Annotated in this window: 120 protein-coding genes and 1 pseudogene (2 of these 121 cut by a window edge); 109 read left to right on the top strand and 12 right to left on the bottom strand. The window is 53.4% G+C overall.

Going from position 1 to position 113,824, the window contains the following annotated elements:
• The 16 genes from AC2TF6_RS09755 to spoVM all read left to right on the top strand — a co-directional run.
• On the top strand, positions 1-421 hold the final stretch of the coding sequence (locus AC2TF6_RS09755) for a bifunctional homocysteine S-methyltransferase/methylenetetrahydrofolate reductase (RefSeq protein ID WP_369993826.1). 1,472 nt of this gene lie to the left of the window's left edge; only the last 421 of its 1,893 coding nucleotides appear in the window; its start codon lies off the left edge, out of view; it ends in the stop codon at positions 419-421.
• Positions 422-453: 32 nt separating this feature from the next.
• Positions 454-1,338 (top strand): YicC/YloC family endoribonuclease, encoded by an 885-nt coding sequence (locus AC2TF6_RS09760; protein ID WP_491310856.1) that lies wholly within the window; start codon positions 454-456, stop codon positions 1,336-1,338.
• Positions 1,339-1,369: 31 nt separating this feature from the next.
• On the top strand, positions 1,370-1,630 hold the full coding sequence (gene remA, locus AC2TF6_RS09765; RefSeq protein WP_009672664.1) for an extracellular matrix/biofilm regulator RemA: 261 nt from the start codon (positions 1,370-1,372) through the stop codon (positions 1,628-1,630).
• On the top strand, positions 1,620-2,252 hold the full coding sequence (gmk, locus tag AC2TF6_RS09770; protein ID WP_009672638.1) for a guanylate kinase: 633 nt from the start codon (positions 1,620-1,622) through the stop codon (positions 2,250-2,252). Before remA ends, gmk begins: the two co-directional genes overlap by 11 nt.
• A gap of 9 nt (positions 2,253-2,261) precedes the next feature.
• Positions 2,262-2,477, top strand: coding sequence for a DNA-directed RNA polymerase subunit omega (gene rpoZ, locus AC2TF6_RS09775; RefSeq protein ID WP_042232842.1), 216 nt, complete (start codon positions 2,262-2,264; stop codon positions 2,475-2,477).
• A gap of 164 nt (positions 2,478-2,641) precedes the next feature.
• A complete protein-coding gene (gene coaBC, locus AC2TF6_RS09780; RefSeq protein ID WP_491310857.1) occupies positions 2,642-3,919 on the top strand; it encodes a bifunctional phosphopantothenoylcysteine decarboxylase/phosphopantothenate--cysteine ligase CoaBC in 1,278 nt (425 codons plus the stop codon).
• Positions 3,904-6,480: a primosomal protein N' gene (priA, locus tag AC2TF6_RS09785; protein ID WP_491310858.1), complete on the top strand. Its 2,577-nt coding sequence runs from the start codon at positions 3,904-3,906 to the stop codon at positions 6,478-6,480. The genes coaBC and priA overlap by 16 nt, the downstream gene beginning before the upstream one ends.
• 168 nt (positions 6,481-6,648) lie before the next feature.
• The gene (def, locus tag AC2TF6_RS09790; protein WP_369993838.1) at positions 6,649-7,131 is read left to right on the top strand and encodes a peptide deformylase; all 483 of its coding nucleotides are present in this window, start codon (positions 6,649-6,651) and stop codon (positions 7,129-7,131) included.
• A 2-nt stretch (positions 7,132-7,133) separates the two neighbouring features.
• On the top strand, positions 7,134-8,105 hold the full coding sequence (gene fmt / locus AC2TF6_RS09795; protein ID WP_491310859.1) for a methionyl-tRNA formyltransferase: 972 nt from the start codon (positions 7,134-7,136) through the stop codon (positions 8,103-8,105).
• Positions 8,106-8,245: 140 nt separating this feature from the next.
• Positions 8,246-9,730 (top strand): 16S rRNA (cytosine(967)-C(5))-methyltransferase RsmB, encoded by a 1,485-nt coding sequence (gene rsmB / locus AC2TF6_RS09800; protein WP_491310860.1) that lies wholly within the window; start codon positions 8,246-8,248, stop codon positions 9,728-9,730.
• A 330-nt stretch (positions 9,731-10,060) separates the two neighbouring features.
• A complete protein-coding gene (rlmN, locus tag AC2TF6_RS09805) occupies positions 10,061-11,128 on the top strand; it encodes a dual-specificity RNA methyltransferase RlmN (protein WP_009672584.1) in 1,068 nt (355 codons plus the stop codon).
• Positions 11,129-11,143: 15 nt separating this feature from the next.
• Complete coding sequence (locus AC2TF6_RS09810) at positions 11,144-11,905, top strand: Stp1/IreP family PP2C-type Ser/Thr phosphatase (RefSeq protein ID WP_326053632.1); 762 nt, start codon at positions 11,144-11,146, stop codon at positions 11,903-11,905.
• Complete coding sequence (gene pknB, locus AC2TF6_RS09815) at positions 11,902-14,043, top strand: Stk1 family PASTA domain-containing Ser/Thr kinase (protein ID WP_491310861.1); 2,142 nt, start codon at positions 11,902-11,904, stop codon at positions 14,041-14,043. Before AC2TF6_RS09810 ends, pknB begins: the two co-directional genes overlap by 4 nt.
• A 39-nt stretch (positions 14,044-14,082) precedes the next feature.
• A complete protein-coding gene (rsgA, locus tag AC2TF6_RS09820) occupies positions 14,083-15,084 on the top strand; it encodes a ribosome small subunit-dependent GTPase A (protein WP_491310862.1) in 1,002 nt (333 codons plus the stop codon).
• Between the two features lies 1 nt (position 15,085).
• Complete coding sequence (rpe, locus tag AC2TF6_RS09825) at positions 15,086-15,748, top strand: ribulose-phosphate 3-epimerase (RefSeq protein ID WP_454233285.1); 663 nt, start codon at positions 15,086-15,088, stop codon at positions 15,746-15,748.
• 258 nt (positions 15,749-16,006) lie between these two features.
• Positions 16,007-16,087 (top strand): stage V sporulation protein SpoVM, encoded by an 81-nt coding sequence (gene spoVM / locus AC2TF6_RS09830; RefSeq protein ID WP_036739476.1) that lies wholly within the window; start codon positions 16,007-16,009, stop codon positions 16,085-16,087.
• Between the two features lie 81 nt (positions 16,088-16,168).
• Here the strand turns inward: spoVM and rpmB are convergent, their stop codons facing one another.
• Positions 16,169-16,357 (bottom strand): 50S ribosomal protein L28, encoded by a 189-nt coding sequence (rpmB, locus tag AC2TF6_RS09835; RefSeq protein WP_009672666.1) that lies wholly within the window; start codon positions 16,355-16,357, stop codon positions 16,169-16,171.
• 283 nt (positions 16,358-16,640) lie between these two features.
• On the opposite strand from rpmB, the gene AC2TF6_RS09840 reads away from it, so the two are divergent.
• From AC2TF6_RS09840 to AC2TF6_RS09860, 5 genes are all read left to right on the top strand, one after another.
• Positions 16,641-17,000 carry an Asp23/Gls24 family envelope stress response protein gene (locus AC2TF6_RS09840; protein WP_009672588.1) on the top strand — a complete coding sequence of 120 codons (360 nt, stop codon included), beginning with the start codon at positions 16,641-16,643 and terminating at the stop codon, positions 16,998-17,000.
• A gap of 18 nt (positions 17,001-17,018) precedes the next feature.
• The gene (locus AC2TF6_RS09845; protein ID WP_491310863.1) at positions 17,019-18,788 is read left to right on the top strand and encodes a DAK2 domain-containing protein; all 1,770 of its coding nucleotides are present in this window, start codon (positions 17,019-17,021) and stop codon (positions 18,786-18,788) included.
• Positions 18,789-18,803: 15 nt separating this feature from the next.
• Positions 18,804-19,658 carry a DegV family protein gene (locus AC2TF6_RS09850; RefSeq protein WP_218228482.1) on the top strand — a complete coding sequence of 285 codons (855 nt, stop codon included), beginning with the start codon at positions 18,804-18,806 and terminating at the stop codon, positions 19,656-19,658.
• 1 nt (position 19,659) lies between these two features.
• The gene (recG, locus tag AC2TF6_RS09855; RefSeq protein WP_491310864.1) at positions 19,660-21,705 is read left to right on the top strand and encodes an ATP-dependent DNA helicase RecG; all 2,046 of its coding nucleotides are present in this window, start codon (positions 19,660-19,662) and stop codon (positions 21,703-21,705) included.
• A 327-nt stretch (positions 21,706-22,032) separates the two neighbouring features.
• Entirely contained in the window at positions 22,033-22,320 is a 288-nt protein-coding gene (locus AC2TF6_RS09860; RefSeq protein ID WP_042232734.1) for a stage VI sporulation protein F, read from the top strand.
• Between the two features lie 213 nt (positions 22,321-22,533).
• On the opposite strand, the gene AC2TF6_RS09865 is transcribed toward AC2TF6_RS09860, so the two are convergent.
• From AC2TF6_RS09865 to AC2TF6_RS09875, 3 genes are all read right to left on the bottom strand, one after another.
• Positions 22,534-22,893 carry a YolD-like family protein gene (locus AC2TF6_RS09865; RefSeq protein WP_491310865.1) on the bottom strand — a complete coding sequence of 120 codons (360 nt, stop codon included), beginning with the start codon at positions 22,891-22,893 and terminating at the stop codon, positions 22,534-22,536.
• Entirely contained in the window at positions 22,890-24,137 is a 1,248-nt protein-coding gene (locus tag AC2TF6_RS09870) for a DNA polymerase IV (RefSeq protein WP_491310866.1), read from the bottom strand. The genes AC2TF6_RS09865 and AC2TF6_RS09870 overlap by 4 nt, the downstream gene beginning before the upstream one ends.
• Before the next feature lie 97 nt (positions 24,138-24,234).
• Positions 24,235-24,639, bottom strand: coding sequence for a YhjD family protein (locus tag AC2TF6_RS09875; protein ID WP_491310867.1), 405 nt, complete (start codon positions 24,637-24,639; stop codon positions 24,235-24,237).
• 211 nt (positions 24,640-24,850) lie between these two features.
• Here AC2TF6_RS09875 and AC2TF6_RS09880 point away from each other — a divergent pair, with 211 nt between their 5' ends.
• Positions 24,851-26,395 (top strand): HD domain-containing phosphohydrolase, encoded by a 1,545-nt coding sequence (locus tag AC2TF6_RS09880; RefSeq protein ID WP_491310868.1) that lies wholly within the window; start codon positions 24,851-24,853, stop codon positions 26,393-26,395.
• Positions 26,396-26,511: 116 nt separating this feature from the next.
• On the opposite strand, the gene AC2TF6_RS09885 is transcribed toward AC2TF6_RS09880, so the two are convergent.
• A complete protein-coding gene (locus tag AC2TF6_RS09885) occupies positions 26,512-27,624 on the bottom strand; it encodes an alpha/beta fold hydrolase (protein WP_491310869.1) in 1,113 nt (370 codons plus the stop codon).
• A 222-nt stretch (positions 27,625-27,846) separates the two neighbouring features.
• Between AC2TF6_RS09885 and AC2TF6_RS09890 the strand changes: the two genes are divergently transcribed.
• Positions 27,847-28,101, top strand: coding sequence for a hypothetical protein (locus AC2TF6_RS09890; protein WP_491310870.1), 255 nt, complete (start codon positions 27,847-27,849; stop codon positions 28,099-28,101).
• Positions 28,102-28,233: 132 nt separating this feature from the next.
• Complete coding sequence (locus AC2TF6_RS09895; RefSeq protein WP_491310871.1) at positions 28,234-28,944, top strand: SOS response-associated peptidase; 711 nt, start codon at positions 28,234-28,236, stop codon at positions 28,942-28,944.
• 242 nt (positions 28,945-29,186) lie between these two features.
• On the opposite strand, the gene AC2TF6_RS09900 is transcribed toward AC2TF6_RS09895, so the two are convergent.
• A complete protein-coding gene (locus tag AC2TF6_RS09900; RefSeq protein ID WP_491311618.1) occupies positions 29,187-30,773 on the bottom strand; it encodes an MDR family MFS transporter in 1,587 nt (528 codons plus the stop codon).
• 57 nt (positions 30,774-30,830) lie between these two features.
• Positions 30,831-31,295 (bottom strand): MarR family winged helix-turn-helix transcriptional regulator, encoded by a 465-nt coding sequence (locus AC2TF6_RS09905; RefSeq protein WP_491310872.1) that lies wholly within the window; start codon positions 31,293-31,295, stop codon positions 30,831-30,833.
• A 197-nt stretch (positions 31,296-31,492) separates the two neighbouring features.
• On the opposite strand from AC2TF6_RS09905, the gene AC2TF6_RS09910 reads away from it, so the two are divergent.
• Positions 31,493-32,848 (top strand): sensor histidine kinase, encoded by a 1,356-nt coding sequence (locus AC2TF6_RS09910; RefSeq protein ID WP_491310873.1) that lies wholly within the window; start codon positions 31,493-31,495, stop codon positions 32,846-32,848.
• Between the two features lie 50 nt (positions 32,849-32,898).
• Positions 32,899-33,207 carry a hypothetical protein gene (locus AC2TF6_RS09915; protein WP_009673019.1) on the top strand — a complete coding sequence of 103 codons (309 nt, stop codon included), beginning with the start codon at positions 32,899-32,901 and terminating at the stop codon, positions 33,205-33,207.
• 151 nt (positions 33,208-33,358) lie between these two features.
• On the opposite strand, the gene AC2TF6_RS09920 is transcribed toward AC2TF6_RS09915, so the two are convergent.
• Complete coding sequence (locus AC2TF6_RS09920) at positions 33,359-34,519, bottom strand: cation:proton antiporter (RefSeq protein ID WP_491310874.1); 1,161 nt, start codon at positions 34,517-34,519, stop codon at positions 33,359-33,361.
• A gap of 308 nt (positions 34,520-34,827) precedes the next feature.
• Between AC2TF6_RS09920 and lepB (AC2TF6_RS09925) the strand changes: the two genes are divergently transcribed.
• Positions 34,828-35,361, top strand: a complete 534-nt coding sequence (lepB, locus tag AC2TF6_RS09925; protein WP_491311619.1) for a signal peptidase I — start codon at positions 34,828-34,830, stop codon at positions 35,359-35,361.
• A 66-nt stretch (positions 35,362-35,427) separates the two neighbouring features.
• Positions 35,428-35,985, top strand: a complete 558-nt coding sequence (locus AC2TF6_RS09930; RefSeq protein WP_491310875.1) for a flavin reductase family protein — start codon at positions 35,428-35,430, stop codon at positions 35,983-35,985.
• Positions 35,986-36,096: 111 nt separating this feature from the next.
• Here the strand turns inward: AC2TF6_RS09930 and AC2TF6_RS09935 are convergent, their stop codons facing one another.
• Positions 36,097-36,564 carry a GNAT family N-acetyltransferase gene (locus AC2TF6_RS09935; RefSeq protein ID WP_491310876.1) on the bottom strand — a complete coding sequence of 156 codons (468 nt, stop codon included), beginning with the start codon at positions 36,562-36,564 and terminating at the stop codon, positions 36,097-36,099.
• A 123-nt stretch (positions 36,565-36,687) separates the two neighbouring features.
• On the opposite strand from AC2TF6_RS09935, the pseudogene AC2TF6_RS09940 reads away from it, so the two are divergent.
• From AC2TF6_RS09940 to AC2TF6_RS09950, 3 genes and pseudogenes are all read left to right on the top strand, one after another.
• Positions 36,688-36,873: pseudogene (locus tag AC2TF6_RS09940) on the top strand (hypothetical protein); the annotation flags it as partial.
• Between the two features lie 383 nt (positions 36,874-37,256).
• A complete protein-coding gene (locus AC2TF6_RS09945) occupies positions 37,257-37,424 on the top strand; it encodes an HK97 family phage prohead protease (RefSeq protein ID WP_491311620.1) in 168 nt (55 codons plus the stop codon).
• Positions 37,425-37,540: 116 nt separating this feature from the next.
• On the top strand, positions 37,541-38,782 hold the full coding sequence (locus AC2TF6_RS09950; RefSeq protein WP_491310877.1) for an acyltransferase family protein: 1,242 nt from the start codon (positions 37,541-37,543) through the stop codon (positions 38,780-38,782).
• A gap of 295 nt (positions 38,783-39,077) precedes the next feature.
• Here AC2TF6_RS09950 and AC2TF6_RS09955 read toward each other — a convergent pair whose 3' ends face one another.
• Positions 39,078-39,305, bottom strand: coding sequence for a helix-turn-helix domain-containing protein (locus AC2TF6_RS09955; protein WP_491310878.1), 228 nt, complete (start codon positions 39,303-39,305; stop codon positions 39,078-39,080).
• Positions 39,306-39,809: 504 nt separating this feature from the next.
• Between AC2TF6_RS09955 and rsmD the strand changes: the two genes are divergently transcribed.
• On the top strand, positions 39,810-40,376 hold the full coding sequence (gene rsmD, locus AC2TF6_RS09960; RefSeq protein WP_036739794.1) for a 16S rRNA (guanine(966)-N(2))-methyltransferase RsmD: 567 nt from the start codon (positions 39,810-39,812) through the stop codon (positions 40,374-40,376).
• 31 nt (positions 40,377-40,407) lie between these two features.
• Positions 40,408-40,923 carry a pantetheine-phosphate adenylyltransferase gene (coaD, locus tag AC2TF6_RS09965; RefSeq protein ID WP_009673015.1) on the top strand — a complete coding sequence of 172 codons (516 nt, stop codon included), beginning with the start codon at positions 40,408-40,410 and terminating at the stop codon, positions 40,921-40,923.
• A gap of 49 nt (positions 40,924-40,972) precedes the next feature.
• Here coaD and AC2TF6_RS09970 read toward each other — a convergent pair whose 3' ends face one another.
• Positions 40,973-42,424, bottom strand: coding sequence for a hypothetical protein (locus tag AC2TF6_RS09970; RefSeq protein WP_491310879.1), 1,452 nt, complete (start codon positions 42,422-42,424; stop codon positions 40,973-40,975).
• Positions 42,425-42,553: 129 nt separating this feature from the next.
• Between AC2TF6_RS09970 and AC2TF6_RS09975 the strand changes: the two genes are divergently transcribed.
• The 26 genes from AC2TF6_RS09975 to AC2TF6_RS10100 all read left to right on the top strand — a co-directional run bounded on the left by AC2TF6_RS09975 (position 42,554) and on the right by AC2TF6_RS10100 (position 66,584).
• Positions 42,554-43,738: a SepM family pheromone-processing serine protease gene (locus AC2TF6_RS09975; RefSeq protein WP_491310880.1), complete on the top strand. Its 1,185-nt coding sequence runs from the start codon at positions 42,554-42,556 to the stop codon at positions 43,736-43,738.
• A gap of 59 nt (positions 43,739-43,797) precedes the next feature.
• A complete protein-coding gene (locus tag AC2TF6_RS09980; RefSeq protein ID WP_491310881.1) occupies positions 43,798-44,313 on the top strand; it encodes a YceD family protein in 516 nt (171 codons plus the stop codon).
• 33 nt (positions 44,314-44,346) lie between these two features.
• Positions 44,347-44,520 carry a 50S ribosomal protein L32 gene (gene rpmF / locus AC2TF6_RS09985; protein WP_009673368.1) on the top strand — a complete coding sequence of 58 codons (174 nt, stop codon included), beginning with the start codon at positions 44,347-44,349 and terminating at the stop codon, positions 44,518-44,520.
• Between the two features lie 200 nt (positions 44,521-44,720).
• A complete protein-coding gene (gene fapR, locus AC2TF6_RS09990; RefSeq protein WP_491310882.1) occupies positions 44,721-45,335 on the top strand; it encodes a transcription factor FapR in 615 nt (204 codons plus the stop codon).
• On the top strand, positions 45,319-46,308 hold the full coding sequence (gene plsX / locus AC2TF6_RS09995; protein ID WP_491310883.1) for a phosphate acyltransferase PlsX: 990 nt from the start codon (positions 45,319-45,321) through the stop codon (positions 46,306-46,308). The genes fapR and plsX overlap by 17 nt, the downstream gene beginning before the upstream one ends.
• A 9-nt stretch (positions 46,309-46,317) precedes the next feature.
• The gene (locus tag AC2TF6_RS10000; protein ID WP_491310884.1) at positions 46,318-47,304 is read left to right on the top strand and encodes a beta-ketoacyl-ACP synthase III; all 987 of its coding nucleotides are present in this window, start codon (positions 46,318-46,320) and stop codon (positions 47,302-47,304) included.
• Between the two features lie 27 nt (positions 47,305-47,331).
• Positions 47,332-48,258, top strand: coding sequence for an ACP S-malonyltransferase (gene fabD, locus AC2TF6_RS10005; RefSeq protein WP_218228494.1), 927 nt, complete (start codon positions 47,332-47,334; stop codon positions 48,256-48,258).
• 38 nt (positions 48,259-48,296) lie between these two features.
• Positions 48,297-49,037, top strand: coding sequence for a 3-oxoacyl-[acyl-carrier-protein] reductase (fabG, locus tag AC2TF6_RS10010; protein WP_491310885.1), 741 nt, complete (start codon positions 48,297-48,299; stop codon positions 49,035-49,037).
• Between the two features lie 103 nt (positions 49,038-49,140).
• A complete protein-coding gene (gene acpP, locus AC2TF6_RS10015) occupies positions 49,141-49,374 on the top strand; it encodes an acyl carrier protein (protein WP_009673355.1) in 234 nt (77 codons plus the stop codon).
• A 149-nt stretch (positions 49,375-49,523) separates the two neighbouring features.
• Positions 49,524-50,726, top strand: a complete 1,203-nt coding sequence (gene fabF, locus AC2TF6_RS10020) for a beta-ketoacyl-ACP synthase II (RefSeq protein ID WP_491311621.1) — start codon at positions 49,524-49,526, stop codon at positions 50,724-50,726.
• A 21-nt stretch (positions 50,727-50,747) separates the two neighbouring features.
• Complete coding sequence (gene rnc / locus AC2TF6_RS10025) at positions 50,748-51,449, top strand: ribonuclease III (RefSeq protein ID WP_009673364.1); 702 nt, start codon at positions 50,748-50,750, stop codon at positions 51,447-51,449.
• Between the two features lie 482 nt (positions 51,450-51,931).
• The gene (smc, locus tag AC2TF6_RS10030) at positions 51,932-55,510 is read left to right on the top strand and encodes a chromosome segregation protein SMC (RefSeq protein WP_491310886.1); all 3,579 of its coding nucleotides are present in this window, start codon (positions 51,932-51,934) and stop codon (positions 55,508-55,510) included.
• Between the two features lie 150 nt (positions 55,511-55,660).
• Positions 55,661-56,650 (top strand): signal recognition particle-docking protein FtsY, encoded by a 990-nt coding sequence (gene ftsY / locus AC2TF6_RS10035; protein WP_009673370.1) that lies wholly within the window; start codon positions 55,661-55,663, stop codon positions 56,648-56,650.
• Between the two features lie 209 nt (positions 56,651-56,859).
• Positions 56,860-57,210 carry a putative DNA-binding protein gene (locus tag AC2TF6_RS10040; RefSeq protein ID WP_009673356.1) on the top strand — a complete coding sequence of 117 codons (351 nt, stop codon included), beginning with the start codon at positions 56,860-56,862 and terminating at the stop codon, positions 57,208-57,210.
• Positions 57,211-57,299: 89 nt separating this feature from the next.
• A complete protein-coding gene (gene ffh, locus AC2TF6_RS10045) occupies positions 57,300-58,661 on the top strand; it encodes a signal recognition particle protein (protein WP_218228498.1) in 1,362 nt (453 codons plus the stop codon).
• Positions 58,662-58,712: 51 nt separating this feature from the next.
• Positions 58,713-58,985 (top strand): 30S ribosomal protein S16, encoded by a 273-nt coding sequence (gene rpsP / locus AC2TF6_RS10050; RefSeq protein ID WP_009673359.1) that lies wholly within the window; start codon positions 58,713-58,715, stop codon positions 58,983-58,985.
• A 27-nt stretch (positions 58,986-59,012) separates the two neighbouring features.
• Positions 59,013-59,243, top strand: a complete 231-nt coding sequence (locus AC2TF6_RS10055; RefSeq protein WP_009673354.1) for a KH domain-containing protein — start codon at positions 59,013-59,015, stop codon at positions 59,241-59,243.
• Between the two features lie 182 nt (positions 59,244-59,425).
• On the top strand, positions 59,426-59,947 hold the full coding sequence (gene rimM / locus AC2TF6_RS10060; protein WP_491310887.1) for a ribosome maturation factor RimM: 522 nt from the start codon (positions 59,426-59,428) through the stop codon (positions 59,945-59,947).
• Complete coding sequence (trmD, locus tag AC2TF6_RS10065; protein ID WP_491310888.1) at positions 59,944-60,732, top strand: tRNA (guanosine(37)-N1)-methyltransferase TrmD; 789 nt, start codon at positions 59,944-59,946, stop codon at positions 60,730-60,732. Before rimM ends, trmD begins: the two co-directional genes overlap by 4 nt.
• A gap of 215 nt (positions 60,733-60,947) precedes the next feature.
• Entirely contained in the window at positions 60,948-61,289 is a 342-nt protein-coding gene (gene rplS / locus AC2TF6_RS10070) for a 50S ribosomal protein L19 (protein ID WP_042232818.1), read from the top strand.
• An 82-nt stretch (positions 61,290-61,371) separates the two neighbouring features.
• Positions 61,372-62,007: a signal peptidase I gene (lepB, locus tag AC2TF6_RS10075; RefSeq protein WP_491310889.1), complete on the top strand. Its 636-nt coding sequence runs from the start codon at positions 61,372-61,374 to the stop codon at positions 62,005-62,007.
• A gap of 36 nt (positions 62,008-62,043) precedes the next feature.
• Positions 62,044-62,916: a ribosome biogenesis GTPase YlqF gene (gene ylqF / locus AC2TF6_RS10080; RefSeq protein ID WP_491310890.1), complete on the top strand. Its 873-nt coding sequence runs from the start codon at positions 62,044-62,046 to the stop codon at positions 62,914-62,916.
• A 160-nt stretch (positions 62,917-63,076) separates the two neighbouring features.
• On the top strand, positions 63,077-63,685 hold the full coding sequence (gene rnhB / locus AC2TF6_RS10085; protein WP_491310891.1) for a ribonuclease HII: 609 nt from the start codon (positions 63,077-63,079) through the stop codon (positions 63,683-63,685).
• A 55-nt stretch (positions 63,686-63,740) separates the two neighbouring features.
• Positions 63,741-65,837 (top strand): TP0910 N-terminal domain-containing protein, encoded by a 2,097-nt coding sequence (locus AC2TF6_RS10090; RefSeq protein WP_491310892.1) that lies wholly within the window; start codon positions 63,741-63,743, stop codon positions 65,835-65,837.
• A complete protein-coding gene (locus AC2TF6_RS10095) occupies positions 65,834-66,208 on the top strand; it encodes an EscU/YscU/HrcU family type III secretion system export apparatus switch protein (protein WP_491310893.1) in 375 nt (124 codons plus the stop codon). Before AC2TF6_RS10090 ends, AC2TF6_RS10095 begins: the two co-directional genes overlap by 4 nt.
• A gap of 1 nt (position 66,209) precedes the next feature.
• Entirely contained in the window at positions 66,210-66,584 is a 375-nt protein-coding gene (locus AC2TF6_RS10100) for a YraN family protein (RefSeq protein ID WP_491310894.1), read from the top strand.
• Positions 66,585-66,909: 325 nt separating this feature from the next.
• On the opposite strand, the gene AC2TF6_RS10105 is transcribed toward AC2TF6_RS10100, so the two are convergent.
• Positions 66,910-68,505, bottom strand: a complete 1,596-nt coding sequence (locus AC2TF6_RS10105; protein ID WP_491310895.1) for a YifB family Mg chelatase-like AAA ATPase — start codon at positions 68,503-68,505, stop codon at positions 66,910-66,912.
• Between the two features lie 165 nt (positions 68,506-68,670).
• Here AC2TF6_RS10105 and AC2TF6_RS10110 point away from each other — a divergent pair, with 165 nt between their 5' ends.
• The 50 genes from AC2TF6_RS10110 to frr all read left to right on the top strand — a co-directional run.
• Positions 68,671-68,931 (top strand): hypothetical protein, encoded by a 261-nt coding sequence (locus AC2TF6_RS10110; RefSeq protein WP_491310896.1) that lies wholly within the window; start codon positions 68,671-68,673, stop codon positions 68,929-68,931.
• A 311-nt stretch (positions 68,932-69,242) separates the two neighbouring features.
• Positions 69,243-70,403 (top strand): ADP-forming succinate--CoA ligase subunit beta, encoded by a 1,161-nt coding sequence (sucC, locus tag AC2TF6_RS10115; RefSeq protein WP_042232873.1) that lies wholly within the window; start codon positions 69,243-69,245, stop codon positions 70,401-70,403.
• 62 nt (positions 70,404-70,465) lie between these two features.
• The gene (gene sucD, locus AC2TF6_RS10120) at positions 70,466-71,398 is read left to right on the top strand and encodes a succinate--CoA ligase subunit alpha (protein ID WP_491310897.1); all 933 of its coding nucleotides are present in this window, start codon (positions 70,466-70,468) and stop codon (positions 71,396-71,398) included.
• A 123-nt stretch (positions 71,399-71,521) separates the two neighbouring features.
• Positions 71,522-72,634 carry a DNA-processing protein DprA gene (dprA, locus tag AC2TF6_RS10125; RefSeq protein ID WP_491310898.1) on the top strand — a complete coding sequence of 371 codons (1,113 nt, stop codon included), beginning with the start codon at positions 71,522-71,524 and terminating at the stop codon, positions 72,632-72,634.
• Between the two features lie 70 nt (positions 72,635-72,704).
• Positions 72,705-74,801 carry a type I DNA topoisomerase gene (gene topA, locus AC2TF6_RS10130; RefSeq protein WP_491310899.1) on the top strand — a complete coding sequence of 699 codons (2,097 nt, stop codon included), beginning with the start codon at positions 72,705-72,707 and terminating at the stop codon, positions 74,799-74,801.
• 35 nt (positions 74,802-74,836) lie between these two features.
• A complete protein-coding gene (gene trmFO / locus AC2TF6_RS10135) occupies positions 74,837-76,165 on the top strand; it encodes an FADH(2)-oxidizing methylenetetrahydrofolate--tRNA-(uracil(54)-C(5))-methyltransferase TrmFO (RefSeq protein WP_491310900.1) in 1,329 nt (442 codons plus the stop codon).
• 159 nt (positions 76,166-76,324) lie between these two features.
• Positions 76,325-76,876, top strand: a complete 552-nt coding sequence (gene hslV / locus AC2TF6_RS10140; RefSeq protein ID WP_009674471.1) for an ATP-dependent protease subunit HslV — start codon at positions 76,325-76,327, stop codon at positions 76,874-76,876.
• Positions 76,877-76,952: 76 nt separating this feature from the next.
• Complete coding sequence (gene hslU, locus AC2TF6_RS10145) at positions 76,953-78,353, top strand: ATP-dependent protease ATPase subunit HslU (protein WP_009674474.1); 1,401 nt, start codon at positions 76,953-76,955, stop codon at positions 78,351-78,353.
• 64 nt (positions 78,354-78,417) lie between these two features.
• On the top strand, positions 78,418-79,203 hold the full coding sequence (codY, locus tag AC2TF6_RS10150; protein WP_491310901.1) for a GTP-sensing pleiotropic transcriptional regulator CodY: 786 nt from the start codon (positions 78,418-78,420) through the stop codon (positions 79,201-79,203).
• Positions 79,204-79,424: 221 nt separating this feature from the next.
• On the top strand, positions 79,425-79,838 hold the full coding sequence (gene flgB, locus AC2TF6_RS10155; RefSeq protein WP_491310902.1) for a flagellar basal body rod protein FlgB: 414 nt from the start codon (positions 79,425-79,427) through the stop codon (positions 79,836-79,838).
• Positions 79,839-79,841: 3 nt separating this feature from the next.
• The gene (gene flgC, locus AC2TF6_RS10160) at positions 79,842-80,291 is read left to right on the top strand and encodes a flagellar basal body rod protein FlgC (protein WP_491310903.1); all 450 of its coding nucleotides are present in this window, start codon (positions 79,842-79,844) and stop codon (positions 80,289-80,291) included.
• 25 nt (positions 80,292-80,316) lie between these two features.
• On the top strand, positions 80,317-80,628 hold the full coding sequence (gene fliE, locus AC2TF6_RS10165) for a flagellar hook-basal body complex protein FliE (RefSeq protein ID WP_009674468.1): 312 nt from the start codon (positions 80,317-80,319) through the stop codon (positions 80,626-80,628).
• A 49-nt stretch (positions 80,629-80,677) separates the two neighbouring features.
• Positions 80,678-82,255 (top strand): flagellar basal-body MS-ring/collar protein FliF, encoded by a 1,578-nt coding sequence (fliF, locus tag AC2TF6_RS10170; RefSeq protein ID WP_009674479.1) that lies wholly within the window; start codon positions 80,678-80,680, stop codon positions 82,253-82,255.
• Positions 82,256-82,267: 12 nt separating this feature from the next.
• Complete coding sequence (gene fliG, locus AC2TF6_RS10175) at positions 82,268-83,287, top strand: flagellar motor switch protein FliG (RefSeq protein ID WP_042232979.1); 1,020 nt, start codon at positions 82,268-82,270, stop codon at positions 83,285-83,287.
• Complete coding sequence (locus AC2TF6_RS10180) at positions 83,280-84,113, top strand: FliH/SctL family protein (RefSeq protein ID WP_491310904.1); 834 nt, start codon at positions 83,280-83,282, stop codon at positions 84,111-84,113. Before fliG ends, AC2TF6_RS10180 begins: the two co-directional genes overlap by 8 nt.
• Entirely contained in the window at positions 84,110-85,435 is a 1,326-nt protein-coding gene (fliI, locus tag AC2TF6_RS10185; protein WP_377625643.1) for a flagellar protein export ATPase FliI, read from the top strand. The genes AC2TF6_RS10180 and fliI overlap by 4 nt, the downstream gene beginning before the upstream one ends.
• A 7-nt stretch (positions 85,436-85,442) precedes the next feature.
• Positions 85,443-85,889: a flagellar export protein FliJ gene (fliJ, locus tag AC2TF6_RS10190; RefSeq protein WP_009676776.1), complete on the top strand. Its 447-nt coding sequence runs from the start codon at positions 85,443-85,445 to the stop codon at positions 85,887-85,889.
• Positions 85,890-85,913: 24 nt separating this feature from the next.
• Complete coding sequence (locus tag AC2TF6_RS10195; RefSeq protein WP_491310905.1) at positions 85,914-86,816, top strand: MotE family protein; 903 nt, start codon at positions 85,914-85,916, stop codon at positions 86,814-86,816.
• A 30-nt stretch (positions 86,817-86,846) separates the two neighbouring features.
• Positions 86,847-88,241 (top strand): flagellar hook-length control protein FliK, encoded by a 1,395-nt coding sequence (locus AC2TF6_RS10200; protein ID WP_491310906.1) that lies wholly within the window; start codon positions 86,847-86,849, stop codon positions 88,239-88,241.
• A 44-nt stretch (positions 88,242-88,285) separates the two neighbouring features.
• Positions 88,286-88,747, top strand: coding sequence for a flagellar hook capping FlgD N-terminal domain-containing protein (locus tag AC2TF6_RS10205; RefSeq protein WP_491310907.1), 462 nt, complete (start codon positions 88,286-88,288; stop codon positions 88,745-88,747).
• On the top strand, positions 88,744-89,118 hold the full coding sequence (locus tag AC2TF6_RS10210; protein ID WP_491310908.1) for a TIGR02530 family flagellar biosynthesis protein: 375 nt from the start codon (positions 88,744-88,746) through the stop codon (positions 89,116-89,118). Before AC2TF6_RS10205 ends, AC2TF6_RS10210 begins: the two co-directional genes overlap by 4 nt.
• A gap of 120 nt (positions 89,119-89,238) precedes the next feature.
• A complete protein-coding gene (gene flgG / locus AC2TF6_RS10215; RefSeq protein ID WP_491310909.1) occupies positions 89,239-90,069 on the top strand; it encodes a flagellar basal body rod protein FlgG in 831 nt (276 codons plus the stop codon).
• A 62-nt stretch (positions 90,070-90,131) separates the two neighbouring features.
• Positions 90,132-90,353: a flagellar FlbD family protein gene (locus AC2TF6_RS10220; RefSeq protein WP_009676773.1), complete on the top strand. Its 222-nt coding sequence runs from the start codon at positions 90,132-90,134 to the stop codon at positions 90,351-90,353.
• Positions 90,353-90,799, top strand: coding sequence for a flagellar basal body-associated FliL family protein (locus tag AC2TF6_RS10225; RefSeq protein WP_387539637.1), 447 nt, complete (start codon positions 90,353-90,355; stop codon positions 90,797-90,799). The genes AC2TF6_RS10220 and AC2TF6_RS10225 overlap by 1 nt, the downstream gene beginning before the upstream one ends.
• 41 nt (positions 90,800-90,840) lie before the next feature.
• Entirely contained in the window at positions 90,841-91,839 is a 999-nt protein-coding gene (gene fliM, locus AC2TF6_RS10230; RefSeq protein ID WP_491310910.1) for a flagellar motor switch protein FliM, read from the top strand.
• Positions 91,829-93,112 carry a flagellar motor switch phosphatase FliY gene (fliY, locus tag AC2TF6_RS10235; protein ID WP_491310911.1) on the top strand — a complete coding sequence of 428 codons (1,284 nt, stop codon included), beginning with the start codon at positions 91,829-91,831 and terminating at the stop codon, positions 93,110-93,112. Before fliM ends, fliY begins: the two co-directional genes overlap by 11 nt.
• A 26-nt stretch (positions 93,113-93,138) precedes the next feature.
• Positions 93,139-93,501 carry a response regulator gene (locus tag AC2TF6_RS10240; protein ID WP_009676759.1) on the top strand — a complete coding sequence of 121 codons (363 nt, stop codon included), beginning with the start codon at positions 93,139-93,141 and terminating at the stop codon, positions 93,499-93,501.
• 34 nt (positions 93,502-93,535) lie between these two features.
• On the top strand, positions 93,536-94,180 hold the full coding sequence (gene fliO / locus AC2TF6_RS10245) for a flagellar biosynthetic protein FliO (RefSeq protein WP_491310912.1): 645 nt from the start codon (positions 93,536-93,538) through the stop codon (positions 94,178-94,180).
• Positions 94,167-94,943: a flagellar type III secretion system pore protein FliP gene (gene fliP / locus AC2TF6_RS10250; protein ID WP_491310913.1), complete on the top strand. Its 777-nt coding sequence runs from the start codon at positions 94,167-94,169 to the stop codon at positions 94,941-94,943. Before fliO ends, fliP begins: the two co-directional genes overlap by 14 nt.
• A gap of 25 nt (positions 94,944-94,968) precedes the next feature.
• Positions 94,969-95,238, top strand: coding sequence for a flagellar biosynthesis protein FliQ (gene fliQ / locus AC2TF6_RS10255; protein WP_009676755.1), 270 nt, complete (start codon positions 94,969-94,971; stop codon positions 95,236-95,238).
• A gap of 6 nt (positions 95,239-95,244) precedes the next feature.
• On the top strand, positions 95,245-96,042 hold the full coding sequence (gene fliR / locus AC2TF6_RS10260) for a flagellar biosynthetic protein FliR (RefSeq protein ID WP_491310914.1): 798 nt from the start codon (positions 95,245-95,247) through the stop codon (positions 96,040-96,042).
• Between the two features lie 28 nt (positions 96,043-96,070).
• Positions 96,071-97,168, top strand: coding sequence for a flagellar biosynthesis protein FlhB (gene flhB / locus AC2TF6_RS10265; RefSeq protein WP_491310915.1), 1,098 nt, complete (start codon positions 96,071-96,073; stop codon positions 97,166-97,168).
• 15 nt (positions 97,169-97,183) lie between these two features.
• Entirely contained in the window at positions 97,184-99,217 is a 2,034-nt protein-coding gene (gene flhA / locus AC2TF6_RS10270) for a flagellar biosynthesis protein FlhA (protein ID WP_009676772.1), read from the top strand.
• Positions 99,214-100,989: a flagellar biosynthesis GTPase FlhF gene (flhF, locus tag AC2TF6_RS10275; RefSeq protein ID WP_491310916.1), complete on the top strand. Its 1,776-nt coding sequence runs from the start codon at positions 99,214-99,216 to the stop codon at positions 100,987-100,989. The genes flhA and flhF overlap by 4 nt, the downstream gene beginning before the upstream one ends.
• Positions 100,982-101,878: a MinD/ParA family protein gene (locus AC2TF6_RS10280; protein ID WP_491310917.1), complete on the top strand. Its 897-nt coding sequence runs from the start codon at positions 100,982-100,984 to the stop codon at positions 101,876-101,878. Before flhF ends, AC2TF6_RS10280 begins: the two co-directional genes overlap by 8 nt.
• Positions 101,879-101,914: 36 nt before the next feature.
• Positions 101,915-103,078: a protein-glutamate methylesterase/protein-glutamine glutaminase gene (locus tag AC2TF6_RS10285; RefSeq protein WP_491310918.1), complete on the top strand. Its 1,164-nt coding sequence runs from the start codon at positions 101,915-101,917 to the stop codon at positions 103,076-103,078.
• Between the two features lie 36 nt (positions 103,079-103,114).
• Entirely contained in the window at positions 103,115-105,187 is a 2,073-nt protein-coding gene (locus tag AC2TF6_RS10290) for a chemotaxis protein CheW (protein ID WP_491310919.1), read from the top strand.
• 23 nt (positions 105,188-105,210) lie between these two features.
• Positions 105,211-105,672 (top strand): chemotaxis protein CheW, encoded by a 462-nt coding sequence (locus AC2TF6_RS10295; RefSeq protein ID WP_218228519.1) that lies wholly within the window; start codon positions 105,211-105,213, stop codon positions 105,670-105,672.
• 4 nt (positions 105,673-105,676) lie between these two features.
• Positions 105,677-106,315: a chemotaxis protein CheC gene (locus tag AC2TF6_RS10300; protein WP_491310920.1), complete on the top strand. Its 639-nt coding sequence runs from the start codon at positions 105,677-105,679 to the stop codon at positions 106,313-106,315.
• Positions 106,293-106,787, top strand: a complete 495-nt coding sequence (locus AC2TF6_RS10305) for a chemotaxis protein CheD (RefSeq protein ID WP_009676751.1) — start codon at positions 106,293-106,295, stop codon at positions 106,785-106,787. Before AC2TF6_RS10300 ends, AC2TF6_RS10305 begins: the two co-directional genes overlap by 23 nt.
• Positions 106,788-106,789: 2 nt before the next feature.
• Complete coding sequence (locus tag AC2TF6_RS10310; protein WP_491310921.1) at positions 106,790-107,206, top strand: hypothetical protein; 417 nt, start codon at positions 106,790-106,792, stop codon at positions 107,204-107,206.
• 15 nt (positions 107,207-107,221) lie between these two features.
• On the top strand, positions 107,222-108,004 hold the full coding sequence (locus AC2TF6_RS10315) for a FliA/WhiG family RNA polymerase sigma factor (RefSeq protein ID WP_009676771.1): 783 nt from the start codon (positions 107,222-107,224) through the stop codon (positions 108,002-108,004).
• 29 nt (positions 108,005-108,033) lie between these two features.
• Entirely contained in the window at positions 108,034-109,446 is a 1,413-nt protein-coding gene (locus tag AC2TF6_RS10320; RefSeq protein ID WP_491310922.1) for a flagellar assembly protein A, read from the top strand.
• 51 nt (positions 109,447-109,497) lie between these two features.
• Positions 109,498-109,818, top strand: a complete 321-nt coding sequence (locus AC2TF6_RS10325) for a hypothetical protein (RefSeq protein ID WP_009676781.1) — start codon at positions 109,498-109,500, stop codon at positions 109,816-109,818.
• Between the two features lie 31 nt (positions 109,819-109,849).
• Positions 109,850-110,491, top strand: coding sequence for a DUF6115 domain-containing protein (locus tag AC2TF6_RS10330; protein ID WP_491310923.1), 642 nt, complete (start codon positions 109,850-109,852; stop codon positions 110,489-110,491).
• Positions 110,478-110,990 (top strand): hypothetical protein, encoded by a 513-nt coding sequence (locus AC2TF6_RS10335; RefSeq protein ID WP_491310924.1) that lies wholly within the window; start codon positions 110,478-110,480, stop codon positions 110,988-110,990. The genes AC2TF6_RS10330 and AC2TF6_RS10335 overlap by 14 nt, the downstream gene beginning before the upstream one ends.
• Positions 110,991-111,281: 291 nt before the next feature.
• Positions 111,282-111,980, top strand: a complete 699-nt coding sequence (gene rpsB, locus AC2TF6_RS10340) for a 30S ribosomal protein S2 (protein WP_009676777.1) — start codon at positions 111,282-111,284, stop codon at positions 111,978-111,980.
• 101 nt (positions 111,981-112,081) lie between these two features.
• Positions 112,082-112,738 carry a translation elongation factor Ts gene (gene tsf / locus AC2TF6_RS10345; protein ID WP_009676775.1) on the top strand — a complete coding sequence of 219 codons (657 nt, stop codon included), beginning with the start codon at positions 112,082-112,084 and terminating at the stop codon, positions 112,736-112,738.
• 108 nt (positions 112,739-112,846) lie between these two features.
• Positions 112,847-113,572 carry a UMP kinase gene (gene pyrH, locus AC2TF6_RS10350; RefSeq protein WP_009676779.1) on the top strand — a complete coding sequence of 242 codons (726 nt, stop codon included), beginning with the start codon at positions 112,847-112,849 and terminating at the stop codon, positions 113,570-113,572.
• A 4-nt stretch (positions 113,573-113,576) separates the two neighbouring features.
• A protein-coding gene (gene frr, locus AC2TF6_RS10355; RefSeq protein WP_009676785.1) for a ribosome recycling factor crosses the window boundary here: on the top strand, positions 113,577-113,824 show its beginning. 307 nt of this gene lie beyond the right edge of the window; 248 of the gene's 555 nt are visible here — the first part of the coding sequence; it begins with the start codon at positions 113,577-113,579; its stop codon lies off the right edge, out of view.

Consider the following 113,824-nt stretch of genomic DNA (forward strand, 5'->3'; position numbering starts at 1 on the left):
GGCGGTCCAAAGACTGGAACGGAAGATCGAGTCCGGCGCCGATTATATCATGACCCAGCCCGTCTATGATCCGAAGCTGATCGAGCGCATGCACGAGGCGACCAAGCATCTGGATGTCCCCGTTTTCGTAGGCATCATGCCTCTGGCCAGCGGCCGGAACGCGGAGTATTTGCACAACGAGGTTCCGGGTATCCAGCTTTCGGACGAAGTGCGCGCCAGAATGACGGGACTCGAAGGGGAAGAGGGGCGCAAAGAAGGCGTGGCTATCGCCAAAGAACTGCTTGATGCTGCAATGCCTCTGTTTAATGGCATTTATTTCATGACACCGTTCCTGTTTTACGACATGAGCGTGCAGCTTACACAGTACGTTTGGCAAAAAGCCGAGCGCCGTGAATTGCTCTTGTCCCCCCTTTTAAAATGAATTACAATAGGTTAATGGATGTGAGCCCCTATATGATACGAAGTATGACCGGATTCGGGCATGCCTCGCTTTCTTCGCAAGGCTACCGGGTGTCGATTGATATCAAAACCGTGAATCACCGCTATTGCGACATCTCTGTGCGTATGCCGAAAGAATGGATGGCCTACGAAGACACCATCAAGAAAACGGTGCTCCGCTTCATTAAACGCGGCCGTGCCGATTGCTTTGTGACGATTGAGCGGGACTCCGCTTCTAATAAATCGGTAACAGTCGACTGGGCGCTCGTGGACGGATACATGCAGGCTGCCGAGCAGCTTCGCCAGAAGCATGGCTTAGCCGGGGAGCTGCATCTGTCGGATCTCCTCAAACTGCCGGATTTGCTTGCCATTTCCGAGCAGAGCGAGGGGGACGACGATGCGCTCGCCGATCTTTTGGTTGCCTGCACGGAAGGAGCGCTGGCCGAGCTGAACGGCATGAGGGAGAAAGAAGGCTCCCACCTGTCGGAAGATTTGACCGTCCGGCTGACGATGATTGAAGATCTTAACGTCGAAATGAAGCGTTACGCCCCTGAAGTCGTCCGGGAATATGCCGTGAAGCTGCGCCAGCGGATTCACGAGCTGCTGACGGATCAAGTACCGGTAGATGAACAGCGGCTCGCAGCCGAGATAGCCTTGTTTGCGGACCGCTCCAATGTGGACGAAGAGATGACCCGGCTGCACAGCCACATCAGCCAATTTAGGCAGCTGCTCGGTTCCCGGGAACCTGTCGGTCGCAAGCTCGATTTTCTCATTCAAGAAATGAACCGCGAAGCAAATACCATCGGCTCCAAAGCGGGACACATTGAAGTGTCAGGCAGGGTCATTGAGCTGAAAGCCGAATTGGAGAAAATGAGAGAACAAATACAGAATATCGAGTGAACCGCTGACGGTGTCACGAGGAGGAAACTCAATGGCCATCAAATTGATCAACATCGGGTTCGGTAATATTGTTTCGGCAAACCGTATCATTTCGATCGTAAGCCCCGAATCCGCTCCGATTAAAAGGATCATTCAGGAGGCGCGCGACCGCCATATGCTGATTGACGCGACTTACGGGAGAAGAACCCGCGCCGTCATCATTACGGACAGCGACCATGTGATCCTATCTGCGGTTCAACCGGAGACCGTTGCTCACCGACTTTCTAACAAGGACGATGATCATGACGAGTAATACAAATACACTGGAACGGGATAGAGGAATTCTGATCGTGCTTTCGGGCCCTTCGGGCGTCGGCAAAGGAACCGTGTGTTCCGCGCTTCGCAAGATGTCGCCGGAGCTGGTCTATTCTGTTTCCGCCACAACCCGCAAGCCTAGAGAAGGCGAAGTGGAGGGTGTCAATTATTTTTTCAAATCGAAAGACCAGTTCGAACAATTAATCGCTTCCGACGAGATGCTGGAACATGCCGAGTACGTGGGCAATTATTACGGCACTCCTCGCCGCTTTGTGGAAGAAACGCTCGCCTCCGGCAAGGACGTTATCCTGGAAATCGAAGTGCAGGGCGCTTTGAAGGTCAAGGAGAAGTTTCCTGAGGCGACTTTTATCTTCCTGATTCCGCCTTCTCTGGCCGAGCTGGAGAATCGTATCGTGACTCGCGGTACGGAAACGAACGACATTATCCGCAGCCGCATGTCCGTGGCTGTCGACGAGATTCGTTTGATGCGGCATTACGATTATGGTATCGTCAATGACGAGGTACACAAAGCTTGCTACAAAATCCAGTCCATTCTTATGGCTGAACATTGTAAGTGCGACCGGATTTTACCCAGATTGGAACAATGGATCGGAGAGTGAACGACAAGTATGCTGTATCCTTCAATTGATAAACTGCTCGACAAAGTGGATAGCAAATATTCGCTCGTAGTTGCCGCCGCTAAGCGTGCGAGATCTCTTAGAGACGGTACGAACACCCACCTGCAGGATATTAAATCCCACAAGCAGGTTGGAGTGGCCCTGGAAGAATTGTACGGAGATCTTGTGAAGTACGAGAAGATCGAAACCAAAGAAGACGCCGAATAGGATCCCAAGCGGTCCGTTCGGCCCAAAGCGGCAGTCCCTGTGACTGCCGTTCTATGTATACAACCGGATGCTGCGATCCTGAATATGAACGGGATGCAAGTATACCGGATATCAGGACAACCCATTGCGGTTGTTATTTTTTTCTTGCCGGGAGGGAACTGCCGATGTTATCAGGTAAAACAATCGTAGTCGGCGTATGCGGGGGAATAGCCGCTTATAAGGCGGCTGCGCTTTGCAGCAAGCTGAGTCAGGCAGGGGCGGACGTGCGGGTGATTATGACGAAGTCCGCAATCGAATTTATTACGCCGCTGACTTTCCAGTCGCTGACCCGCAAGCCGGTAGCCGTCGATACGTTCGACGAGAAGGAAGCGGCCGTTATTTCCCACATCGATCTGGCCGACCGGGCGGATTTGGTTGTGGTCGCTCCGGCGACGGCGAACATGATCGGGAAAATGGCGCACGGGCTGGCGGACGATATGCTCAGCACGACGCTTCTCGCTACGACGGCCCCGGTGATGGTGGCTCCTGCCATGAACGTGCACATGTACACGCACCCGGCGGTCGCGGGCAACATGAAAGTGCTGCAGGAAAGAGGCGTTCTGTTTGTGGAACCCGGAACCGGCCAATTGGCATGCGGTTATGTCGGGAAAGGACGTTTGGCCGAACCCGAGGAAATTTTCGGGCGGATCGCCGAGTATTTTCAGCCGGATACACCGCTTCAAGGCCGGAACGTGCTGGTGACGGCCGGAGGGACGGTCGAACGCATCGATCCCGTGCGTTACATTACAAACGATTCTTCCGGCAAAATGGGCTACGCTATTGCGGAGGCGGCCAAGCGGCTCGGAGCCAACGTCACGCTCGTCAGCGGACCTTCTTCACTTCCCGTGCCTCCGGGCGTCGAAAAAGTATCCGTCACATCCGCTCTGGATATGTACGACAAGGTGATGGCCCGTTTTGAGAAGACGGATCTCGTTTTCAAAGCGGCTGCGGTCGCCGATTACCGTCCTTCCGAACAGCGCGAGCAGAAAATGAAAAAAACCGGGGATACCCTTACGATCGAGCTTGTTAAAAATCCCGACATCCTTCAAGCTCTCGGAGAGGCCAAAACCCGTCAGTTCGTGGTCGGCTTTGCGGCGGAAACCGAACGGGTGGACGAGTATGCGCTCGATAAGCTTTTGCGTAAAAAATGCGACCTGCTTGTCGCCAACGATGTCTCCATGCAAGGAGCGGGTTTCGGAACGGACACCAATGTGGTGCGCATCTTCGATGCCGGCGGTCTTGTGGAAGCGCCGCCCATGATGACCAAGGTTGCCGTAGCTGAACATATCGTCCGGCTGGCGGCCAGCCGTCAGCAGATGCGGCAACAGGGAGCGGAGCCTCCGGAACCGGACGCTGAGGAACCGGGGGCAGACAAAGGGGAAACGCCATGTTCGCCAAAGTGATAGTCGATGTCCCCGCCAAGCAGACGAACCGGGCATTCGATTATTCGGTGCCCCCGTCTCTGCAGGGCTGGGTTGAAGTAGGAAGCCGTGTCGGCGTTCCTTTCGGTCCCCGTGTGCTGCAGGGGTTTGTGGTGGAACTTCACGAAACGACAACGGTCGATCCCAAAAGATTGAAAGCGATCCGTCATGTGCTGGACGCCGCTCCTCCTTTGACGGAAGAACTGGTACAACTGGGGCATTGGATGAGCAGCACGTATTTGTGCCACGAAGTAACCGCTCTGCAAGCCATGCTTCCCGGGGCGCTGAAAGCCAAGTATGAACGCTTCGTTCAAGCCGCGGAAGCAGGAAGCGCGGGCGGAACGGAGCTTCTGCTTTTGCTGCCGGCCCAGGAAAACATTTTGAATTATTTGCGCTCAAAAGGAAAGGCGAAGATGGAAGACCTTCTGGATGCCTTTCCGGAAGACGGCGAGCTGATCCGTCAAATGCTGGACGAGGGTCAGCTTGTCGAAACCCAGGGGATGAAGGACAGGCTCGCGACTAAGAAAGCTCTGACGGTATTTCCGTCCGGAGCCCCCGAAGTTTCGGAAGCCGCGACGGAAACCCAGGCTGCCGGGACGTCCGGCAACGCTCCGGGATCGGGCGGTTCCGCCGATTTGCTGGCCATCGCGGAAGAACTTCCTGCCCGCTCCCATAAGCAGAAAGAGGTTCTGCGCTATTTGCACGACAACCCCCGGCCGATCCGCCTGACGGAACTGATGGACAAGCTCCAGGTCGGCGCCGGTACGGTAAAAGGACTCGCGGACAAAGGCTGGATTGGCCTGCGTGAAGTAGAAGTGATGCGGGACCCGTATGCGAACCGCCATTTTGAAGAAACGAAGCCGCTGCCGCTGACGCGGGAACAGCAGTCCGTTTATGACGACATTGCCGCCACGCTGGACAGCCGCAGCCACCAGGTTTACTTGCTCCAAGGGGTGACAGGCAGCGGGAAGACGGAAGTGTACCTGCAGGCCATCAGCCGCTGTCTGGAACAGGGACGGGAAGCGATCGTGCTCGTGCCGGAGATTTCACTGACTCCCCAAATGGTGGAGCGGTTTAAAGGCCGCTTCGGAGACGAGGTCGCCGTGATGCACAGCCGGCTGTCGTTGGGAGAACGTTACGACGAATGGCGCAAAATTATGAGACGCCAGGTCCGGGTGGTCATCGGGGCCCGTTCGGCCGTGTTCGTCCCGTTCCGGAAGCTGGGTCTGATTATCATCGATGAAGAGCATGAATCTTCTTACAAGCAGGAGGAGAGTCCGAAGTATCACGCACGGGATATCGCCGCCTGGAGAGCCCGTTATAACGGAGCGGCCGTGGTACTGGGATCGGCGACTCCTTCGCTTGAAAGCATTCAGAAAACGAAGGCGGCCCCCGGCGGCAAGCCGGAATACAAGCTGCTCAGAATGAAGTCCCGGGTCGCCGGACGCCCTCTTCCGCCCGTGCATATCGTCGATATGCGGGAGGAACTGCGCAGCGGGAACCGGTCCATGTTCAGCCGGCTTCTTCACCGTGGGCTGGAGGAACGGCTCCTCAAAGGAGAGCAGACGGTTCTCCTGCTAAACCGCCGGGGATACGCGACATTCGTCATGTGCAGGACGTGCGGCTATGTAGCCGGTTGTCCGCACTGTGACATCTCGCTGACGTATCACCAGGTGTCGCGGACGCTGCGCTGCCATTACTGCGGCTATGCCGAAAGGCAGATGGAGCTGTGTCCCGATTGCGGGTCGGAGCATATCCGGCATTTCGGAACCGGAACCCAGCGGGTCGAGGAAGAGCTCGTGAAGCTCTTTCCCGGCATCCGCGTCATCCGGATGGATGTGGACACGACGACGGAGAAAGGCTCTCACGAGAAGTGGCTGACGATGTTCCGCAACAAACAGGCGGACGTCCTGCTCGGCACCCAGATGGTCGCCAAAGGACTGGACTTCCCCGATGTCACCCTTGTCGGCGTTATCGCGGCCGATACGGTGCTGAACCTGCCCGACTTCCGTTCCGCCGAGCGCACCTTCCAACTGCTTACGCAGGTGGCGGGGCGGGCTGGGCGCCATCAGCTGCCCGGCGAGGTGTTCGTCCAGACATATACACCGGAGCATTACAGCGTCATTACGGCGAGCCGCCACGATTACGAAGGTTTCGTGGAGGAGGAGCTTCCGCACCGCCGGAAGCTCGGCTATCCGCCGTACTGCCGGCTTATTCTCATCACCTTGACCCACGAGCAGGTGCCGCTCCTGGTCCGGACCGCGGAAGCGGTGGCCCAGCGTCTTCGGGAGCTCGGGGCCGCCGAGCAGGAGAACGTTTTTGCGTCCGGTACGGGGGAGGACTTTTTTATGAATGTGCTGGGTCCGGTCGCTTCGCCCATTCCGAGGATCAAGGATAGATATCGGTTCCAATGCGTGGTAAAATATCGTGGGGAGGCGTCCGCTTCCCGTATTGTGGCCAAGGTTCTGGATGAATTTGCCGAGAGGACGACGAAAGATAAGCTGACGATCAGCGTGGATGTCGATCCTCAAATGCTCATGTAGTCCGCGTGTTCCGGAACGGAAAGCCCGGTGTAAGACAGAACCGGATGGATGCCCGTGCCGATTAACGCGTATATAAGCGGCGGGAAACTCATACGGATCTCTTAAACCCATTCAAGGGCTAAGGCCCTTGCCCTCATAGAATGACTTTAAAGAAAGCAGGTGGATGGAATGGCCATTCGCATGATTGTTAAAGAAGGAGACTCTGTGCTGCGGGAAACCGCCAAACAGGTAACGAAATTTAATTCCAACCTCCATAAGCTGCTCGACGATATGGCGGATACGATGTACGATGCGCCGGGCGTCGGCCTGGCCGCTCCGCAGGTGGGCATTCTCAAGCGTGTCATCGTTATGGACGTGGGAGACGAGAACGGACTGATTGAGATCGTCAATCCGGTCGTTGTCGAACAAAGCGGCGAGCAGATCGGACCGGAAGGCTGCCTGAGTATTCCGGGACTCGAAGGAGAGGTCAAGCGCCCCTTCAAAGTGAAAGTGAAAGGCCAAGACCGCAACGGCGAAGAGTTCGAGCTTGAAGGCGAAGAACTGCTGGCCCGCTGCATCATGCACGAAGTGGACCACTTGAACGGTGTCCTGTTCACGGATCTGGCGATCCGTCTGTACCGCCCTGAACTCGAAGAGAAAGAGGACCGCTGACCGTGAAGCTGATTTTTATGGGAACCCCGGACTTCGCGGTTCCTTCCCTGAGGGCGCTTATCGAGGGCGGCTATGAAGTGGCTGCCGTCGTTACACCGCCGGACCGTCCGAAAGGACGCAAACGCGTGCTGACGCCGCCTCCCGTCAAAGTGGAGGCCGAGAAGCACGGCATCCCGGTGTTTCAGCCGGAGAAGCTGCGCACGTCCGACACGGTCGATGAAATCCGGAGAATTGCACCGGATCTAATCGTGACGGCCGCATACGGCCAGATCTTGCCCAAGGCGGTACTCGATATTCCCCGCCTGGGCTGCATCAATATCCATGCCTCCCTTCTGCCGAAATACAGGGGGGGCGCTCCGATTCACCATGCAATCATACAGGGCGAGCAGGTGACGGGCGTTACCATCATGTACATGGCGGTAGGGCTGGATACGGGAGATATGATCAGTAAGGTTGAAGTTCCTATCGGGGATGACGATACGACCGGCACGATGTTCGACAAGCTTAGCCTGGCGGGTGCCGATCTGCTTAAGCGTACGCTGCCCGAATTGATTGCGGGTACGGTTCAGGCTGTTCCGCAGGATGATTCGCAAGCGCTATACTCGCCGAATATCAACCGCGAAGACGAGAAAATCGACTGGAACCGGTCTTCCAAGGATATCTGGAATCTGGTTCGCGGATTAAATCCTTTTCCGGGCGCTTATACAACCTGGAACGGGGAAATCCTGAAAGTATGGGTGTGCAAAAAGCCCGAAGACCTCGCGCCAAGCGCGGATAGAACGTCGGAAGGCTCGACCGGCGCAGGGCTTAAGCCAGGCACGGTTATCGGAACGGACGAAGACGGGATCGAAGTGGCTACGGGCGACGGAAGCCTGAAACTGCTGAATGTCCAGCCTGCCGGCAAGAAGGCCATGGAAGCGGCTCAGCTTGTCCGGGGAAGCTCCATGGAGAAAGGCACCGTTTTGGGTGAATAGCAGACGCGTGGCACGCAATGCGCAGGAACTTTCGGTGAATGACCGACGGTTCCTGCGTTTTTCCGTAAACGATGTATAAGTCCCTGCCAAGTGATGATTCTAAAGCAGGGCCGCATACGTACGATTTTAATAAGCAAAGGATGTGTGCAAGTCCCGTGAAAAAAAATGAGCCGGATAACCGGAAGGGACAAGCCGGGGGCGAGAGCGGTCCGGCAAGCCGTTCTCGGACCGACCGGAGAAACAGCCAGGCCGCAAAACCGAAACGAGAGAATGTAAAAAAATCGGCACGCGACGCTGCGCTCAGCGTATTGACAGGCGTCGAGGAAGCGGGCTCTTACAGCAACCTCAAGCTGAATCAGATACTGCGCGAAGCGGATCTCCCGCGTCCAGATGCCGCTCTGGCTACGGAAATTGTGTACGGAACGATCCAGAGACGGAATACAATCGACTATTACTTGGCGAAACTGGTGACCAAGGGGCTCGGCAAGCTTCAGCCCTGGGTACGCAGTCTGCTCCGGATGAGCTTGTATCAGCTCCTATATCTGGAGCGTGTGCCCGACCACGCGGTTGTCAGCGAAGCCGTTAACATAGCGAAGCGCCGGGGCCATCAGGGCATCTCCGGCATGGTCAACGGCGTGCTGCGCAGCGCTATCCGCCAGCGTGCGGAGCTGACGCTTCCCCAGGGGATGGCGGACACCGAGCGCATTTCGCTCGAACATTCCCATCCCGAGTGGCTGGTCCGGCGCTGGACCCTGCAGTACGGCGTCGAAGCGTGCGAGCGCATCTGCAAGGCGAACAACGAGCCGCCTCACGTCAGCATCCGCGCGAATACACGCCGCCAGCATCCCGATGCGCTGCTGGAGCAGCTTCGGCTGGGCGGATTTGACGCCGAGCCTTCGGCACTGTCGCCCGCCGGCATTGTCGTATCCTCGGGCGGAAACATGGCGCTGACGCCGGGCTTCGGCCAGGGCGACTACTCCATCCAGGACGAAAGCTCCATGCTCGTTGCCGAAGCGCTTCGGCCGGAGGCAGGCATGACCGTCCTGGACTGCTGCGCCGCTCCGGGCGGCAAAACGGCGCACATCGCGGAGAAGATGGACGACACCGGCACGGTGTGGGCCTGCGACCTGCATCCTCACAAAAAGCGGCTGATCGACGAACAGGCCCAAAGGCTGGGCCTGAAGTCGGTCCGCACCTTGGTGAAGGATGCCAGGGAACTTGCCGGGGAATTCGAGCCGGCCTCGTTTGACCGCATCCTGCTTGACGCTCCCTGTTCGGGCTTCGGCGTCATCCGCCGGAAGCCCGACCTGAAATGGGGCAAGCGGGAGGAGGACATCGCCGGGATCGCGGCCGTTCAGCAGAGCATCCTGGAGGCTGTTCACGGTCTGCTCAAACCCGGCGGTGTGCTTGTCTACAGCACATGTACAATCGAGCGGATGGAGAACGAGGACGCGGTGGCCCGCTTCCTGGAGGCTCATCCCGAGTTTGTCCTTGATCCGATTCCGACAACAGGCTGGCCGGAATCCGCGCCTCTGGAGCAGGCGGCTTCGGGCATGATCTCGATTATGCCGGACCAGTACGGGACGGACGGCTTCTTTATCGCCCGGATCCGGCGCTTGGCGTAAGCTGCGGATAAAAAGAACGGGATGGGTGAGGAAGCAGCCCCGGGGCCGGCATTGCGATATCGTTCGGGAGGAGGCGCCCGCAGGCTGTTCTCCCTCTGCCGTCCGGTTCATCCGTTTGGCGATTTTGCATCGAGCAGCCGGATGAACCCGCTAAACGCTCCGGCTGCAGCTTCGCACGCTAGGCGGGGGCAGCTTCTTCCGCTGCCTACAAGCGACACTGGACTCGCGCGCCGAGCTCTAGTGTGTTCAGCCGTCTTTTATGCTAAAATAGGAAGGATTCGGCTGGATAACCCATTTTTTTATTTGGAAAATAAGTTAGGTGTGATTACTGTGAAAAATAAAACGCTGCAAGTAGATAAACCCTTTGTGTACGACTACAGTCTGGAAGACTGGAAGCAGTGGACCGAGGAGAACAAAGAGCCGGCCTTCCGTGCCGGACAGATTTTCGATTGGCTGTATGTGAAACGTGTCACGGACTTCGAGGAGATGACGAATTTGTCGAAGGCGCTTCGCGATAAATTGAAGGCCGGCTTTTCCTTCGTCACGCTGACCGAAATCGCCAAGCAGCAGTCGAAGGACGGAACGGTGAAGTTCCTGTTCGAGCTGGCGGACAAAAACGCGATCGAGACCGTGATCATGAAGCACAGCTACGGCAACAGTGTATGTGTGACGACTCAGGTCGGCTGCCGGATCGGCTGCACGTTCTGCGCCTCCACACTCGGCGGATTGAAGCGTGATTTGCGCGCGGGCGAAATCGTCGCCCAGATTGTCAAAGCGCAGCAGCTCCTCGATGCGACCGGAGAACGCGTAAGCTCCATCGTCATCATGGGAATCGGCGAACCATTCGAGAACTACGATGCGATGATGAAGTTTTTAAACATTATGATTCATCCGAAGGGTCTGAATATCGGCCAGCGCCACATCACCGTTTCGACCAGCGGTATCGTGCCGAACATTTACCGATTTGCGGACGAGGATACGCAGATCAATTTGGCGATTTCCATCCATGCGCCCAATGATGCGCTCCGTTCCAAGTTAATGCCGGTTAACCGCCGGTTCCCGTTCGCCGATCTGATCGAGTCGTGCAAATATTACATGGCCAAAACGGGCCGCCGCATCACGTTCGAGTACGCTCTGATGGGCAACGTAAACGACCAGGCCGAGCATGCCGAGGAACTCGCCGAAGTTCTGAAGGAACTGCCGATGTGCCACGTTAACCTGATTCCGGTCAATTACGTGCAGGAGCGGGATTACGTACGGACGACGCGCGACGATATTTTTAACTTCCAGCGCATTCTGGAACGCAACAAAATCAACGCAACCATACGCCGTGAGCAGGGCAGCGACATTGCCGCCGCCTGCGGACAACTGCGGGCCAAGCATATGGAAGCGAAATAACGGAGTGAAATGCGGATGAAAATGGTGAGTGTGACAGATACCGGCCGAGTCCGGTCCGTAAATGAAGACAGAGCCGTTATTCAGCATGACGTCGGAGGGTATTCCCTGGCCATTGTGGCCGACGGAATGGGCGGTCATCAGGCGGGCGACGTCGCCAGCCAGATGACCATCGATATCATCCGGGAAGAACTCAAATCCCTGAGTTCCTCGATGACGGTCGAAGAGTGCAAGCTTGCCGTGAAGGAAGCGATCCGTTCGACCAACCGCAAGGTGTTCGAATATGCCTCCGCCAGGGAGGAGCTTCAGGGGATGGGCACGACCGTCGTCGTTCTCCTGGCATCCGGACAGCTGGCCATCCTGGGGCATATCGGTGACAGCCGCGCTTATAAAATAAGCGGGCCCTCTATTCTCCGTTTGACGGAGGATCATTCTCTGGTGAACGAACTTTTGAAGAACGGCCAGCTGACACCGGACGAAGCGGAGCGCCATCCGCGCCGTAACGTACTTACCAGGGCGCTGGGGACGGAACCGGATGCGCAGCCAGACGTTCAGCATCTGAGCCTGGAGAGCGGAGATATTCTCCTTCTTTGCAGCGACGGACTGAGCGGAATGGTCGACGACCAGACGATCCTGTCGATCGTGCGCGGGGAATCCGAATTGGAAGCCATGGCTCAAAGCCTGCTTCAGGCTGCTCTGGATGCGGGCGGAGACGACAACATCACGATCATTCTTGCATCGGGAGACTCAGGGCCCGCTTCGGGAGGGGATCCCGCATGATTGGAACGAAGCTTGGTGGCCGCTACGAAATTCTGGAACGCATTGGCGGCGGAGGAATGGCCCTTGTTTACAAAGGGCTCGATATCCTGCTCCACCGCAAGGTGGCCGTCAAAATGCTCCGCCAGCAGTACGTGAATGACGAAGAGTTCATCCGCCGTTTCCGCCGGGAAGCCCAGGCGGCGGCTTCGCTTTCCCATCCTAACGTGGTCAGCATTTACGACGTGGGCCAGGAGGGCGATCTCCATTACATCGTGATGGAATATATCGAGGGGAAGACGCTGAACGAAATTATCAAAGAGCGGGCCCCGCTACCTGTCGAGGAAGCCGTTCACTATGCGGCCCAAATCTGCGATGCTCTGGAGCATGCGCATCATAACGGAATTATTCATCGGGACATTAAACCTCATAATATTCTGATCGGAAAAAACGGCCGCGTTAAAGTGACGGATTTCGGAATCGCCCGCGCGGCTACTTCTTCTACGATCACACAGACGGGTTCCGTCGTCGGCTCGGTTCACTATTTCTCGCCGGAGCATGCGAAAGGAACCAATACGGGAGAAAAATCGGATCTGTATTCGCTTGGGATCGTGATGTATCAAATGCTGACGGGCGAGCTTCCGTTTCACGGCGAGAGCCCGATCAGTGTGGCTTTGAAACATTTGCAGGAAGACGCTGAGGATCCGAGGCGGATTAATCCGATGATACCGCAAAGTCTGGAGAATATCATTCTCAAAGCGGTGCGCAAAAAGCCCGATGAGCGGTACCAATCCGCCCGCGCCATGATGGAGGATCTGGAAACCTGTCTGCAGCCCGAACGCCGCAACGAACCTAAAATAAGCTTTCATCACGACGATCATGACGATGACGAGAACACGCTCGTTCTCCCCGCCATCCGTCCTAATCAGCAGGTGCAAATATTCGATGACGAGGATGATGCGGAGGAATCGGCGGTCAAGGGCAAAACGGAGCCCGCCGCATCCAAATCGTCCCCGCCCCCGAAGAAAAAGAAAAAGACAGGCCTGTGGGTCACGATACTCGTCCTGATCGCTCTGCTGCTGGCCGGCGCTATTTATTACGTGCAGGGGAAAGTAGTCGTTGCCGAGGTTCCGGTCCCTAACGTCAAAACGGATACGCTGCAGAAGGCCCAGGAAAAGCTGACCGCCGCCAAGCTCGGTTACGAAGTGGAAGAGGTCGCCGACCCGCAGCCTGCGGGAATCGTTATCGACCAGAATCCGCAGGCGGGGATGAAAGCCAAAGAGCAGACGAAAGTCAAACTCAAGGTCAGCAAAGGGCCTGAATTAAAGAAAATGATTTCGGTGGTCAATCACAACGTGGATGACGCCAAGGCTCAACTGATCCAGGGGCTCGGTCTCAAGGAGGATCAGATCTCGATTACGTACCGGTACTCCGAAAACCAGGAAGCGAATACGGTTCTGGAGCAGACCCCGCGCGAAGGCGAGGACCTGAATCCGGCCGCGGCCGCAGTCAAGCTGATCGCAAGCAAAGGCAAAGAAACGATCAAAATGCCGGCACTTGTCGGTCTGTCGAAGGAAGAAGCCATCAGCCGGATTAGCGTCAGCAAGTTAAAGGTGGGAGCCGTCACCGAAGAGCCCAGCTATAAAGTGGCTAAAGGCAAAGTCATCAAGCAGTTCCCTTACGAGCCGGATAACGACGTTCCCGTAGGCCAGGCCATCGGCTTGATCGTAAGCTCCGGCATGCCGCAGGAAGCGGGGCAGATGGTTGTCAACGTGCCGCTGGTTCCTTCGTCGGAAGGAAAGAAATCCACGTTCAAGGTGCTTGTGAGCGACGCCCAGGGCGACAACCGCGAATACCGGACCGAGACCATCTCCTCGCCGTCGGCAGTCGATGTTAAAGTGATCGTGGCGCCGGACAAAAACGCCGTCATCACCGTCAAGGAAGACGACAAGGTCGTCAATGTGACGACGCGGACTTACCAGGATTTCTTGAACCAGCAGGCCGGCAGTCCCTCCCCTACACCGACTCCTCAGCAGACCGGAGGACAGACTTCGATGCAGCAGAACGGAGGCTCTAAGCTTGTTTCCGGCGGCGGAGAAGAGAAGGGTAAAGGCAAGGAGAAGGACAAAGACAAGGATAAAAACAAAGATAAAGATGACTAGAACCGACATCTGGATTCGAAAAGGAGGACGAGATCCGCAATGCCCCAAGGTTTGATCGTAAAAGCGCTCAGCGGGTACTACTATGTCCTACCGGAGGGAAGTCGGCTCGGCTCCGATTCTCTCGTGCAGTGCAGGGCCAGAGGCGTTTTCAAGAAAAGAGGGATTTCACCGCTGGTCGGAGACCGGATAAAGTACGAAGCGACGGAGAACGGCGAAGGAACGGTGACGGAGATCGACCCGCGGACATCCGAAATGATTCGCCCGCCCATCGCGAACGTGGACACGGCCATGCTCGTCTTCTCGGTTGTGGAGCCGGATCTTAACCTGCAGCTGCTGGATAAGTTTCTCGTCCACATCGAGAATACGGGACTGCATGCGGCTATTTGCCTGACCAAAGCGGATCTGGTTGATCTTGCGAATGACTCTTCCGAAGAGAGTGCCGCTGAAAGTGCGGAAGAGGGCGAAGCTGTCCAAATAACGGCTTCATCCGCTTCCGGCGGCCTTGTCGCCTCGCCCATGCCCGGCTGGCTTACCGACGCGGTCGAGCTGTACCGCAAGATCGGTTACCCCGTCATGCTGACGAGCTCGCGGCAGGGGGAAGGCGTCGACCAGGTTGCGGAATACCTGGACGGCAAAATCAGCGTATTCGCCGGGCAGTCCGGGGTCGGCAAGTCGTCCATGCTGAATGCGATCGTAGCGGGTCTGGATCTTCAGACCAACGAGATCAGCCACCGGCTGGGCCGAGGAAAGCATACGACGCGGCATGTGGAATTGATTCCGCTCGCCAAGGGCGGATATGTCGCGGACACGCCGGGCTTTAGTCAGCTTGACTTTGTCGAACTGGAAGCCGCAGACCTCGGGTCCTGCTTCCGCGAATTCCAGTCTTATGCCGAAATGTGCAAGTTCCGGGGCTGCCTGCATCTTCACGAACCGGGCTGCAAAGTCCGCGACGCCGTGGAGCAGGGGGAAATCGCCGCAAGCCGTTACGAGCATTATTTGCAGTTTTTGCAGGAAATGAAAGAGAAAAAGAGGAGGTACTAAGATGCTGCGCATAGCTCCATCCATTCTGTCCGCCGACTTCGCCAAGCTTGGCGAAGAAATTCGCGAGGTTGAGAAAGCGGGCGCCGACTGGATACATGTCGACGTCATGGACGGTCACTTCGTGCCGAATATCACGCTGGGCCCTCCTATCGTATCCGCGATCCGGCCTCATACGTCCCTGACGCTCGATGTACACCTGATGATCGAGCAGCCCGAAAGATATATCGCAGACTTCGCCAAAGCGGGCGCAGATTTGATCTCCGTGCATGTGGAGACGTGTCCTCACCTTCACCGCACGCTTCATCAGATCAAGGAGCACGGGGTCAAGGCCGGAGTCGTCCTGAATCCCGCCACTCCTTTGTCCGCTATCGAACATGTGCTGGAAGAGTATCTGGACCTGGTCCTCATCATGACCGTTAACCCGGGCTTCGGAGGGCAGTCGTTTATACCGGGCATGCTTTCCAAAATCCGCGGCCTTCGCGGCAAGCTACGGGAACGTGGACTGGACCACGTGGAGATCGAAGTGGACGGCGGAATCAACGAAAAGACCGCGCCGCTGGTCGCTGAGGCAGGCGCCACCATGGCGGTTGCCGGCAATGCGGTGTTCGGCCGGCCCGATCGCGCGGAAGCGATCCGCCTGATCCGCGAATCCGCGGGAAATTAAAGCCCGCCGCATTTATCCGGCGGCCGCTGCAGAACGGACGTGTCATAAATCCCCCGGCGGGGGCATACACTTGGTTACGAGAATTTAAGCATTCTTGTAACCTTTTTTTTATGGGATAAAAGGATGCCAGGATGCCCACGCAGCAGGGGAGTGAAAGCCGCGTATTCGTTTTCGGGGGCAAGCACATTTTCGGGCATGTGCGAATATACTGGAATCGATGAGAGCGGTTTGCCGGCGATCATGAAGGAGGGGTAGAGGATGAAATTCTACACAGTCAAGCTGCCGAAATTTTTGGGCGGTTTTGTCAAGGCCGTACTGAACACGTTCAGCAAAAATTAATAGCTGCAGCCGTTGCGCCTGTAAAAAGGCACGAAAAAAAGCACCCGTTACGGTGCTTTTTGTCTTTCGCTAAAGCGATCGTTATACGCGTTCCACTTTGCCGGATTTCAGGGCACGGGTGCTGACGTAAACGCGCTTCGGTTTGCCGTCCACCAGGATGCGTACTTTTTGTACGTTAACGCCCCATGTACGCTTGTTTTTGTTGTTCGCGTGGGAAACATGGTTTCCGGACTTCGGGGATTTGCCAGTAATATAGCATTTGCGAGACATGAATGACACCTCCTTATAAGTATACGAAACTGCCAGCATGGCAAGCCTAAACCTAACACACAGCAAGGCAGCTTTTGTTAGCATGTGGCTCGTCGGCCTGTTTAAGTTCAGGGCATCGGTTTGCTTCGTTCTACCGCATTCAATAAACACACTTAAATATAATAGCACAGCGAAAAAGAGATAGTCAACGAATAGGCGCCATTTTTGTCATTTATTTATTCCATAGGTTATAGTACAATGAGGATTAGTCCTATTGACCCTTTTTGAAGGAGTTGGTATTTTCATGCCAATCGAGGTAAGCAACGAATTAGGTAAAATTCATGTAACCGATGAAGTGATCGCCGTACTTGCGGGTTCCGCCGCATTGGATTGTTACGGTCTGGTTGGTATGGCTTCGCGCAAACAATTAAAAGATGGCATTGCAGAATTGCTCGGACGGGATAATCTGGGACGGGGTGTGGAAGTGCGCCGCGAACAGGACCGCGTAGAGATTGATCTATACATTATTGTAAGTTACGGAACCAAAATATCCGTGGTGGCGCACAACGTCCAGACCAAAGTGAAGTATGTATTAAATGAAGTAGTGGGCCTGCATGTAGATGAAGTTCACATATTCGTTCAAGGGGTTAGGGTATCCCGGTAATCAGGAAGGAGAATACCATTGAGTAAGCGCTTTAGCACAATAAATGGAAATGATTTTATGCAGATGGTGTTTGCTGGAGCTGACAACCTTCGCAGAAATGTGGACAGGGTGAACGGTTTGAACGTTTTCCCGGTCCCTGACGGAGATACCGGAACGAATATGAACCTGACGCTTACGTCGGGCGTAGAGGAACTGAAACGCAAGCCGTCCGCACATATCGGCAAAGCGGCGGAAGCTTTGTCCAAGGGATTGCTGATGGGCGCACGGGGCAACTCCGGCGTGATTCTGTCCCAGCTTTTCCGAGGCTTCGCCAAGTATACGCATGATATGGAAGCGATCGATGTGCAGCAGTTTGCCGCGGCTCTGCAGCAGGGCGTGGACACCGCATATAAAGCGGTCGTCAAACCCGTGGAAGGCACCGTACTGACCGTTTCCAAGGAGGCGGCGAAGCATGCCGTCGCCTCGGCAAGACGCTGTGCGGACGTCACGGAGCTCGTGGAAGAGGTGCTGAAGCAGGCGAGCGAAACCTTGTCCAAAACGCCGGACATGCTTCCTGTCCTCAAACAGGTAGGTGTAGTCGACGCGGGCGGACAGGGCCTGGTCTGTATTTACGAAGGGTTCGTTTCCGCGCTGAACGGCGAGCCCCAGGAGGATACGTCCTCCTTTATCGTAGCGGATGCGCCCGTACTGGGACAGACCGCCAAGGACAAGGACATTGCAACGCTCCAGCTCGCTCCCGAGGCCCATCACATGGACCGCACGGGTCCCGCGCAGCTTCATATGTCTACGGATGACATCGAATTCGGCTACTGTACCGAGTTTTTGCTGAAGGTCGTTCCCGGCAAGACGAAAGGCCTCGAATTCAACGAAATTAATTTCCGCAGCCAGCTCGGAAAGCATGGGGATTCGCTGCTTGTCGTGGCGGACGATGAGCTTGTCAAAGTTCATATTCATGCGGAATATCCCGGACAAGTGATGAATATGGCCATGGAATACGGAGATCTGACCCGGATCAAAATCGAGAACATGCGCGATCAGCATTCGCATATCCTGGAAGAAGCGGCTGAGGTTTACGAGCGTGCCGCCGAAGAGGAAGCGCAGCGCTCGGTGGTGCCGGCCGCCAAAGAACTCAAGCCGTACGGATTCGTGGCCGTGGCTCTGGGCCAGGGAATTACGGAGATTTTCACAAGCGTAGGCGTGGATGTCGTTTTGTCCGGCGGACAGACGATGAACCCGAGCACGGAAGACGTTGTGAAGGCGATTGAGCAGATCGATGCGGAAACCGTGTTTATTCTGCCCAATAACTCCAATATCATCATGGCCGCGAAGCAGGCGCAGGATCTTGTGGATGACAAGCGGATTATCGTCATCCCGACGAAGTCGATTCCGCAGGGCTTGGCCTCCATTCTGGCATTCCAGGAAAAAGCAGGCGCCGACGTCAACGAACAATCCATGAATGAAGCGATTCGAGGCGTTCGTTCCGGTCAGGTTACCTTTGCGGTTCGCGATACGTCCATCGACGGCATCGAAATCAAAGAGGGCCATTTTATCGGCATTGAGGACGGCAAAATCGTCGTATCCGAACCGGAGCTTGTCGAAGCGAGCCGGAAGCTTCTGGATCATATGATCCGCGAAGCCGAGATTGTGACGATCCTGACGGGCGAGGATGCCGGCGACGAGCAGACGGAGCAGCTTACCGCTTATATCGAAGCCCAGTATCCGAATGTGGAGATCGAGCTTCATCCGGGCGGACAGCCGCTGTACGCCTATATATTTTCCGTAGAGTAAGAGAGGGGTTTGCATATGAGCCGTGTTCGTATTGTAACGGACAGCACGTCGGATATTCCGAAAGCTACCCGTGAAAAACTCGGTATTGAAATGGTTCCGCTCAAAATCCACCTCGACGGAGAAACTTATCTGGATGCGGTTACCCTGGATGCGGAGCAGTTTTATCACAAGCTGGTCGCCGCTCACAGCATGCCGACAACCTCTCAGCCTTCGCCCGCGGAATTTCTTGCGCTCTATGAGAAACTGCTGGCCGAAGATCCCGAGGTCACAATTCTGTCCATCCATCTGTCGTCGGCCATGAGCGGAACGTACCAGTCCGCCCTGCTGGCCAAGTCGATGCTGGATGAGGAAGACCGCGTACAAGTAATTGATTCCAAAACGGCGTGTTACGGAATCGGCGCCCTTGTCGTGGCCGCCGCAGAAGCGGCCCGGGAAGGCAAAAGTCTGGAAGAATGCGTGGAGATCGTGCGGAAAATCCGCGAATCGTTCGTCATCTACTTCCTCGTCGACACGCTTGAATATTTGCAAAAAGGGGGCAGAATCGGCAAAGCGTCCGCTTTGATCGGTTCCTTGCTCAACATTAAGCCGATTCTGTCCGTAGATCCCGAGGGAGAAATCGCTTCGGTGGATAAAGTACGCGGGCAGAAGAAGGCGATGGCCCGGATCATCGAAATGATGCGGCGGGACATTCCCGGCGGGGACATTCACATCAGCATGGCACACGCGAACAACACGGAAGCGGCGGAAGAGCTGTACCGCCTTATCGAGCAGAATTTTACGATCAAGAGCATGCAGTATATCACCATCGGTCCGGTTATCGGAACCCATGCGGGACCGGGAACCGTAGCTGCATTCGTGAGTCCGGCCTGACATGGAACTTAACGAAATTCCGGTTACGGAAGTCCGCGGAATCGGCGGACAGAAGGCCGAAGAACTGCAGGCTCTTGGCATTACCCGTGTTGCTCATCTGCTCGAGTATTACCCGTTCCGCTACGAAGATTACTCCATCCGCGATTTGACCCAGGTCAAAGACGGAGAGAAAATTACCGTGCAGGGCAAGATCATGTCCGAGCCTGTCCTGCAAAGATACGGCCGCAAAAACAGGCTTAGCTGCAAAGTGGTCATTGACCACTTTTTTGTTACCGCCGTCTGGTTTAACCGGCCGTTCCTGAAAGACCAGCTCGCTCCCGGACGTGAAATTGTCCTGACGGGCAAGTGGGACCAGCGCCGTCATCAGATGACGGTTTCGGATTCCGAATTTCCCGATAGGGGAACTTCCAAGACCGGCACTTTGCAGCCGGTCTATTCCGTTGGAGGCTCCCTTACCCAGCATTTTATGCGCAAGGCGACGGCTCAGGCTCTTACTCAGTACAGCGCCATGGTAAGCGAGATCATCCCGGCGGAACTGCTGCGTAAATACCGTTTGCTGCCCCGCAGAAGAGCCATGGAGATCATTCACCGCCCCCAGGGGACGGAGGACGGGAACGAGGCCCGGCGCCGGATGGTGTATGAGGAGCTGTTCCTGTTTCAGCTCAAAATGCACGCCTTCCGGGCCATTACGCGTAACCGCGCCGACGGGCTCGCGCAGCAGGTGGATCTCCCGAAGGTGCGCGCCTTCGTGCGCGGCCTGCCGTTCACGCTGACGCCCTCGCAGAAGAAGGTCATCGCGGAGATCCTGCAGGACATGCAGGAACCTTATACGATGAACCGTCTGCTTCAGGGCGATGTCGGAGCGGGTAAGACGGTCGTTGCCGCGGCGGCGCTCTACGCGACGGTAACGGCCGGCTGCCAGGGCGCTCTGATGGTGCCGACGGAGATCCTTGCCGAACAGCATAACCGCTCGCTGACGGCCATGTTCGAGCCCTACGGGCTGCAGGTCGCCCTGCTCACCGGAAGCACGACCGCCCGCCAGCGGCGGGAGCTTCTCGCGTCCCTGCAGATGGGTATGCTCGACATTCTGGTCGGCACGCATGCCCTCATCCAGGAAGACGTCTTCTTCCGCAAGCTGGGGCTTGTCGTCACCGACGAGCAGCACCGGTTCGGGGTAAACCAGCGAAGCATTCTGCGGCGCAAAGGGATGAACCCCGACGTGCTGACGATGACGGCGACGCCGATTCCCCGGACGCTGGCGATTACCGCGTTCGGCGATCTTGACGTCTCGACGCTCCGGGAGCTTCCGAAGGGGCGCAAACCGATCAAAACGTATTGGGTGCGTCACGAGATGTTCGACCGGGTGCTCGGCTTTATCCGCCGGGAAGCGGATGCGGGCCGCCAGGCTTACGTGATCTGCCCGCTGATCGAGGAGTCGGAGAAGCTGGACGTGCAGAACGCGATAGACGTGCACGTCCAGCTTCAGCAGGCGTTCCCCGATCTAAAGGTCGGGCTGCTGCACGGGCGGATGGCCGCAGCCGAGAAGGACGAGATCATGCACCGGTTTAAGGACGGCGAAATCCACACGCTCGTATCCACCACGGTCATCGAGGTCGGTGTGGACGTGCCGAATGCGACACTCATGGTCGTATACGACGCGGACCGGTTCGGCTTGTCGCAGCTGCATCAGCTGCGGGGCCGGGTCGGACGCGGGGAGCACCAGTCGTTCTGCGTCCTGATCGCCGATCCGAAAACCGAAGTCGGCAAGGAGCGGATGCAGGCGATGACGGATACGACGGACGGCTTCGAAATCGCCCGGCGGGATCTGGAGCTTCGCGGGCCCGGAGATTTCTTCGGCACGAAGCAGAGCGGCCTGCCCGACTTCCGGATCGCCGACATGATGGTCGACTTCGAAACGATGGAGCTGGCCCGTGACGATGCGGCCGAACTTGTAGCGCGGCAGGAGTTCTGGACGGCGGCGGAGTATATTCCGCTTCGTGACTTTCTCCAGCGCGAGCTTATTTTCGACGGGGATATTATGGACTGAGGAACGGCTTAGACAGACAAAAACCGACCGGCGCTGCCGGCCGGTTTTTTTTGTGCCGCGTGATGCTCCCGGCGCGTCGGGGCCCGGCATCACATGTGGTTGACCGCCGTTCCTGCCGCAGTCGAATCGTTTCTTTGCTGCGAGAGGCGACCTGTGTTTGGTGACCGGGGCCGGAAATACCGGTGAATCATCCTTCTGAATGAGACTTAGACGAGAGTGCGATCCCGCTGGGGGACGGGCTGTAAGCTTTTCTATCCGCAAAATCTAGGCACATCCGGGCCGCTGCCGACATATGTTAGCAGGGATGGATAACGGGGAGGTGTTCAAGTGAGCTATCAGCAATATGGTATCGATCCGGCTCTGGTCGAACGCGTGAAATGGAAAATGAAAAACCCGGAAATTAAAGAACGCATTAAAAGGCTGCTGGAAGGGGTCACGAAGTACGATCTGCAAAACCGGCAGAAAGTTGCCGCTTTCGTCGCCCAGTTTTCTAAAGTGCTGGGCGAACCGCTTACCCAGGCACAGTCGTCGTCTCTGATTGATTTTGTCATCGCCCAAAAAATCGACCCCAACAACACGTTCCACTTATTAAAGCTGTGGGGAATGTTCCGTTAAAAAAAGCAGGCCGCTCCTGCAGATGAGTAGACACGGAAGGTTCCGTTATTTTTCGTGCCTATCTACAAAAAAACCGTCTATTCTTCGATAAAGAAGAGAGACGGTTTTTTTGCTTTTTCATTTTTTGCCGCAGATTTGTCCGAAAGCCTTGCTTTAATCCTAGTATTCGGAGCAGTTATTACAGATTTTACTTTGTTCTCGGGAACCGGACTTTTAATCGCTGATTTTGAGAATATCGTCAAAAGCGAGCCGGCGCACATTTCCCGGCACTTCAAGATGGATTTCCTGTTTCAGAGGGTCGATGCGCCGGACGATCCCGGTTATTTCCTCGTCCTCAAAAGGACCGTATACCGTCAGGGTAAGCACCCGCCCCGTTGTCTTTGCCTGGGCCAGAAGACTGCCTATGCGCTGGCGCTCTTCGTCTTCCAGCGACGGGTGAGCCCGGCGGTTCAGTTCCCGCTGGTGGCGCAGGTAGGCTTCCTTGTGTTCGGGCAGCATCATGCGGGACGATTCATACAGGCCGTTTCCCTGAAGTTTCTTGCCCGTCTTGGAACCGGCCGAAGAAGATTTCACTTGTAATGCCCTCCGATCTTATGGGATCTGTCTTTGGCCTGGCCGGCCGGAGTAGCGGAAACCGCACGCATAATGGCGGTGCTTCCGAACCGCTGCCGAATCGTATCGGTTGCCCGCTCCAGAGCGATTTTGCGCTCCCCGTCTCCGAACATCAGCAGCTGGTACTGATCATCGGGAACGAGGTCTCCCAGCGTGACTCCGACCTTGCGTACGGGGAGGCCGTCCCAGTGCTTGCGGAACAGCAGCTGGGCCGTTTCGTAGACCGTATCGGTGAGCTGCGTCGGGTCCGGCAGCTTCATCTGGCGGTAAAAACCGCTCGGATGGTCGTAATCCGCGCCCTGACAGCCGACGGAGACCACCTGGCCCTGACAGCCTTTGGCCCGGCAGCGCTGGCATACCAGCTCGGAGAGCTCGAGCAGTACGACTTTGATTTCTTCGGCCGTGGCATAGTCGCGGGGCAGCGTCATCTGATGGCCGACGGCTTTCTGTCCCTCGTGAGTCTGAGGGGTTACCGGAGAAGGATCGATGCCGTTAGCTACCCGCCAGATGACTTCCCCGTTGATTCCCCAGCGGGCGCGCAGACGGGCCAGCGGGGTTCTCGCCAAGTCGCCGACGGTAAGGATGCCCATGCGATTAAGATGCCGGGTCATCCGGGAGCCGATCAGATACGTTTTGCTGACGGGCAGCTCCCAGAGATTGGCGATTTCGCTTTTGGGCAGCCCGTAGATGCCCTCCCGATTTTTCTTGGCGAAATTGTCGCAGGCCATTTTAGCGAGCACTTTATTTTCGCTGATGCCGATCCGCGTCCATACACCGGTTTCCTGCAGCACCTTTTGCTGGATATCTCTGGCGATTTCCACGGGCGTGCCGAAGAGATGCAGGCTCCCCGTCACATCAAGGTACTGCTCATCAATGCTGAACGGCTCCACGAGGTCGGTGTACGTTTGAAGAATGGCCGTAATCTGCATGGAGACTTTAATGTACTCTTCCATGCGGGGGCGGATGACTACGGCCTCGGGACATTTCCGGAGGGCTTCGCCCAGCCTTTCGGCCGTTGTGACGCCGTGCGCTTTAGCGAGGGGGCAGGCGGCCAGAATAATGCCGGAACGGCGGGCGGGATCGCCAGCTACGACGACAGGCTTATCGCGGTATTGGGGATGGGCGGCTTTTTCCACGGATGCGTAAAAAGACTGGCAGTCCGCCAGCATGATTACACGTTTGCCTTGCTCGGGGAAGGCGGTCATCGGTAACACCTGCCATTTTGTCGGAATGAGAAAATGAATTTGAAAAAGGGAACTTATGTTCCCGTCTATCATTAACCATACACGAACGTTTATTCGGTTAACAACCGGTAATGTTTGCCTGCCCGCTGTTTTCGGTGTCCAGCCCGGCGGCAGGATCCAGGTACACCTCCAGTGCGGTAACGATTTCGGCGCGGATCAGTCGCCACAGCAAAGAAAACCGGTGGTGATACCCGCGGCATATGTAAGCGACGTTCAACCCATCTGTCGTGCGCCTTTCCTCGTAAATCCGGATGCCCCGTCGGCGGAACTGCTTGCGCAAAAAAGCCATGTCGGCCGTGACGCGATCTTGGATCAGGCGAAGATGGCCGATCAGCGGCTCGGGAAGTTTGCCGGAGCTTTCCAGCAGCGAAATGTTTTTTTCCAGTACGTCTAACAGAACCGGAAGCAGCACATACCGCTTAACGAGCATCGAATCGTCACGGGTTTGCAAAGGCGGCTGCATGATGTCTCACTCCTTGGGTATGGAAACGTATGTTCTTATGTAGTATATTCAGAATACCGAACATATATTCGTTTTTCAAGAAGAGAATTATTTGGAATTTTTGAGTGAAATTCGCCAGTTTAGCAAGTCCTTTTGCGTGCAGCCGTAAAATAAAGAGATCATGTACAATAAAAAGGGAATAACATTCCATTTATTTGGAGAGGGGCGTATTTTGCGAACATATACATACCGGCGGCTTCTGCTGGCTCTGCTCCGCAATTACCTGATCGGCTCCGCCATTGCGGTGCTGGGAGTAGGCAGCGCTCTGATCTATTCCGCACTGCGGGCGACGAGTCGCGAAATGTCCGTCATGCTGGTTATCCTGGGCGTTTCGCTCCTTGTGATGATAGGGACCGAACTGACCGTATTTGCCCGTCAGATGAGGCCGGTCCGTGCGGTTTTTCTCAAACATAGTCCCGCTCTCGACGAAATAAAGGAAGCTTATATACGTCTTCACCAGCTTCCTGTGCTGGCGGTCAAACGGATTTTCGGACCGCACTTGTTCGGAATGGTTCTGCCTGCCGTCGTGCTGGCCGTGGGCGCGATCCGTATGGGCCTGCTGGAGATCAGTTATTTTGACCTGACGCTCGCCGTGCTCGGCGCTCTGCTTGTGGCGTGCATGCATGCGATGATTGAATTTTTTTTGACCGCCTATTCCATCCGTCCGGCGATCCGGCATTCGCACGATCTTGCCCTGCGCCTGCACGGCGTGGAGGTGTCTCTGGACGGCAGAGTGTTGTTTTCGATCCGGAAAAAGTTCCAGTGGAGCGCGTTTATGATCGGTACCTTCCCGCTTTTCCTGTATTATTTGACCGTTCAGCTTCGTCTGGTCCGCGAGGATACGTCCCTGCTGATGGATTACTGGAACTGGGACGCGATGATTATCCTGCTGGGCATTCTGTTCGCTTCGCTCGGCGCCTGGCTGCTTTCCCGGGATATCGAGCATCCCATCGGGCAGATCCATAAGGTCATGGGAGAAGTCCGGGCCGGGAATCTGGCTATTCATGCGCCGGATCTTTATCCCGATGAGTTTTCGCGCCTGGTGGCGGGCTTTAATCACATGGTGGAAGGACTCCGGGAGCGGGACCGGATCAACCACGAACTGATTTCGGGCTATTTTGCCGCGCTGGCCGCCGCGCTGGATGCCAGAGACGCGTACACGGCTGGACACTCCGAAAGGGTCGCGGGTTATTCCGTCCGGATCGGCAGTCTGGCCGGGTTCTCCGAACACGACCTGGAGGAACTGCGCAAAACGGCGCTGCTGCATGACATCGGCAAAATCGGAATCAGCGACACCGTGCTGTTAAAAGAGGGGAGGCTCACGGACGACGAGTTTGCCCAAATTCAGATGCACCCCGCGCTGGGAGAACGAATCCTGCGGCAGATTGAGCCGCAGAGCTTGATGGCTCCGTTCCTGCCGGGAGTCCGTTCCCATCACGAACGATTTGACGGCCGGGGTTATCCGGACGGTCTCAAGGGCCTGGATATTCCGCTTTTCGGCCGGGTAATTGCCATTGCCGACGCTTATGACGCGATGACCTCGGACCGCCCCTACCGTAAAGGCATGTCCGCGGAGAAGGCGCTGTCCATTTTGAAAGAAGGAAGGGGCACGCAGTGGGACCCCCACTTCGCCACCTTGTTTATCGGCTGGCTGGAAGAAGAAGGCGGGCTGGATCAATCCGCCGGAGCCGAAAGAACGCGCGAACACGCCGGCTGACTTACCGGAAGGCGGGGAGGGAAGGGGCTTCCGCCCGGATGCCGAAAGAACGAAAAGACACATGCACGTTCCGCCCGGCGGATGTGAATGTGTCTTTTCGTTACATAAAGCCTACTTTATAAAAATTTTTTCATTTCATTAAATGCCAACTCGCGGTGGCCTGCTTGACAGTGCTGCTCGCCTCCCGTGGCCTTGGTGAAAATTTTCGTGGTGATTGAACCGGCATTACAAAGTTCCTGCTGGATTTGCGGCAGACGGCCGATGGGAACGTACTGATCGTCCTCCCCGGCCAGCAGCAATACATCCTGGTTAATGAACGGACCGATTCCGGCCATGGTATGTTTCTCAAAATTTTTCATCAGAGCAAACGGAGTTGTCTCTCCCGTATTTTCCATGCCTTTTGTGATTTTCCAGTTCAAATCGATATTGGAGGCCATCATTTTTTCAATGATCGCATTGAATGGTCCGGCTTCATTCGCGGCTAGAAGAGAAGTCAGCTTATCCCACATCTCATCCGGCATCCCGATTTTTAGCGCATCAAGGCCGCTGTAGAAAATATTAAAGGCGATTACTTTATCGATCCGTTTTTCAAAAGCAGCGGCGCGCATCGCCAAGTAACCGCCCCAAGAAGCTCCCATAATGCTGACACGGTCAAGATTAAAATAATCAATTACGGCAGCAACCGGTTTCTCCCAGTTATGAATGAATTTCAGCCCGTTTTTTAACGCAGTGCCTTGTCCGGGACCGTCAAAGACAATAAGATGATAAGGAATCCCTCTGATGAAGTTCATCATCTTCACCAATTCCTCCATATAGGAATCATAGCCGCCGAATACCAGCAAGGTTTTATCTGCGCCCGGTGTCACTAATTTAATCGCCGGAAGAGCGGCATGTTCATAGGGGATTTGATAAGATTCGTAAGCGAAGTCGTCAAACCCTTTATAGAATGTCTCGCGATATTTACGGTACATGTTCTCTTTCCTGGGGTCTGACGGTGCCAGATAAAATTCGGCGGCTTGATAGTAGGCCGAAGCAAGATCGTAATCCTGCCGCGCTTCCCGCATGACCGCATATTCCAGCCAGGTTTCATACCAGCTTTCCGTATCCTCCAATCGTGGAATCATGCCTTTCAAATCTTGGTTAGCCCGTTCATCGTCCTGATAGTAATCGTTTAAAAAACGGTTAATCTGCAAGTTAAATTGTTCGTTGTCCACATATTGCTTAAACATGGTATCACTCCTCTAATGATTTTTTTTAGGGCCACAACTTCATCGTAAAGGGAGTTATCCGGGCCGACAACAAGCGATAAAGTTCAATAAGTACGAAATCGGACGATGCGTATGCCATTGGTTCGATAAGCGACTTTTAGGAGGGAATTGATTAGATGGAAGAAGATGTCCGTGTGTATAAAACGAAAAAAAGCATGTCCCGTGCGCTCATCGCATTGTTGAATGAAAAAGATTAACGTCCATGTGCCTTTGGCGGATTTGCGTGCGCAGTTTGAGGGGATTTTATACGACGCTTGTTTTTCTTATCTGGACAAAGAACCGGCCGTGCCGAACGTTCCGACCGACTATCTGGCCCGGCTGTACGCGGCGAATGCGATGGTGCTTATACAGTGGACTTTACAAAACGGTAAAGACGCGGGTACGGTTGATCTGGCTCATCAAATGCAGCAGCATATTTTTGATCGTATTCATAAATGAGCATGCCGGGAAAGGCTGTCGGGAGCACGGAACACCCAGAACTTGGTCCCTCGAAGGCTTCGTTTTTATTTGAATTCAACCCGCCGTTGTATTAGGCTGTACATAGCTTGTGTGAATAAGGAGGAAATGTCCATGTGCGGACGGTATACGATCACGGTAACGGTAGAGGAGCTTATGGCCCGCTTCGGCCTTTTCGATGCGCCGGGCATTCCTTATCATAGACCGAAATATAACGTAGCTCCCGGCCAGATGGTGCTTGCCGTCGTGAACGACGGCCGGAATAACCGGATCGGCGAGCTGAAGTGGGGATTGATTCCGGAGTGGGCCAAGGAAGAAAGCGTCGGCGCCAAAATGCTGAACGCCCGCGCAGAAACGGCGGCGGACAAACCCGCTTATCGCATCCCGCTGCGCCGCAAGCGGTGCCTTATTCCGGCTGACGGCTTTTACGAATGGAAGCGGGAGGGGGGACTCAAGCAGCCGATGCGAATCCGGCTGAAAGACGGCGGTTTGTTTGCGATGGCGGGTCTCTACGACACCTGGCTTTCGCCCGACGGCCAGCGCGTCAGCACCTGCACTGTGCTGACGACGGCGCCGAACCCGCTCGTGGCGGAGATTCACGACCGGATGCCGGTTATTCTGCGGCGGGAGGACGAGGCTTTGTGGCTGGACCGGCAGGTTCAGGACCCCGCGGATCTGCTGTCTTTGCTCCGGGCCTATCCAGCGGCAGAGATGGAGGCGTACCCGGTTTCGCAGCTGGTCGGGAGCGTGCGCAATGACAGTCCGCAGCTGATCGAACCGATCGTGCCGCCGGAGAGCCCCGTACAGGAAGGGTGGCTGCTGTAAGAAGCGGCCCGGGCAGGCCGGAAGAGCCGGTGCGGCAACAGCGAAGCGGGCGGGATCGCCGGTTGTGTCTGTTGCCGTGCGCAATCAGGCAGGTGTGAATTAGCCTGACCTGAAATGAACTGATCTGGATCTAACTGAACTGGCCCGACCGACCGCCGGGTTAAAAAAGCGCTTGGCACCGCCTGGCTAAACACCAAAAAAAACCGGGATCCTTCTGAAGGATCCCGGCTTTTCGATTGATTTTACTCCGCGGCGGGTTCGGCTTTGTCGGCCGGCCCGGCTTTTTTCCGCTCGGTCAGTTTGATTGTCGGTACGGCAACCGTCAGCACGGCTCCCAGCACGATGAAAATCAGCGCGAACAAGTAGACGGAATGCAGAGAAGAGACGAGCGAATTTTTCAAAATCGGAGCAATGGTTTTCAAAAACTCCGCGGGCATCTCCTTCATAGCTTCCGGGCTGAATAGGAACGAATACAGCCCTTGCGGATTCGTATGAATCATTTCCGTAAATTTGGTCGTCAGTTCTTTGGCCTGCTCGGGCAGCTTTTGCAGCACGGGAACAAGCGTGTCCGTCAACTGATTGGTCGATTTATGGTTCATAATCGCCCCGAGGATGGTCATGCCGAACGTTCCGCCGATGGAGCGGAAGAACTGGCTTGAAGAAGTGACGACCCCCAGCTCCGATTTCGGGAACGATTCCTGGAGAACGAGCGTAAGGATCGGCATCACTAGCCCCATGCCAAGGCCGATTACGAGCATAATCAAGGTAGCGGTAAGCTTCGTCGTATCGATGCTCATCGTCGTCAGTAGAAGGAATCCCGCCGCCATCACGATCATGCCGATGCTGATCTGGACTTTCGGCCCGATTTTGTAGACGATCTGCCCGCCGATGATACTGGCAACGATCATGGTAACCATCATCGGGGTCATAATGGTGCCGGACGCCGAGGCGCTGACACCGACAACCCCCTGCATGAAGAGCGGCACGAAAATAATGGCGCCGAACATGCCGATGCTCATCAGGAAGCCGATGCCGTTGAGAATGGTGAACGTACGGTTTTTAAACAATCGCATCGGAAGGATCGCTTCCTCCGTACGGGATTCGATAATAATGAAAGCGGTGATGGCGATAACGGCCAGAACGAACAGGCTGATAATCTGCCAGGACAGCCACGGGTACTCGCTGCCCCCGAAGCTGAGACCGAGCAGGAGACTGACGACCCCGACAATCATGGTGAACATGCCGGCTACGTCGAACTTGACGGGCCCTTGTGTTTTGTGCTTGCTGAGGCCCATGGAAATAAAGATAACGGCGATAATCCCGACGGGCAGATTGATGTAGAACACCCATCTCCAGTTGAGGCCGTCCACGATCCAGCCGCCGATTTGCGGGCCGATCACGGAAGCGAGCCCGTAGAGACCACCAAAAACGCCCTGCCATTTGGCGCGCTCCTTGCCTGTGAACAAGTCCCCGATGATAATCATCGCCATCGGCATCATAATACCGCCGCCGATACCTTGGATGCCGCGGTATACGATAAGCTGGGCCATGCTGTCCGTCGTTCCGCAAAGCGCCGAGCTTACCATGAATATAATAAGTCCCGTCACATAAACGACGCGGCGGCCCAGCAGGTCGGCCAGCTTACCGGCGATCGGCACAACCGCGGTGGAAGTCAGCATGTAGGCGGTAGTCAGCCATGTCATATAACCGAGACCGCCGAGCTCTCCGACGATCCGCGGCATAGCTGTGCCTACGATCGTTCCTTCGAGGGCTCCGAAAAGCATCGCGATAATCAGACCCGCTATCAGCATGCCCCGGTGTTTAGTCATTTCTTGTTGATCTTGCTCCAGTTTAAGTGGTTCTCCCATTGTTTAAACTCCATTTCTCTATGATTTGCAGCATTTTCCGTTTGTGTCATCTTCATTTCCGGCGATATTTTGCAGTTTTTCGGAAATTTTCATCAGCGACTCCAACTCGTCCTGGTCGAGCCGCGAATAATACTGTTTGATAACTTCGAAAGATTTGAGCTTCGCTTCTTTAAGAACGCTCTGCCCGTGTTCCGTAAGGGATACCATGACGACACGGCGGTCGTTCTCATCGTGATGCCGGACGACAAACTTGTTCTGTTCCATCCGGTCGATCATGACGGTAATGGCGCTGGGCTTCACTTCCATCATTTCGGCCAACTGGGTGATTTTACCGGGCCCGGTTTCCGCGATCCAGTTCAGCACGTGAAATTGCGGACCGGTCAGCCCCATTTCTTTAAAATGAGACATCTGAGGCCCGATCCGTCGGTAAAAGGACATCGTGGCCCGCAAAATCCGGGCTACGTAATCTTCATTATCAAGCACGGAAGATAGTCTCCTCCTTTCAAATTCGCAAAATTGTTTTCACTAGTTATTATTTAAACTATATAAATATTAAGCTGTGTATATAAAAAAGTCAATCCTTCTGTTTACAAAAAACGGAGCGCTCTGCCGGAAAAGAAGCAAAACGCTATCCCGATGTGCTACAATGAAAAAAGCAGGTATAGTTGCGGAGGGTGTAGATGAGAACGACGATAAACCAACACAGAAAACCGGTATGGATCGGCTCCCTGCTGGGCCTGCTGACTGCCTGCATCCTAATCGGACAAGCGTATGCTTTTCTCTGGACGGAGCAGCAGAAGGCAAACAGCCGGAACCATCTGTTCTGGGATTCGTATTTAAACGCCATGTATGGCGTCGATAAAAATTGGTCTTCCGTAATTAAACAGTTAAAAGAAGATTCAGACCCGCAGCGCTTGGCCGAAGAAGCCGGTCTTCGCCTGTACAATGCCGATCAGAAGCTGCTCTTCGACGCGGCTGCATCGTCTTCTTCCGATAAGGAAGACCCTGCAGCCGGCCGCATTGACTTGCGAACCGTTAAGGACGGCAACCGGACTCTGGGTTATTATAGCTTGCCCGCCGCGCCATTCCATCATCCGGAGCCGCCGTTTTGGGCCGCCGTTCTGGCGGGCTCCCTGCTCGTCGGAGCTGCAGCCGGCCTCTATCTCAAACGGGGGGACAACCGGCTTCAAGCGGTGCTCGACCGTATCCTTTTCCGTCTTGCCGTTCTTGCGAGGGAAGACGGATCGGAGCCCTCTTTCAGGCGGGGCAAAGAAAACGGCGGCACAGACATAAACGCCAGGACGGCGGGAGCCGATGCCCTGCTTACGGGCATCGAGGACAAGCTGAGGCAGATGGAAACCGTGCGGCCGCGCATGGTCGCCGATCTGACCCAGGAGCTCAGGCGTCCGCTTACGGTGCTCCGCTCCAGCCTGGAGCAGGCGCAGATCGAAGAGAAGAGACTGACGATCGATAAGGCGGCGGCGCTCTTCGAAGAAGTCAGCCGCATGTCGGCGCTCGTGAACGACATGCAGCAGCTCGTGCTCGCCGAATCCGGCCACCTGGAGCTGGAAAAGCAGTGGTTCTCGCTGCGGGCGAGCCTCGATCCGCTGATCGCCCGCCTGGAGGCGGAAGCGCGCGCCTCCGGCATCGAGCTGCGCTACTCGCCGTCCAGGGAGGTCAGCCTTTACGGCGACCGCCACAAGCTGGAGCAGGCGTTCGGCCATCTGCTCGGGAACGCCGTACGGCTGGCTCGTTCGTCGGCCTCCGTATCGGTCACCGTCAACGATCTGGAAGTGACCGTCACCGTCCGAGACGACGGAGCCGGCCTTACACACGACGAGATTCCGCATCTGTTCGAGCGCTTTTACCGGACCGCTTATCCGCCGGCCGCCGCGGCTTCCGAACCGGGGCTCGGCTTCGGGATGGCTCTGGTCAAACAGTATGTGGAGGCCCACAACGGAAGTGTCCGGGTCACAAGCGAAGCGGGTCAGGGAACGTCTTTTACCGTCCGTCTGCCTATATTTACCGGAACTTAACCGGATGGAATAAGGGCTGCGGGCATACCTTCAAATGAGGAGGGACGACGATGAGCTACCTTAAACTGCTGCAAATTTATGAAAATGACGGTATGACGCCTAAACGCGCCACCTCATTCCGATACGATCAAATGCTCGGAACCATCCTGCAAGAAATGAAACCCACGGAAGTGGGAAGTTCCATGGTACTCTGCCGGGTGGACGATTTCCGATCTTTCCAGACAACCCGGGTTCAAGCCATCGACCGGGACGGAGCGGAGTTCCGGGTGCTCACCCGGAACACGATCTACCACTTCGAGGTCGTGGAAAGCCGGAACGTTTCCCCGGCTTCACGCCGCGCGTTATGCGAGACTTCGTGAAGCTTGCACCGCGCGCTGGAAGCCTTGCACGCATGCGGGTGCCCGGTCATGCGATACTGCACCGCGTGAGCGGAAACTTGCGCGCGGTGTGCAAAAACGCCTCTCAGCCGATTTTAACGGGCTGAGAGGCGTTTTTTGTGTCAGGCGCAAATCACTCGGCGGTATTCCGTGCCGCGGCAGGGGCGCTCTTTTCGCTGAAAAAGAGCTTCATCATCGGCGGGGTGACGATGGTGGTCACGAGAACGACCACGACAATGACCGCGAACATTTCTTCGGAAAGCAGCCCGGACTCTTGACCGATGGCGGCAATAATCAAGGCGACTTCGCCGCGGGATACCATGGCTGCGCCGATGGCCAGTGAACTGCGCCACTTGAATCCGGCGAGTCTGGCGCCGATGGCGGAACCGGCCAGCTTCGTCGCGATGGCAAGAAGACTGAGGATCACGATAAGCCCGATCGAAGAGGAGATTCCCTGAAATTGCACGGTAACTCCGATGGACGTGAAGAAAACGGGAACGAAGATGGAGTAGCTGATCGTCTCCACTTTTTCGAACACTTCGTGCTTGTAATTCGTCAGGCTGATGGCGACTCCGGCGATATAAGCGCCGATAATGGCCGCGACTCCGGCATATTCCGCCAAATAGGCGTAACCGAAGCAGATGATAAGAGCGGCGGAGAGTACCGTCTCCGTAACACGCAGGGGAGCGAATTTTTTCAAGATCCAAGGGACCGCCTTCCAGGCGAAAAGAAGAGCAGCCGCGAAGAAAACGACTTTTTTCACGACAATCATGCCTAAATTAACGTCTCCACCCGCCATGCTCATCAGAAAAGCGAGCGCGATAATGACCAGCACATCATCGATGACGGCCGCTCCGAGGATGGTCGTTCCTTCTCTGGACTTCAGCTGGCCCATCTCCTTGAGCGCCTGTACCGAGATGCTGACGCTGGTCGCGGACAGGAGAAGGCCGAGAAACGAAGCTTCCAGCGGAGATTGATTCAGCAGGATGCCGGCGAGATAACCGAGGCCGAACGGGACGATAATGCCGGCGACTCCGACGTAACCGGAGGCTTTGCCTGTACGTTTAAACTCCTCCGTATCGGTTTCGAGGCCCGCGATGAACATCAGCAGAATGACTCCGATTTGACTGATTTCCTGCAGCACATCCGTATTCGACACAAGTCCGAGAAGATTAGGTCCCAGCACAATTCCGATAAGAAGCTTTCCGAGAACCGAAGGCTGACCCAGCCGGACACTGATATCCCCGGCCAGTTTCGATGCGAGCAAAATAATAGCCAGTTGAAAAATTAGCACGTACCGCCTCACACTCCTTGCTTTCTTATTGTAGTCCCGGAATCCGGAAAAGCATGCAAAAAGAGCCCGTTACCAAAACCCGCTATGTAGACATAGCAAGGCCTTGGTGACAGGCTCCTCCGGGGAACTGCAATTTTAAGTTGCTACAATTATACACCGGGAGGGCGGGTGAAAGCAATGGAAACAGGTGGGGATAGACAGACGACGTATCGGTGAGCCATTTTTCGCAAGATGCCTAAGAGCGTGGTATAATTTAGGCAATAAGGTTTAGAAAGGAAGATGTCTTAGTGAAAATATTCAAGGAAGCGATGGGTTGGGCCGGGTCTATCGGCGTTTCGTTTGTCCTCGTCCTGTTTATCGGTATTTTCGTTTTCCAGCCCTACAAAGTTGACGGGCATTCCATGGATCCTACGCTTCAGGACGAGGAGCGCATTTACATCTCCAAGCTGGTGCATACCTTTGCTCAGGAACCGGCATACGGGGACATTGTCGTCATCGACAGCCGGGTGGATCGTCCACGTACGTTTAAGGACAGCTTTATGGAACAGCCGGTCATTCAGCTGATTACAGGAAGCGCGAATGAGAAAACCTTTTACGTCAAAAGAGTGATCGGCAAAGCGGGGGACGTTCTGGAGTTCAAGGATCATCAGGTGTACCGGAACGGTCAAGTGCTTGAGGAGCCGTATATAAAAGAAACGATGGAGTTCGTTTCCGATCATAAGTGGACGGTGCCGGAAGGCCATGTTTTCGTGATGGGAGATAACCGCAACCACAGCGATGACAGCCGGAAGATCGGGTTTATCCCGCTCGATCATGTGATGGGTGTCAAAAAACTGCCTTAACTGTTTGCGAAAGCATCGGAAAAGGTCCGCTTGCGAATGGCGGCTGAGACCGGAAAGGGGGTTATTATGAGAACACCTACGGACGATCAGGCATGGTACAGTTATCCGGGGATGGTGGCCGTCGTGACTTCACGCTATGGAGGCCGGCAAAATGTGATGGCTTCCGGCTGGCACACCTACATAGGCTCCTCTCCCGGCATATACGGGATTTCTTTAAGGAAAGAGACCCATACCTACTCTCTAATTGAAAAAAGCGGCGTGTTCGGGGTTCATTTTCTTCCCGGTTCCCGGTCGGAGCTCATACAGGCGGTGGGAACGTTCAGCGGAAGAGACATGGACAAGTACAAGGAGTTCGGAATTGCTTATGACAACGGACTTGCGGCGGATATTCCTGTTTTGAGGGATGCGTACTATGCCTACGAGTGCAGAGTCATGGAGATCCGGACTTACGGGGACCACGAATGGATCGCCGGAGAAATTCTCCAGCGGTACAAGGACGAGGAATTGTTTTTGGACAACGGCCTGCCTGATCTAGGCAAGCTTCAAATCCCCTTGTATATGGGAAGGTCTACCTACCGTATCGTGCAGGAGAGCACGAAAGAAGCGCAGCATCTGTTCGGATAGACCCGTTCGTGCATAGGAGAACAACAAACCGCCCCGTTTAGCGAGGCGGTTTTATTCTGGTTGCGGTTGTTGCAGGGTCGTAAGGGGCGGTCCGGGTCGTTCGGAAAATACTTAACTGACCGTCTTTTGAAAAAAGCTGATGTAAAAATCCGGTGCGACTTCCAGGTCGCGTTCATGCTTGTAGCCGTTTTTCAAATACAAATTTTTCGCCGGAACGTTGTCCTTTCCCGTCGCTACTTTGAGTAGGGAGACGTGACCCATGTCGGACTCCAGCGTGTTTAAAAGCTGCTGGGCGATTCCTTTTTTGAAATGATCCGGGTGGACGACCATCCGGCAAATCGTGACGGTTTCCTCTTCTGCCGTGCAGGAAACGGCTCCGGCAAGCTGATTGTTTATGAAATAGCCTCTAAATTGTTCGCCGCATGCCTGAAACTCCTCGAAAGTCTCTTTTAACGGCGGAATCTCATAGAAATTAATAAGCTTAGCTTCAATTAAGTAAGATTCCCGTTGTAATTCGTACAGGCTGCGTACGAGTTCGGTGTCGTTGAAATCAATGGTTCGAATAATGCCTTCGTTCAAAGTGGTCACCTCTAATGATCGTTTGGATTCGTCTCTATCATACGGAGGGGGGATTTTAAATTAAAGAGGAGCGTTTCATTATAACCAATCTTTCCGCGGAAGCAAAAAAGAAACCCGCGATACATAGGGAGTTGGGTAGGTATGAAACAAATAAGCCTTGAACCGATTCAAAACTTCTTTCCCCGCTGGTTCAGAAATTTCGGTGTCGCGTTCTGGATTGAGCTTTTGATTGCTCAGCCAATAGCGAGATTTGCCATGAAAAAAATTCACGCTAGACTTTTGCCGGCCATGCAGAAGTATGATTCATAATGACGTTTGGATTAACTGATTTGACATATTTCTTGTATTTAAAGTATGTTAGATGCAACTAATTTAAAGGGTGGTGTCTGTTTGTTAATTGCTCTGTAAAAAGCATTTAGTTTTGTAGGTGACATTTTTGGCAATTGACTATTGCTATTTTTATCGTCCCTAAAATGCTTTACATAGTATGCCTAACAGATGCCTTATCGTGCATAGAAGTGGGTATAGTCTATTGACTGTACTCACTTTTTCTTTGTAGAGCATTTTAAAAAAGGTTTATTGATTTGCTTTACTAAGGTAGGGTGCGATTTATTTGTCGTCGGAATCGTTCTGCTCATAGATCACTTTGACCTCTTTAAACAGATTTAGAATCTGTGCCGATCCGTAGCGTTATGGAAGCGGAGTTGTTCGAAGTCAGCCCGGTTACGACGCCTGCATATCCACAATCAAGTGTCGGTGTTCGCTCGGCGGAGGAAGTCTTCCAGGGACGCCCGAGCCTTTCGCAAGCTGCGGAGCGGATGCCCTTTTCTACCGGCTGCTCCGGGGTCTCAACCTCTTAACTCGGGTCCTCAGACTTTGGTTTTCGAAGTTTTAATTGGAACACCTTGTGTTTGAAAAAGGAAGTCATGTATAGTGGTGTCAAGATAACAAATATATTGGAAAGTGGTGCCACTTTTTGTTGGGAAAAAAAATAAGCGGAATATTGGGGATGGATAGGTACGTTCATATTCCAGAGTTAGACGGGATTCGTGCAATAGCAGTTTTAATGGTGTTTATATATCACGCGTGGGGCAATTCAGGTATACCTGAATTAAATATATTCGGGTGGGACATTACTTTTTTACTCAGTTGGGGGCACCCTGGTGTTAATTTGTTTTATGTTCTTAGTGGTTTCTTATTATTTATACCTTTTGCGAATTATTACTACAACGCAAATAAATGCGTTACACCACCAAGTCTGAAAAAATACTTCATTCGTAGGGCGTTGCGTATACTTCCTGCTTATTATGTTTTTCTGGTTTTAAATATTTTGTTGACAAATAATATTACTATTCTATCAACAGAGGGAGTGAAGAAACTTTTTATCAATATTTTTTTTCTACAAGGTTTTTTTCCGGAACATATGATCAACGGGGTAACATGGACCTTGTCTAATGAAGTTCAATTTTACATTTTACTTCCATTTATAGCTCGTTACTTCATTGGAAGGAGAGCTGTGATTGCATTTCCTAGTACATTAGCTTTAGTGATCATCTACCGGATAGTGTGTTTTTTAATTTATAATCCTAACATTGACTCGATTGATTGGAAATATTATTATCTGACGGAATACAATATTTTAGGATGTTTAGACAACTTTACAATTGGGATGACACTTGCCAGCATATTCTATTATAAAAAGAATGGAAAAAATCACTACATAGATAATCTGATTATTTCAGCAAGATATCTAATTTGGTTGACGCCTTTGTTTTTTGGATTACTATTTTATACATATTATTCTTGGAGATTTAAACAAAACTCGCATTTCAGCTGGTTCTTTTTTTCTTTTGGCTTTGATTTTTTCCTGTATATTTTATTCGCAGTAGTATTCTTATACGTGTTATTCGAGAAAAATGTATTAACCTCTATTCTCAGCAATACGTACTTAAGAATAGTAGGGATAATCGGTTATAGTATTTATATCTGGCACCTTCCTTTAATGGATAGTTTGAATAAGACTAATTTTATTAACAGTGCGGAAGGTTGGGAAAAATTTTATCGTTTGATACCATTTTCATTATTTGTGATTCTACCATTTTCATTTTTTATGTTCATTTTAGTAGAAAAATATTTCATGGATTTATCATCTTCATTAACTAAAAAACATGAAGACGGGATTGCTTTAGCAGACCCTAAAAATAAGATTACTTTTTAGAAATGATTGTGTTTCGTTCTCGTTTGCATTCTGTCCATTGTATACCCCCGTGCCTAATGGCCGGGGGCTTTTTATTATTCAAGGGAACCTTCTGTGCCGCTCAAAGGCACGAACAAAAAAGCAATAATGTAAATGTATATCAGCTGAAATATGACCAGGCTTCCACGTTCGCCGTCGTCCGGCTTGGGGTTTTTCTTTTTCATACCGTTCCACCCATCATAAAATTACATATATTGTAATTTGTATGAACCAATAGGTACAGTATCGCTTATAGGAGTGAGCGAAAATCTGCTCACTACCGCTTACCTGCATCGGTGTCAATCCATTCATACAAGTCATCCATATAACAATTGAGGACTATTGCTGCTTCCCTGGTTTTAACCAAAGATAAGCGTTTCTCACCACGGACGACTTTAGAAATGAAGGAATCTGAAAGATTTAATCGTTGGGCTAATTGTGCTTGTGTCATACCTTTACTGTTTAGGAGTTCGGGTAAGCGGCTTCTCCCAACACGGAGCGCCAAGTCTATACCTCCTTACGCGGATAATCTCATGATGTTGGATAAATTGTATCACGCGTAATTTTCCAGGTAAATGACCGGCTAATATAGGCGATTATTTCATAGAAGGAACAGCAAAATTTTATATGAACAAAAAGGAAAATCAAAACAAAAACGAAGTGATTTGCCACCTTTTTTGCCACCTTTAGAGGATTTTGAAAAAAATATAAAATGAAGAATGAGTGAAGCCCTTGATATATAAGGGTTTATAAATAAAAATCGGCCCCCGTATCACTACGAGGGCCTTTCATGGGAGAGGAGAAACCGGACGAAGAGCTTATGGGGAAACGTAAGTCTTCTCCGCGGTTGTCTACGACACTTTTGATGTCGATAATTCAATCATATCCGAAAAAAAGACAGGCTATACACGGACAGGAAATTTTTTTCAAAGCCTTTTTGTGCAACGAACAAAGATTGTGGTACGATAACAGAAAACCGACAAGAACATTACAGTGGGGAATTCAGCGTATGAGAGTGATTTCTGGAAGTGCCCGGGGCCGTTCTTTAAAGGCCGTACCCGGGATGAGCACGCGTCCGACGACCGACAAGGTCAAGGAGGCGATCTTTTCGATGATCGGGCCTTACTTTGACGGGGGTACGGGACTTGATCTGTTCGCCGGAACCGGCGGCCTCGGGATAGAGGCTTTGAGCCGGGGGCTGGACACGTGCATATTTATCGACCTGGAGAAAAAAAGTCTGGATACCGTGCGCCACAATCTGGAGGTTACCGGATTGACGGATCGTGCGGAAATATACCGCAATGATGCGGGACGGGCACTGAAAGCTCTGGAAAAACGGGGTAAGCAGTTCGGGCTTGTATTCCTGGACCCGCCTTACCGGTTTAAAATTACCGGAGAACTTATGCAAAAGATGAAGGGATTGGGACTGCTCGAGCAGGGGGCGACGATCGTGGTGGAACATGACGCCGCGGATAAGCTTCCTGAGGTTTTCGAGGGTTTTGTCATGCAGCGGCGTGCCGATTACGGGGATACGGCTGTGACCTTGTATACCTTTGAAGACACCGGGCTGAACTGAAACCGAACATGAAGAAGGAGCTGACACAGCTGTGCATCAGGAAAAACCACGATTGAAAATAGCGGTTTATCCGGGAAGCTTCGATCCCGTGACGAACGGCCATTTGGACATTATCCGCCGGGCGGCGAAAGTTTTTGATAAATTAATCGTAGCCGTCCTGAATAACACGTCGAAAAATCCTTTGTTTTCATTGGAAGAACGCATTGAGCTTCTAACGAAAGTAACGAGGGACATTCCGAACGTCGAGGTGGACGGGTTCCGGGATCTTCTGATCAACTACATGGAGTCCAAAGATGTACATATTATTGTCCGGGGGCTTCGTGCGGTCTCCGATTTCGAATACGAGCTGCAGTTGTCGACGATGAACAACAAATTAAATGAAGAAGTCGAAACGTTCTTTATGACCTCTTCGCCGCAGTATTCTTTCCTCAGCTCCAGTATCGTAAAAGAAATTGCCCGTTTTCACGGTCCGGTTTCCCATTTCGTTCCGCGGGAAGTGGAAGAAGAGCTGAAATTGAAATTTGCCGCAAACACACGGCAACCGTAGGTCAAGGAAGGCTGCCGGGCGCAGGCTTCCTCCTTCTTTTAAGGGCCTGTCAGGCTTTAGGGCCCGAATGGAGTCTTCGCTGCGCAAATGCATGCAGTGCATAGGACAGAACGCAGCCAGCAGCCAGCATGAGCAGAAGAAAGCCAAGCTGCGCGAAGGCAGGCATCCAAACGCTCAAGGAAGAAAACAAAGACCCTTCTCCTGTCCTGGCTATAGGGGGTAGAGTTCCCGAGACTTCGAGCGTTTGCCGTCCGGAAGGCACAGATGGAAACAACCCGCTTGTGAAACACCATAGCAGGAGAACAAGCAGGTACGAAAAGCAGGCATGAAGCAGGCGCGCCATCAGAAAAGGGAGATACCGCAGACCGGCGCCGTAGGCGGCGCTCAGGGCCTGTGCGTGGGAAGATAACCCGCCGAACCCGAGAAAAGCTGCGATTAAGGCGAGTTTGATGCCCTGTGGCAGCGCCTGTTCTCCAGCCGCGGCATGAGCGCCCAAGTGGAGCTCGAACAAGCCGGAAGCCAGATGATGCAGCAGGTCCGGCCCTACGGGCAGTCCGAGGAGCCCGCCGGCGGCTTGGAGCATATCCGGCATTGTCAGCATGTGAATGATGACGGAGAAAATCATAATATAGCCGCCGATGACCATCAGCGACTGCACCGAAGCCGTGACGGCCTCGCCGAGCAGCTGGCCGAACGCGCGGCCGTCCTCGCTGCGGGCGCGGGCCAGGCTGCCTGCGGCCTGCCGCCACAGGGGAGCGCCGGAGGCACCGCTTCCCGCCCCGCGGCGCTTCACGGGTGGCGCCTCGCCGCCGGGCGCAGGCGCGTCCGCCCGCACGGCACGCCCCCGCGAGTCGCCCGGGCCCGCGTGCGTGCGCGGCGGCTCCGCGGCGGACCCGCCGGCGGCTCCCCCCGAATCCCCGGCTCCGTCCGTGGATTCGGGCTGTCCCGGCGCAGGGGCGCTCGCCGGCTTCTTCTGCGAAGGCAGCACGAAGCCGAGCAGCAGCGCGCCGCCGTAATGCACGCCGGCCAGCAGAAGCCCCAGGCGCGGGCTGTGCAGGAACCCGGTGCCGATCACGGTGACGATCAGCACCGGGCTTGCCAGATGCGACAGCGCCAGCAGGCGCTCGCCTTCGCCGCGCGTAAGCAGCTTCCGGCCGCGGAGCTTGGCCGTGAAGAGGGCGCCGCTCGGAAATCCGCCCAGGGCTCCCGCGGCGAGCGCCAGACCGCCCGTGCCCGGCAGGCGGAGCAGGAGCCGCGCGAGCGGCTCCAGCAGGGTGCCGAGGGCGTGGACGACACCGAAACCGAGCAGCAGCTCGGTAAGAATCATAAACGGCAGCAGCGCCGGGAATACGATGTTCCACCAGATCGTGATGCCCTCCAGGGATGCCTGGAGCGCCTTGTCCGGAAAAGCGATAATCGACGCGACCAGGGCGGCCGCAAGACTGCCGAGCAGAAGCGTGGTACGATACCCGCCGCCGCGGTGCGTTAGGGATTTCGGCATGTAAACACCTCGATTCGTTTGCTACATGTGTACGCCGGACCGAAGATGTTTAGACCAAGCCCGCCCCGCATACACTAACAAACATCCATTCTCCGATTTTCGGAAACGGAACGGGAGGGAACCCTTGAAATGAACGACAAAGATCATGAAAACCAGCGTTACAACGACGAACAGGAACAAGAAGAACGCAAGCGGGAAACCGGCTTCGAGAACGGGGACAATGTCCGGGAGAGGCCCGTCATCCGCCGGGCGCATCCGCAGAGGCGCTCCAGGCGTTTTTTTACGTCGCTTCTTGTCGGCTTTCTCTGTTTTGTTATCCTGTTTTACGTTCCTCTGCCTTTTTTTATTTATATGCCCGGTACGGCTGAAGCCGTTCACCCGATGGTCAGCGTCCCCAAGAGCGACAATACCGATGAGAAAGGCTCGCTTATGCTCGTTACGGTCCGGGTGGCCAATGCGAACGTAGTGACGTATCTGTGGTCCTTGGCCAACAAATACGACGAACTTCAGCTCAAGAAAGATGTCCTCCGGGGGATGTCCGAGAAAGATTACAGCCAGCAGCAGCAGTTCGTCATGCTGACTTCCCAAAGCGACGCGATCCAGACCGCTTACAAGAAGGCGGGCGTTCCTTTCCATATAAAAGGAGAGGGAGTCATGGTCACGGGCCTCTCGCCGGGTCTTCCCGCGGAGAAAGTGATGCAGGCCGGAGACAAGGTCACCAAAGCGGACGAGAAGGAGATCCAAACTTCTCAGGATCTTTTCGCCTTTCTGGAAAACAAAAAAGAAGGAGACACCGTTACGCTGACCTTCATCCGCGGAAATAAAGAGATGACGGCGCCGCTCACGCTGGCCAAGCTGCCGCCCGATAAAGACACGGGCAAGAGCCGCGTGGGAATCGGGATTACGATGGCCGAAATGCAAAGTGTCCAGGCGGACGATCCCTCCAAGCAGGTTACCATTAAAGCGGGCGAAATAGGCGGACCGTCGGCAGGTCTGATGTTTTCCCTGGAGATTTACAACCAGCTGCTTCCCGAGGACATCACGAAGGGGCACAAAATCGCGGGAACCGGAACGATCGACACGGACGGCAAAGTAGGCGTTATCGGCGGTATCAAGCATAAAATCATCGCGGCCGACCGCGAAGGAGCCGAGATCTTTTTTGCTCCCCAGGATCTCAAAACAGACAAAGGTACGATCTACAATTACACGGATGCTTTGGCCCGCGCCAAGGAAATCGGAACGAAGATGAAGATCGTTCCCGTCGCGACGATGGACGACGCCCTAAAGTATTTGGCGGAGCTTCCTCCGAAATGATTGACAAACCGGAAGAATAATAGCTATAATTATCTTTGTTTGTTTGAGGTGATAAAAACATGTGGATTCAACTTAAAGACATCATGGCCAAAGGACAGCCTGTTGCCATCCGCGAATCGCTTAACAGTGAAGCGCTGCTGAAAGGCCGCAAGGATATTTTGTCCGCAGGACCGATCGTTACGGATCTGGAGGCGAAAGCGGCGTCCGACGTCGTGGAAGTAACCGGCCGTGTTTCCGTCGAGCTTGAGTTTGGCTGTTCCCGTTGTTTGACTCCGTTCAAGCAGACGTTGAACATTCCCTTTCGGGAAATTTTTACTTCGAAACCGGAAGTGGAAGCGCAGGCTTCCGAGGATGAGGAAGAGATCGTCCATCTGGTTCGCGAAGATAAAGTGGAATTGAACCCTTACATTGAAGAGAATATACAGCTTGAGCTGCCGCTGGCGCCGGTTTGCCGGGAAGACTGCAAAGGGCTTTGTCCCGGATGCGGAACGAACCGCAACGAACGCGACTGCGGCTGCAAGAACGAACGGATCGATCCGAGACTGGCCGGTCTGGCTGATTTTTTCAACTCGTAGGGATATGGGGATTACGTTAAGGAGGTGGAATTCATGGCAGTACCGTTCAGAAAAACATCCAAAACCCGCCGCGACAAGCGCCGTACCCACTTCAAATTGGAAGTTCCGGGCATGGTTAAGTGCGAGCAGTGCGGAGAACTGAAGCTTTCTCACCGCGTTTGCAAAAACTGCGGCACATACAAAGGCAGAGAAATCGTACAAGCTTAATTTACGTTAAGCTGACAAATAGTACTTCATCTTAGGTGAGGTGCTATTTTTTTTGTCCAAAAGCTGTGAGCGGATAAGGTAAAAGGAGGAGCGGGGCGGATTTATCCGCAAGGCTTCCCTTTTGCACGCAAATTATATATACTACTTTTAGTACTAGGTAATAAGAGGAGGCCATATTACCGGCCGTCTCCACAAGCAGGGTGGTGCTTGTCATCGAACGTCTTCCGAAACGCACTCGTCAGCAGCAGCTGCTGCAGGCAATTGAAGATAATCCGTTTCTGACGGATGAAGAATTAATGCGTAAGTTTCAGGTTAGCATTCAAACCGTTCGACTGGACCGTCTCGAGCTGGGGATACCCGAGCTGCGCGAACGGATCAAGCATATGGCGGAACGTTCCTACGACCAGGTGCGTTCCCTGCCCATTGATGAAGTGATCGGGGATATCATCGATCTCCAGCTCGACAAGAGCGGCATTTCCATGTTCGAACTGACCGAAGACCATGTTTTTTCCCGTACGAAAATCGCGCGCGGGCATCATATTTTCGCCCAAGCCAATTCACTCGCCGTTGCGGTCATCAACGATCCGATCGCGCTAACCGCTTCGGCCGACATCCGGTTTATCCGCTCTGCCATGCTTGGCGAGAAATGTATCGCGAAAGCGTACGTCAAGTCCCTGTCGAAGGGGAAGGCCAAGGTGAATGTGCAGACGTTTATCGGAGACGAAGTTGTTTTCGAAGGCAGCTTCGTCATCTTTCACTCCAAGAAAGAACAACTACGAACAGAAGGTGGGCAAGCCAATGCGGATCGCAATTGACGCAATGGGCGGCGACCACGCCCCGGCAATCGTCGTGGAAGGGGCTCTGGCGGCAGCCAAGGAATGGACCGATGTCGAGCTTCTGCTCGTCGGCGATTCGGCCAAGATCGAGGCGCTGCTTACGGAGCGCCCCTCGAATCTGCGTGTCATCCACGCCTCCGAGATCATCGAAGCCGAAGACGAGCCCGTCCGGGCCGTCCGCCGCAAGAAAGACGCCTCGATGGTCGTCGCGGGCCGGCTGGTCAAGGAAGGCGAAGCCGACGCGATGATTTCGGCAGGCAACACCGGCGCCCTTATGACGACGGGGCTTCTCGTCGTCGGCCGGGTACCCGGCATTGAACGCCCGGCTGTCGCGCCGATGATCCCGACGCTGGACGGCAGAGGTGTTCTCGCGCTTGATCTGGGAGCGAACATGGACTCCAGTCCGGAAAATCTGCTCCAATACGCCATCATGGGCAGCATATACAGAAGCAAGGTTCACGGTATGGATCGTCCCCGCGTAGGTCTGTTGAATATCGGCACGGAGGCGAAGAAGGGGAACGAGCTGACGAAAGCGGCGTATCAGCTGCTGGAACAAGCTCCCATTCATTTCGTGGGCAACGTCGAGTCCCGCGACATTCTCCACGCTGAATACGACGTTATCGTGTGCGACGGATTTGCCGGCAACATTATGCTGAAAACGCTGGAGGGAGCGGCCTCGGCCATTTTCTCCGCTTTGAAGACCGAGTTTACCCGTACGACGATGACCAAACTGGCCGCGGCCGTACTGAAACCGGGATTGTCCGCTTTCAAGGGGAAGCTCGATTATACGGAGCACGGAGCGGCTCCACTGCTCGGATTAAGCGGCCTCGTGCTGAAAAGCCACGGCTCGTCCGATGCGAAGGCGATCAAGAACGCCGTGCGTCAGGCAAGAACGGCGCTGCAGAATGATCTGGTCGGCGCAATCGCTACGGAAATCAAGAACGGGAAGTGAGTGGTCCTAATGAATGGCATTCCTGTGGGCATTCTGGGCACGGGTAAATATGTGCCTGATCGGGTTTTAACGAATCAGGAACTGGAGTCTATGGTGGAGACGAACGATGAATGGATCGTGACGCGCACCGGGATCCGGGAACGGAGAATGGCGGCTCCCGAGCAGGCAACCTCCGATTTGGCGCTTGAGGCTTCACGCATTGCGCTTGAAAATGCGGGAATTACGGCGGATCAGCTGGATTTGATCATTGTGGCTACCGTTACGCCGGATATGGCGTTTCCGTCGGCTTCGTGCATTCTGCAGGAGAAGCTGGGCGCCAAGAACGCGGCGGCCTTCGATTTGGCCGCAGCCTGCGCGGGCTTTATCTATGGCTTGGCCAATGCGTCCAATTTTATCGCGAACGGTATTTACAAGTATGCCCTGGTCATAGGAGCGGATACCTTGTCGCGGATCACGGATTACACGGACCGCAACACGTGCATTCTGTTCGGCGACGGAGCCGGTGCGGTCGTGATCGGCGCGGTGCCGGAAGGACGCGGCTTCAAGTCCTTTGAACTCGGTGCGGACGGTTCCGGTGCGGAGCTTCTTAAGATCGCCGGCGGCGGTTCCCGCTATCCGGCATCCCCCGAAAGCCTCGACCAGCGCCTTCACTACATCTATATGGCAGGCAGCGAAGTGTTCAAATTCGCGGTCCGCATCATGGGATCGGCCGCGGAAGAAGCGCTTCGCAAAGCGGGACTTCATAAAAACGATATCGATCTTCTGATTCCGCATCAGGCGAACATCCGGATTATCCAATCCGCGCTCAACCGTCTGGAGCTGACCGAGGACAAATGCATGATCAACCTGGACCGCTACGGCAACATGTCGGCCGCTTCCATTCCGGTAGCGCTGGCGGAAGCTGCCGAACAGGGCCGTCTTAAAGAAGGCGACACGACAGTGCTGGTCGGCTTCGGCGGCGGTCTGACTTGGGGAGCGTCCGTGCTGATCTGGTAAAAAAGTGGAAGGGGAATACTGACGTTTATGGGCAAGATAGCTTTTGTATTTCCGGGACAGGGAGCCCAGTCGGTCGGCATGGGGAAGGATGCTTATGACGCTCATGAAGGAGCGAAACGCGTCTTCGACGAGGCCGACAAGGCACTAGGCTACTCCTTATCCTCTCTCGTATTCGAGGGACCCGAGGATGAACTGAAAATTACGTATCATACACAACCCGCTCTGCTTACCGCGAGTGTGGCTTATCTGGAAGTGTTCCGCCAAAAAGGCATCGTGCCGGACTTTACGGCCGGGCACAGCCTGGGCGAATATTCCGCGCTGGTAGCCTCCGGCGTGCTCGGCTTCGAGGATGCCGTGCGCACCGTGCGCGCGCGCGGCGAGTTTATGGAACAGGCCGTGCCGGGCGGGCTCGGCGCGATGGCTGCCGTACTGGGAGCCGAGCGCGGCGCGCTGGACGAGCTTTGCCGCTCCGTCAGCGCTGAAACCGGCGCGGTCGAGCTGGCCAATATCAACTGCCCGGGCCAGATCGTCGTTTCCGGCACCCGCGAAGGCGTGCAGGCGGTCGTGGACCGCGCCAAGGAAATCGGCGCGAAACGGGCGATTCCGCTCGAAGTGAGCGGGCCGTTCCACTCCTCGCTGATGAAACCGGCGTCGGAGAAGCTGGCGGACGTGCTTGCGGGCCTCAGCCTGCAGGAAGCTGCCGTGCCCGTCGTGGCCAACGTTACGGCGCGTCCGGTCACTTCGCCGGATGAAATCCGCGACCTTCTGGTCCGCCAGGTGTATTCTCCGGTGCTGTGGGAAGACACTGTCGCGTGGCTGATCGAGCAGGGTGTCGACACCTTCGTCGAGATCGGTTCGGGGACGGTGCTCGCCGGTCTGATCAAGAAAGTCAGCCGGAGCGTGAAAGTCGTTTCCGTCAACAACCTGGAAGCGGCGCTTCAGGCCGAGATTTAAGCGTCACACAAATTCATGATGTAGTGGGAGGACAAGCCATGCTGAGTGGTAAAGCGGCGCTCGTTACCGGAGCTTCCCGCGGAATCGGCCGCGCCATTGCCCTGGAACTTGCCGCAAGCGGGGCCGATGTGGCAGTCAACTATGCAGGCAGCGAACAGGCTGCGGAAGAAGTCGTTAAAGAGATCGAGGCGATGGGAAGACGCGCGGTTAAGCTCCGCGGCGATGTAAGCAAATCCCAGGAAGCCGAAGATCTTGTCAAGCAGACGATTGAAGCCTTGGGCAGTCTGGACATACTGGTGAATAATGCCGGAATTACCCGGGATAATCTCATTATGCGGATGAAAGAGGAAGACTTTGACATCGTCATCGCGACCAATCTCAAAGGCGTTTTCAACTGCACCAAAGCGGCGACCCGCCCCATGATGAAACAGCGTTCGGGCCGCATTATCAATATCTCGTCCGTCGTGGGCGTGCTCGGCAACCCCGGGCAGGCCAATTACGTGGCGGCGAAAGCGGGCGTCATCGGTCTCACGAAGGCGTCCGCCAAGGAGCTTGCGTCCCGTGGGATTACCGTTAATGCGGTAGCGCCGGGCTTCATCTCCACCGATATGACCGACCAGCTGCCGGAGGAGCAGAAGGCATCCCTTCTGCAGCAAATTCCGCTCGGCAAGCTCGGCAAGCCGGAAGATATCGCGAAAATCGTCCGTTTCCTCGCTTCGGACGAAGGTTCCTACATGACCGGCCAGACGCTTCACGTCGACGGCGGCATGTACATGTAAGACGCCCTACGGGGCCCGTGCCGCAGTCGGCGGTTGTCCCGCTTAGACAAGTATGGCATTTTGATTCGTATTCTCGTATAATACCAAGGAGGAGGTGAGCCGGATGTCCGACGTACTAGATCGCGTAAAGAAAATTATCATCGACCGTTTAGGGGTAGAAGAAACTGAAGTTACCCTTGAAGCGTCTTTCAAAGAAGATTTAGGTGCTGATTCTCTCGATGTTGTAGAATTGGTTATGGAACTTGAAGATGAATTTGATCTGGAGATTTCCGACGAAGATGCTGAGAAGATTACGACTGTGGGAGAAGTAGTGAATTACATAAAATCTCATACGTAAAAATCTTTGGAGTCCCGTTCTAAAAAGAGTCCCGTTCTCATAAAGGCGGGACTTCTCCTCATTTTCTGAACGTAGAAAAAGCGAGAGAAAACACCCTTAATTCAGAGGTGGTACACGTGAATAGAGTTGTTATTACAGGACTTGGAGTTATGAGCTCCCTGGGTCAAGAAGTGGATACTTTCTGGGGCAATCTGCTTGCGGGCAAATCCGGTGTCAGCGCTATCGAAAGCTTCGACGTAAGCGAGTATCCGACGCGCATCGCCGCATCCGTTAAAGATTTCAACCCCGAAGATTATATAGATAAACGTGAAGCAAGAAGAATGGACCGCTTCGTGCAGTTTGCGGTTGCGGCCAGCATCAACGCCTTGAAGAGCTCCGGCTTGAACATACAGGAAGATACGGATCCCGAGCGGGTCGGCGTTTATGTCGGTTCCGGAATCGGCGGCCTGTCGACTTGGGAAGAACAGCATAAGATTCTGCTTGAAAAAGGACCGAAGAGGGTCAGCCCGTTCTTCATTCCGATGATGATCGCGAATATGGCTTCAGGCCAAATCTCGATGATTACCGGAGCGAAGGGTCCGAACAGCACGGCGGTTACCGCTTGCGCGACAGGAACGCACTCCATCGGAGATTCGTTCAAACTCATTCAGCGCGGAGACGCCGATGTGATGATTTGCGGCGGAGCCGAAGCGACCATCAGCCCGACGGGCGTTGCCGGCTTCTGCGCGCTCCGTGCGATGTCTACCCGCAACGACGAGCCTGAGAAGGCGAGCCGTCCTTTCGATACGGGCCGTGACGGCTTCGTGATGGGCGAGGGTGCGGGTGTCCTCGTACTGGAGTCGCTTGAGCATGCTCAGAAACGCGGCGCCCACATCTACGCCGAAGTCATCGGCTACGGAATGAGCGGTGACGCGCATCATATGACGGAGCCCGATCCGGACGGAGCGGCCCGCTGCATGGTCAAAGCGATCAAGGACGCAGGCATTGCGCCGGAAGAGATCGACTACATCAATGCGCATGGTACGAGTACGCCGGTCGGGGACAAGTCCGAAACAACGGCCATCAAGAAAGCGCTGGGTGAGCATGCTTACAAAGTCGCTGTCAGCTCGACGAAATCCATGACCGGTCATCTTCTTGGTGCAGCCGGCGGCGTTGAAGCCGTTATTTGCGGGCTTACGCTCGAAAACGGTATCATTCCGCCGACGATTAACCTGGACGACCAGGATCCGGAATGCGACCTGGATTACGTGCCGAACATTCCCCGCAAGAGCGACGTTCAGGTGGCCATGTCCAACTCCTTCGGGTTCGGCGGACATAACGCAACGATTATTTTGAAAAAATATCAAGCCTAACAACCGGCCGGTGGTGAGAACATGAACCGAGACGTCAATCAGCTTCTAGCCGACATGGAGATCCGCTTTCAAGACCTCGATTTGCTTAGGCAGGCTTTTACGCACTCTTCCTATGTGAATGAACACCGGATGGCGAATTACCAGGACAATGAACGTCTTGAGTTTTTGGGTGATGCCGTTTTGGAACTAACGGTGTCGGAATACTTGTATTTCAAGTATCCGCACCGCACAGAGGGAGAGCTGACGAAGCTTCGGGCGTCGATCGTTTGTGAACCTTCGCTAGTCAACTTTGCGGAGAAGCTCAATTTCGGGAGTTACGTACAGCTCGGCAAAGGCGAGGAAATGACGGGAGGCCGTTCGCGTCCCGCGCTTCTCGCCGATGTTTTCGAGTCTTTTATCGGAGCGCTGTACCTGGACCAGGGGCTTGAAGCGGTTAAGCTCTTTTTGCAGCAGCATGTGTTTCCCTATGTATCAGCGGAGGGCAAGCTGCTCGTGATCGATTATAAGACGCAGCTGCAGGAGCATACCCAGCACCACAATATGGGGGCGCTCGAATACCGTATCGTGGAAGAGCGAGGTCCGGCTCACGAGAGAGAGTTTGTGGCTGAGGTCTATATGGATGCCAAACAGCTCGGCAAAGGGGCCGGACGTTCCAAGAAAGAAGCGGAACAGCAGGCGGCTTCCCAAGCATTGACGAAGCTGAATGTGCCCATGGAGCGTTAGAAGCGAAGCAAGATGGCCTGGCGCGGCGGAGTATCGTCTCCGAGCGCGCCGTCCTATAAAGCAGAGAAAGAGCAGCCCAGGAGCTGCTCTTTTCTTTTGCGCTCTATTTTGAACGCGGGATATGGTACAATAGAGGCTGGGTTAGGGCCGGGCCTCGCCCTTCTACAAGGGGATAAATCCCCCGGTTTGATAAAAAAACGCCAAGAGATCGGATACCGGACAGGCTGTCAGAGGGGCCGGTAAAGCCGAGCGGCTTCGGGGTGCCTTCCCCGGCCGTAAGCTTAGACATTTAGGAGAGCTGTGAACGCAGCCCGCCAATCCTTACACAGCGGCTTTTCTTGCGAAAAGCTGAGCATGCTTATGAAGTAACTTTTCCTGCGAAAAGTTTAGTGACGCTTACGAAGTAACTTTGCTACCCGCAAAGTTTAGTAGTCCTTACGAAGTAACTTTTCTTACGAAAAGTTTTGAGGTGAAAAGAATCTATGTTTTTGAAGCGGATTGAATTATCCGGGTTTAAATCGTTCGCGGACCGCACGGAGCTGGAGTTTGTCAAAGGAATCACGGCTGTAGTCGGTCCGAACGGCAGTGGGAAGAGCAACATTTCAGACGGCATCCGCTGGGTGCTCGGGGAAACGAGCGCGAAGAGTTTGCGCGGCGGCAAGATGGAAGATGTTATTTTTGCCGGCAGCGACGCGCGCAGAGCCGTTAATTTCGGCGAAGTATCGCTCACGCTCGACAATACGTCCCAGTCGCTGCCTCTCGATTACAACGAGGTGACGGTCAGCCGGCGTGTGCACCGGAGCGGAGACAGCGAGTATTTTATAAACAAGCAGTCCTGCAGGCTGAAAGACATTACCGAACTGTTTATGGATACCGGAATCGGCAAAGAGGCGTATTCGATTATCGGCCAAGGCCGGATCGAAGAAATTTTGAGCAATAAATCGGAAGAGCGCCGCAGTATTTTTGAGGAAGCATCCGGAATCGTCAAATATAAATCGCGCAAGAAGGAATCGGAGAAGAAACTCCAGGAAACCGAGCAGAACCTTCTGCGCATTCATGACCTCGTCACGGAGCTGGAAGATCAGATCAATCCCTTGCGGGAACAGGCCGAGAAAGCGATCCGCTACAAAGAGCTGAAGGAAGAACTGAAGCACAGCGAAATTGCCGTATACGTTCACCAGATCGATCAGATCTATGTCTCCTGGTCGGAGACAAACGAGAAGCTTACCGCTTTGAAAAAGGAGCAGCTCAGCTTATCCACGTTTGTCAGCCAGCACGATGCCCAATTGGAGAAACACCGCTGGGAAACGAAACGGCTGGAGGAAGAACTGGAGAAGCTTCAGGAGACCCTGCTGCAAATCTCCGAGGATTTCGAAAAATGCGAAGGCCACGGCGAGGTGCTCAAGGAACGGAAGAAAAATTTCGCTTCCAACGAACAGCAGCTGGAGCAGACCATCGTTCTTCAGGAAACGAGATTTTCGGAGAAAGAAGCGGAGCTGGCCGGGCACCGTGAGAAAATCGTACATATCGGCGCGCAGCTGTTCGAGTATCAAGCCAAGTTGTCCGAAGAGGAGAATCGTCTCCAGGGGGTCAGCGGCGGCTTGAATTCGGGCGTGGAGGATCAGCTGAAATCCGAGCTTCTCGATAAAATGAATGCGATGGCGCAGTGCCGCAACGAAATCCGTTATGCGGAGCAGCAGCTCGAATCGTTGGCACGGCGGCTTCAAAAGCTGGAAGAAGAAGGGCAGAAGAGGACCGCTTTGCAGTCCGATATCGCCGCCCGCAAGAAGCAGCTTGAAACAAAACTGGAGCAGACCCGTAAAGAAGTCGAGAAGATCCGCTCCGCTTATCTCGATTTGAGCGAAAGTCTCAAGAAGAAGCAGACTCTGCTGGAAGAATCGTCCGGCATGCTGCGCAAATGGGAGCAGCGGATCGACGCGCTCACATCCAGACGCGACACAATGAAAGAAATGCAGAACGATTACGACGGCTTTATGCACGGCGTTAAGGAAGTGTTAAAAGCCAAGAACCGTTCCGACGGGCTCAAAGGGATTCACGGGGCCGTTGCGGAGCTTGTCAGCGTGCCGGCGGAAATCGAGCTGGCCGTGGAAACGGCTCTCGGCGGAGCCTTGCAGAATATCGTCGTGGCGACGGAAGCTTACGGCCGCGAAGCGATCGCTTTCCTGAAGCGCCGGCAGATGGGGCGCGCGACGTTTCTGCCCATGGATGTCATCAAGGGACGTTCGATCGGTGAAAGTGAACGCGGTGCGCTGACGTCTTCGAACGGGTTCGTGGGCATCGGGGTTGACTTGATTAAATTCGACCCGCAGTATCACAATATTTTTTCCAGTTTGCTGGGTACGGTTATTATTGCGGAAACGCTGGAAGATGCGAACCGGATTGCCGCCAAAGCGCACTACCGGTACCGTGTCGTTACGCTTGAAGGAGATATCGTTAACCCGGGTGGTTCCATGACGGGCGGGAGTCTTCAGAAAAAAAGCTCCAACCTGCTCGGCCGCCAGCGGCAGATCGAGGAGCTTGACGGCGAGATCGAAGCTTCGGAGACGCAGCTTCAGCAGCTCAAGACGAGGGCTTCCCAGGCCCGCAAAGAGATTGTCGAAGACAACGCGAATCTGGAAGAACTGCGGGGGCGCGGTGAGCAGAAGCGGATCGAAGAACAGCAAATCCGTGCGGATCTGGCTCCGCTTGAAGCGGAAGTGCGCCGCATGGAGGAGCAGCTGACGCTGGAGCGCGACGACCGTTCGACGCTGCTTGAGGAACGCGGCCAGCAGGAGCGCAGCATCGAAGAAAACCGCCGGCAGCTCGAAGAGCTGCAGCAGGAAGAGGAGGCGCTCCAGCAGGCCATCCGGGACGCCGAGTCTTCGCGCAAAGCGAACGAATCGGCGAAGGAGGAACTGCAGAACCAGCTGACGGATCTCAAGGTTCGCGTCGCTTCCGCTTCGCAGGAGAAGCAGTCGCTGCAGGATCAGCAGCGGAGGCTCCAGCAGGATCTCGCGGAAGCGAAGCAGGAGCTGGAGATGAATCGCCGCCAGCTATGGCAGCTTCGCGCGGAGATGGAATTCCATGCGGAAGAAAGCGTCAAGCAGGTGGAACTGCTCAATACGCTGAAACTCCGCAAGCAGAAATGCACGGAGGACATCGAATTCAAGCGTTCCGAACGCGCGGGGTGGATGGACAAGCTCCAGCAGGCCGAGAACGAAACCCGCGAACAGCGTACGCAGCTCAAGCAGGTGGAGGAGCAGTGCCTGCAGCACGAGGTGCGTGTGAACCGGCTGGACGTGGAGCTCGAGAACCTGCTCAAAAAGCTTGGCGAAGAGTACGAAATGAGCTACGAACTCGCCAAAGAACGCTACCCGGTGCCGGAAGATATCACCGGCGCACAGAACAAGGTTCGCGATCTGAAGCGCTCCATCTCTTCGCTGGGCGATGTCAACCTTGGCGCGATCGAGGAATACGCCCGCGTGTCCGAGCGTTACGATTTCCTTTCCGTCCAGAAGGACGATCTGGTGGAGGCGAAAACAACGCTCTACACCGTGATCCGGGAGATGGACCAGGAAATGTCGAAGCGCTTCAAAACGACATTCGATGCGATTCGCTCCCATTTCGTGGTCGTTTTCGTGAAGCTGTTCGGCGGAGGCCGGGCGGATCTGATTTTGTCCGATCCGGAAAACTTGCTGGAGACGGGCATCGAGATCGTAGCCCAGCCTCCGGGTAAAAAACTGCAGAACCTGCAGCTGCTCTCCGGCGGGGAAAGAGCGCTCACGGCGCTTGCGCTGCTGTTCTCGATTCTGCGCGTCAAGCCCGTTCCGTTCTGCGTGCTGGACGAAGTCGAGGCGGCGCTGGACGAAGCGAACGTGACCCGTTTTGCCGAGTATTTGCGCGAATTCTCCGAAACGACCCAGTTTATCGTGGTCACGCACCGCAAGGGAACGATGGAGGAAGCGGACGTGCTGTACGGGGTTACGATGGAAGAAGGCGGCGTTTCCAAGCTTGTATCCGTACGGCTTGAAGACGAGGAAGCGATGATTTCCGCCTCTTGACGAGAAACGGCGATTCCGGAAACAAGTATCGTCCGCGTCCGGGAAACCTGATTTCACGGGCGGTAAATCCGGTTATATATACGTGTATTTTCGATCAGCCACTTTTCAGGCTCTTTAAGAGCCATTTCAGAAAGCGAGGAACAGCTTCAGATGAGCTTTTTTAAAAGGTTAAAAGAGAGCATTTCCAGCAAAACCGAGGCGGTAACGAATAAATTTAAGGAAGGTCTCACCAAAACGCGCGATGTGTTCGTGGACCGTGTGGACGATCTCTTCAGCCGCCGCAAAAAAATCGACGAAGAATTTTACGAAGAGCTGGAAGAAATCCTGATCGGCGCCGACGTCGGCGTGAGCACGGTCATGGAGTTGATCGAGCAGCTGCGCGGTGAAGTGCGCAAACGTAAAATCGAAGATCCGAACGACCTTCAACCGGTGCTATCCGAGAAGCTGACGGAGCTCCTGAAAGGCAGCGAAGACAGCAGCATCAGGCTGGCTCCGGGCGGGCTGAGCATTATTTTGTTCGTCGGCGTTAACGGCGTGGGCAAAACGACCACAATCGGTAAAATGGCGCATATGTACAAATCGCAGGGTAAAAAAGTCATCCTGGCCGCAGGCGATACGTTCCGGGCCGGCGCGATCGAGCAGCTCGAAACGTGGGGACAGCGTGTAGGCGTGGACGTCATCAAGCAGCAGGCGGGTTCCGACCCGGCGGCTGTCATGTTTGACGCCGTGCAGGCCGCGAAAAACCGCGGGGCGGACATTCTGCTTTGCGATACGGCGGGACGTCTGCAGAACAAGGTGAACCTGATGGAGGAGCTCAACAAGATTTACCGGGTGATCCGCAGGGAAGTTCCCGATGCTCCGCATGAAGTGCTTCTCGTGCTGGACGCCACGACAGGTCAGAATGCCCTTCAGCAGGCTAAAATGTTCGGCGACAAAACCGGTCTGACCGGCCTCGTATTAACGAAGCTGGACGGAACGGCGAAAGGCGGCATCGTGGTTGCGATCCGGCAGGAGCTGAACATTCCCGTAAAATTCGTGGGACTGGGCGAGAAAATGGACGATTTGCAGCCGTTTGATTCCGAGCAGTTCGTTCATGCGCTGTTCGGCAAATGGATCGCCGAGGAAAAAGCGGAGGCTTAACGGGCCTCCGTCCCGAGCTGAACCCCGTACGGTCGGCATTGTTCGTTTGCTTGAAAGGTACTTGTGCGCGAGCCTTCCCGAAGGCGGTATTTCGCGGCGCCGCGAATTTTTTAGCTGACAAGGTGAAGGGCTTGACATCCCATCCGACATCCTTTAATATAAGGACTGTTGCTGGTGTAAAGTGCATAACCTTGACGGAGGCGGGCCCTATGACGGAAGATCGCATTCTGGAGAAAACGAACCGAATTAATCTTCTGTTTGATTTCTACGAGCCCATGCTGACGGACAAACAGCAGGCTGTGCTTAAACTGTACTTTCACGACGATTACTCTCTCGGAGAAATCGCCGAGCAATTCAAGATCAGCCGCCAGGCTGTTTACGAACATGTGAAACGCGCGGAGCAGATGCTCGAAGATTACGAGAGCAAACTTCTGCTGCTGACGAAACACGAACGCCGCTTGAAGCTTCTGAGCGAGGCGGAGGAGTTGCTCCTCCAGTCGCCGGGCGACCTTGCGGACCGGGCCGCGGATTACATGCGCCGGATCGTTCATACGGAATAGAACGAATAACTCTGCCGAGGCAGAGACCCATACATGTAAGAAGACGCAAGTTCAAAGCAATTGAAACTAGTAGGAAGGAGGCGGTTTAGATGGCATTCGAAGGATTAACCGGCAGGCTGCAGGGCGTATTCGACAAGCTCCGGGGCAAAGGCAAGCTGACGGAAGAAGACGTGAGCGAGGCGCTTCGCGAAGTGCGACTGGCTCTTTTGGAAGCCGACGTTAACTTCAAAGTAGTCAAAGACTTCATCGCCAAGGTGAAAGAGCGCGCGGTCGGACAAGACGTGATGAAGAGTTTCACCCCCGGCATGGTCGTCATCGACATCGTAAACAAAGAGCTTACCGACCTTATGGGCGGAACGCACACGAAGCTGGCCAAAGCGAACAAACCGCCTACCGTTATTATGATGGTCGGTTTGCAGGGTGCGGGTAAAACGACAACGTCCGGCAAGCTGGCTAAAATGCTGCAGAAGCAAAATCATAAGCCGCTGCTGGTTGCCTGCGATATTTACCGGCCCGCTGCCATCAAGCAGCTGCAGGTGCTGGGCGAGCAGCTGAAGGTTCCCGTGTTTTCCATGGGCGACCAGGTCAGCCCCGTCGAAATCGCGAAGAACGGGCTTCAGTTCGCCAAGGACAACAACAACGACTACGTGATCGTCGATACGGCCGGACGGCTGCACATTGACGAAGCGCTTATGGATGAGCTGAAAAATGTGCGTGAAGCGGTCGGCCCGCACGAAACGCTGCTGGTCGTCGACGCGATGACGGGGCAGGATGCCGTCAACGTGGCCGAAAGCTTCCACAAGCAGTTGGAACTAACGGGTGTCGTCCTGACTAAGCTCGACGGCGATACGCGCGGCGGTGCCGCACTATCGGTCAAAGCCGTTACCGGCTGTCCCATCAAGTTCGCCGCAATGGGCGAGAAAATGGACGCGCTGGAGCCTTTCTATCCGGAGCGGATGGCTTCGAGGATTCTCGGCATGGGCGATATGCTCACCCTGATCGAGAAGGCGCAGGCGGGTATCGACGCGGATAAAGCCAAGGAAATGGAACGCAAGATGCGTAATGCCGAGTTCACGTTCGATGATTTCCTCGAACAGATGGAACAGGTGAAGAAGCTCGGTCCGCTGGACCAGCTGCTGGATATGCTCCCCGGAGCCGGCAAAATGAAAGGCATGAAAGACCTGAAAGTCGATGATAAACAGATGGGCCGTGTCGAGGCCATCGTTAAATCGATGACGAAGGAAGAGAAACGCAAGCCTGAAATCATTAATGCCAACCGGCGCAAACGCATCGCGCTCGGCAGCGGCAATTCCGTTCAGGATGTCAACCGGCTACTGAAGCAGTTTGAAGATATGCGCAAAATGATGAAGCAGTTCTCGGGCATGATGAATCCCAAAGCCATGAAGAACATGAAGAAGCTGGGCAAAGGGTTCAAGTTTCCGTTCGGTTAACGGCCGGCGGTTTCGATACAAGGCGTTTATTCTATGTGGGAGGTGATATTCATGGCAGTTCGTATTCGTTTGAAGCGTATGGGTGCTCACAAAGCTCCTTTTTATCGTGTAGTTGTTTCCGATTCCCGCTCTCCGCGTGACGGACGTTTTATCGAGGAGATCGGTTACTATAACCCGGTAGCTCAACCTGCAGTCGTTAAAATCGACGAGGAGAAAGCACTGAAATGGCTCCAAAACGGCGCGCAAGCGTCCGATACGGTTCGTTCCCTGTTCAGCAAAGCAGGTCTTATGACCAAGTTCCACGAGTCTAAGCTGAAGAAGTAATCCTACCCAGGCATTTCGGAGGTCTTTATGAAAGAGGTCATTACCGTTATCGCGAAGGCACTCGTGGATCATCCGGAAGACGTGCGTGTGAATGCGGTGGAAGGCGAGAACAGTGTCGTTTATGAACTGTCCGTACACCCGGGTGATGTCGGTAAAGTTATCGGCAAACAGGGGCGTATCGCCAAAGCTCTTCGCACAGTCGTCACGTCAGCTGCAGTTAAGGAAAACAAACGGGTTACCGTTGAAATTATGTCATAGAGGAAAAGGTTAGGATCATTCCTAGCCTTTTTCTTGCATCTGAACACGAGAAACCGTTTCCTGCCGGAAGGGTGTCCGAGGAAACAAGACCGGACAGGCGGACGGAACCCGGTGTTGAGCATTTTCGGCGTCCGGGATCGGAACAAGTATGGAAACGGGACAGAGGTGGAAAAATAAAGGATATGAGCGATAAATTATATACGGTCGGGACCATCGTCAACACGCACGGTCTGCGAGGAGAACTGAAAGTTGTGCCGCATACGGATTTTGCCGAGCAGCGATTTGCAGATGGCAGCAAGCTGGTCATCGAGGATGGCAAAGGTAAACTTACACCGGTGACCATTAAAAGCACACGGCTGCACAAAAATATGTACATCGCTCAGTTCAAGGAGTTTTCTCACATCAACGAGGTTGAAATTTTCAAGAGCTCCCTGCTGCGGGTGGAAGAAAAATACCTGGAAAGTCTGAATGAGGACGAGTACTATTATCACGAGATTTTAGGCTGCCGGGTCCTGACTGAAGAAGGTGAAGAACTCGGCACGATTCAGGAAATTCTGACGCCGGGCGCGAACCATGTCTGGGTAGTAGGCAGACCGAATAAAAAACAGCTGCTTCTCCCTGTGATCGACGATGTAGTGCTGGATGTGAACGTGGAAGAGAAGATCGTAACGGTTCATCTTCTGGAGGGGTTGCTCGATTTATGAACATAGACGTACTGACTCTGTTTCCTGCCATGTTTGAAGGCGTATTTACGTCGAGCATTTTAGGCAAAGCCCGAGAAAAAGGCATCGTGAATCTGTCCACCGTAAATTTCAGGGATTTTGCAGGCAACAAGCATAATACGGTGGATGACTATCCTTATGGCGGCGGCGGGGGAATGGTGCTTAAACCGGACCCGATCTTTGCGGCGGTAGAGTCCCTGCTTGATGTGCCTTCGAGCGGTTCAGAAACGGCCGGAGAGCCGGTTTCGACGGGGGCCAAGCCGCGTGTCATTCTGATGTGTCCCCAAGGCGAGACGTTTACCCAGCGGAAGGCCGAAGAGTTATCCCGGGAAGAACATCTTATTTTTATTTGCGGGCACTATGAGGGCTATGACGAACGGATACGGGAGCATCTCGTGACGGACGAGCTGTCTATCGGCGACTATGTGCTCACGGGCGGAGAGCTTCCGGCCATGGTGGTGATCGACAGTGTCGTGCGTCTGCTTCCCGGCGTACTGGGCAACGAGCAGTCGGCGGTGACGGATTCCTTCAGCACAGGCCTCCTGGAGTATCCGCACTACACGCGTCCCGTTGAGTTCAGGGGATGGACCGTCCCGGATGTGCTGATTTCGGGCCACCACGCGAACATTACCGAATGGCGCCGGCTGCAGTCGCTTTACCGCACGTTCAAACGCAGGCCCGAACTGCTTGAGAATGCGGAGCTGACGGACAAAGAGAAACGCTGGCTGCGTGAGAAAATGGCCGAGGAAGAGGAGCAACAGGGCTGAAAATCACTCGAAATCCGGGATTTTTTGCAGCTGTTTCGAATCTTTTCTACCAAAACAGAAAATACGAACGATTTTGGTTGTTTTTCTGTTGAACGTATGATAGAATATCCAATGTTGTGTTGTTCGAATCGGGTGGTCCTCTACGCATACAAACATGGTTTTGACAGTTAAGAGATGGCGGAATGAACACCTATTGTGGAAGGAGGGAATCTTAAATGAATCTCATTCAGGAAATTACGAAAGAACAATTGCGTTCTGATATCCCGAGCTTTCGTCCCGGCGATACTTTGAAAGTATTTGTAAAAGTAATCGAGGGAACCCGCGAACGCGTTCAGCTGTTCGAAGGTGTCGTGATCAAGCGTCGCGGCGGCGGAATCAGCGAAACGTTTACAGTTCGTAAAATTTCTTACGGCGTTGGCGTGGAAAGAACACTTCCGCTTCATTCTCCGAAGATTGAAAAGATTGAAGTAGCTCGTCGTGGTAAAGTTCGTCGTGCGAAACTTTACTACCTGCGCGGTCTTCGCGGTAAAGCGGCTAGAATTAAAGAAATTCGATAATAAAGACCGAGGGGGCTTGTTTTCAAGTCCCCTTTTAGTTTCTTAAAAGCTCATGTTCATTTGATCAGGAAATGGGGTTTGGATGATGGAGAGAAGAGAGCAGGAAGTTTCGGCCGAAACCGAAAATGGGGCAGCTCCGGCGAAAAATCCCGTAAAAAAGGAAGCATGGGAATGGATCAAAGCCCTGCTTATCGCTGCCGTTCTTGTATTTTTGATTCGTTGGCTGCTGTTTGCCCCCTTCATCGTCGAAGGTCCCTCCATGGAACCGAACTTTCATACGGGTGAACGGTTAATCGTAAATAAGATCAAGTATAAATTCAGTGAACCGAAACGGGGCGAAGTCATCGTACTTCATGCGCCGGAAGGCATCGATTATATCAAGCGGGTCGTGGCTCTGCCAGGAGAAACGATCAAGGTGGACGGCGACAAGGTATACGTCAATGATAAGGTCATTGAAGAGCTTTACATAAAAGAAGCCATAGATAATGCGGTAAAAGAAGGGCATGCTTATAACAGGCGCAATTTCCCCGAAGCGGGCAGCGAGGGCACGACGGAGATTAAAGTGCCGGATAAGTCCGTATTCGTTATGGGGGATAACCGCTCCAACAGTAAGGACAGCCGTTTCGCAGAAGTCGGCTTTGTTTCATACGATAAAATAGTCGGCCGTGCGGATCTGGTGTTCTGGCCCCTAAATAAAGCAGGTTTCGTGCACTTCTGATGAAGAAGTGCTCGTTTTGTATGCAGAGGTGATAGGATGACGATTCAATGGTTTCCCGGCCATATGACCCGGGCAAGAAGACAAATCGAAGATAAATTGAAGCTCATCGACGTGGCCATTGAGCTGCTCGACGCGCGGATTCCGATGTCCAGCCGCAATCCCATGGTCGATGATATCCTGAAGGGAAAGCCGCGCCTCGTTCTTTTGAATAAGGCGGATTTGGCGGACCCCGCGATTACGGCGGAATGGGTGAAGTATTTTACGGACCAAGGCTTGAAAGCTTTGCCGATGGATGCTTCTTCCGGTACCGGAGTGAAAGAGATTTTGCCGAGATGCAAAGAACTCATGAGCGCCAAAATCGAAACCCAGCTTCGTAAAGGCATCAACCCTCGGGCCATACGGGGACTCATTGTGGGAATTCCGAACGTGGGGAAATCCACTCTGATTAACCAGCTGGCAGGACGGAAAATTGCGAATACCGGTGATAAGCCGGGCGTCACGAAAGGCCAGCAATGGATTAAATTCGGAACGGATATGGACCTTCTCGATACACCGGGAATTTTGTGGCCGAAATTCGATGACCAGAACGTGGGTATGAAGCTGGCGGCAACGGGTGCGATTAAGGAAGAAATTCTGCATCTTGACGATATCGCCTTTCATACGATCCGTTACATGACCGAGTACTACGGTGAACGTCTTAAGGAGCGCTACGGAATCGAGGAGCTTCCCACGGACAGCGAGAATCCTAACGAAGTCATCGAGGTGATGGAGGCCATCGGCCGAAAGCGCGGAGCTATAATCAGCGGCGGACGCGTCGATCTCGACAAGACCTCCCTGTTGTTTTTGCGCGAACTTCGTTCCGGCAAGTTAGGGCGGGTTTCGCTGGAAGTGCCGGAAGAGTATCGATAAGGTGCCGGCTGTCTTTTACAGCCATGTGATAGGACAAAGCAGCTAAACGTGCACAGTCTTCTTCGAAAACGGAGAGGATTGGTCGCACGTTTTTTGTTGTTTATATGGGACAATGTGTCGTTTCTTCCGGTATAATGGAGAATGGGAGGAGATTGCAGCCATGCTTCAGGAAGAAACAGGATTATGGGAGAAAGGCTACTCCCGCATAGCGGGTGTGGATGAAGTCGGACGCGGCTGTTTATTCGGAGATGTCGTTGCGGCCGCCGTTATTTTGCCCCAGGGCTTAATATTGGAAGGCGTGGACGATTCCAAAAAGCTTTCCGAGAAAAAACGCGAAGAATTGTATGATGTGATCATGAAAGAAGCGATTGCCGTGGGCATCGGTACGATAGATGTAAAAACGATTGACGAAATCAACATTAAACAGGCTTCCAGGCTGGCCATGAAACTAGCGGTGGAGCAGCTTGACCCTGCACCCGATTTTCTACTCGTCGACGCGGAAAAAGTGGATCTGAATACCCGGCAGATGGCGATCATTCACGGGGATGCGACGAGCCAGTCGATTGCGGCTGCCTCGATTATCGCCAAGGTTACCCGGGACCGGATGTGCCGGGAATGGGATAAGCTTCATCCGGAATACGGCATTGCCAAGCATAAGGGATACGCGACCCGGCAGCATAGGGAAATGCTGATCGAATACGGGCCGACGCCTCTGCACCGGAAGCTTTTTATCCGTAATGTCATGGTTATGCAGCAGGAGTTATTTTAATCGAGGTTCCGGCCGATATATACATAAAGAACGCGAAAACGAAAGGCGGGTCGGCGTGAACATAAGCGGATTGATTCGTGGTTTGGCCGGCGGCATGCAGGCGGCGGAGCCCAAAACATTGGAGTTGAAGCCCGGACAGGTTGTCAAGGGTGTGGTTTTGCAGGTTTACGATAATCAGGAAGCCCAAATGTCCATCGACGGCGTACAAGTGAGGGCCAAGCTGGAGACTCCCCTGGCGCCCGGGCAGACCGCATGGCTGCAGGTGCAGCCGGAAAGCACGGGTGGACAGGTCGTTCTTAAACCGGCAGCGGGACCGGCTGTGCCGGCGACACAAGAAGAGATCGGACAAATGCTGAAGCAGACGGGGTTAAAAGATACGGCGGTGAACCGCGAGCTTGTCCAGATGATGAAGCAGCAGGGTATCCCGCTGACGAAGGAAGCGGCAGCGCCGCTCCAAGAGATCATGAGCAGGATTCCGGCTTCCGTGAAGCCTGAGCAGTGGGTGCAGGCGGTGGGCGTGGCTGTAAGTAAGGGCCTTCCCTTGACAGCGGACACGGTAGGAGCCATTCACCAAGCTTTATTCGGCAAGCCGTTCGGAGAAACGCTGCAAAATCTGGCTCAGACATTAAGCGGGCTGCTGCAAAACGGCGGTCTGGCCGAAGGAACAAACGGCAGCGGAGAAAAATTGCTCCGGCAGCTAGCCGATGTTTTGCGGACGATGCAGGATACAACAGCGGAGGTGGGGGGGAAACCGGCCTCGAACGGAACAGCGTCCCCTTTGGAAAACGGAACCGGCAAGCCGGGACTTGCGGCGGGAACGCCTACGGCAAATTCCGGAGGCGGTACGGGAACCGCCGGACAGGCGGATACACGCCAGCCGGGAGGTATTCGTCTCGATGGAAGCGGCGGTACTGCGCAGGCCGCCGGTCAAGGCCGCCAGGTGCTGCCGGGGACATCGGGCTTGCCCCAGACTGCTGCCGGAGTACCCGCTGATGGCGGCGTCAGGCTGACGCCGTCATCAGCGGGTATGCAGGCTGGCGCTGCCGCAGAGCTGCCGCAAGGAGCGGGGCGGCCTGCTGCGGGTGCATCCGCGCCAGGTACGCAGGCGCAGGCTGCCGGCGGCACGTCCGCCGGGCAGACAGCGGCGCAAGCGGGCGGCGGCGCTCCAGCCGCAGCTCCGGGCACGCCTGCCGGCGGTCCGGCAGGGCTGACGCCTGCCCCGGGACGCCCCGCCGCAGGCGGGGAGCCGCCTGCACAGGCGTCGCCCGGCACGGCTGTCGCCGGCGTCGCGCGGCCTGACGGCGCGGCAGCCCAGCCGCAGCCCGGGCTGCCGGCAAGCGCGCCGCGTGCGGCGGCCGATGCCCACGCGGCGCAGGCAGCCGCCAGCCCGGACGGCGCCGCCGAGGCGGACGCCGCGGGCGATCAGCGCCCGGCGGCCGGCAGCGGCTGGGTGCGCGAGCTGCTGCGGGCAGTGGGCGTCGACCACGAAAGCCGCCTCCTGAGGCAGCCGGGCAATCCCGCGCATGCAGGCGGGGCACACTTGGCCGCGGCCGGCGAAGGGCAGGCTGCGGCGCTCAAGGCGGACAGCGCCGAGACGCTCAAGAGCCTGCTGCTCCAGCTGGCGGCGGCCGACGATCTCCCGGCTCCGATCCGGGAGTCGGCACAGCAGGCTCTGCAGCAGATTACCGGGCAGCAGCTGCTGCTTTCGCCGGACCGCAGCGGAGTGTTTACGCATGTGACGCTGTTTGTCCCGCTTCTCGGCGCGGACGGGCAGCCCACGGCAGCCGTTCACATCCAATCCCGCAAGGGCAAACGCGGAGAACTGGATGCGGAGAACTGCCGTCTTTTGTTCGACCTGCAAATGAAATCGATGGGCCACACACTGGTGGACGTCGGTGTAATGAATAGAATGGTCAGTCTGCAAGTGTTTAATGACGAGCCGATAATCGGCGAGCTGCTGAACGGCTCCAAAGAAGAGATTGCAGCCGCTTTGGATAAACTGGGTTATCAGTTTCTTTCTATGAAAACAGCGGAATATCCGAAGGCGTCGGGAAGTTTCACGGGCGGGGATTCCGGCTCTTCCCTAAGTGCGGTTATGATGGATACCATCGTGCCGGGAGAAGCCTACCGGGGAGTGGATCTGCGCATATGAATTTTTCTGCCAAGCAAGGCCAGACTCCGTCAAACTCAGGTCCCTCCAAGGAAACGGCTGACGGAGAAGGTGCGGGAACCCATGCGATCCGCAAAGCGGTTGCCCTGAAATATGCGCCCGGAGAGCAGAAAGCGCCTACGGTCATTGCGAAAGGGAAAGGCAAAGTCGCCGAGGCGATTGTCGAGAAGGCAAGGGAGAGCGGAGTTCCCGTACAGGAAGACGCTTCACTTGTGGAAGTACTCTCGAAGCTGGAGCTCGATCAAGAAATACCGGGGGAGCTCTATCAGCTTGTCGCCGAGGTACTCAGTTACATTTACCGGTCGGACAACCGGATGAAGGAAATGAGAGACAGTCAGCGGAAGGGGCTGTAACATGGCGTTTGTGCCTTTATCCCGAAAAGATCTGGGGCGGTACGGCGAGCAGAGGGCGGAAGAGTATTTAGCCGCTCAAGGTTACGGTATTGCAGCCCGCAATTGGCGCTGCCGCTCGGGTGAGATCGATCTTATAGCCGAAGCGGGCGATCAGCTTGTTTTTGTCGAAGTGCGTACGCGCAGGCTTACGGGACGGTTCGGTACGGCGAAAGAATCCGTGGACGCCCGCAAACAGCTGAAAGTGCGTCAGATCGCACAAATGTACCTGTATGCCGCCAAACAGAGCGAACGCAAGGTGAGATTTGATGTGATCACGGTCGAACTGACACCTGAAGGAGAGTTTAACCGCCTGGAGCACCTTACGGGAGCGTTTTGAATGAACGGTTTGAAGTTCATAAGTTCTGTTCGAAACTGCAGGCCGGACATACAGGATGATCGTGAAAAAAGGCGCCCGTCGCTTGAACGGGCGCCTTTTCTTTTTTTCGTACCGTGTGAAATCACCGAGGGCTATTTGAAACACCGCATGACGGTGATCAATCACAAGTTGTTTTGCATGCGGGTAAGGGAATGCAGCGAATTTTTGTCACGTATTGGGGCTTCGCTTTTGCGGTATTTTTGCGCGGTTTTGAAATGACGGCTGTATCGCGTTAGAGTTTCTAAAAAAGCCCCTCCCGTTCCGGGACGATCTCCCGCTTGCACCGCTAGAGGGAATAAGATTTGTCCAGATTTCTATATTGGATCGCTTCGGCAATGTGTCCGTAAGTAATCCCGTCGCTTGTTTCCAGATCCGCGATCGTTCGCGCGATTTTCAAAATCCGGTCATGTGCCCGGGCGCTTAAGCGGAGCCGGTCGAATGTCTGCCGGAGAAGGTCTTCGGCTTCGGGCGGCAGTGCGCAGTATTTACGAAGCCATTTGCCGCCGAGCTCCGCGTTAAAACGCATAAAACTGCCTTCATAACGAAGCTGCTGCCTTCGGTGAGCGGCAAACACCTGCTGGCGCATGTCTTCAGAGGAAAGCGAAGGGTGCTTGTCAGTCATGGCGGTATAATCCAGCCGGGGAACTTCTACATGCAAATCAATCCGATCAAGGAGAGGTCCTGAAATGCGCGCTCTGTACTGTCTGATTTTAAGCGGAGAACAGATGCAGCTTTGTTCGGCGGTCTCGGTTCCGTAAAATCCGCACTGGCAGGGGTTCATGGATGCGGCAAGCAGGAAGCCGGACGGAAAGGTGAAGGAGGCGCGTGCCCGCCCTATGGTTACCTTACGGTCTTCCAACGGCTGGCGCAGCACTTCCAGCACGCTCCGCGAAAACTCGGGAAGCTCATCCAGAAAAAGGACGCCTTGGTGAGCCAGGCTTACCTCGCCGGGCCTCGGTACGGAGCCGCCGCCAATGAGACCGGCCGCCGAAACGGTGTGATGAGGCGAGCGGTAGGGCCTTTGCCGCACAAACCGGCTGATCGTGCCCAATTTTCCCGATACGCTGTAAATTTTCGTCACCTCAAGCGCTTCTTCGTCGGACAGAGGCGGGAGGATACCCGAAATCCGGCGGGCCAGCATCGTTTTGCCCGTGCCGGGAGGACCGATAAATAAAATATTGTGCATACCGGCCGCAGCAATCATGATGGCTCTCTTGGCGTGATGCTGCCCGATTACATCGGCATAATCATCGGAGGCCGCCACGGGGGCGTGCATCTCGGCAGAGACACCGGGACGGGCGGGAAGAACTTCACAGGGGAAGGATACTGAAGCGGATTCGGTATCCGAAAGGGATGCGCCGTCTGCTGTCACGCCGCGCTTGCAGGGGTCCCCCAGCTCGCTCAGACTGCTTATCCCCTGGACTTCAGTCCCTGAAATCAGGCGGGCTTCGTCCACATTGGCCAAGGGCAGCAGAACGCGCCGGATTCCTCTCCGGCGGGCGGCATCGACCATGGACAGCACTCCCGGTACGGGGCGGAGGCCGCCGTCAAGCGCCAGTTCTCCGACAAGCAGACAACCGCCTATGCCGGGCAGCTGAATCTGGCCGCTGGTCAGCAGAATGCCGGCCGCAATGGCCAGGTCGAAGGAGGCGCCTTCTTTTCTCAGGTCGGCCGGGGCCAGATTGACCGTAATACGTTCAAGAGGAAACTGAAACCCGCAGTTTTTGATGGCGGAGCGTACACGGTCGATCGATTCTCTGACGGCGGTGTCGGGAAGTCCGACCACGTTGATTTGCGGGAGCCCGTTTGCGATATCGATTTCCACCTCGATGCAGATTCCGTCGATTCCGTGCAGGCATGCCCCGGTTACTTTACCATACATGTAAAAACACCTTCTCCCTTCACAGTGGACAGGTCAAAGGTGCTTCCTTATGATCCGTTTCGTTGTTATTTCATGGTTATTTGGTTAGTATACCAAAAATACCCAGACATGAAAATGTTCTTTTAGCTGCGGATAATTGGTCATACTAACTCCGAGGTGATTGATATGCAGGATAAACCGTATTTCTGCCCGAACTGCCGCTCCAACCGGGTCAAGTTCAGTCTGATGACCAGCTATTCGCAGCCTTTTGTGAAGGATGCTCTCACGGGAGTCGTCACGGAATCCAGCGAAGCGAACGCGATTGCCCAGAGCGAGCCGACGATACAGTGCCAGGTATGCAGCTTTGTCGGTAACGAGATGCGATTTGTCAAGCAGGCGGAGCGCGAGCCCCGCACTGTGACCCAGGTCAACCCGACTTACGTATAGGCAGTCGTGCATTCAAGCGCTTCCGGAACCGGACGGGGATGGAAGTGCTTTTTTCATGAAGAGGGTGGAAGAAGAGTTAACGATTTCCTGAGCAATTAGAAAAAACGATTTCTTTTTTAAAAAGAGAGGAAACTGTCGACAAAAAGTGATACAATTATCGATGGCAAATGTTTGTCCGGACCCAAAAAGAGCCGGGCAGGATTTCCCCTGTCAAACGGCGAATACCCTACGTTGATTATGCGGATAGATTCGAAGCTTGAATGAGGTTTCGTGCATACAGGGAGAAACAATACGTTTAGGAGGATTTGCAAATGAATATCCATGAGTATCAAGGCAAAGAAGTCCTGAAGCAGTACGGCGTTGTCGTACCCCAGGGCAAAGTGGCGTTTTCCGTGGATGAAGCGGTCGAAGCAGCTAAAGAGCTGGGCACTCAGGTCGTAGTTGTCAAAGCGCAAATTCACGCAGGCGGCCGCGGTAAAGCGGGCGGCGTGAAAGTAGCTAAAAATCTGGACGAAGTCCGGACTTATGCGGAGCAAATCCTGGGCAAGGTGCTGGTCACTCACCAAACCGGTCCTGAAGGCAAGGAAGTTAAACGCCTGCTCATCGAGCAAGGCTGCGATATCAAGAAAGAGTACTACATAGGCGTAGTTGTCGACCGTGGAACGGGCCGTGTTACGATGATGGCTTCCGAAGAAGGCGGTATGGACATCGAGGAAGTGGCGGCTAACACTCCGGAGAAGATTTTCAAAGAAATCGTTGATCCGGCAATCGGCCTGCAAGCTTTCCAAGCTCGCAAACTGGCTTATGCCATCAAAATTCCTCAAGAACTTGTGAATAAAGCGGTTAAGTTCATGCTTGCCCTTTACACCGCGTTCGTTGAAAAAGATTGCTCCATTGCCGAAATCAATCCGCTCGTCGTAACCGGCGACGGCAACGTAATGGCGCTTGACGCGAAACTTAACTTCGATTCCAACGCACTGTTCCGTCATAAAGACATTCTGGAGCTGCGCGACCTCGAAGAAGAAGACGAGAAGGAAATCGAAGCTTCCAAATATGACCTCAGCTACATCGCCCTTGACGGCAATATCGGCTGTATGGTTAACGGCGCAGGACTTGCCATGGCTACGATGGATATCATCAAGCACTACGGCGGAGACCCGGCTAACTTCCTTGACGTAGGGGGCGGTGCTACGAAAGAGAAAGTTACCGAAGCGTTCAAAATCATTCTTTCCGACTCGAAAGTAAAAGGCATTTTCGTCAATATTTTCGGTGGAATCATGAGATGTGACATTATTGCCGAAGGCGTTGTCGCTGCAGCCAAGGAATTGGGTCTGGATCGTCCGCTTGTCGTTCGTCTGGAAGGCACCAACGTGGATCTCGGCAAGAAAATCCTGAATGAATCCGGACTGAACATCGTTTCCGCGGATTCGATGGCTGACGGCGCACAGAAAATCGTTGCGCTCGTTAAGTAATTCCGGTCATTGAGTACAAGCTTTCTTTTCTTCAAAAAATTCAGGGGATGTGAATAATTACCATGTCTATTTTGATTGATAAAAACACAAAAGTCATTACCCAAAACATGACGGGTAAGACCGGTATGTTCCATACACTCGGCGGTCTTGAATATGGTACGCAAATGGTAGCGGGCGCGGTTCCGGGAAAAGGCGGCACGCAAGTCGATTTCACGCTTGAAAACGGCTCTACCGTTACTCTTCCGGTTTATAACACCGTACAAGAAGCGAAGGACGCGACAGGTGCCACGGCATCCGTTATTTACGTTCCTCCGGCTTTCGCGGCCGATTCCATCATGGAAGCCGTTGACGCGGATCTTGATCTTGTTATCTGTATCACCGAAGGTATTCCGGTTCTTGACATGGTGAAAGTTGCCCGTTATATGGAAGGCAAACGCACCCGTCTGATCGGACCGAACTGTCCGGGCGTTATTACGCCGGGCGAATGCAAAATCGGCATTATGCCGGGTTACATTCATACTCCGGGCCACGTGGGCGTAGTATCCCGCTCCGGTACCTTGACGTATGAAGCGGTTCACCAGCTTACAACCCGCGGCATCGGCCAGTCTTCCGCAGTAGGTATCGGCGGCGACCCGGTTAAAGGCTCCGAGTTTATCGACATTCTTCGACTGTTCAACGACGATCCCGACACCTATGCAGTCATCATGATCGGTGAAATCGGCGGTTCCGCTGAAGAAGAAGCGGCCGAGTGGATTAAAGCGAACATGACGAAGCCGGTTGTCGGCTTCATCGGCGGTAAAACAGCGCCTCCGGGAAAACGTATGGGCCACGCAGGCGCCATCATTTCCGGCGGTAAAGGTACGGCGGCTGAGAAAGTGGCGACACTCGAAGCTTGCGGTATCCGCGTAGCGGCGACTCCTTCCGAAATGGGCTCCACTCTCGTGAGCGTCCTGGAAGAAAAAGGCCTGCTGGAAAAATGCATCACTAAAAAATAAATAGAGCCGCCGGTTTCGGCGCTTTTATGGATGGTAAGCAACCTTCCAGTTCCCGTTGGGAATTGGAAGGTTTTTTTGTTTAGGTCTGTAAAATTTGTGAATGACAAGGGAGTGTTTTATACTATGGAGAATCGCTCTGTACTTATCGGGCTTCACGGCATAACCGGAGTGGGATGGAAGACCATTGATCTGCTGGTCCGCTCATGTTCCGATTTGAAGGATTTGCTGCTCTGGTCAGCCGGCGAATATGCCAGGCTTGGCCTTCCGACAGCCAGAATCCAGCGGTTAATAGATGAATTGACTCCATTTAAAATTGAAGCTTCATTAGAAAAGTACGAGTCGCTCGGCATCGGCATTCTGACCCGCTTCGATCCCGGCTACCCGCGGCTGCTCGAAGAAACCGCTCAGCCCCCGTGGGTCCTCTACTGCAGAGGCCGGCAGGAGGTTCTGCAAAGACCGGCCCTCGCGGTCGTCGGCACGCGGACACCGACCGCCTACGGACGGAAAGCCGCGCGGGAACTCAGCCTGGCTTTGTCGGCCGCGGGCTTTGTCGTTGTAAGCGGTTTGGCGCGGGGCATTGATGCGGAGGCTCACCACGGGGCCAAAGACAGAGCGGGCGGAACGGTTGCCGTGCTCGGTGTGCCGCCGGACCGGATTTATCCGCCGGAGCATACGAGACTGCATGAAGAAATCATCGCCTGTGGAGGTCTCGTCGTGTCCGAGTACCCGCTCGGTACAGTTCCGCACCCGGGATTATTTCCGATGCGCAATCGGGTGATTGCCGGCGTCAGTCTGGGTGTGATCGTGGTGGAGGCGGCGGAGAGAAGCGGCTCCTTGATTACGGCGGATCTCGCCCTGGAGGAATCAAGGGATGTGTTTGCCGTCCCGGGTCCCATCCATTCTCCCAAGAGCAGAGGAGCGCTATCGCTTATCAAGCAGGGGGCCAAAATGGTGACGGATCCCCGGGACGTTTACGAAGAATATATGCATTTGATGTCCTCCCTGAGTGGACAATTGGGAGTCTCGGCTCAGCAGGCTTCCATGCCGTCACTGGAACAACAGCTGACAGAAGACGAGGCGATTCTTTATCGATTGCTGTCGAGCGTGCCTGTCCCCATTGACGTCCTCCTGGAGCAGACTCAATTTACGTTTGGACATTTGCATTCAGTTCTGATATCCTTGCTATTGAAAAAGGTGATAGCGGAGCTTCCAGGCTCTTCTTACGTTTCCATATGAAATTTCTATTAAAAACGATGATGATATACATGCAGCAGCAGATGACACTGAGGGGAGGAGCATTCGACCGATGGCAGACTCATTAGTGATTGTAGAATCACCGGCTAAGGCCAAAACGATCGGTAAATATTTGGGAAGTAAATATATTGTAAAAGCGTCGATGGGTCATATTCGGGACCTGCCGAAAAGTCAGATCGGTGTGGAGGTTGAACGCGACTTCGAACCGAAATACATTACGATCCGCGGTAAAGGCTCCGTTTTGAAAGAATTGAAGGATGCCAGCAAAAAAGTGAAAAAAGTTTATCTCGCAGCTGACCCGGATCGCGAAGGGGAGGCTATCGCCTGGCATCTGGCGCACTATCTGGAGTTAAACGATACCGATAGCTGCCGCGTCGTATTCAATGAGATTACGAAGCAGGCGGTTAAAGACGCATTCAAGACACCGCGGCCGATTAACATCGATCTGGTGAACGCGCAGCAAGCCCGGCGTATACTCGACAGGCTTGTGGGATACAAGATCAGTCCTCTTCTATGGAAGAAAGTCAAAAAGGGCTTATCCGCCGGACGCGTCCAATCCGTAGCCGTCAAACTCATTATGGACCGGGAAAACGAAATCAAGGCTTTCGTTCCCGAAGAGTACTGGACCATTACCGCCATGCTCGAGGCAGGCAAAGCCCACTTCGAAGCGAAATTTTACGGCATGGACGGCGCCAAGAAAGAGCTCGGTTCCGAGGAAGAAGTTCAAACGGTCCTGAAAGCGATTGAAGGAGCCCCTTTTGTCGTGAAGGAAGTGAAAGAAAAAGAACGGCTTCGCAATCCATCGCCGCCATTCATTACAAGTTCGCTTCAACAGGAGGCGGCCCGGAAACTCAATTTCCGTGCGGCCAAAACCATGTCCGTAGCGCAGCAGTTATATGAAGGGATCGACTTGGGCAAGGAAGGTACGGTCGGTTTAATTACTTATATGCGTACCGATTCCACGCGGATTTCTCCGGTAGCCCAGGAAGAAGCCAAGGAATACATCTTGGGTAAATACGGGGAAAGCTTTTACCCGGAAACCCCTCGCGTCTATACGAAGAAGGGTTCCAACACTCAGGATGCGCACGAAGGGATTCGTCCTTCCTCCGTAACGAGGGATCCGGATTCCGTTAAGGAATTTTTGTCGCGGGATCAGTTCCGCTTATACAAGCTGGTGTGGGAACGTTTCGTTGCGAGCCAAATGTCGTCCGCCGTGCTGGACACGATGACCATCGACTTGAACGTCGGAAACACGGTTTTCCGGGCGGTCGGCTCCAAACTCAAGTTTCCGGGTTTCATGAAAGTATACGTGGAAGGCAACGATGACGGTACGACGGAAGAAGACAAACTGCTTCCTCCGCTTAAATCCGGAGATCAGGTCGTTTCCGATGAAATTCAACCGAAACAGCACTTCACCCAGCCGCCTCCGCGGTATACGGAAGCCCGTCTCGTACGCGCTCTCGAGGAACTGGGCATCGGCAGGCCGAGTACATACGCCCCGACGCTTGAAACGATTCAGAAGCGGGGATATGTAGCCATTGAGGAAAAGAAGTTCGTGCCCACCGAGCTGGGAGAACTGGTTATACAACTGATGAGCGAGTTTTTCCCCGAGATTCTGGATGTGGAATTTACCGCACAGATGGAAGAAGAGCTTGACCACGTAGGCGAAGGCAAAGAAAACTGGGTCAAAGTTCTCGACGAATTTTACAGTTCTTTCGAAAAACGGCTGGAGTTCGCCGAGGAAGAAATGAAGGAAATCGAAATCCAAGACGAAGTTTCGGATGAAATTTGTGAGAAGTGCGGTAAACATCTGGTTTATAAAATGGGACGCTTTGGCAAGTTTCTTGCCTGCTCCGGTTTTCCGGACTGCCGCAACACCAAACCGATCGTCAAGGATATTGGCGTCACGTGTCCGAAATGCAAGGAAGGTAAAGTCGTGGAACGCCGCAGCAAAAAGGGCCGTATTTTTTACGGCTGCGACCATTATCCCGAATGTGACTTCGTGTCTTGGGACAAACCGGTTGCCCAACCCTGCCCGAACTGCGGCTCAATGATGATCGAGAAGCGGACGAAAACATCCGTCAATCACCAGTGTGTAGAGTGCGGATTTAAAGAAGAAGTAAAAGATGAAGCAAACGACGAAGGCTGATCGGATTGCTAACGATTGAACTAGAGGTGTGAACATTGACAGCAGGACAAAAAGTAACCGTAATCGGTGCCGGACTGGCAGGAAGTGAAGCGGCTTTTCAAATCGCCAGCCAGGGAGTGCCCGTTGTATTGTACGAAATGCGTCCGGTGCTGAAGACACCGGCGCACATTACCGATAAATTCGCCGAGCTTGTGTGCAGCAACTCGCTGCGTGCGAACGGTCTGACGAACGCGGTAGGCGTTCTGAAGCAGGAGATGAGGGAGCTGAACTCACTCATCCTCTCCAGTGCCGACAAGCATGCAGTACCCGCTGGAGGCGCTCTGGCGGTCGATCGTGACGGCTTCTCCGGGGAGATCACGGATACCCTCCGCAATCATCCTCTCATTGAAGTGCGCACCGAGGAACTTAAGGAAATTCCGGACGGCATTACCGTTGTGGCTTCCGGGCCGCTTACGTCCCCGGACTTGTCTGCAAGCCTGCAGGCGCTTATGGGCGAAGAATATTTGTATTTCTATGATGCGGCCGCGCCGATCGTCGAGAAAGACTCCATCGATATGAGCAAAGTGTATCTGGCTTCCCGGTACGACAAGGGAGAAGCCGCTTATCTGAATTGCCCGATGACGGAGGCGGAGTTCGATGCTTTCTACGAAGCACTGATCACGGCCGAAACGGCACCTGTGAAGGAGTTCGAGAAAGAGATCTATTTCGAAGGCTGCATGCCGATCGAAGTGATGGCCAAACGCGGCAAACAAACCGCTTTGTACGGCCCGATGAAGCCGGTAGGTCTTATCAACCCGCATACGGGTGAGCTTCCTTACGCGGTCGTTCAACTTCGTCAGGATAACGCGGCGGGCACGCTGTACAATCTTGTCGGGTTTCAAACGCATCTGAAATGGGGCGAACAGAAGCGGGTTCTGCAAATGATCCCGGGTCTGGAAAACGCCGAGTTCGTGCGTTACGGGGTTATGCACCGCAACACCTTTATCAACTCACCCCGTCTGTTGAAACCGACTTATCAGTTCAAAAACCGGGATAATTTGTTCTTTGCCGGACAGATGACCGGAGTAGAAGGTTATGTCGAATCGGCCGCATCCGGCCTGATCGCCGGTATCAACGCGGGAAGATTGGCACAGGGGCTGGATTGCCTGCAGTTCCCGCTGGAAACCGCACTTGGCAGCATGGCGCAGTATATTACGACTGCGGACACCAAACATTTTCAGCCGATGAATGCTAACTTCGGTCTTTTCCCGCCACTGGGTGAAAAAATCCGCAATAAAAAAATGAAGTACGAAAAGCTTGCGGAACGGGCAATTGAGACTATTCAGAATTTTTCGCAAAATACAGTCCAGTCAACTTGTAAGTGAAAGTGCGGCTGTGTTACGATTAAGTTGTTTTGAACGACGCTGTACACAACCACTTTAAATCAAACTCCGGAAGCAGCATCAAAACAACCTTTTGCTGCTGCTTCTTATTTTCCGTTCTCTCGCAGCAAACAGCTTCGGAAAAGAATCGAGAGGTGAACTATGGATCCGACAAATGCGACTTTTCATGCCACCACGATATTCGCCATCCGTAAAGACGGCCGCGGGGCGATAGCCGGAGACGGCCAAGTGACTTTCGGCAACAGCATGATTATGAAGAATACAGCGAAGAAAGTGCGGCGTCTGTACCGGGGAAAAGTGATTTCCGGGTTTGCGGGGTCTGTCGCGGATGCGATTACCTTGTTTGAGAAGTTCGAAGGCAAGCTGGAGGAACATCACGGAAATCTTCAGCGGGCGGCCGTAGAACTGGCGAAGGAATGGAGATCCGACCGCGTTCTGCGCAAACTGGAGGCCATGATGATCGTGATGGACGAACATGGGCTTCTGCTTATTTCGGGCAACGGGGAAATTATCGAGCCGGATGACGGCATCGTTGCAATCGGTTCGGGAGGCAGCTTTGCCCTGGCGGCAGGCCGCGCCCTCTCCCGTTACGCAACCGACATGAGCGCAGCCGACATTGCGAAAGCATCGCTCGAAATGGCCGCGGATATTTGCGTGTTTACGAATCACAATATTATTGTAGAAGAAATATAACGCCGACCGACGAGCAATAGGCAGGTAAGGCTTGTAACCAAGTCTTATCGGGCACTATATGAAGGAGGGGTTCCTTTTGAGCACAAGCTCCCTTACACCTAGACAAATCGTGCAAGAGCTGGACCGGTATATTGTCGGTCAGAAGCAGGCCAAGAAGTCCGTAGCGGTAGCCCTGCGTAACCGTTTTCGCCGCAGCAGACTGGAAGAATCCATGCGTGACGAGATTGTGCCCAAAAATATCCTGATGATCGGGCCGACAGGAGTGGGCAAGACGGAGATAGCAAGACGACTCGCTAAACTGGTCGGAGCCCCCTTTGTGAAGCTGGAAGCTACAAAATTTACCGAGGTCGGTTATGTGGGCAGGGATGTGGAGTCCATGGTCCGGGATCTCGTTGAAACGTCGATACGCATGGTTAAGAGCGAACGTACCGAAAGTGTGAAAGAACGGGCGGAAGAGCTTGCCAACGAGCGTCTGGTGTCCATTCTGGCGCCAAGCGCGAGCCGTCCCAAATTTCAGCGCAATCCGCTGGAGATGATTTTCGGCAATCAACAGGGCAACCAGGAACCGGATGAGGAGGATAAGGATCCTCAGCTGGCAACGAAACGCGCGCAGATCAAAGAACAGCTTAAGCGCGGTGAACTCGAAAATTACATCGTTGAAGTCGATGTGGAAGATAATTCTCCCTCCATGCTGGATATGCTGGCTGGCCAGGGGCAGGATCAAGCCGGCATGAACATGCAGGAAATGTTCGGCAGCCTCCTGCCGAAACGCACGAAGAAGCGGAAGCTTCCCGTTAAAGAAGCCAGAAAAGTGCTTACCCAGGACGAAGCGCAGAAACTGATCGATATGGATGAGGTTATTCAGGAATCCATCCGGCGTGCCGAACAAAGCGGAATCATCTTTCTGGATGAGATCGATAAAATCGCGGGCAACGGCCGTGGAAGCGGCGGACCGGATGTTTCTCGCGAAGGCGTCCAGCGCGATATTCTCCCGATCGTGGAAGGCTCCACGGTCGTAACGAAGTATGGGCCTGTCAAAACGGATTATATCCTGTTTATTGCGGCCGGGGCTTTTCATGTTTCCAAGCCTTCCGATCTGATACCGGAGCTTCAAGGTCGTTTTCCGATCCGGGTAGAGCTCAGCAATTTAACGCTTGAAGATTTTGTTTCCATTCTTAAGGAACCTAAAAACGCGTTAACCAAGCAGTACACGGCTTTGCTGGAAACCGAAGGAATCCGGATCGATTTCAGCCAGTCCGCGATCGAAGAGATTGCGCGCATTGCCGTCGAAGTCAATCAGAGCACGGAAAATATCGGTGCGCGGCGGCTGCATACCATTTTGGAGAAGCTGCTGGAAGATTTATCGTTTGAAGCTCCGGAATTAAATCTGGAGGAAATGGTAATCACGCCTGAATACGTCCGCGAGAAGCTGGGCGATATCGTTCAGAACCGAGATTTGAGCCAATATATTTTGTAAACCGGAAGGCGTTGCCCGCCTTCGGTTTTCTATTCTTGGGTATAAGATTGTAGGAGGCAAGCCAATGACCTTGTTGAACAAAACGAGAAGGCTTAACCGTCTGCTCCAGAAGGAGGCGGTGAGTGCTGTCAGTTTTATGGATATGGCCGAGGTTTTGCGGGACACCATTCACTCCAATGTGTATGTGGTCAGCAGACGAGGCAAATTGTTAGGATACGCGACGACGAATGAACTGCCGACTTCGGCAATCAATCGAATCGTGGCGGATGAGAAAAGATTCTCGCCGGAATTCAATCATTTTCTTCTAAAGGTGGATGAAACCACTTCGAATTCGGATGCGCTTGAAATGTTTCCGACTTTTGTGGAAGAAATGAAGAACTTAAGAGAATATACCTACTTCACCATTGTGCCGATTTTGGGCGGCGGCGACAGACTCGGGACTTTAGTCCTATGCAGAACGCACTCTGCCTTCACAGATGATGATTATATCTTGGCAGAGTATGGGTCGACAGTCGTAGCAATGGAAATCCTTCATATGCGGGCGGAAGAGATTGAGCAGGAGGCAAGAAGCAAGGCAGTGGTTCAGGTCGCCATCGGTTCTTTGTCGTTCAGCGAACTGGAGGCAGTGGAGCATATTTTCGAAGAATTAGAAGGAAAAGAAGGACTTCTCGTTGCAAGCAAGATTGCAGATCGTGTCGGAATAACTCGATCCGTGATCGTAAATGCGCTCCGTAAACTGGAAAGCGCGGGTGTCATTGAGACGCGTTCTCTTGGCATGAAAGGAACGTACATTCGTATATTGAATGATCAATTGATGCAGGCGATTGACCAAGTTAAGTCTAAAATGTAACAAAAATTTCATACTTATGTATGAACCAAACGAAGGCCCATCTTCCTAAAGATAGGGCTTTTTTCTCATTGTCTATTTCCAGACTTTTCTTCATGATAATTTTAGCAACATTATTCTACATAATGTACACACTTCGAATAATTCCTTGTGTCGAAGTTAGGAGGAATGTGAAGTTTCATTATGGAATTTAGTTTCATAAAGACATAAAAGGTGGGGTAACCATGTTCTTGCTAAACCAAGCCGGATTTCAATGGATGGAGAAATCACTGGATGCATCAGCCCTTCGGCAGCGGGTGATTTCCAACAATGTGGCCAACGCCGACACTCCTCATTTTAAAAGGTCAGACGTTCTGTTCGAGGAATTGCTCCAAGAGAAGATGACCGGAAACCAGCCGGTATTGGAAGGCAGACGCACAAATTCGAGACACCTGCAGATTCCATCTAGTACCAACTTACCCGGCCAAGCGGTTGTTGAATCAGATCCGAACAGTTTGATGAACAACAATTTAAACAACGTCGACATGGATTACGAGATGTCATTGATGGCCAAAAATCAGCTTAAATACAACACGATGGTACAAGAGATGAATAACGAGTTCCGTAAACTGAAGATTGCGATGGATGGGAGAAGATAATGGATGAGAATTACGAATAGCTTTGACATCAGCGCATCGGCATTAACGACGCAGCGTTTAAGAATGGATGTCATCTCTTCGAATATCGCGAATGCGGATACGACCCGGGCGTCATTTGTGAACGGGCAGTGGACACCCTACCAGCGCAAAATCGTTTCGGTCGAACCGAAAAACCAGCCAACGTTCGCTCAAATGCTCAACTCGGCAATGACGGACGGGACGGGGCAGGGGGTTCGGGTATCCAGCATTTCCGGAGATACGACTCCATTCAAGCAGGTTTACAATCCTTTGCACCCGGATGCCAATCAGCAGGGGTACGTCATGATGCCGAACGTCGATGTCGCCAAGGAGATGGTGGATATGATTTCCGCCACAAGGTCTTATGAAGCAAACGTAACGGCTCTTAACGCAAGCAAAGGCATGATTACAAAAGCGCTTGAAATCGGCAGATGATAAAAGATAAAAAAGGAGAATGAGTGTGGTAAACCCGACTTATCTAAATGCATTTTCTCCGGTGCAGACAATAAAGCAGCCGGTGGGGAGCGAGCCTGCAAGTGCCTCCCAATTTACAAAGCAGTTTTCCTCATTTCTCAGCGAGGCCATGAATGGGTTGAATTCGGATCAGCATACGGTAGACGGACTCAACCAGCAGTTTGCCAAAGGGGAATTATCGGACGTCCATCAATTGATGATTGCTTCCGAAAAAGCATCGCTCGGTTTAGAGTTCACCGTCCAGGTGCGCAATAAAGTCGTGGAAGCTTATCAGGAAGTCATGAGGATGCAGCTCTAACGGCGGCTGAACCATGATCGACATTGATTGAATCGGATGGGGTGACATTGTGAACGAAAGATTGCTCCAATATTGGGAGAAAGCCAAACAGTATTGGAATCAATATAGCAAAACGACCAAGCTTACTTTTGTAGCTGCATTGTTCGTTCTCCTATTGACTATTGGAATCATCAGCTACAATCTCGCGAAAACCGAGTATTCACTGGCGTATACGAATCTCCAGCCGGCAGATGCCGCTGCGATTAAAGGGTACCTGGACACGGCGAAAATCCCTTATAACCTCAGTTCCGACGGAAAAAGCATTGAAGTGCCGAAGAACGAAGTCGCCAATGTCAAGCTGGGCATTGAATCGCAAGGCTTGAACAAAGGAAGTTCGATCGGTTACGACGCGTTCGCTTCGGACAGTGCCTTCGGAATGACGGACAACGAGTTTAAAGTGAAATATTTAAGCGCGGTGCAGGGAGAGCTTCAACAGCTTATCAACTCCAACGAAGCGGTGGATAAATCGAAGGTTCTGATTTCGATGCCGGATGAGACGGTGTTTCTCGCCAATCAGAAGCAAGAAGCCACGGCATCGGTTGTACTGAACGTGAAGCAGGGCTATTCGCTGGATCAGGGGCAAGTAGACACGATTTATAACCTCGTTTCACACAGCGTCAAAAATTTGCCGCTGCAGAACATAACGATTTCCGATCAGTACGGTCAGTTCCTGGCTTACTCGAAGGAAACGAACGGCGGTCAAAGCACGTCAGGTCTGGTTCAGAACCAATTCGACATCAGACGCAAGTTTGAAACAAGTGTACAGGGAAATATTACAAATCTCCTCAACAAAATGCTAGGTCCCGACAAAGTGGTTGTCAGTGTTTTCTCGACGATGAACTTCGACCAGAAGAAAACGACGGAAAATCTGGTTACGCCGCCTAATGTGGAAGACAAGAAGGGACTTGAAATTTCTACCCAGGAATCCTCCAAAACTTCTACGAGTACGGGAGGAAATACGGGGGGAGTGGCCGGAACCGGTCAGACGGACGTGCCTGGTTATCCGGGAGGAGCCGCATCCGGTAATGCCAACTCCGAAGAAAGCAGCAAAACGGTCAATTACGAAATTAACCGCATCACGAACGACATTATCCAGACGCCTTATGTCGTCAAAGATATCAGCATCAATATCGGATTTGATTCAACCGGGAAAGACCAGGCCGCGGTAGCGGAATTGAAAGGTCTCATCGAAGGGCAAATGGCAAACATTGTTCGTGCGTCGCTTGCCGACAACAAGGTGGAATACACGCCGGCTCAAATTCAGGACAAAGTGAAAGTAGTTCCTCAAACATTCGTAACACCATCCGGAATTGCGGGTACGAATTGGCAGCAATATCTTCTGTACGGCGGAATCGGTTTGGCTGCTCTGCTGCTCGGTGCGCTCGGGATGTACGCCATCAGAAGAAAGAAAAAAGCTGGAGAAGAAGAGGATGAGCTTGACCTTCCACCGGCAAAAGTGGAATATCCTACGATCGATATCGAGAATGTCTCCAACGAAAATCAAGTACGCAAGCAATTAGAGACGCTAGCCAAGAAAAAGCCGGACGAATTTGTCAATTTGCTTAGAACCTGGCTGGTGGATGAATAGAGGTGTGGGTGTTTGGCAAGAGGAGCAATACAGCAGGGGTTAACGGGAAGGCAAAAAGCGGCGATTCTGCTTATCAGCCTCGGACCGGAAGTTTCTGCTCAAATTTTCAAGCATTTGCGCGAAGATGAAATTGAGCAGCTTACCCTCGAAATCGCAAATGTACGCAAGGTAGACGCATTAGAGAAAGAATCGATTTTATCGGAGTTCCATCAAATTTGCCGGGCTCAAGAATACATCTCCCAAGGCGGTATCGCCTATGCGAAGGAAATTCTTGAAAAAGCACTCGGTTCCAACAAAGCCGTCGATATTATTAACCGGCTGACGGCTAATCTGCAGGTAAGGCCGTTCGATTTTGCCCGAAAAGCGGATCCTGCACAAATTTTAAACTTTATCCAAAACGAGAATTCGCAAACGATTGCACTCGTCCTGTCTTATCTGCAGGCGGAACAAGCCTCAATCATTTTGTCCTCCCTGCCGCAGGAGAAGCAGGCGGATGTTGCGAAACGGATCGCTCTGATGGACAGCACATCACCGGAAGTAATCTCTCAAGTGGAGAGAGTGCTCGAACAGAAACTCTCGGCCACCGTTACACAGGACTACACATCGGCCGGCGGTATTTCTTCGATCGTTCAAATTTTGAACGGAGTAGACAGAGGTACGGAACGTACCATTCTGGATTCGCTGGAAATTCAAGATCCCGAACTCGCCGAAGAAATCAAGAAGCGGATGTTCGTTTTCGAAGATATCGTCAATGTGGACAACCGTTCCATTCAGCGCATTGTCCGCGATATCGAGAATGCCGACCTTCAGCTTGCGCTTAAAGTGGCGAGCGAGGAAGTCCGTGAAGCTATTTTCCGCAACATGTCCAAACGGATGGCGGAGACGTTCAAAGAAGAAATGGAATTTATGGGCCCGGTTCGGCTGCGCGATGTCGAAGAAGCGCAAACCCGGATCGTATCAACAATTCGCCGCCTAGAAGAATCCGGAGAAATCATTATCGCACGCGGTGGAGGAGACGATATTATTGTCTAACATCCTAAAGCCTTTCCATTATGCTCCTGCGGATGAGACAAACGCTTACCGGGTGCCGGTCAAACCGATTTATACGCCGCAGGCTGAACTTCCGGAAGATGAACCGCGGTTCACTCCAGAAGAAGAAGCGCAGCTGAGCGAAGCGGAAAGCTTAAAACGGCATATTCTCGAGGATGCTGAATCCTTCGCGCAATCCCATATGCAGCAGGCGATCCAGGAAGTATCCGAACTGAAAGAACAGACGGAAGCCGAGATCGAAGCTTGGTGGATGCAGCGGCGCGAAGAAGATGAGCAGCATCAGGAACAGGCCCGGACAACCGGTTACGAAACGGGTTATCATGAAGGCTTGAATCAAGCTCAGCAAGATGTGAGCCAGCAGTACGATGAGATGTTATCGGAAGCGCGGCAGGTACTGCAGCAGGCTTACCAGGTAAAACAGCAGGTCATTCAGGAAGCGGAACCTTTTCTCATCGAATTAAGCTGCTCCATTGCGGAGAAAATCATTTCCAAGCAGCTGACCGTATCGCCCGAATGGATGATCGAAACGATTCGCAGCGTGCTGGTTCGTCGAAAAGAGAGCGGAACGATCACGCTCTGCGTAGCACCCCGCTACTTCGCTTACATTCAGGATGCCCGTGAAGAACTGCTGTCGGCAATCGACTCGCAGGCCGAGCTGGAAATTATCCCGGATGCGAGTGTTCAGGACGAAGGCTGTGTAGTCCGTTCCACGTTCGGAAGCATTGACGCCCGCATCGATACGCAGCTTCACGAGATCAAGCTGGCCTTGCAGCGGATTGCCCTTCACGGTGAAGGGGATGAATCATGAGTCAAGGGAGCCCGAATGCAGGCAAATATGTAGACTTTCTAAGGCAGCTGGATCCTGTCCGGGTAAACGGCAAAGTGACGCAAGTGATCGGTTTGACCGTTGAATCGGAAGGTCCGGATGTAAGTATCGGCGAGTTATGCCACATCTATCCTCACAAATCCAATCAACCGCTGATGGCGGAAGTTGTCGGATTCAGAGGCAATAAGGTCATTCTGATGCCGCTTGGCGAACTTGAAGCGATCGGCCCCGGCTGCGATGTGGTCGGAACTGGCAAGCCGCTGACGGTGCAGGTCGGTCACGAACTGCTGGGTAAAGTATTAAACGGTCTCGGCCAGCCTTTGGACGGTTCGTTCTTACCGTCAAGAATGGCTCATGTTTCTACGAACAATGTCCCCAGCAATCCTTTGTCGAGACCGCGGGTTCAAGAGCCGCTCGGCGTCGGTGTCCGGGCAATTGACGGGCTGCTTACCGTAGGCAAGGGACAACGGGTCGGTATTTTCGCCGGTTCGGGGGTGGGCAAAAGCACTCTGCTCGGCATGGTCGCGAGAAACACGTCGGCGGACGTCAACGTGATCGCGCTTATCGGAGAACGGGGCCGTGAGGTTCTCGAATTCGTCGAGAAAGATCTCGGGCCGGAGGGCCTGGCGCGTTCTGTCGTCATTGTCGCAACGTCGGACCAGCCGGCGATGGTCCGGATCAAAGGAGCTTTTATCGCAACGAGTATTGCCGAATATTTCCGGGATCGCGGGATGAACGTCATGCTCATGATGGACTCCGTAACCCGCTTTGCGATGGCTCAGCGTGAGGTCGGTCTGGCGGTCGGAGAGCCTCCGGCGACGAGAGGGTATACGCCTTCGGTTTTTGCCCTTCTGCCCAAGCTGCTTGAACGGTCCGGAACCGGGTTGAAAGGCTCGATTACCGCTTTCTACACGGTGCTAGTGGACGGTGACGATATGAATGAGCCTATCGCGGATGCGGTTCGTGGTATTCTTGACGGTCATATCGTCTTGGACCGGAATATCGCCAACAAAGGCCAGTATCCCGCCATTAACGTTCTTGCCAGCGTAAGCCGGGTGATGAAAGAAATCGTTACCCAGGAGCAGCTCGACGCTGCGGCTCATCTCAAACGAATGCTTTCTGTTTATAAGGATTCGGAAGATTTGATAAATTTGGGGGCGTACCAGAGAGGATCAAATCAAGAAATTGATATTTCGCTTCAGTATATGGATGAGATCCTTGATTTTGTTAAACAAAAAACCAATGAAAAAGTGACGTTGGAAGAAGCCCAACAGCGCTTGATCGATCATTTTTCGTTAGGATGAGGCTAATATGAAATTCCAGTATGCGTTTCAGCAGATCGTAAATTTGAAAAATAATGAGCGTTCGCAGGCGGAGTGGAATCTTTCGACCGCCATCGGCAACCTGAATCACGAAGAAAGCTCTCTCCAGGAGCTGATTCGTCTCAAAAACGAAGCCCAGGAGAAAATGCTGGAAACTTCCATGCGGCCGGTTTCCATGCTGGAGATTCGTCAGCTGCAGTCTTATGTGGATCACATCGAGCATCTGATTGCGCGCAAACGTCACGACGTCTCCAAAGCCCAGCGCCATGTGAATCACAACAGGGACCTCCTGAACGACAAAATGGTCGATGAGAAAGTCTGGACGAAAGCGCGGGATAAAGCGTTGGAGCAGTTTACCGGTTTTGTTCTAAAAAAGGAACAAGAGGCGCTGGACGAAATTGCATCCAACCGTCATATCCGGTTGTCCTATCAGTAAACCCGCACGAAAGGAGGAGGCGTCATGGAAGAAGCAGGCACAGAGTCGTCCTCGGGCGGTAAATTGGAACGTTTTCTGGTCTGGTTTCTGATCCCGTTCGTGTTTACGGCCGTTCTTCTTGGTGTTCTTCTATCCGTTTTTGATTACGATGTGATGAAAACTGTCCAGCGGACGCTGAACAAAATCCCGGTCGTGGGGGAAATGATTCCCCTTCCGAAAGAGGATGCTCAAAGCGCCCCCGCCGCCAAAGGGACGGAAGAAGATGAAGTGAAGAAAAAAACCAAAGAAGTCGAGCAGTTGAACAGCAAGGTGCAGGAGCTTAAAACAGAGCTGGATAAAGCGGATCAGACGAGTGCCCAGAAGGACAAAACAATTCTGGACCTCAAGCAGCAAAAGGCGGAGCTGGAAGATAAAGAGCTGGCCAAACAGGATGAAGAGTACGACAAGAAAGTGCGGGAACTTGCTTCGGTTTATGCGAAGATGATGCCGAGTAAGGCCGCTCAAATCATTCAGAACCTGAGTCCGCAGGAAACGATTCTCGTTCTGAATGCGATGAAAACAGACGAACGAGTAAAAGTGCTTGAAAAAATGGATCCGAAGAAAGCGGCGGACGCTTCGATCGCACTCAAGGATCTGACAACTTCCCAGGATCAAAAAATCGCGGCTCTCCAGGATCGTCTCGTTCTCCAGCAAAAACCGGACTCCGCGCAAAAGAAGATGACTTCGGCTGAGCTGAGCCAGACGTTCGCATCGATGGATGCGTCCAAAGCCGCGAAAGTATTAACCGATATGTACGGGAAAAACTCGGCTCAGGTGTTAACCATCTTAAGGGAAATGGACACGGGCAAACGTGCCGCATTAATGGGAGAAATCGCGGGCATCAGCAAGGAAACCGCGGCTTCCATTACCGGCAATCTGGTTCCATAAATCTTTAATGAAAGGAGGTGAAAATAAAAAATGGAAATGCCAGTAGCAAGCACGACTTCGTCCGCACCGTCAGCAGGATCTGCGGCGGTTAAAGCGGGAACGGCTAAGACTTCAACAGCGGCTGCAACGTCAGCAGGAAACGGCAAGGGCGATGCGGGAACTTTCCAAGAGGTGATGAACGGCCAGCTTCAGAAGGAAGCGGGTGAGGAAAATGCCAGCTCCGTCGACTCCATCCTGGCCGGCCTGCTTCAAGTGATTCCGTTCCTTCCGGCGCCTGTCCAAGAAGCTTTGAGCGATATGGAAGGACAAACGGGAACGGAAGGAATGGCGGACCTTTTGCTTAGCACTATACAGAGCAGTCCGGAGCTATTCAGTAAGCTAAGCCAGTCCGATGCCATGCAGCAGTGGGCGAATGACGCTTCAGCTCTGCTTCAACTGTTAAGCGGTACGCAGCAAACCGGATTGCAGGCCATTCAGCTTGACAGCGGCGACGCTTCGCTGAAACTTCAGAAGACGATTTTGGATTTGACGGCCATGCTTAAGCAGCAGCCGGATCATCCGCTTCTGCAGCAGCTGTCGGTCGAATTCAAGCAGCTGGTGGAAACGGCACTGCCGTCTCTTTTAAACCAGCAAATGGCAGGTGCAACCGGTAAAGCAACGGCTAAAGCGGCCGAAACGGAATTGACGTTGCCTACTAGCGCAGCTGACAGCAACCTTGACGCCGCGGAGCCGGTGATGACCGTCACAAAGACAGGCAGCGTCAAAGCTTCATTGGAATTGTTGGCTGCAAGAACCGGAGTCTGGAATTCGGTGAGACAAGCGGCTCATGAAACCGTTGAGGCACAGACCTCCACTGCCCCGGCATCCGAAAACGAGCCGGCAGCGAATGGTTTGACAGGTCTTCAAGAAGGAATGAAAACAACTCTTCCGGAACAGGCGGCCAAAGCGGCAGCTCCAACGATTTCAGCTCAAAACTTCGCTCAAGAACTAAGTCAGTTCATGGTGAAGCGCATGAGCCTGAAAATGGGGAACGGTTTCTCGGAAGCCAAACTTTCGCTCCGTCCGCAGCATTTGGGAACGATTGATGTGGTCCTTACGATGCAAAACGGGCAGCTGGTTGCCCAGTTTACAGCGGATACGGCACTGGGAAAAGAGCTTCTCGAAAGCCAACTCGCACATTTGAGACAATCTCTGCACAGCCAAGGCGTTCAGGTAGACAAGATGGAAGTCGGCCAAAACACCATGTCTTCCACGATGTTCCAAGATTCCAGACAGCAGCAGTCTTCGCAGCAGTTTCTTCAGCAGCGCGGCGGCGGAGGTAATCAGGGCAACTCGGAAGAGCTTACGGAATGGAACGAAGAGTTGAAAATTTTGGAGGAAACAAGAAAAGCGGCTTTAGGAAATTCCTTCGAAACCTCGGCTTAATCAAGAGTGAAATGACAGACTCAGCTTAGATAGGAGGTGCAGCAATGGCAGAACTTTGGGGAGATTTGACCAAAACGGGCTCTACGACGAACACGGCAAGCGCAGCTTCGAAAGCCAAGGAGAAGAAGGACGGTTCGATTCTCGGCAAGGATGACTTTCTTAAAATTTTGATCACCCAGCTTCAAAATCAGGATCCTATGCAGCCTATGCAAGATAAAGAGTTTGTGGCGCAAATGGCCCAATTCACTTCGGTCGAGCAGCTGTCAAACATGGCTTCCGAGATGAAATTGCTCCGGTCTTCGCTCGGGTTTACATCGAGTCTGATCGGGAAGGACATCAGCTGGATGGGCAAAACGGACAGCGGAGAAACGGTGATGACGAATGGAGTCGTCGAATCCATCATCGTCCGGGACGGTGTGCAGTATGCGACGGTCGGCGGGAAAGAAGTCAAGCTGGAGGAAGTCCTTAAGATAGAAAACTCCAAGCCAGAGGTTCCTGCGCCATGACCGAACGTATAACGGTAGGAAGATTATATCCCACTCCTCCGGCACCCCTTCAGCGAAACGGTGGAGCCAGACCGGCTGCCGGACGCTCCGAATTCGATCAGCTTCTGCAAAGCGAACTGGTCAAGTTCAGTCATCATGCGGAAACCCGGTTGAAACAAAGGGGGATTCAAATCGACAACGAGCAGTTGACTAAGCTTGAAAACGCCATTGACAAAGCGGCCGCCAAGGGTGCCAAAGATACATTGATGGTGCTGGGTGGAACGGCCCTTATCGTGAACGTCCCGAATCGGACGGTGATCACGGCTCTGGACGGAGCCAAGCTGCAGGATCAGGTTTTTACGCAAATAGACAGTGCTGTCATCATTTCATAGGAACATTACTCAACAAAGCGGGCTGGACCCAACAGGAGGCCCTGATAGCTGCGGACCGATAGAAGCGGCTTTAAAGGAAGATGCCCACCCAGGCGGGCGACATAAGAGGAGGAACGACAAATGTTAAGATCCATGTACTCCGGTATTTCGGGCATGCGCGGTTTTCAGACAAAGCTCGATGTAATCGGCAATAACATTGCCAACGTGAACACGGTAGGTTTCAAAAAAGGCCGCGTCATGTTCCAGGACATTCTGAGCCAGACGGTATCCGGTGTAACGGCACCGGACGGCGCAGGCACACAGGGCGGTGTCAACGCCAAGCAGGTCGGTCTGGGCGTGGGAACTGCGGCTATAGACACGATTCATACAGGCGGCAGCGCGATGACTACCAATGTTCCTACCGATTTGCGTATTGACGGGAACGGATTTTTCGCGGTTGGATCGGCTGCAATGGGCTCTGCACCTACCTACTTCACTCGAGCAGGAAACTTTACCGTAGATGCCGATAATTTTATCGTGAATCCGGATGGACTGTATTTGCTCTCAACGGATGGCGAACCAATTAAATTGGACGATAATGCTACAAAGTTTTCTATCTCACAGGATGGGAAAGTGGTGCAGGTTATCAATGGTGTGCCTGAGGTTTCCACTTACAACATTGCGGTCGTGAAGTTCGCCAACCCGGGTGGCTTAACGAAAGCCGGCGGAAATCTGTACGAATATTCTCCGAATGCCGCCATGGATCCTATTACTGATCTGGCCGACTGGACGCCGGCAAACGAAGACACCGGCACTGGCTCCATCATCGCCGGACAGCTTGAAATGTCCAACGTGGATCTGACCGAGGAGTTTTCCGAAATGATCGTTTCCCAGCGTGGTTTCCAGGCGAACTCCCGGATTATCACCACGTCGGATGAAATTTTGCAAGAGATCGTTAACCTGAAACGCTAATAACAGGCAAAGGTAAAAGGTAAGGGGGCCTGGTCCCCCTCCTGGAACCTATGGAGGGAACCATGGTACGTTTGACCCGAATGAACGGCAAGCCGTTAGTGATCAACGCGCTTATGATTGAAATGATGGAAGAAACACCGGACACCGTGATTACATTGATTAACGGTAAAAAAATTATGGTCCTTGAACAAGAGGCAGTGGTCACAGAGATGGTAGAACAATTTTTGAAACGGATCGGTGCGGTTCAAGCAACGATCAAGTCGGCGAATACGGAGGGCTTGTAGTGCTTAAAAATCGATTTTTTCTGATGCTGGTTTCCATTCTTGTCGCCATCACATTAGTTCTGACGGCTGCATTTGTGTTATGGACGGTTATGGACAATAAATCGGAATCGGCCGGTGCGGAAAAGGCGCAGACTTCGGCTGAGATCAAAGAAAACACCGTCATTATGAAAGATATTACGACAAACCTGGCCAGTCAGGGCAGCTTCGTTAAAATCAGTCTGGCTTTTGAGCTGGAAAACAAAAAAGCAAAAACGGATTTCGAAAATTTGATTGATTCCCGCATCAAAGGAACAATCATCCGGACTCTTTCTGACATGAATTCCGATCAGATTTCAGGCAGCAAAGGGCAGGATAACTTGACCAACACGCTGATCAGCAAGCTTAATCCGCTTCTTAATGAAGGAAAAATAAGGCGCATAAATATTACCGACATTGTACTTGAGTAGCCTTTTACATAGATCGGATACGCACAAAGGGGGTGACTCTTATGGTTGATGTTATGTCACAGAATGAAATCGACGCTCTTCTGGCAGCTCTCTCTTCCGGTGAAATGGACGCAGAGGAACTCAAGAAAGAAGATACGCAGCGAAAAGTTCGATTGTATGATTTCAAACGGGCCGTACGCTTTTCCAAAGATCATATCCGGAGCTTAACGCGGATTCACGAGAACTTTGCCCGGTACTTGACGACTTATTTCTCGGCACAACTAAGAACGTTTGTCCAGATCAATGTCGTTCAGGTCGAACAGCTTCCTTATGATGAGTTTATCCGCTCGATTCCCAAAATGACGATCTTGAACATTTTTGAAGCAGAGCCATTAGAGGGAAGAATGGTTTTGGAAGTCCATCCGAACGTGGCGTACGCGATGCTGGACAGGCTTCTGGGCGGTGTCGGCGTGTCTCCGCAGAAAATCGCGGCTTTGACCGAGATCGAGACGATTGTCATGGAGCGGATTTTCAGCCGGGCGTTTGAGAGCCTCCAGGAAGCATGGAAAACGATCATTGATCTGTCTCCACGGCTCGAAGCTCTGGAAACGAATCCGCAATTTATGCAGATCGTTTCTCCCAATGAAACCATTGCCCTGATTTCGTTAAGCACCAAAATCGGCGACACGACCGGGATGATCAACCTTTGTATCCCGCATGTCGTTATCGAGCCGATTATGCCCCGTCTGTCGGTGCACCACTGGTTTGTATCCCAGAAGAAAAGCCGGGCTCCCGAGGAAGTCGAGATTTTGCAGGACAGGCTGACTCAGGCCAAGCTTCCCATTATCGCGGAACTGGGAGAATCGCAAATCACGATTCACGAGTTTCTGAATCTGCAGCCCGGGGATGTCATTACACTCAACAAGCCGGTAAACGAGCCTCTGCACATCAAAGTCGGCGAGAAGCTTAAATTTACAGGCAGCGCAGGTACAACCAAGAGCAAAATGGCCGTTCAAATCGGCGAAATTGTAAACGAAGGAGCAGAAGTACATGACGAGTAAAGATTATTTGTCGCAGGAGGAAATAGACGCGCTGTTGAAGCAGGCGGTTGATGAGCGTTCCGACGATAATCCATCTTCTTCTCATTCTTCGAATATCGATGATTACTTATCCTCGCTTGAGCAGGATGCTCTGGGGGAGATCGGCAACATCACGTTCGGAAGCGCGGCGACCGCATTATCCACTCTGCTCGGCAAGAAAGTGGACATTACGACACCTAAAGTATCGTGCATTCCGCGCGTACAGTTGGTCAACGAGTTTCCCCAACCGCACGTTGCCGTTCACGTCAACTATGTAGACGGCTTTGACGGCATCAATCTGCTCGTGATCAAGACTCGCGACGCTCAAGTCATTGCCGATCTGATGATGGGTGGAGACGGTCATGTGGAGGGCGACGAGCTGTCCGAAATTCACGTCAGCGCCGTTCAGGAAGCTATGAATCAGATGATGGGTTCGTCCGCGACTTCAATGTCTACGATATTCAACCGGTTCGTGAATATCTCTCCTCCGGGAATAGATATTTTGAATCTGTCGAATGGAGAAGGAAAACTACCGAACGAAGACGTATTTATAAAGATATCCTTTAGACTGACAATCGGGGACCTTATCGATTCGACCATCATGCAGCTTCTTCCCGTCGATTTCTCCAAAGAAATGGTACACATCCTGATGGGCGGGGCTTCCGAAGAGGTTTACGAAGAAACGGCGGCCGCAGTCAGCGAAGAAGTTCCGCCTGCTGTCACCAACCAGGTGCAAGCGGACACGAACGCTCAAGCTTATCAGCAGCCGGTTCCGGAACCGCCTTATACAAACCCGGCAGAAGCGCCGTACACGAATCCTTCGATGGGGGGCAACCCGATGCCTATGAATCAACCGCCTGCACAACAGTCATACGCGCAGCAGCCGATGAATCATGCACCACAGGGAGGAAATTACGGAGGAATGAACAGGAATGTAAACGTACAACCGGTACAGTTCTCCAATCTTCAGCAGGGAGGATACAACCAGACAGACGACACGAACCTGAATCTGCTGCTTGATATCCCTTTGAAAGTAACGGTCGAGCTGGGAAGAACACAGAAAGTGATCAAGGATATCCTGGAGCTTTCGCAAGGTTCGATCATCGAGCTGGATAAATTGGCCGGTGAACCGGTAGATATTCTGGTTAACAACAAACTGATCGCCAAGGGAGAAGTTGTCGTTATTGATGAGAACTTCGGCGTTCGCGTCACCGATATCGTCAGTCAGTGGGATCGCATTCAAAAAATACAATAACTATCTTTTGGGAGGATTATTTTATCATGGGGAACAGAATTTTGATCGTAGACGATGCAGCATTTATGAGAATGATGATTCGCGATATTTTGACGAAGAACGGGTATGAGGTTGTCGGCGAAGGCAACGACGGCGTACAAGCCGTAGAGAAATTCAAAGAGCTGCGTCCCGACCTCGTAACGATGGATATCACCATGCCGGAGATGGATGGAATCAATGCACTGAAAGAGATCAAAAAGATTGATCCTAATGCCAAGGTTATCATGTGCTCGGCGATGGGACAGCAGGCAATGGTCATCGATGCGATCCAAGCCGGCGCCAAAGACTTTATCGTGAAACCTTTCCAAGCGGACCGTGTTATCGAAGCCATTAAGAAAACAATGGGCTAAGCGTAAGCTTTTAATAAGGAAAGGAATGTGAAGCTTGAAGAAACAGGCAGGAAAGCTGCTTCTGGCAACGGCAGGACTGATCGTTCAGCTGCCGTTCTGGACTTCCGTTTGTTTTGGGGCACCTGAGCTGGGCGACAACACTCGGCCCGGTTCGGGAACGGGAGAGACGGGGAGTATCGATTCGATCGTGATGATCGGAAAGGTGATTTTCTTTCTCCTTCTTATCATCGGTCTTTTTTACGGCATTATGAAGATGTTGTCGAAAAAAAGCGGATTCCGCTTCGGACGTGCCATGCAGTCGCTGGGTGGGGTGCCGCTCGGCCAAAACAAGTCGATCCAAGTCGTCGAAATCGGTGATTCGCTGTACATCGTCGGAGTTGGAGATAACATCCAGCTTCTCGAGAAAATAGCCGATGCGGGCGAGGCGGCAAGGCTGAAAGAGCAGATCACGGCACAAACCCGAGCGGCAACGGAATTTATTACAGTCGGCAAATGGCTCGAGAAAATACGCAAGAAGCCGGGTGAAAACAACGTGGTGGAAGAAGAAGAGCTTTCGCCGAATTTTCACCAGGTCTTTCAGGACAAACTGCAGAATGTCGCCCAGCGCAACAAAAGCGTAGAAGAATGGCTGCAGGAAGAAAACGAACAAGATCGGTTGAAGTCAAATGAGCAAAAATAAAGGAACTCTTATTATTCTGCTTGCTTTACTTGTGTTCATGGGATGGGCAGGGAATACGGCTTATGCCGCCCCGGACCCGCAAAATCCGATTCCCGGCATTAGCTTCAACGTGGATACGGGAAGCGGAGCTTCCGGAGCCTCAAGCACGATCAGCGTCATTTTGCTGTTAACGGTTCTGAGTCTGGCGCCTTCGTTTCTGATTCTGATGACCAGCTTTACGCGAATCGTCATTGTGCTGGGGTTCGTACGCACGTCTCTAGGGACGCAGCAGATGCCGCCCAACCAGGTATTGATCGGACTGGCCCTGTTTCTCACTCTGTTTATCATGGCCCCGACCCTTGGGCAGATCAACGATACGGCCGTTCAGCCCTACATGAAAGGGGAATTGAATCAGACGCAGGCTCTTCAAAAAGCGTCCGTTCCCATCAAGCAGTTCATGTGGAATCATACCCGGCCTAAAGATTTGAAGCTTTTCCTGGATTACACGAAAGCGGAGGCTCCCAAAGGAGTCGAAGACACACCGCTGACAGCCCTCGTTCCGGCTTATGCCATCAGCGAGCTGAAAACGGCGTTTCAAATGGGTTTCATGATTTTTATCCCTTTCCTGGTTATCGATATGGTTATCGCCAGTACGCTGATGGCTATGGGGATGATGATGCTGCCGCCCGTTATGATATCGCTGCCGTTCAAAATCCTGCTGTTTATTCTGGTGGACGGTTGGTATCTGGTCGTTAAATCGCTGCTCCTCAGTTACAGTACATGAACGCGGAAGCTGGAGGTCGCCTAACATGAGTTCGCAATTTATCATTAAGCTGGCCGGCGAAGCGGTCTATACGGTGCTGAAAGCCAGCGCTCCGATGCTGGTGATCGCCCTGGCGGTCGGCCTTATCATCAGTATCTTTCAGGCTACGACTCAAATTCAGGAGCAGACGCTTGCATTCGTGCCGAAAATCGTGGCGGTTCTGCTGTCAGTCTTAATTTTCGGACCCTGGATTTTGAACACGCTGGTCGACTTTACCTTCAATCTATTCAACAATCTTCATCAATATATCGGGTAGGCGGCCATGGAGCTTTTGTTTCAACTTTTACCCAACGCTATGCTTATTTTTTGTCGAATGACCTCGTTCCTTGTCGTCGTACCGCTGTTTTCGTCCCGAAATGTGCCCAGTATGTTCAAAATCGGACTCGCTTTAGTTCTGACTCTGATCGTGACGGCAGCTCAAGGGACGTCCCAGCTGGTTCCGATGGACGCGCAGTATGTATTGCTGGTCATCCGGGAAATAATCGTCGGCCTGCTGCTCGGTTTTATCGCCTATCTATTTTTTACGGCCGTACAAATCGCGGGTTCCTTTATCGATATGCAGATCGGACTCGGGATGGCCAATGTGATCGATCCGATGTCGGGAACTACCGTACCCTTGATGGGCAATTTGAAGTACATGCTTGCCATGCTGCTGCTGCTAAGCTTCAACGGTCACCATTTTATGCTGCAGGGTATTATGAACAGCTATGAATGGATTCCGCTGTCCAACAATTTGTTTGCCCAGCTCTACGGGGGACAGATTACCGAATTTCTGGTGAAAACCTTCTCGAGTGTTTTCTCTCTGTCGATGCAGTTGGCGGCTCCCGTTGTCGCAGCGATGTTTTTGACCGACCTCGGTTTGGGTTTACTGACGCGTGTCGCTCCCCAATTCAACATTTTCGTAGTCGGGGTGCCGCTGAAGATCATCATCGGGTTTTTCCTGATCGCCCTGTTAATGCCCGAGTTGATCGGATTGTTTCACCAATTGTTCGACCGGATGTTCGAAGCGATGCAAAAGCTGCTTAACATAGTGGCCGGCAAAGCGTTTGAAACACCGTAGAACCTGTACGGGAAAGGAAAGGATACGTATGGAACCGCTCCGTTTGAAGCTGGACCTGCAGTTGTTCTCGCAAGAGAAGACGGAACCGGCGACACCGAAAAAGAGGCAGGACGCCCGTAAAAAAGGCCAAGTGGCGAAAAGTATGGAGCTGCCTGCTGCTTTTATCCTGTTTTTTTCATTTTTATCGTTTTACATGATCGGCGGATTTATGAAGGAACGTCTGATGGATCTGTTCTCGGGTACGCTGAGGCACGATTTGTTGATGGATGTGACCATGGCGAATGTGCGGATGTTATTTTACCGGCTGTTAATTCATTTTTTGGTTATGCTGGCTCCCATCTTGATCTTGACGATGGTCATTGCACTCGCGGGAAACTACCTTCAGATCGGAATCCTTTTTACAGGCGATCCGCTCAAAATGAAATTGAGCAAACTGAATCCCATCGAGGGGTTCAAAAAAATATTTTCGATGCGTTCGGTCGTTGACTTTTTGAAGTCCATGCTGAAAATGAGCGTGATCGGAATCGTTGTTTATATGACGCTGTGGGACGAGAAAACGCAGCTTCTCACCCTTAGTCATGTACCGCTGGAAAAATCGCTTCATTATATATGGTCACTGACGCTGACGTTGGGCATGAAAATCGCTTTAATTCTGGTGGTGCTTGCCTTGTTCGATTACCTGTACCAGAAGTATGAATTCGAGAAAAGCATACGAATGTCCAAGCAGGACATCAAAGACGAATACAAGAAAATGGAAGGCGACCCCCTTATTAAAGGGAAGATTCGCGAAAAACAACGCCGGATGGCCATGCAGAGGATGATGCAGGAGATTCCAACGGCGGATGTCATTATTACAAACCCGACGCATTTCGCGGTGGCCATCCGGTATGATTCGGCCAATATGCAGGCTCCTAAGGTGGTTGCGAAAGGGACGGATCACGTGGCTTTGAAAATACGTGAAATTGCGAAGGAACACGGCATTATGATTATGGAAAACAAGCCGCTTGCACGGGCGCTTTACGCTCAGGTCGATCTGGAAGAGTCGATTCCGGGCGATCTGTTCCAGGCCGTAGCCGAAGTGCTGGCTTATGTATACAAAATTAAGGGCAAAGTGAAGAACGCGTAGAAAGGGGGGCCGTACATGAAACCAAAAGATTTAGTTGTACTGATCGGGGTAATCGGGATTATTTTGATGATGGTGGTGCCGATTCCAACCGCCCTCCTCGATTTTTTGCTCATCATAAACATTACGATCTCGCTGATGATTATTCTGGTCGGGATGAACACGCAGGAAGCTCTGCAGTTTTCCATTTTCCCGGCCCTGCTGCTTGTGACGACCTTGTTCCGCTTGGCTCTTAACGTTTCGACGGCTAGAAATATTCTGGCTCATGCCGAAGCGGGAGCCGTGGTCGAGACGTTCGGTAACTTCGTGGCGGCGGGTAATATCGTAGTCGGATTTATCGTGTTTCTTATTCTGGTTATCGTGCAGTTTATCGTCATCACGAAAGGTTCGGAGCGCGTAGCCGAAGTAGCGGCTCGCTTTACCCTGGATGCGATGCCCGGCAAGCAGATGAGTATCGACGCCGATTTGAACGCCGGCATGATCAATGAGCAGCAGGCGCGCGAGCGCCGCAGAAAAGTAGAACGCGAAGCCGACTTCTACGGAGCCATGGACGGAGCGAGTAAATTCGTCAAAGGAGACGCGATTGCCGGCATTATCATCCTGCTGATCAACCTGGTCGGCGGACTGATCATCGGGATTTCGATGAAAGGCATGTCGTTCGGAGAAGCCGGACATACATATTCGATTCTTACCATCGGTGACGGACTGGTCAGTCAGATCCCGGCCCTGCTCATTTCAACCGCTTCCGGCATTATCGTTACGCGCGCCTCTTCGGAAGGAACGTTCAGTAACGATATCGTCGGTCAGTTGACCGCTTATCCGAAGCTGCTGTATATCGTGGCGGGAACGATTGCCTTTCTGGGAATTTTCACGCCGATCCATTGGTATACGACCATTCCTATTGCGGTTCTACTCGTTTTTGCGGCACGGAAGATGCAGCAGAACTTGAACCGGAAACAGGTTGAGGAAGAACAGATGGTGGAAGAACAGCAGATTGAAGAAGTACGGAGTCCGGAAAGCGTGATCAGCCTGCTGCAGGTGGATCCGATCGAATTCGAATTCGGTTACGGGCTCATTCCGCTGGCTGATGCCCAGCAGGGCGGAGATTTGCTCGACCGGATTATTCTGATCCGCAGACAATGTGCGCTGGAACTCGGTATCGTGGTTCCGGTTATCCGGATCCGCGATAATATTCAGCTTCGGCCTAACGAGTATATCATCAAAATTAAAGGCAATACGGTTGCGGGCGGCGAATTGCTGCTTAACCACTACTTGGCCATGAGCCCGGGATTCGAAGACGAATCCGTCACGGGAATCGAGACGACCGAACCTGCGTTTGGACTGCCGGCCCTATGGATCGATGAGATGACCAAAGAGCGGGCGGAATTGTCCGGATACACCGTGGTGGATCCGCCTTCCGTAGTCGCTACTCATCTCACGGAAATCATCAAGAAGCACGCCCACGAGCTTCTGGGACGTCAAGAAACCAAGACGCTTATCGACAACGTCAGAGAAGCGTACCCGGCTCTCGTGGACGATTTGATTCCGAATGTCCTGTCCATCGGCGACGTGCAGAAAGTGCTTGTGAAACTGCTCCGGGAAAAAATTTCCGTACGCGATCTGGTTACGATCCTGGAAACGCTGGCGGATTACGGACCTTACTCCAAAGATCCGGATATTTTGACGGAGTATGTGCGGCAGTCTCTTTCGAGGCAGATCACGCTGCAGTACTCGTCTCCGCAGGATTCGCTCCGCGTCATTACCGTAGGACCGGGGCTGGAGAAAAAAATCGCGGATTCCGTTCAGCAGACGGATCAGGGATCTTATCTGGCTATCGACCCGTCTTCCTCGCAGGTCATTTATCACAAGCTGGGTGAACAGGTGAGTAAAATGGTCCAGTCCGGCCACCAGCCGGTTATCCTGGCTTCACCGACGATCCGTATGTATTTGCGCCAGCTTTTGGAACGTACCATGCAGGACATTCCGGTTTTGTCTTACAGCGAGCTTGAACCGAGTGTAGAAATTCAAAGCATGGGAGTTGTCAACTTGTGAGAGTGAAACGTTACATTGTCGATTCAATGCCGGACGCTCTTCATAAAATTCGAACCGATCTCGGTAAGGATGCCGTTATTTTAAGCACGAAAGAAGTGAAAACCGGCGGGTTTTTGGGACTCTTCGGAAAAAAACGCATCGAAGTGATTGCAGCTCTTGAGGAAGGTCAAACCGGTTCCGGTAAAAACGCTCTTGAAGGCGGCGCTCAGGCCCGTCCGTCCTCTAAAGCGGCTGCCGCCGCAGCGGTAACCGCTGTTGCCAAAGCGCGGCAGGAAGAAGAGGAGAAGTCGGCCGATCAGCCCCGTACCAATAAAGAGCAGGAGCTGAGGCAGAGAGAATTTGCGGAACTTCTGCTCAGGCAATCCGCCTTGCAAAATGAAGCGGTTCCGACTTACGGAACCGGCGACGCCGAGGCGTTGACTGCAAGGGAGACAAGCTTTCTCAAAAAAGAAGAGACCTTGGACGTTAAGTCCGGTTCGGAAACTTCCGCGGCTGCTGCCAATGGGCAGTCGTCAAGCGAAGTGAGGGGAGCAGGCTCGGACCAACGTCAGGCACCGGGCCAGCAGTCCCCACAGCCATCTCCCGCGGTCATCGACCGTCCGAGCGGTAGCCCGGCGGCAGAGGAAGCGCTGCCCGTCATTCCGCAGCGCCCTCCGGCGGCTGCCGCAGCCGCTTACGCGCAGACAAGGCCGGCCGCCGCCGAACAGCGGCAGAGCCTGTCGGTCCAAGCGGCGCCGCCCGTTCCGCCGAAGGCGGAAGCTCCGGCCGAGCCGGCTGCCGCAGCGCCGCAACCCGGCGGCTTCGCCAACGAACAGGCCGAGGCGCTGCGCGCCGCACTGGCCGCCTCCCGAGCGGAGGCGGCGGCAGAAGCGGCCGCTGCGCAGAGCGCGGCCCGCGAGGACCTGATGCTGGCTGAACTCCAGCATCTCAAGACCATGATGGCCGGCCTTGTCCGGCCATCCGCACAGCCCCAGCTGCCGCCCGTATGGGGGCGGCTGGAGGAGCATCTGCTGGCGCAGGAAGTACAGCCGGACCTGGTCCGGCAGCTGATCGAAAGCGCCAGAAGAGATCTTGCCGCCTCGGCCGACGAGGCGGAAGCGCGGCAGGCGGCGGAAGCGGTCCGCAAGCGGATGCTTGCGCTGTTCCCGCCGCCGCAGGGCAAGCCGATCTCGGCGGACTCCAAGATCGTCCATATCGTCGGACCGACCGGTGTCGGCAAGACGACGACGATCGCAAAGCTGGCCGCCGATCAGGTGTTGAAGCAGCGCCGCAAAGTCGGGCTGATCACTTCCGACACCTACCGGATTGCCGCGATCGAGCAGCTTCGCACGTATGCGAATATTTTGGACGTTCCGGTGGAAGTGGTGTTTTCCCCGGCCGATCTGACGAGGGCTCTGCACAATTTGAGAGAGGCCGACGTGATCTTCATGGATACGGCCGGACGCAATTTCCGCAACGAGATGTACGTATCCGAACTCAATACGCTGATAAGGCACCAAGGGCCGAGCGAAACGATTCTGGTGCTGAGCCTTACGTCGAAGTACAGCGACATGAAAGCCATTACCGCTAACTTTTCCAAGTTTAAAGTAGATAAAGTCCTTTTTACGAAAATGGATGAAACGTATTCTTACGGCGCCATGCTGAATTTGCTGGATGAATTCCCGATCCGGCTTTCCTACGTGACGGACGGACAGAACGTACCCGACGACATCATGGTAGCGGACGAGAACAGGATTGTCGATGCGGTGCTGGAGGGTTACTCGTATGAGTGACCAGGCCCAGGAACTGCGTGAACTGATCCGCCTGAGGCACGAGAAGGATACGCCGTCCCCGGGATCCGCGCTAACCGGACAGCCGGAGCGAAAGACGCGGATTATTACCGTCACAAGCGGCAAGGGCGGGGTAGGCAAATCGAATTTCACCTTGAATTTTGCTCTCTGCCTGCAGGCCCGGGGATACAAGACACTCATTTTCGATGCCGACATCGGGTTTGCCAACATTGACGTGCTCATGGGGATTTCCTCCAAAGCCAACCTCCTTCATTTAATTAAAGGAGAGAAAACGATCGGGGAGCTCGTCCAGACAGGACCTAAAGGCCTGCAGTTTATCGCAGGGGGGTCGGGGCTTTACGATCTGGTGAGGCTGTCGGACTCCGAAGCGGATTCTTTTACCGACCAGATTCAGGAGCTTGGCGGAATGGCCGATTTTATCCTGTTCGATACGGGAGCCGGGCTTTCCAAAGAAACCCAGCGGTTCATAGCCGCTGCCCAGGAAACGCTCGTGGTTACGACGCCGGAGCCCACGTCCATTACGGATGCGTATGCGCTCATTAAAATGGTTCGCAGCGAAGATCCCGATGTGCACTTCAAGCTGGTGGTCAACCGGGCCGCACACAGCCGGGAGGCAAAGGAAACGGCCGAGAAGATCGCCATGGTGGCCCGCCGCTTTCTGTCCGTCGAACTCCAGACACTCGGATTCGTGGAAGACGATCAGCATGTATCCCGGGCCGTTAAGGAGCAGACTCCTTTTACGATTGCTTATCCGAATTCTCCTGCCGCCAAAAGTATGAATGTCCTTGTCGATCAATTTCTGGGCCAACAGCCCAAAGCAGATTCAACCGGCGGATTTAAAGGTTTCCTCAGCCGGCTGATCGGCCGCTAATATATTCACATCTAGAGCCAATTCAGGAGGGACCCTATGGAGCCGTACCGTATTCTGGTAGTCGACGATTCGGTGTTCATGAGGAAGATCATTACGGATCTGATCGAAGAAGACCCCAATTTCCGTGTTGTAGCCGTCGCAAAGAACGGTGCGGAAGCCGTAGTCAAGACACAAGAGCTGAAACCGCACGCGGTTACGATGGATATTGAAATGCCTGAAATGAACGGGCTGGAAGCGCTGGAACGCATTATGGCCGCCACTCCGACTCCCGTTATTATGCTGAGTTCGCTGACTATGTCGGGAGCGGTTGAAACGATCCGGGCCCTTGAACTCGGCGCGATCGATTTTATCCGGAAGCCGTCCGGTTCGATTTCGCTGGATTTATTCAAGGTCAAGCAGCTTTTGCATGAGAAGCTGAGGATTGCGGTCAAAACACGCATGCAGCCGCCTCCGATAGAACCGGCGAAACGGCCCGAACGCTTCGTTCAGCCGTCCGCTCCATTCGTGAAGCCGCCGTCGGCAGCGGAGATTCCCAAGAGAACTGCTGCGGCGACGCAAGAAACGGGGAAGCCCGCGAGCGGTGTCGGCACTGGCAGCTCGAAAAGTTTTCGGGATCTCGTGGCGATTGGCACATCGACCGGGGGACCCAGAGCGCTGCAGAAGGTACTGAGCGGCCTACCGGCGGATTTTCCGGCCCCCGTTCTTATCGTCCAGCATATGCCTCCGAATTTCACCAAATCGCTGTCTCAGCGCCTTAACGACCAATGTGCCGTTCGGGTCGTGGAAGCGGAGGAAGCCCAGGTGCTCGAACCCGGTACGGCATATGTCGCTCCCGGCGGACTGCACATGACCGTCGTCAGGGCCGACGACAAGAAATACCGGATTTCTTTGAGCAAAAGCGAGCCGGTATCCGGACACCGTCCTTCCGTAGACAAGCTTTTCCAATCCCTGCTTCCCTTAAAAGAGCTGACCCGGCACGCCGTTATTATGACAGGGATGGGCAGTGACGGAGCGAGAACGATCGGAGAACTCCGAAAGGACGGAGCGGCGACCACGATTGCCGAATCCGAAGAGACATGCGTCGTATACGGCATGCCGCGAGTCGCGGTGGAGAACGGAGCCGCCATGTTTGTCCTTCCTTTGGGGGATATCGCTCCGAAGCTTGTCGAACGGGTGACGGATAAAAACGGCAGCCGCTAAAGAAAGTACTCGTTAAATTGACGGAGGTGCAGTTCTGTGGAGTTGAACCAATATTTATCGATGTTCATCGACGAATCGAAAGAACATCTGCAGGCTCTTAATGACAACATGCTCAGCCTGGAAAACAGTCCCGACAACATAGATATCGTTCATAATATTTTCCGCTCGGCACACACACTTAAAGGCATGTCCGCGACGATGGGATTCGAAGATCTCGCTTCGTTGACTCACGAAATGGAAAATGTTCTGGACCTGGTCCGTAACTTGAAACTGAAAATGGACCCCTTCATTTTCGACAGCCTTTTCCAGAGTCTGGACGCTCTCGATTCGATGGTCGAGGATATCGTTCAGGGCGGAACGGGCAAGGCCGATGTTACGGCTATTGTCACCGCATTGAAATCCATTGTAAGCGGGGATTATCTCAAATCGGCTCCAACCGCCGGAGGCGCCGGAGCGGAAGGCCAGGAAGAAAGCGTTATTGCCCTGGACCAATTCCAGCTCTCGGTTCTCCAGCAATCGATTGACGCCAACATGCAGGTGTTTTATGTCGAGGTCACCGTCCGGGAAGATTGCGTACTGAAAGCGGCCCGTGCTTACATGGTGTTCGAAATTTTGGAGCGTTCCGGGGAAGTCATCAAAGCGACGCCTTCCGTTCAGGAGATTGAACAGGAGAAATTCGACCGTACCTTCTCCGTGTATTACATAGCTAACGTTGGGAAAGCCGATCTGGAAAAAGAAATTTCGAATGTCTCCGAAATCGAGCATGTACAGATCATCGTACTCGATCGCGAAACGCTGGACGAGATGACGGGAAGCGGCGCAGCCCAGGCGGAGGTCAGGGCGGGTGAAGCCCAGGCGGCAGCGGCTGCAGCACCCGCTCCGGCAGCCAAACCGGCGCCGGCTAAGGAAACCGGTGGAGCTGCCAAACCGGCAGCGGCTGCAGGCGGCGGGCCTGTGGGAACCCGTACCATTCGGGTAGATATCGAACGTCTGGATTCTCTGATGAATCTCTTCAGCGAACTGCTCATCGACCGGGTCCGCCTGGAGCAGCTGGCAAGCGAAATCAAGCGCAATGAGCTGACGGAGACGGTCGAGCATATGGCCCGGGTCAGCAGCGATTTGCAGAATATCGTTCTCAAGCTGCGGATGGTGCCGGTCGATACGGTCTTTAACCGGTTCCCGCGGATGATTCGGGATATCGCCAAATCGCTGGACAAAAAAGTCGATCTCGTCATAACCGGTGCAGAAACCGAGCTGGACCGCACGGTAATCGACGAAATCGGCGATCCGCTCGTGCATCTCCTTCGCAACGCGGTAGACCACGGACTCGAAACCGTGACCCAGCGTGTGGCGAAGGGCAAAAGCGAGAGCGGAACCGTTCATCTCCGCGCTTATCACAGCGGTAACAACGTCTTTATCGAGATCGAAGACAACGGTAACGGCATTAACCGGGAGAAAGTGCTTGCGACCGCAGTGAAGAAAGGGATCGTCGCGCCTGAAATGGCGGACAAAATGAGCAGTTCCGATATCGATCAGCTGCTATTCGCATCCGGCTTCAGTACCGCGGACGTAATCTCGGACATTTCCGGCCGCGGGGTAGGCTTGGACGTTGTAAAAACGAAAATCCACTCGCTCGGGGGACATATTCATGTCGAATCCAATCCGGGCAGCGGTTCGATCTTCTCGATCAAGCTTCCGCTTACGCTCTCGATCATATCGGCCATGCTGGTCAAGATCGGCAGCGAGAAATATGCGATCCCACTTTCTTCGATTGTGGAGACGGCCCTTATCCAGCAGGGGCAAATCCGTTCCGTTCAAGGAAACCGGATGATCGATTTCAGAGGCAGCATGATTCCGCTCGTTTCGCTCAGCTCCGTACTCGATATTCCCGACTACAGCGAAGCCGACGAGACTGAAACCGAAGTTGTGGTTGTGCGCAAAGGCGAGAAAATGGCAGCGCTTATGGTGGAGGAGTTTATCGGTCAACAGGAGATCGTCCTGAAAACATTGGGTAAATACTTTACAAAGCTGTTCGCGATTTCGGGAGCGACCATTCTCGGCGACGGTCAGGTCGCATTGATTCTCGATACGAATGAACTCATTAAATAAATCAGGCAGGGGAGGCCGTTCAAATGGCTGAAGATAAAAAAATTATCGTATTTGCGCTGGCACATGAGGAATACGGAGTAGAAGTGGATAAGGTCAAAACGATCGAACGGATGCAGCCGATGACCCGCGTTCCGAAAACGCCCGCTTTCGTCAAAGGCGTTATTAACCTCAGAGGCGTAGTCGTGCCGGTTATCGACCTCCGCTCCCGCTTCGGGCTTCCGGAAACCCCGTATTCCGATAATACCCGTGTGATCATCGTAGCGGTAAACGAACTCGAAGTAGGGCTTATTGTAGATTCCGCTAACGACGTTATTGACTTGAACGAAGACAATATCGAGAATCCTCCCGAAGTTGTCGGCGGCATCAAGGCGAAATATCTGCACGGCATCGCTAAAATCGGAGAAGACCGTCTCCTGGTCCTGATGAACCTGGAACAGGTTTTGAACAGGGACGAAATCATCCAATTGGAAAAGATCGAGGCCTAAGCAAGTGGATACGTTCAGGCAGTTGGCGGATTATCAATTGGATGTACTTAAGGAAATCGGCAACATCGGTGCCGGTCATGCGGCCACTGCTCTGTCCACCCTGCTGGACAAGCCTGTGGATATGCTCGTTCCGAAAGTTATGGTTCTTCCTTTCGAGGAGATCCCTGAAATCGTGGGGGGAGCGGAGGAAGTCGTGCTCGCTATTTTTCTGCGGGTGGTCGGGGATGCTCCGGGCAATATGTTTTTTATTCTGAATCTCGAATCTGCTAAACGGATGCTGTTTTCCCTGATCGGGATGGAGCTTTCCGACAGCGGCGATTATACGGAGCTGGAAATTTCGGCCTTAAATGAAATCGGGAATATTTTGGCGGGATCGTACTTGTCCTCGCTGGCCGATTTTACTCGGTTGTCTATGTACCCGACCGTACCTTCCCTGGCCATTGATATGGCGGGAGCCATTTTAAGTTACGGCTTGCTGCAGTTCGGGGAGATGGGGGATCAGGCACTGCTGATTGACACGAAGTTTCTGGAAGGAAACGAAGAAATGCAAGGAAACTTCTTTCTTATTCCGGATCCGGAATCGTTTGGGAAATTATTTGCGGCACTAGGGGTAGAGGCACATGAATCAACAGACGATCATTAAAGTCGGTATGGCGGATCTTAATGTCGGCATGCCGGGGGGCGTGCTTAAAACGACGGGACTCGGTTCCTGCGTCGGGCTTACCTTATTCGATGACTTTGCCAAAGTCGGCGGAATGGCGCACGTCATGCTGCCGACATCCGAAATCGCCCGAGAAGGCACCGTCAACATTGCTAAATATGCGGATACCGCCATTCCCGAATTGATCGACCGGATGACCCGTCTTGGTGCCTCAATTAATCGGATGGAAGCGAAACTGGCAGGAGGAGCTCAGATGTTCGCTTTTGCCGGAGGGGGCGATACGATGCGAATTGGACCTCGTAATGTAGAGGCTTGCAAAGAAATGTTGGTCAGATACAAGATCCGAGTCAAAGGTGAAGATACGGGCCAGAACTATGGAAGAACGATTGAACTTAACTGCGATACGGGCGTGCTGACGATTCGAAGCGTACAGCACGGCTTGAAGGATTTGTAGAGATGGCGGGAACGATTCGTTGGAATTTCATAGTCGGTGCCGTCTCCTTTGTCCTCACCTTTCTCCTTTCGCTGGGCAGCAACGTTTGGCTGACCACGCTGCTGCGAAGCGTTTACAGTTTTGTCATTTTATTTGCCGTCACCTTCGGCTTTCGGTTTATTATGGGCCTGCTCCTATCCGCTAACAGTCCTGTCGTAAATGAAACGGCAGCGGCCGCCGCAGAAGGGCCCTCTCCAAACAAGAATCTCGGCCAGCATCTCGATCTGACTACTCCCGACGAAACCGCGCAGAAAGCGGCGGACGGAGTGGACAGGGAGGAAGCGGAATTTGCGCCGCTGCTGCCCACGAAGCTAGTTACCCGGAAGCAACCTGACACCGAGCAATCGGTCAGAGCCCTTCGTCAAATGTCTGAAGAATAAGGACGGTGTACAGCCATGATTGATAAAAAACCTAATCTGGCGCATTTCGATACGTGGAGACAGTGGAAGCAGGGCGGTTCCAGAGAAGCCAAGCAAACGCTGATTGAAACGTACCTGCCTCTTGTCGAATACGTATCGGGCCGTTTGGCGATTGGTCTCCCCAAGAACGTTTCCAAGGAAGACCTAGGAAGCTTCGGAATCATGGGTCTGATCGACGCCGTCGAGAAGTTTGACTACGAACGCGGTCTACAGTTCGAAACTTACGCGTCCTGGCGCATACGCGGGGCCATTATCGACGGCCTCAGACAAGGGGATTGGGTTCCCCGTTCCGTACGCGAGAAGGCTAAGAAAATTGAGGAAGCGTATCAGAAGCTGGAGCAGAAGTATCTTCGGACCGTAACGGATGAAGAGATCAGCGATTATCTCCAGGTTACGGAGGACGAGTTTCAGCATATGCTTCAGGAAATCGCCGTAACCTCCATTTGTTCCATAGACGAACCGATTCGTGAAGAAGAATCCGAAACCCGGCTTTCGCTTCTGGTGGACGAGCGTGCCAAAAATCCGGAATTTACAGTTAACGAATTTTACCTCAAAGAAACTCTTGCGCGGGCGATAGAGAAATTAACGGAGAAAGAACGGATCGTCGTTTCCCTGTTTTATTTCGAAGAACTTTCCCTGAGCGAAATTGCGGAAGTGATGAGTTTGTCGCCTTCCCGCATTTCTCAGCTTCATTCCAAAGCCATGCTGCGATTAAGAGGAGTTTTGAGTCGATATAAAGTTCAGTTGTTTGAAAAATAGAAGTTGCCGGGAAAGGTTGTCGATACAGGATGGACCGGATTTTGGAGTTGGACCAAATCATTAGGATTTCCGTCACGGACGATAAGTTGACATCCTTGCTGAAGTTTGCCGATGTCGGAGATGATTTTACGGTCACGTTTGACGAGCTTCAAGGATTGGCCAGAGCGAACAGCATCGTCCATGGACTCGATACGGAGGCGCTGCTCCGCATAGCGATAGATCCTCAGCCTTATCTGCTCGCCGAAACCGTGATCGCCGAAGGCACCCGCCCCGTTAACGGAACCGACGGATACGTCGATTATTTGTACGGGCGCAACAACGATACGCATAAGCCTGTCGAGACGGAAGACGGACGCGTTGATCTCAAAGAAGTATCCACCTTGAACAATATCAGAAAAGGCCAGATCATCGGCAAAAAGGTTCCCCCGACCGAAGGAACACCCGGCAAAGCCGTAACCGGGGAGCCGCTGCCGGCACGCGAAGGCAAGGAAGCCAGGTTTAAACTGGGAAAAAACGTCGTAACGGATAACGAGGAGAACGCTATTTACGCCGCCATCGACGGACTCGTCACCTACACGGACCGGAACAAAGTAAACGTGTTCCCCGTATACGAGGTGAACGGAGACGTGGATTACCGGACGGGTAACATCGATTTCGTCGGAACTGTCGTCATTCGCGGAAACGTGAGCCCCGGTTTCAAGATCAAAGCTTCCGGGGATATCCGCATAGTCGGCGGTGTGGAAGCGGCCGAACTCGAAGCAAGTGGTTCCGTTGAAATAACCGCCGGTATCGTGGGCAGGAACAAAGCCGTAATCCGGGCCGGGAAGAACGTGAAATCTTCCTTCATCCAGGATGCGACAGTAGAAGCGGCGGATACGATTACCGTTTCCCAAAGTATTCTTCATTCGACAATACGTGCGGGTAAAACCGTCGCTTGCAACGGGCCCAAAGGGCTGATCGTGGGCGGAACCGTTCAGGCCGGGGAGAAGGTTATCGCCAGAACGATCGGAAATTCCCTCTCCAATGCGACTGCGATCGAGGTGGGGCTGCTGCCGGAGCTTCGCAATGAATTGATTCAGCTTCGTTCCCAGCTCAAAGCGCTTGCGGATAATCAGTCCAAGACGGACAAAGCCCTTATTTTGCTGGACCAGTTGGCAGCGTCCGGCCAGCTCGGACCGGACAAAGTAGCGCTGCGAATTAAGCTGAATCATACAAAGCGCCAGGCCGGAGAAGAACAGCGTGAGCTCCGTGAACGGATTTTTGAAATGGAGAAATCGCTCGAAGACAGCGAACGCTCCAGCGTAGAAGTGATCTCTACCGTATACGGAGGAGCCAAAATCGTGATCGGCCGCTACACGAAGTTCATCAAAGATCCGATGAGCCATGTCGTGTTCCAGCTTGTTGCAGGCGATATCGGGCACAGCGCCTATATGCCTAAGTAAAGGCTCCCTGGTCAAGCCAATAACCAGCGATAATGACGAGGTGGAACTTTTATGGATATGAAACCGGTCGATTTGCAGTTCGCGGTTCACAAGAACGATCAGGCCGGCATCCGGCAGCAGCAGTTGAACCACAAACCCGAGATGGATCAGGTTCTGTTGGGAGCGGAAAATGAGAAGAACGCCGAACATAACCGGAAAGCCAGCGAGAAAATCGGAGAGAGCGAAGAGGCTCAAATCCGCAAAGAGGGCCGGCAGAACGGCGGTCAGGGCGGACGGGGCCGGCAGCAGAAGAAGGCCCCTCCTTCTCAAGAAGCGGAGCCGCCAAAGGCGGTTCACCCTTTTAAAGGCTCGCATATCGACTTGAGTCTATAAAGGAAGATTTGAAAGTACAGGTGATGTTAAAATGGAACCTTGGCAGATGATTGTTCTCCTCGGCCTCGTGATTGTGGTGTTTGCGGGAGTGATTCCCCGTTCGGCTGCAAAAAAAGGCGGGCAGGGGCCTTCGGCCCAGCTCGTGAAAGAGCTGGAAGAGAGCATGGCTCACTTTGCGTCCGATCTTGAGCTGCAGAACCAGGCGCTCATCGACCTGTTCAAGGAGACGCAGAGGGAGCACAAGCTCGAGGTCGCCAAATTGACCGCCAGGCTCGAAGTGCTGGAGCGCCGCAGCGTGGACGGAAGCGGGGCGGCGGTGCAGGCCGGCCGCCAGTCCGCGCCGGATCTTTCCCGGCACGGGTCCCGGAGCACGGAACCTCATGTCTACGCGGAGCCTGCCGTTCAGACGCACGGATCTGCACTGCCAACGCCCCGTCTTACGCAGACGGAGGAGTTCCCGGCCGCAGATGCTGCCGCATCTGTTCAGCCGCAGGAAGCTCCCCGAACGGAGCCGGAGCTCTCCGTGCGCGCCCGGTATGCCGCTCTTTTTGAGCTGCATGACCAGGGAAGATCCACGGAGCAGATTGCCAAACAGCTCGGGATGAACAAAGGGGAAGTCATGCTGATCATGCAGCTGGCCAAACGGGAGGGACATTCCGATGAAAGCAAATAAAACGCTGCTGGCCGGAATCGGCATCGGTATGATCGCGGGCTCGGCTCTTCTTCAGTTGATGATATCGGCCGCCCAGCCCGTCCAGCCGTTGTCGCAGAATTCGGCCGTTTCCATCGAACAGATGGACATGAACAAGCTGAAAACCGAAGCCGGGAAGTACTATCAGGTTTTTGACAAAAACCAGCCCGTTTTCACGAAAGAGCAGCATGAACAGGAACTGCAAAAGCAGTTGGAGGCAGAGAAAGCGAAAGCCCCGTCCGCCCAGCCCGCTCCTTCGGCGCAGCCTCAAATAACCGCCGTCTACATCGCACCGGGAATGAAGTCCAGCCAGGTGGCCAAAATCGTTTCCGTGAGCGGGTTAGTCGAAAGCCAGGAGCAATTTGAGCAGGCGATGGCGGCTAAGGCGGCAACGGGAAAGATCAAGTCGGGCGTTCATAAATTTACAGGCAAACCGACGCTGGACGAGATCGTTCAGAATCTGACCAGCAAGCCGGAATAAAAATAGGGCTCTTGCATTGCGCGAGGGTCTTATTTTGCGTGCGGAAGGGAATAATGATAACGCCCGGCCGGAGCCTTTCCGCGGATTAAAAATCTTGCCGAAAGTTGTCTCCAAACGCTGTTGCATCCCGCATGCGACTTGTGGTATAGTTATTGACGGTGTTAAAAACACACGACAGTTAATTCGTATAACGGTGCTTGTCCGGGCCTTGCGCACGGCGAGTTTTATACGGAGATGCGGCTGTCGGAGGAGCATTACACTAAAACCATTTTATTGAGGAGGTGTGTGAGGATGGCAGTAATTTCCATGAAGCAGCTTCTAGAAGCTGGGGTACACTTCGGTCACCAAACCCGTCGTTGGAACCCGAAAATGGACAAATACATCTTCACTGAAAGAAACGGCATTTACATTATCGATCTACAAAAAACGGTTAAAAAGGTTGAGGAAGCTTACAACTTCGTTAAATCGGTCTCTGCTGAGAACGGTACGATCATGTTCGTAGGTACCAAAAAACAAGCTCAAGACTCCGTTAAAGAAGAAGCGGAACGTTGCGGCATGTTCTACATCAACCAACGCTGGCTCGGCGGCACGCTGACCAACTTCCAAACGATTCAAAAGCGTATCAACCGTCTTAAAGAGCTTGAAAAAATGGAGCAGGACGGCACGTTCGAACTTCTTCCTAAGAAAGAAGTTATCATCCTGAACAAGGAAAAAGATCGCCTCGATAAATTCCTCGGCGGCATCAAAGGCATGAAAGGCCTGCCTAGCGCCCTGTTCATCATTGATCCACGCAAAGAGCGTATTGCGGTTGCAGAAGCTCGCAAACTTGGTATCCCAATCGTAGGTATCGTTGATACGAACTGCGATCCGGACGAAATCGACTATGTTATCCCAGGTAATGACGACGCGATCCGCGCTGTTAAATTGCTGACGGGTAAAATGGCCGACGCTGTGATCGAAGCTAACCAAGGCGAACAAACAACGGCTTAATCGACATAAACGAACGTAACAGGAAAAGGGTGGTCTGAAGGCACTTAAGCCTATCACCGCCCTTTTTTTAAAATACTTACACTCTTAGGGAGGTCCCTATTATGGCAGTAACAGCTGCAATGGTAAAAGAATTGCGTGAAAAAACAGGCGCAGGCATGCTTGATTGCAAAAAAGCGCTGGACGAAGCAAACGGTGATCTGACGAAAGCAAGCGAAATCCTTCGTGAGAAAGGCCTTGCCGCTGCCGCTAGCAAAGCGGGCCGCGCAGCTACCGAAGGCGTTGTTGAATCTTACATTCATGCCGGCGGACGTATCGGCGTTCTTGTCGAAGTTAACTGTGAAACTGACTTCGTTGCCAAAACGGACAACTTCCGTGATTTCGTAAAAGGTATCGCGATGCAAATCGCCGCTGCGAACCCTTCCTACGTTCGTCGTGAAGAAGTTCCGACAGAAGAGCTTGATAAAGAAAAAGAAATTCTTCGCAACCAAGCGCTGAACGAAGGCAAACCTGCTCACATCGTGGACAAAATGGTTGAAGGCCGCATCAGCAAATACTACGAAGAAATTTGTCTGATGGAACAATCCTACATCAAAGATCCGGACAAAACGGTATCCGTCCTGCTGAACGAAATGATCAGCACGATCGGGGAGAACATCTCCATCCGTCGCTTCGCTCGCTTTGAGCTGGGTGAAGGTCTCGAGAAGAAAGTCGACAACTTCGTTGAAGAAGTAATGGCACAAGCTAAAGGCAACGCCTAATACCGAACGGACCAAAAGCGGGAACACATTGTGTTCCTTCTTTTATAAACAGAAACGGTACAAGAAAGATAGAAGCACGCTGATTTGTCAGAACGGAGGGTACCAAAGTTGGAGCGACCTTTGTATAAAAGAGTAATCTTAAAGCTGAGCGGTGAGGCTCTTGCCGGACAGCAAGGATTCGGGATCGAATCGGACATCATTTCTTCTATCGCCCTGCAGGTGAAAGATGTGGTCGATCTCGGGGTGGAAGTTGCTATCGTCGTGGGCGGAGGCAACATCTGGCGCGGGATTGCAGGCAGTGCCAAAGGCATTGACCGGGCTACGGCAGACTACATGGGCATGCTTGCAACGGTCATGAATTCCCTGGCTATGCAGGACGCGCTGGAGAATATTGGCGTGCCGACCCGTGTGCAAAGCTCCATTTCCATGCAGCAGGTAGCGGAGCCGTACATCCGCAGAAGAGCGATTCGTCATCTGGAGAAGGGCCGAGTCGTCATCTTTGCTGCCGGAACAGGTAACCCTTATTTTTCCACGGATACGACGGCTGCGCTTAGAGCGGCCGAGATTGAAGCGGAAGTTATCTTGATGGCCAAGAACAAAGTAGACGGAGTTTACTCCGCGGATCCTTTCAAAGACGAAACGGCCGAGAAATACGAGACCCTCACTTATCTAGAGGTGCTTAACAAAAATCTCGGCGTGATGGACTCAACCGCTTCCTCGCTGTGCATGGACAACAATATCCCGCTTATCGTATTTTCGATCACAGAAAATGGCAACATTAAACGGGTAGTCCTCGGCGAAAAAATCGGTACCATTGTCAAAGGGAGTGTATAATCGTATGCCGCAATCGATTAAAAAGAATGCAGAAGAGCGGATGAGCAAGGCTATCGACGCACTCAAGCGCGATCTGGCCACTCTGCGTGCAGGCCGCGCAAACCCTGCGCTGCTCGATAAAATCCAAGTGGAATACTATGGCGCGATGACTCCGGTTAACCAGTTGGCTAACATCTCCACGCCGGACTCCCGCACGCTGATTATTCAGCCATGGGATAAAAGCTCCATGGGAGCCATTGAGAAAGCTATTCT

It is taken from the genome of Paenibacillus sp. JNUCC 35, assembly GCF_058269095.1.

Bases quoted from the DNA above. Each gene is read 5' to 3' on its own strand.
- AC2TF6_RS09760 (WP_491310856.1), top strand. From the start codon at position 454: ATGATACGAAGTATGACCGGATTCGGGCATGCCTCGCTTTCTTCGCAA.
- remA (WP_009672664.1), top strand. From the start codon at position 1,370: ATGGCCATCAAATTGATCAACATCGGGTTCGGTAATATTGTTTCGGCA.
- gmk (WP_009672638.1), top strand. From the start codon at position 1,620: ATGACGAGTAATACAAATACACTGGAACGGGATAGAGGAATTCTGATC.
- rpoZ (WP_042232842.1), top strand. From the start codon at position 2,262: ATGCTGTATCCTTCAATTGATAAACTGCTCGACAAAGTGGATAGCAAA.
- coaBC (WP_491310857.1), top strand. From the start codon at position 2,642: ATGTTATCAGGTAAAACAATCGTAGTCGGCGTATGCGGGGGAATAGCC.
- priA (WP_491310858.1), top strand. From the start codon at position 3,904: ATGTTCGCCAAAGTGATAGTCGATGTCCCCGCCAAGCAGACGAACCGG.
- def (WP_369993838.1), top strand. From the start codon at position 6,649: ATGGCCATTCGCATGATTGTTAAAGAAGGAGACTCTGTGCTGCGGGAA.
- rsmB (WP_491310860.1), top strand. From the start codon at position 8,246: ATGTGTGCAAGTCCCGTGAAAAAAAATGAGCCGGATAACCGGAAGGGA.
- AC2TF6_RS09810 (WP_326053632.1), top strand. From the start codon at position 11,144: ATGAAAATGGTGAGTGTGACAGATACCGGCCGAGTCCGGTCCGTAAAT.
- pknB (WP_491310861.1), top strand. From the start codon at position 11,902: ATGATTGGAACGAAGCTTGGTGGCCGCTACGAAATTCTGGAACGCATT.
- rsgA (WP_491310862.1), top strand. From the start codon at position 14,083: ATGCCCCAAGGTTTGATCGTAAAAGCGCTCAGCGGGTACTACTATGTC.
- rpe (WP_454233285.1), top strand. From the start codon at position 15,086: ATGCTGCGCATAGCTCCATCCATTCTGTCCGCCGACTTCGCCAAGCTT.
- spoVM (WP_036739476.1), top strand. From the start codon at position 16,007: ATGAAATTCTACACAGTCAAGCTGCCGAAATTTTTGGGCGGTTTTGTC.
- rpmB (WP_009672666.1), bottom strand. From the start codon at position 16,357: ATGTCTCGCAAATGCTATATTACTGGCAAATCCCCGAAGTCCGGAAAC.
- AC2TF6_RS09840 (WP_009672588.1), top strand. From the start codon at position 16,641: ATGCCAATCGAGGTAAGCAACGAATTAGGTAAAATTCATGTAACCGAT.
- AC2TF6_RS09850 (WP_218228482.1), top strand. From the start codon at position 18,804: ATGAGCCGTGTTCGTATTGTAACGGACAGCACGTCGGATATTCCGAAA.
- recG (WP_491310864.1), top strand. From the start codon at position 19,660: ATGGAACTTAACGAAATTCCGGTTACGGAAGTCCGCGGAATCGGCGGA.
- AC2TF6_RS09870 (WP_491310866.1), bottom strand. From the start codon at position 24,137: ATGACCGCCTTCCCCGAGCAAGGCAAACGTGTAATCATGCTGGCGGAC.
- AC2TF6_RS09875 (WP_491310867.1), bottom strand. From the start codon at position 24,639: ATGCAGCCGCCTTTGCAAACCCGTGACGATTCGATGCTCGTTAAGCGG.
- AC2TF6_RS09885 (WP_491310869.1), bottom strand. From the start codon at position 27,624: ATGTTTAAGCAATATGTGGACAACGAACAATTTAACTTGCAGATTAAC.
- AC2TF6_RS09890 (WP_491310870.1), top strand. From the start codon at position 27,847: ATGAAAAAGATTAACGTCCATGTGCCTTTGGCGGATTTGCGTGCGCAG.
- AC2TF6_RS09895 (WP_491310871.1), top strand. From the start codon at position 28,234: ATGTGCGGACGGTATACGATCACGGTAACGGTAGAGGAGCTTATGGCC.
- AC2TF6_RS09900 (WP_491311618.1), bottom strand. From the start codon at position 30,773: ATGACTAAACACCGGGGCATGCTGATAGCGGGTCTGATTATCGCGATG.
- AC2TF6_RS09910 (WP_491310873.1), top strand. From the start codon at position 31,493: ATGAGAACGACGATAAACCAACACAGAAAACCGGTATGGATCGGCTCC.
- AC2TF6_RS09915 (WP_009673019.1), top strand. From the start codon at position 32,899: ATGAGCTACCTTAAACTGCTGCAAATTTATGAAAATGACGGTATGACG.
- lepB (WP_491311619.1), top strand. From the start codon at position 34,828: ATGGGTTGGGCCGGGTCTATCGGCGTTTCGTTTGTCCTCGTCCTGTTT.
- AC2TF6_RS09930 (WP_491310875.1), top strand. From the start codon at position 35,428: ATGAGAACACCTACGGACGATCAGGCATGGTACAGTTATCCGGGGATG.
- AC2TF6_RS09945 (WP_491311620.1), top strand. From the start codon at position 37,257: ATGGAAGCGGAGTTGTTCGAAGTCAGCCCGGTTACGACGCCTGCATAT.
- rsmD (WP_036739794.1), top strand. From the start codon at position 39,810: ATGAGAGTGATTTCTGGAAGTGCCCGGGGCCGTTCTTTAAAGGCCGTA.
- AC2TF6_RS09970 (WP_491310879.1), bottom strand. From the start codon at position 42,424: ATGCCGAAATCCCTAACGCACCGCGGCGGCGGGTATCGTACCACGCTT.
- AC2TF6_RS09975 (WP_491310880.1), top strand. From the start codon at position 42,554: ATGAACGACAAAGATCATGAAAACCAGCGTTACAACGACGAACAGGAA.
- AC2TF6_RS09980 (WP_491310881.1), top strand. From the start codon at position 43,798: ATGTGGATTCAACTTAAAGACATCATGGCCAAAGGACAGCCTGTTGCC.
- rpmF (WP_009673368.1), top strand. From the start codon at position 44,347: ATGGCAGTACCGTTCAGAAAAACATCCAAAACCCGCCGCGACAAGCGC.
- plsX (WP_491310883.1), top strand. From the start codon at position 45,319: ATGCGGATCGCAATTGACGCAATGGGCGGCGACCACGCCCCGGCAATC.
- AC2TF6_RS10000 (WP_491310884.1), top strand. From the start codon at position 46,318: ATGAATGGCATTCCTGTGGGCATTCTGGGCACGGGTAAATATGTGCCT.
- fabD (WP_218228494.1), top strand. From the start codon at position 47,332: ATGGGCAAGATAGCTTTTGTATTTCCGGGACAGGGAGCCCAGTCGGTC.
- fabG (WP_491310885.1), top strand. From the start codon at position 48,297: ATGCTGAGTGGTAAAGCGGCGCTCGTTACCGGAGCTTCCCGCGGAATC.
- acpP (WP_009673355.1), top strand. From the start codon at position 49,141: ATGTCCGACGTACTAGATCGCGTAAAGAAAATTATCATCGACCGTTTA.
- fabF (WP_491311621.1), top strand. From the start codon at position 49,524: ATGAGCTCCCTGGGTCAAGAAGTGGATACTTTCTGGGGCAATCTGCTT.
- rnc (WP_009673364.1), top strand. From the start codon at position 50,748: ATGAACCGAGACGTCAATCAGCTTCTAGCCGACATGGAGATCCGCTTT.
- smc (WP_491310886.1), top strand. From the start codon at position 51,932: ATGTTTTTGAAGCGGATTGAATTATCCGGGTTTAAATCGTTCGCGGAC.
- ftsY (WP_009673370.1), top strand. From the start codon at position 55,661: ATGAGCTTTTTTAAAAGGTTAAAAGAGAGCATTTCCAGCAAAACCGAG.
- AC2TF6_RS10040 (WP_009673356.1), top strand. From the start codon at position 56,860: ATGACGGAAGATCGCATTCTGGAGAAAACGAACCGAATTAATCTTCTG.
- ffh (WP_218228498.1), top strand. From the start codon at position 57,300: ATGGCATTCGAAGGATTAACCGGCAGGCTGCAGGGCGTATTCGACAAG.
- rpsP (WP_009673359.1), top strand. From the start codon at position 58,713: ATGGCAGTTCGTATTCGTTTGAAGCGTATGGGTGCTCACAAAGCTCCT.
- AC2TF6_RS10055 (WP_009673354.1), top strand. From the start codon at position 59,013: ATGAAAGAGGTCATTACCGTTATCGCGAAGGCACTCGTGGATCATCCG.
- rimM (WP_491310887.1), top strand. From the start codon at position 59,426: ATGAGCGATAAATTATATACGGTCGGGACCATCGTCAACACGCACGGT.
- trmD (WP_491310888.1), top strand. From the start codon at position 59,944: ATGAACATAGACGTACTGACTCTGTTTCCTGCCATGTTTGAAGGCGTA.
- rplS (WP_042232818.1), top strand. From the start codon at position 60,948: ATGAATCTCATTCAGGAAATTACGAAAGAACAATTGCGTTCTGATATC.
- lepB (WP_491310889.1), top strand. From the start codon at position 61,372: ATGATGGAGAGAAGAGAGCAGGAAGTTTCGGCCGAAACCGAAAATGGG.
- ylqF (WP_491310890.1), top strand. From the start codon at position 62,044: ATGACGATTCAATGGTTTCCCGGCCATATGACCCGGGCAAGAAGACAA.
- rnhB (WP_491310891.1), top strand. From the start codon at position 63,077: ATGCTTCAGGAAGAAACAGGATTATGGGAGAAAGGCTACTCCCGCATA.
- AC2TF6_RS10095 (WP_491310893.1), top strand. From the start codon at position 65,834: ATGAATTTTTCTGCCAAGCAAGGCCAGACTCCGTCAAACTCAGGTCCC.
- AC2TF6_RS10100 (WP_491310894.1), top strand. From the start codon at position 66,210: ATGGCGTTTGTGCCTTTATCCCGAAAAGATCTGGGGCGGTACGGCGAG.
- AC2TF6_RS10105 (WP_491310895.1), bottom strand. From the start codon at position 68,505: ATGTATGGTAAAGTAACCGGGGCATGCCTGCACGGAATCGACGGAATC.
- AC2TF6_RS10110 (WP_491310896.1), top strand. From the start codon at position 68,671: ATGCAGGATAAACCGTATTTCTGCCCGAACTGCCGCTCCAACCGGGTC.
- sucC (WP_042232873.1), top strand. From the start codon at position 69,243: ATGAATATCCATGAGTATCAAGGCAAAGAAGTCCTGAAGCAGTACGGC.
- sucD (WP_491310897.1), top strand. From the start codon at position 70,466: ATGTCTATTTTGATTGATAAAAACACAAAAGTCATTACCCAAAACATG.
- dprA (WP_491310898.1), top strand. From the start codon at position 71,522: ATGGAGAATCGCTCTGTACTTATCGGGCTTCACGGCATAACCGGAGTG.
- topA (WP_491310899.1), top strand. From the start codon at position 72,705: ATGGCAGACTCATTAGTGATTGTAGAATCACCGGCTAAGGCCAAAACG.
- hslV (WP_009674471.1), top strand. From the start codon at position 76,325: ATGGATCCGACAAATGCGACTTTTCATGCCACCACGATATTCGCCATC.
- codY (WP_491310901.1), top strand. From the start codon at position 78,418: ATGACCTTGTTGAACAAAACGAGAAGGCTTAACCGTCTGCTCCAGAAG.
- flgB (WP_491310902.1), top strand. From the start codon at position 79,425: ATGTTCTTGCTAAACCAAGCCGGATTTCAATGGATGGAGAAATCACTG.
- flgC (WP_491310903.1), top strand. From the start codon at position 79,842: ATGAGAATTACGAATAGCTTTGACATCAGCGCATCGGCATTAACGACG.
- fliI (WP_377625643.1), top strand. From the start codon at position 84,110: ATGAGTCAAGGGAGCCCGAATGCAGGCAAATATGTAGACTTTCTAAGG.
- fliJ (WP_009676776.1), top strand. From the start codon at position 85,443: ATGAAATTCCAGTATGCGTTTCAGCAGATCGTAAATTTGAAAAATAAT.
- AC2TF6_RS10195 (WP_491310905.1), top strand. From the start codon at position 85,914: ATGGAAGAAGCAGGCACAGAGTCGTCCTCGGGCGGTAAATTGGAACGT.
- AC2TF6_RS10200 (WP_491310906.1), top strand. From the start codon at position 86,847: ATGGAAATGCCAGTAGCAAGCACGACTTCGTCCGCACCGTCAGCAGGA.
- AC2TF6_RS10205 (WP_491310907.1), top strand. From the start codon at position 88,286: ATGGCAGAACTTTGGGGAGATTTGACCAAAACGGGCTCTACGACGAAC.
- AC2TF6_RS10210 (WP_491310908.1), top strand. From the start codon at position 88,744: ATGACCGAACGTATAACGGTAGGAAGATTATATCCCACTCCTCCGGCA.
- flgG (WP_491310909.1), top strand. From the start codon at position 89,239: ATGTTAAGATCCATGTACTCCGGTATTTCGGGCATGCGCGGTTTTCAG.
- AC2TF6_RS10220 (WP_009676773.1), top strand. From the start codon at position 90,132: ATGGTACGTTTGACCCGAATGAACGGCAAGCCGTTAGTGATCAACGCG.
- fliM (WP_491310910.1), top strand. From the start codon at position 90,841: ATGGTTGATGTTATGTCACAGAATGAAATCGACGCTCTTCTGGCAGCT.
- fliY (WP_491310911.1), top strand. From the start codon at position 91,829: ATGACGAGTAAAGATTATTTGTCGCAGGAGGAAATAGACGCGCTGTTG.
- AC2TF6_RS10240 (WP_009676759.1), top strand. From the start codon at position 93,139: ATGGGGAACAGAATTTTGATCGTAGACGATGCAGCATTTATGAGAATG.
- fliP (WP_491310913.1), top strand. From the start codon at position 94,167: ATGAGCAAAAATAAAGGAACTCTTATTATTCTGCTTGCTTTACTTGTG.
- fliQ (WP_009676755.1), top strand. From the start codon at position 94,969: ATGAGTTCGCAATTTATCATTAAGCTGGCCGGCGAAGCGGTCTATACG.
- fliR (WP_491310914.1), top strand. From the start codon at position 95,245: ATGGAGCTTTTGTTTCAACTTTTACCCAACGCTATGCTTATTTTTTGT.
- flhB (WP_491310915.1), top strand. From the start codon at position 96,071: ATGGAACCGCTCCGTTTGAAGCTGGACCTGCAGTTGTTCTCGCAAGAG.
- flhA (WP_009676772.1), top strand. From the start codon at position 97,184: ATGAAACCAAAAGATTTAGTTGTACTGATCGGGGTAATCGGGATTATT.
- AC2TF6_RS10280 (WP_491310917.1), top strand. From the start codon at position 100,982: ATGAGTGACCAGGCCCAGGAACTGCGTGAACTGATCCGCCTGAGGCAC.
- AC2TF6_RS10285 (WP_491310918.1), top strand. From the start codon at position 101,915: ATGGAGCCGTACCGTATTCTGGTAGTCGACGATTCGGTGTTCATGAGG.
- AC2TF6_RS10295 (WP_218228519.1), top strand. From the start codon at position 105,211: ATGGCTGAAGATAAAAAAATTATCGTATTTGCGCTGGCACATGAGGAA.
- AC2TF6_RS10305 (WP_009676751.1), top strand. From the start codon at position 106,293: ATGAATCAACAGACGATCATTAAAGTCGGTATGGCGGATCTTAATGTC.
- AC2TF6_RS10310 (WP_491310921.1), top strand. From the start codon at position 106,790: ATGGCGGGAACGATTCGTTGGAATTTCATAGTCGGTGCCGTCTCCTTT.
- AC2TF6_RS10315 (WP_009676771.1), top strand. From the start codon at position 107,222: ATGATTGATAAAAAACCTAATCTGGCGCATTTCGATACGTGGAGACAG.
- AC2TF6_RS10320 (WP_491310922.1), top strand. From the start codon at position 108,034: ATGGACCGGATTTTGGAGTTGGACCAAATCATTAGGATTTCCGTCACG.
- AC2TF6_RS10325 (WP_009676781.1), top strand. From the start codon at position 109,498: ATGGATATGAAACCGGTCGATTTGCAGTTCGCGGTTCACAAGAACGAT.
- AC2TF6_RS10330 (WP_491310923.1), top strand. From the start codon at position 109,850: ATGGAACCTTGGCAGATGATTGTTCTCCTCGGCCTCGTGATTGTGGTG.
- AC2TF6_RS10335 (WP_491310924.1), top strand. From the start codon at position 110,478: ATGAAAGCAAATAAAACGCTGCTGGCCGGAATCGGCATCGGTATGATC.
- rpsB (WP_009676777.1), top strand. From the start codon at position 111,282: ATGGCAGTAATTTCCATGAAGCAGCTTCTAGAAGCTGGGGTACACTTC.
- tsf (WP_009676775.1), top strand. From the start codon at position 112,082: ATGGCAGTAACAGCTGCAATGGTAAAAGAATTGCGTGAAAAAACAGGC.